The organism is Ramlibacter sp. P4_H7, assembly GCF_056400765.1.
This window is the reverse complement of the sequence record NZ_JBFUKP010000014.1, coordinates 1-109,710: the sequence shown is the minus strand read 5'-3', so window position 1 is coordinate 109,710 and position 109,710 is coordinate 1. Positions and strand designations below refer to the sequence as shown.

Annotated in this window: 112 protein-coding genes and 1 pseudogene (1 of these 113 only partly in view); 59 read left to right on the top strand and 54 right to left on the bottom strand. The window is 68.3% G+C overall.

All coding sequences use genetic code 11. From position 1 onward, the window contains the following. The 8 genes from AC1DSA_RS18655 to AC1DSA_RS18620 all read left to right on the top strand — a co-directional run. Positions 1-455 carry the end of a TRAP transporter substrate-binding protein gene (locus AC1DSA_RS18655; protein WP_477891909.1) on the top strand. 568 nt of this gene lie to the left of the window's left edge, so only the last 455 of its 1,023 coding nucleotides appear in the window; the start codon falls outside the window, past its left edge; its stop codon occupies positions 453-455. Positions 456-460: 5 nt separating this feature from the next. After that, positions 461-2,311 carry a TRAP transporter large permease gene (locus AC1DSA_RS18650; RefSeq protein WP_477891907.1) on the top strand — a complete coding sequence of 617 codons (1,851 nt, stop codon included), beginning with the start codon at positions 461-463 and terminating at the stop codon, positions 2,309-2,311. 34 nt (positions 2,312-2,345) lie between these two features. Continuing rightward, entirely contained in the window at positions 2,346-3,203 is an 858-nt protein-coding gene (locus tag AC1DSA_RS18645) for a transketolase (RefSeq protein ID WP_477891905.1), read from the top strand. 58 nt (positions 3,204-3,261) lie between these two features. Then, on the top strand, positions 3,262-4,272 hold the full coding sequence (locus AC1DSA_RS18640) for a transketolase family protein (RefSeq protein ID WP_477891903.1): 1,011 nt from the start codon (positions 3,262-3,264) through the stop codon (positions 4,270-4,272). Between the two features lie 23 nt (positions 4,273-4,295). After that, positions 4,296-6,287, top strand: a complete 1,992-nt coding sequence (gene tkt / locus AC1DSA_RS18635; RefSeq protein WP_477891901.1) for a transketolase — start codon at positions 4,296-4,298, stop codon at positions 6,285-6,287. Positions 6,288-6,419: 132 nt separating this feature from the next. Beyond that, positions 6,420-6,824, top strand: a complete 405-nt coding sequence (locus AC1DSA_RS18630) for a hypothetical protein (RefSeq protein WP_477891899.1) — start codon at positions 6,420-6,422, stop codon at positions 6,822-6,824. A 305-nt stretch (positions 6,825-7,129) separates the two neighbouring features. Beyond that, positions 7,130-7,561 (top strand): VOC family protein, encoded by a 432-nt coding sequence (locus AC1DSA_RS18625; protein ID WP_477891897.1) that lies wholly within the window; start codon positions 7,130-7,132, stop codon positions 7,559-7,561. Next, positions 7,558-8,040 (top strand): hypothetical protein, encoded by a 483-nt coding sequence (locus AC1DSA_RS18620; RefSeq protein WP_477891895.1) that lies wholly within the window; start codon positions 7,558-7,560, stop codon positions 8,038-8,040. Before AC1DSA_RS18625 ends, AC1DSA_RS18620 begins: the two co-directional genes overlap by 4 nt. Positions 8,041-8,100: 60 nt before the next feature. On the opposite strand, the gene AC1DSA_RS18615 is transcribed toward AC1DSA_RS18620, so the two are convergent. The 4 genes from AC1DSA_RS18615 to AC1DSA_RS18600 form a co-directional block, all read right to left on the bottom strand. Next, positions 8,101-8,397 carry a hypothetical protein gene (locus tag AC1DSA_RS18615; RefSeq protein ID WP_477891893.1) on the bottom strand — a complete coding sequence of 99 codons (297 nt, stop codon included), beginning with the start codon at positions 8,395-8,397 and terminating at the stop codon, positions 8,101-8,103. A gap of 56 nt (positions 8,398-8,453) precedes the next feature. Beyond that, on the bottom strand, positions 8,454-9,356 hold the full coding sequence (locus tag AC1DSA_RS18610; protein ID WP_477891891.1) for an NHL repeat-containing protein: 903 nt from the start codon (positions 9,354-9,356) through the stop codon (positions 8,454-8,456). Positions 9,357-9,419: 63 nt separating this feature from the next. Beyond that, positions 9,420-10,142: a dienelactone hydrolase family protein gene (locus AC1DSA_RS18605; RefSeq protein ID WP_477891890.1), complete on the bottom strand. Its 723-nt coding sequence runs from the start codon at positions 10,140-10,142 to the stop codon at positions 9,420-9,422. A 7-nt stretch (positions 10,143-10,149) separates the two neighbouring features. Continuing rightward, entirely contained in the window at positions 10,150-11,121 is a 972-nt protein-coding gene (locus tag AC1DSA_RS18600) for a tripartite tricarboxylate transporter substrate binding protein (protein WP_477891888.1), read from the bottom strand. A gap of 114 nt (positions 11,122-11,235) precedes the next feature. Here AC1DSA_RS18600 and AC1DSA_RS18595 point away from each other — a divergent pair, with 114 nt between their 5' ends. Together AC1DSA_RS18595 and AC1DSA_RS18590 are read left to right on the top strand one after the other, a co-directional pair. After that, the gene (locus AC1DSA_RS18595; RefSeq protein WP_477891886.1) at positions 11,236-12,255 is read left to right on the top strand and encodes a LysR family transcriptional regulator; all 1,020 of its coding nucleotides are present in this window, start codon (positions 11,236-11,238) and stop codon (positions 12,253-12,255) included. A 231-nt stretch (positions 12,256-12,486) separates the two neighbouring features. Further along, entirely contained in the window at positions 12,487-13,038 is a 552-nt protein-coding gene (locus AC1DSA_RS18590) for a hypothetical protein (protein WP_477891884.1), read from the top strand. Between the two features lie 18 nt (positions 13,039-13,056). On the opposite strand, the gene AC1DSA_RS18585 is transcribed toward AC1DSA_RS18590, so the two are convergent. After that, the gene (locus AC1DSA_RS18585; RefSeq protein WP_477891882.1) at positions 13,057-13,749 is read right to left on the bottom strand and encodes a hypothetical protein; all 693 of its coding nucleotides are present in this window, start codon (positions 13,747-13,749) and stop codon (positions 13,057-13,059) included. Positions 13,750-13,767: 18 nt separating this feature from the next. Then, the gene (locus AC1DSA_RS18580) at positions 13,768-14,583 is read right to left on the bottom strand and encodes an IclR family transcriptional regulator (protein WP_477891880.1); all 816 of its coding nucleotides are present in this window, start codon (positions 14,581-14,583) and stop codon (positions 13,768-13,770) included. An 86-nt stretch (positions 14,584-14,669) separates the two neighbouring features. Between AC1DSA_RS18580 and AC1DSA_RS18575 the strand changes: the two genes are divergently transcribed. The 3 genes from AC1DSA_RS18575 to AC1DSA_RS18565 all read left to right on the top strand — a co-directional run bounded on the left by AC1DSA_RS18575 (position 14,670) and on the right by AC1DSA_RS18565 (position 17,249). After that, the gene (locus AC1DSA_RS18575; RefSeq protein ID WP_477891878.1) at positions 14,670-15,680 is read left to right on the top strand and encodes a TRAP transporter substrate-binding protein; all 1,011 of its coding nucleotides are present in this window, start codon (positions 14,670-14,672) and stop codon (positions 15,678-15,680) included. A 17-nt stretch (positions 15,681-15,697) separates the two neighbouring features. Then, on the top strand, positions 15,698-16,138 hold the full coding sequence (locus tag AC1DSA_RS18570; protein WP_477891876.1) for a type II 3-dehydroquinate dehydratase: 441 nt from the start codon (positions 15,698-15,700) through the stop codon (positions 16,136-16,138). An 82-nt stretch (positions 16,139-16,220) separates the two neighbouring features. Beyond that, on the top strand, positions 16,221-17,249 hold the full coding sequence (locus tag AC1DSA_RS18565) for an alpha/beta hydrolase (protein WP_477891874.1): 1,029 nt from the start codon (positions 16,221-16,223) through the stop codon (positions 17,247-17,249). Positions 17,250-17,366: 117 nt separating this feature from the next. Here the strand turns inward: AC1DSA_RS18565 and AC1DSA_RS18560 are convergent, their stop codons facing one another. Beyond that, positions 17,367-18,320, bottom strand: coding sequence for a Bug family tripartite tricarboxylate transporter substrate binding protein (locus tag AC1DSA_RS18560; RefSeq protein ID WP_477891872.1), 954 nt, complete (start codon positions 18,318-18,320; stop codon positions 17,367-17,369). Between the two features lie 77 nt (positions 18,321-18,397). Between AC1DSA_RS18560 and AC1DSA_RS18555 the strand changes: the two genes are divergently transcribed. Both AC1DSA_RS18555 and AC1DSA_RS18550 read left to right on the top strand, forming a co-directional pair. Next, positions 18,398-19,342 (top strand): LysR family transcriptional regulator, encoded by a 945-nt coding sequence (locus AC1DSA_RS18555; RefSeq protein WP_477891870.1) that lies wholly within the window; start codon positions 18,398-18,400, stop codon positions 19,340-19,342. Between the two features lie 86 nt (positions 19,343-19,428). Then, positions 19,429-20,238 carry a helix-turn-helix domain-containing protein gene (locus AC1DSA_RS18550; RefSeq protein ID WP_477891868.1) on the top strand — a complete coding sequence of 270 codons (810 nt, stop codon included), beginning with the start codon at positions 19,429-19,431 and terminating at the stop codon, positions 20,236-20,238. Positions 20,239-20,313: 75 nt separating this feature from the next. Here the strand turns inward: AC1DSA_RS18550 and AC1DSA_RS18545 are convergent, their stop codons facing one another. From AC1DSA_RS18545 to AC1DSA_RS18535, 3 genes are all read right to left on the bottom strand, one after another. Further along, positions 20,314-20,802 carry a DUF2938 domain-containing protein gene (locus AC1DSA_RS18545; protein ID WP_477891866.1) on the bottom strand — a complete coding sequence of 163 codons (489 nt, stop codon included), beginning with the start codon at positions 20,800-20,802 and terminating at the stop codon, positions 20,314-20,316. Between the two features lie 370 nt (positions 20,803-21,172). Beyond that, positions 21,173-22,051 (bottom strand): lysophospholipase, encoded by an 879-nt coding sequence (locus AC1DSA_RS18540; RefSeq protein WP_477891864.1) that lies wholly within the window; start codon positions 22,049-22,051, stop codon positions 21,173-21,175. A gap of 29 nt (positions 22,052-22,080) precedes the next feature. Continuing rightward, complete coding sequence (locus tag AC1DSA_RS18535; RefSeq protein WP_477891862.1) at positions 22,081-23,010, bottom strand: alpha/beta fold hydrolase; 930 nt, start codon at positions 23,008-23,010, stop codon at positions 22,081-22,083. Positions 23,011-23,132: 122 nt separating this feature from the next. Between AC1DSA_RS18535 and AC1DSA_RS18530 the strand changes: the two genes are divergently transcribed. The 4 genes from AC1DSA_RS18530 to AC1DSA_RS18515 all read left to right on the top strand — a co-directional run bounded on the left by AC1DSA_RS18530 (position 23,133) and on the right by AC1DSA_RS18515 (position 27,031). Further along, complete coding sequence (locus AC1DSA_RS18530; RefSeq protein WP_477891941.1) at positions 23,133-24,056, top strand: LysR family transcriptional regulator; 924 nt, start codon at positions 23,133-23,135, stop codon at positions 24,054-24,056. Between the two features lie 313 nt (positions 24,057-24,369). Then, positions 24,370-25,569 (top strand): medium chain dehydrogenase/reductase family protein, encoded by a 1,200-nt coding sequence (locus AC1DSA_RS18525; RefSeq protein ID WP_477891860.1) that lies wholly within the window; start codon positions 24,370-24,372, stop codon positions 25,567-25,569. 154 nt (positions 25,570-25,723) lie between these two features. Beyond that, complete coding sequence (locus AC1DSA_RS18520; RefSeq protein ID WP_477891858.1) at positions 25,724-26,506, top strand: DUF2092 domain-containing protein; 783 nt, start codon at positions 25,724-25,726, stop codon at positions 26,504-26,506. 12 nt (positions 26,507-26,518) lie between these two features. Further along, complete coding sequence (locus tag AC1DSA_RS18515) at positions 26,519-27,031, top strand: hypothetical protein (protein ID WP_477891856.1); 513 nt, start codon at positions 26,519-26,521, stop codon at positions 27,029-27,031. A 124-nt stretch (positions 27,032-27,155) separates the two neighbouring features. On the opposite strand, the gene AC1DSA_RS18510 is transcribed toward AC1DSA_RS18515, so the two are convergent. The 3 genes from AC1DSA_RS18510 to AC1DSA_RS18500 form a co-directional block, all read right to left on the bottom strand. Next, complete coding sequence (locus tag AC1DSA_RS18510; RefSeq protein WP_477891855.1) at positions 27,156-27,371, bottom strand: CsbD family protein; 216 nt, start codon at positions 27,369-27,371, stop codon at positions 27,156-27,158. 327 nt (positions 27,372-27,698) lie between these two features. After that, entirely contained in the window at positions 27,699-29,117 is a 1,419-nt protein-coding gene (locus AC1DSA_RS18505; protein ID WP_477891853.1) for an FAD-binding oxidoreductase, read from the bottom strand. A 306-nt stretch (positions 29,118-29,423) separates the two neighbouring features. Continuing rightward, entirely contained in the window at positions 29,424-29,684 is a 261-nt protein-coding gene (locus AC1DSA_RS18500) for a hypothetical protein (RefSeq protein WP_477891851.1), read from the bottom strand. Between the two features lie 292 nt (positions 29,685-29,976). Here AC1DSA_RS18500 and AC1DSA_RS18495 point away from each other — a divergent pair, with 292 nt between their 5' ends. Together AC1DSA_RS18495 and AC1DSA_RS18490 are read left to right on the top strand one after the other, a co-directional pair. Next, the gene (locus AC1DSA_RS18495) at positions 29,977-30,672 is read left to right on the top strand and encodes a response regulator transcription factor (RefSeq protein ID WP_477891849.1); all 696 of its coding nucleotides are present in this window, start codon (positions 29,977-29,979) and stop codon (positions 30,670-30,672) included. Between the two features lie 143 nt (positions 30,673-30,815). Then, entirely contained in the window at positions 30,816-31,127 is a 312-nt protein-coding gene (locus AC1DSA_RS18490; RefSeq protein ID WP_477891847.1) for a hypothetical protein, read from the top strand. A gap of 99 nt (positions 31,128-31,226) precedes the next feature. Here AC1DSA_RS18490 and AC1DSA_RS18485 read toward each other — a convergent pair whose 3' ends face one another. After that, on the bottom strand, positions 31,227-31,769 hold the full coding sequence (locus AC1DSA_RS18485) for a hypothetical protein (protein ID WP_477891845.1): 543 nt from the start codon (positions 31,767-31,769) through the stop codon (positions 31,227-31,229). Here AC1DSA_RS18485 and AC1DSA_RS18480 point away from each other — a divergent pair. Together AC1DSA_RS18480 and AC1DSA_RS18475 are read left to right on the top strand one after the other, a co-directional pair. Then, a complete protein-coding gene (locus AC1DSA_RS18480) occupies positions 31,762-32,379 on the top strand; it encodes an ATP-dependent DNA ligase (protein ID WP_477891843.1) in 618 nt (205 codons plus the stop codon). The genes AC1DSA_RS18485 and AC1DSA_RS18480 overlap by 8 nt on opposite strands. Positions 32,380-32,665: 286 nt before the next feature. Further along, positions 32,666-33,589: an SDR family NAD(P)-dependent oxidoreductase gene (locus AC1DSA_RS18475; RefSeq protein WP_477891841.1), complete on the top strand. Its 924-nt coding sequence runs from the start codon at positions 32,666-32,668 to the stop codon at positions 33,587-33,589. Positions 33,590-33,639: 50 nt separating this feature from the next. Here AC1DSA_RS18475 and AC1DSA_RS18470 read toward each other — a convergent pair whose 3' ends face one another. Continuing rightward, positions 33,640-34,581, bottom strand: a complete 942-nt coding sequence (locus AC1DSA_RS18470) for a LysR family transcriptional regulator (RefSeq protein ID WP_477891839.1) — start codon at positions 34,579-34,581, stop codon at positions 33,640-33,642. A gap of 128 nt (positions 34,582-34,709) precedes the next feature. Between AC1DSA_RS18470 and AC1DSA_RS18465 the strand changes: the two genes are divergently transcribed. Together AC1DSA_RS18465 and AC1DSA_RS18460 are read left to right on the top strand one after the other, a co-directional pair. Continuing rightward, positions 34,710-35,687: a tripartite tricarboxylate transporter substrate binding protein gene (locus AC1DSA_RS18465; protein ID WP_477891838.1), complete on the top strand. Its 978-nt coding sequence runs from the start codon at positions 34,710-34,712 to the stop codon at positions 35,685-35,687. A 14-nt stretch (positions 35,688-35,701) separates the two neighbouring features. Next, positions 35,702-36,164: pseudogene (locus tag AC1DSA_RS18460) on the top strand (aldehyde dehydrogenase family protein); the annotation flags it as partial. 140 nt (positions 36,165-36,304) lie between these two features. Here the strand turns inward: AC1DSA_RS18460 and AC1DSA_RS18455 are convergent. Next, the gene (locus AC1DSA_RS18455) at positions 36,305-37,861 is read right to left on the bottom strand and encodes a long-chain-fatty-acid--CoA ligase (RefSeq protein ID WP_477891836.1); all 1,557 of its coding nucleotides are present in this window, start codon (positions 37,859-37,861) and stop codon (positions 36,305-36,307) included. Positions 37,862-37,870: 9 nt separating this feature from the next. After that, on the bottom strand, positions 37,871-39,163 hold the full coding sequence (locus AC1DSA_RS18450; RefSeq protein WP_477891834.1) for an FAD-dependent oxidoreductase: 1,293 nt from the start codon (positions 39,161-39,163) through the stop codon (positions 37,871-37,873). 231 nt (positions 39,164-39,394) lie between these two features. On the opposite strand from AC1DSA_RS18450, the gene AC1DSA_RS18445 reads away from it, so the two are divergent. Continuing rightward, on the top strand, positions 39,395-40,282 hold the full coding sequence (locus tag AC1DSA_RS18445) for a fructose bisphosphate aldolase (RefSeq protein ID WP_477891832.1): 888 nt from the start codon (positions 39,395-39,397) through the stop codon (positions 40,280-40,282). A 26-nt stretch (positions 40,283-40,308) separates the two neighbouring features. Here AC1DSA_RS18445 and AC1DSA_RS18440 read toward each other — a convergent pair whose 3' ends face one another. The 7 genes from AC1DSA_RS18440 to AC1DSA_RS18410 form a co-directional block, all read right to left on the bottom strand. Further along, a complete protein-coding gene (locus tag AC1DSA_RS18440; RefSeq protein WP_477891831.1) occupies positions 40,309-40,812 on the bottom strand; it encodes a response regulator transcription factor in 504 nt (167 codons plus the stop codon). After that, on the bottom strand, positions 40,812-41,201 hold the full coding sequence (locus AC1DSA_RS18435) for a response regulator (RefSeq protein ID WP_477891829.1): 390 nt from the start codon (positions 41,199-41,201) through the stop codon (positions 40,812-40,814). Before AC1DSA_RS18435 ends, AC1DSA_RS18440 begins: the two co-directional genes overlap by 1 nt. A gap of 75 nt (positions 41,202-41,276) precedes the next feature. Next, on the bottom strand, positions 41,277-41,912 hold the full coding sequence (locus AC1DSA_RS18430; protein ID WP_477891827.1) for a response regulator: 636 nt from the start codon (positions 41,910-41,912) through the stop codon (positions 41,277-41,279). Beyond that, entirely contained in the window at positions 41,909-43,531 is a 1,623-nt protein-coding gene (locus AC1DSA_RS18425) for a sensor histidine kinase (protein ID WP_477891825.1), read from the bottom strand. Before AC1DSA_RS18425 ends, AC1DSA_RS18430 begins: the two co-directional genes overlap by 4 nt. Positions 43,532-43,646: 115 nt before the next feature. Continuing rightward, a complete protein-coding gene (locus AC1DSA_RS18420) occupies positions 43,647-44,207 on the bottom strand; it encodes a ProQ/FINO family protein (protein ID WP_477891823.1) in 561 nt (186 codons plus the stop codon). Between the two features lie 226 nt (positions 44,208-44,433). Further along, positions 44,434-45,042 carry a hypothetical protein gene (locus AC1DSA_RS18415; protein ID WP_477891821.1) on the bottom strand — a complete coding sequence of 203 codons (609 nt, stop codon included), beginning with the start codon at positions 45,040-45,042 and terminating at the stop codon, positions 44,434-44,436. Positions 45,043-45,249: 207 nt separating this feature from the next. After that, on the bottom strand, positions 45,250-45,615 hold the full coding sequence (locus AC1DSA_RS18410) for a nuclear transport factor 2 family protein (RefSeq protein WP_477891819.1): 366 nt from the start codon (positions 45,613-45,615) through the stop codon (positions 45,250-45,252). Between the two features lie 200 nt (positions 45,616-45,815). Between AC1DSA_RS18410 and AC1DSA_RS18405 the strand changes: the two genes are divergently transcribed. Together AC1DSA_RS18405 and AC1DSA_RS18400 are read left to right on the top strand one after the other, a co-directional pair. Next, the gene (locus AC1DSA_RS18405; protein WP_477891817.1) at positions 45,816-46,103 is read left to right on the top strand and encodes a type II toxin-antitoxin system HicA family toxin; all 288 of its coding nucleotides are present in this window, start codon (positions 45,816-45,818) and stop codon (positions 46,101-46,103) included. Positions 46,104-46,207: 104 nt separating this feature from the next. Next, complete coding sequence (locus AC1DSA_RS18400; protein ID WP_477891815.1) at positions 46,208-46,627, top strand: GFA family protein; 420 nt, start codon at positions 46,208-46,210, stop codon at positions 46,625-46,627. Positions 46,628-46,665: 38 nt separating this feature from the next. On the opposite strand, the gene AC1DSA_RS18395 is transcribed toward AC1DSA_RS18400, so the two are convergent. Then, positions 46,666-46,836 (bottom strand): hypothetical protein, encoded by a 171-nt coding sequence (locus tag AC1DSA_RS18395; RefSeq protein ID WP_477891813.1) that lies wholly within the window; start codon positions 46,834-46,836, stop codon positions 46,666-46,668. A gap of 241 nt (positions 46,837-47,077) precedes the next feature. Between AC1DSA_RS18395 and AC1DSA_RS18390 the strand changes: the two genes are divergently transcribed. Next, positions 47,078-47,788, top strand: coding sequence for a type 1 glutamine amidotransferase domain-containing protein (locus AC1DSA_RS18390; RefSeq protein ID WP_477891811.1), 711 nt, complete (start codon positions 47,078-47,080; stop codon positions 47,786-47,788). A gap of 201 nt (positions 47,789-47,989) precedes the next feature. Then, positions 47,990-48,529: a hemerythrin domain-containing protein gene (locus AC1DSA_RS18385; RefSeq protein ID WP_477891809.1), complete on the top strand. Its 540-nt coding sequence runs from the start codon at positions 47,990-47,992 to the stop codon at positions 48,527-48,529. Between the two features lie 84 nt (positions 48,530-48,613). Here AC1DSA_RS18385 and AC1DSA_RS18380 read toward each other — a convergent pair whose 3' ends face one another. The 5 genes from AC1DSA_RS18380 to AC1DSA_RS18360 form a co-directional block, all read right to left on the bottom strand. Beyond that, a complete protein-coding gene (locus AC1DSA_RS18380; protein ID WP_477891807.1) occupies positions 48,614-49,504 on the bottom strand; it encodes a class I SAM-dependent methyltransferase in 891 nt (296 codons plus the stop codon). 24 nt (positions 49,505-49,528) lie between these two features. Further along, positions 49,529-50,980, bottom strand: a complete 1,452-nt coding sequence (locus AC1DSA_RS18375; RefSeq protein ID WP_477891805.1) for an efflux transporter outer membrane subunit — start codon at positions 50,978-50,980, stop codon at positions 49,529-49,531. Between the two features lie 2 nt (positions 50,981-50,982). After that, positions 50,983-54,219 carry an efflux RND transporter permease subunit gene (locus tag AC1DSA_RS18370; RefSeq protein ID WP_477891803.1) on the bottom strand — a complete coding sequence of 1,079 codons (3,237 nt, stop codon included), beginning with the start codon at positions 54,217-54,219 and terminating at the stop codon, positions 50,983-50,985. Then, positions 54,216-55,403 carry an efflux RND transporter periplasmic adaptor subunit gene (locus AC1DSA_RS18365; protein WP_477891801.1) on the bottom strand — a complete coding sequence of 396 codons (1,188 nt, stop codon included), beginning with the start codon at positions 55,401-55,403 and terminating at the stop codon, positions 54,216-54,218. The genes AC1DSA_RS18370 and AC1DSA_RS18365 overlap by 4 nt, the downstream gene beginning before the upstream one ends. An 84-nt stretch (positions 55,404-55,487) precedes the next feature. Continuing rightward, on the bottom strand, positions 55,488-56,306 hold the full coding sequence (locus AC1DSA_RS18360; protein WP_477891799.1) for an alpha/beta hydrolase: 819 nt from the start codon (positions 56,304-56,306) through the stop codon (positions 55,488-55,490). Between the two features lie 103 nt (positions 56,307-56,409). Between AC1DSA_RS18360 and AC1DSA_RS18355 the strand changes: the two genes are divergently transcribed. After that, positions 56,410-57,357, top strand: a complete 948-nt coding sequence (locus tag AC1DSA_RS18355; RefSeq protein ID WP_477891797.1) for a LysR family transcriptional regulator — start codon at positions 56,410-56,412, stop codon at positions 57,355-57,357. 85 nt (positions 57,358-57,442) lie between these two features. Here the strand turns inward: AC1DSA_RS18355 and AC1DSA_RS18350 are convergent, their stop codons facing one another. From AC1DSA_RS18350 to AC1DSA_RS18320, 7 genes are all read right to left on the bottom strand, one after another. Further along, the gene (locus AC1DSA_RS18350; RefSeq protein ID WP_477891795.1) at positions 57,443-57,622 is read right to left on the bottom strand and encodes a hypothetical protein; all 180 of its coding nucleotides are present in this window, start codon (positions 57,620-57,622) and stop codon (positions 57,443-57,445) included. Between the two features lie 100 nt (positions 57,623-57,722). Continuing rightward, positions 57,723-59,072, bottom strand: a complete 1,350-nt coding sequence (locus AC1DSA_RS18345) for a vanadium-dependent haloperoxidase (protein ID WP_477891793.1) — start codon at positions 59,070-59,072, stop codon at positions 57,723-57,725. A 120-nt stretch (positions 59,073-59,192) separates the two neighbouring features. Beyond that, a complete protein-coding gene (locus AC1DSA_RS18340) occupies positions 59,193-59,945 on the bottom strand; it encodes a LytR/AlgR family response regulator transcription factor (RefSeq protein WP_477891791.1) in 753 nt (250 codons plus the stop codon). 10 nt (positions 59,946-59,955) lie between these two features. Next, complete coding sequence (locus AC1DSA_RS18335) at positions 59,956-60,357, bottom strand: hypothetical protein (protein WP_477891789.1); 402 nt, start codon at positions 60,355-60,357, stop codon at positions 59,956-59,958. Further along, positions 60,333-61,460, bottom strand: coding sequence for a histidine kinase (locus AC1DSA_RS18330; RefSeq protein ID WP_477891787.1), 1,128 nt, complete (start codon positions 61,458-61,460; stop codon positions 60,333-60,335). The genes AC1DSA_RS18335 and AC1DSA_RS18330 overlap by 25 nt, the downstream gene beginning before the upstream one ends. Further along, entirely contained in the window at positions 61,457-62,518 is a 1,062-nt protein-coding gene (locus tag AC1DSA_RS18325) for a sensor histidine kinase (RefSeq protein ID WP_477891785.1), read from the bottom strand. The genes AC1DSA_RS18330 and AC1DSA_RS18325 overlap by 4 nt, the downstream gene beginning before the upstream one ends. Before the next feature lie 237 nt (positions 62,519-62,755). After that, a complete protein-coding gene (locus AC1DSA_RS18320; protein WP_477891783.1) occupies positions 62,756-64,318 on the bottom strand; it encodes a winged helix-turn-helix domain-containing protein in 1,563 nt (520 codons plus the stop codon). Between the two features lie 62 nt (positions 64,319-64,380). On the opposite strand from AC1DSA_RS18320, the gene AC1DSA_RS18315 reads away from it, so the two are divergent. Continuing rightward, positions 64,381-65,049, top strand: a complete 669-nt coding sequence (locus AC1DSA_RS18315; RefSeq protein ID WP_477891781.1) for a nitroreductase — start codon at positions 64,381-64,383, stop codon at positions 65,047-65,049. A 14-nt stretch (positions 65,050-65,063) separates the two neighbouring features. Here AC1DSA_RS18315 and AC1DSA_RS18310 read toward each other — a convergent pair whose 3' ends face one another. Then, a complete protein-coding gene (locus AC1DSA_RS18310; RefSeq protein ID WP_477891779.1) occupies positions 65,064-66,803 on the bottom strand; it encodes an alkaline phosphatase D family protein in 1,740 nt (579 codons plus the stop codon). A gap of 151 nt (positions 66,804-66,954) precedes the next feature. Here AC1DSA_RS18310 and AC1DSA_RS18305 point away from each other — a divergent pair, with 151 nt between their 5' ends. After that, positions 66,955-67,878: a hypothetical protein gene (locus tag AC1DSA_RS18305; RefSeq protein WP_477891777.1), complete on the top strand. Its 924-nt coding sequence runs from the start codon at positions 66,955-66,957 to the stop codon at positions 67,876-67,878. On the opposite strand, the gene AC1DSA_RS18300 is transcribed toward AC1DSA_RS18305, so the two are convergent. Further along, a complete protein-coding gene (locus AC1DSA_RS18300; protein WP_477891775.1) occupies positions 67,856-68,350 on the bottom strand; it encodes a hypothetical protein in 495 nt (164 codons plus the stop codon). The two genes, AC1DSA_RS18305 and AC1DSA_RS18300, sit on opposite strands and share 23 nt — an antisense overlap. A 455-nt stretch (positions 68,351-68,805) precedes the next feature. Here AC1DSA_RS18300 and AC1DSA_RS18295 point away from each other — a divergent pair, with 455 nt between their 5' ends. The 6 genes from AC1DSA_RS18295 to AC1DSA_RS18270 all read left to right on the top strand — a co-directional run bounded on the left by AC1DSA_RS18295 (position 68,806) and on the right by AC1DSA_RS18270 (position 74,185). After that, positions 68,806-69,798 carry an alpha/beta fold hydrolase gene (locus AC1DSA_RS18295; protein ID WP_477891773.1) on the top strand — a complete coding sequence of 331 codons (993 nt, stop codon included), beginning with the start codon at positions 68,806-68,808 and terminating at the stop codon, positions 69,796-69,798. A gap of 133 nt (positions 69,799-69,931) precedes the next feature. Then, positions 69,932-70,531, top strand: a complete 600-nt coding sequence (locus tag AC1DSA_RS18290) for a DUF4136 domain-containing protein (protein ID WP_477891771.1) — start codon at positions 69,932-69,934, stop codon at positions 70,529-70,531. Positions 70,532-70,908: 377 nt separating this feature from the next. Continuing rightward, a complete protein-coding gene (locus tag AC1DSA_RS18285; protein ID WP_477891769.1) occupies positions 70,909-71,310 on the top strand; it encodes a GreA/GreB family elongation factor in 402 nt (133 codons plus the stop codon). Positions 71,311-71,378: 68 nt separating this feature from the next. Continuing rightward, positions 71,379-72,293, top strand: coding sequence for a universal stress protein (locus AC1DSA_RS18280; protein ID WP_477891768.1), 915 nt, complete (start codon positions 71,379-71,381; stop codon positions 72,291-72,293). Then, positions 72,280-72,858, top strand: coding sequence for a hypothetical protein (locus AC1DSA_RS18275; protein WP_477891766.1), 579 nt, complete (start codon positions 72,280-72,282; stop codon positions 72,856-72,858). The genes AC1DSA_RS18280 and AC1DSA_RS18275 overlap by 14 nt, the downstream gene beginning before the upstream one ends. A 100-nt stretch (positions 72,859-72,958) precedes the next feature. After that, entirely contained in the window at positions 72,959-74,185 is a 1,227-nt protein-coding gene (locus AC1DSA_RS18270) for an MFS transporter (protein WP_477891764.1), read from the top strand. A 45-nt stretch (positions 74,186-74,230) separates the two neighbouring features. Here the strand turns inward: AC1DSA_RS18270 and AC1DSA_RS18265 are convergent, their stop codons facing one another. The 3 genes from AC1DSA_RS18265 to AC1DSA_RS18255 form a co-directional block, all read right to left on the bottom strand. After that, positions 74,231-74,599: a hypothetical protein gene (locus AC1DSA_RS18265; protein WP_477891762.1), complete on the bottom strand. Its 369-nt coding sequence runs from the start codon at positions 74,597-74,599 to the stop codon at positions 74,231-74,233. A gap of 2 nt (positions 74,600-74,601) precedes the next feature. Next, positions 74,602-75,027: a hypothetical protein gene (locus tag AC1DSA_RS18260; protein ID WP_477891760.1), complete on the bottom strand. Its 426-nt coding sequence runs from the start codon at positions 75,025-75,027 to the stop codon at positions 74,602-74,604. Between the two features lie 314 nt (positions 75,028-75,341). Continuing rightward, positions 75,342-76,334 carry a tripartite tricarboxylate transporter substrate-binding protein gene (locus AC1DSA_RS18255; protein WP_477891758.1) on the bottom strand — a complete coding sequence of 331 codons (993 nt, stop codon included), beginning with the start codon at positions 76,332-76,334 and terminating at the stop codon, positions 75,342-75,344. A 97-nt stretch (positions 76,335-76,431) separates the two neighbouring features. Here AC1DSA_RS18255 and AC1DSA_RS18250 point away from each other — a divergent pair, with 97 nt between their 5' ends. Both AC1DSA_RS18250 and AC1DSA_RS18245 read left to right on the top strand, forming a co-directional pair. Continuing rightward, the gene (locus AC1DSA_RS18250) at positions 76,432-77,370 is read left to right on the top strand and encodes a LysR family transcriptional regulator (protein WP_477891756.1); all 939 of its coding nucleotides are present in this window, start codon (positions 76,432-76,434) and stop codon (positions 77,368-77,370) included. Positions 77,371-77,390: 20 nt separating this feature from the next. Then, positions 77,391-78,377 carry a DUF2272 domain-containing protein gene (locus tag AC1DSA_RS18245; RefSeq protein ID WP_477891754.1) on the top strand — a complete coding sequence of 329 codons (987 nt, stop codon included), beginning with the start codon at positions 77,391-77,393 and terminating at the stop codon, positions 78,375-78,377. A gap of 18 nt (positions 78,378-78,395) precedes the next feature. Here the strand turns inward: AC1DSA_RS18245 and AC1DSA_RS18240 are convergent, their stop codons facing one another. Then, the gene (locus AC1DSA_RS18240) at positions 78,396-78,818 is read right to left on the bottom strand and encodes a VOC family protein (RefSeq protein ID WP_477891752.1); all 423 of its coding nucleotides are present in this window, start codon (positions 78,816-78,818) and stop codon (positions 78,396-78,398) included. 166 nt (positions 78,819-78,984) lie between these two features. Here AC1DSA_RS18240 and AC1DSA_RS18235 point away from each other — a divergent pair, with 166 nt between their 5' ends. From AC1DSA_RS18235 to AC1DSA_RS18220, 4 genes are all read left to right on the top strand, one after another. Continuing rightward, entirely contained in the window at positions 78,985-80,013 is a 1,029-nt protein-coding gene (locus tag AC1DSA_RS18235; RefSeq protein ID WP_477891750.1) for a LysR family transcriptional regulator, read from the top strand. 106 nt (positions 80,014-80,119) lie between these two features. After that, positions 80,120-82,990: a GAF domain-containing protein gene (locus AC1DSA_RS18230; protein ID WP_477891748.1), complete on the top strand. Its 2,871-nt coding sequence runs from the start codon at positions 80,120-80,122 to the stop codon at positions 82,988-82,990. Between the two features lie 87 nt (positions 82,991-83,077). After that, the gene (locus AC1DSA_RS18225) at positions 83,078-84,472 is read left to right on the top strand and encodes a sigma-54-dependent transcriptional regulator (RefSeq protein ID WP_477891746.1); all 1,395 of its coding nucleotides are present in this window, start codon (positions 83,078-83,080) and stop codon (positions 84,470-84,472) included. A gap of 238 nt (positions 84,473-84,710) precedes the next feature. After that, positions 84,711-85,049, top strand: coding sequence for a hypothetical protein (locus tag AC1DSA_RS18220; protein WP_477891744.1), 339 nt, complete (start codon positions 84,711-84,713; stop codon positions 85,047-85,049). A gap of 69 nt (positions 85,050-85,118) precedes the next feature. On the opposite strand, the gene AC1DSA_RS18215 is transcribed toward AC1DSA_RS18220, so the two are convergent. The 7 genes from AC1DSA_RS18215 to AC1DSA_RS18185 form a co-directional block, all read right to left on the bottom strand. Then, positions 85,119-86,234: a TAXI family TRAP transporter solute-binding subunit gene (locus tag AC1DSA_RS18215; protein WP_477891742.1), complete on the bottom strand. Its 1,116-nt coding sequence runs from the start codon at positions 86,232-86,234 to the stop codon at positions 85,119-85,121. Between the two features lie 28 nt (positions 86,235-86,262). After that, complete coding sequence (locus AC1DSA_RS18210) at positions 86,263-87,090, bottom strand: hypothetical protein (RefSeq protein WP_477891740.1); 828 nt, start codon at positions 87,088-87,090, stop codon at positions 86,263-86,265. Positions 87,091-87,093: 3 nt separating this feature from the next. Further along, entirely contained in the window at positions 87,094-88,575 is a 1,482-nt protein-coding gene (locus AC1DSA_RS18205) for a hypothetical protein (RefSeq protein WP_477891738.1), read from the bottom strand. 265 nt (positions 88,576-88,840) lie between these two features. After that, positions 88,841-90,073 (bottom strand): D-alanyl-D-alanine carboxypeptidase family protein, encoded by a 1,233-nt coding sequence (locus tag AC1DSA_RS18200; RefSeq protein ID WP_477891736.1) that lies wholly within the window; start codon positions 90,071-90,073, stop codon positions 88,841-88,843. A gap of 112 nt (positions 90,074-90,185) precedes the next feature. Further along, positions 90,186-91,106, bottom strand: coding sequence for a patatin-like phospholipase family protein (locus tag AC1DSA_RS18195; protein ID WP_477891734.1), 921 nt, complete (start codon positions 91,104-91,106; stop codon positions 90,186-90,188). 12 nt (positions 91,107-91,118) lie between these two features. Then, the gene (locus AC1DSA_RS18190) at positions 91,119-91,841 is read right to left on the bottom strand and encodes a ferredoxin--NADP reductase (protein WP_477891732.1); all 723 of its coding nucleotides are present in this window, start codon (positions 91,839-91,841) and stop codon (positions 91,119-91,121) included. A 153-nt stretch (positions 91,842-91,994) separates the two neighbouring features. Beyond that, positions 91,995-93,563: a cation:proton antiporter gene (locus AC1DSA_RS18185; protein WP_477891730.1), complete on the bottom strand. Its 1,569-nt coding sequence runs from the start codon at positions 93,561-93,563 to the stop codon at positions 91,995-91,997. A 172-nt stretch (positions 93,564-93,735) separates the two neighbouring features. On the opposite strand from AC1DSA_RS18185, the gene AC1DSA_RS18180 reads away from it, so the two are divergent. After that, positions 93,736-94,122: a hypothetical protein gene (locus tag AC1DSA_RS18180; protein ID WP_477891728.1), complete on the top strand. Its 387-nt coding sequence runs from the start codon at positions 93,736-93,738 to the stop codon at positions 94,120-94,122. Then, positions 94,119-95,078 carry a threo-3-hydroxy-L-aspartate ammonia-lyase gene (locus tag AC1DSA_RS18175; RefSeq protein ID WP_477891726.1) on the top strand — a complete coding sequence of 320 codons (960 nt, stop codon included), beginning with the start codon at positions 94,119-94,121 and terminating at the stop codon, positions 95,076-95,078. The genes AC1DSA_RS18180 and AC1DSA_RS18175 overlap by 4 nt, the downstream gene beginning before the upstream one ends. A 25-nt stretch (positions 95,079-95,103) precedes the next feature. Here the strand turns inward: AC1DSA_RS18175 and AC1DSA_RS18170 are convergent, their stop codons facing one another. The 3 genes from AC1DSA_RS18170 to AC1DSA_RS18160 form a co-directional block, all read right to left on the bottom strand. Further along, positions 95,104-95,904, bottom strand: a complete 801-nt coding sequence (locus AC1DSA_RS18170) for a hypothetical protein (RefSeq protein ID WP_477891724.1) — start codon at positions 95,902-95,904, stop codon at positions 95,104-95,106. Between the two features lie 4 nt (positions 95,905-95,908). Then, entirely contained in the window at positions 95,909-96,130 is a 222-nt protein-coding gene (locus AC1DSA_RS18165) for a hypothetical protein (protein WP_477891722.1), read from the bottom strand. Between the two features lie 191 nt (positions 96,131-96,321). Further along, positions 96,322-96,903, bottom strand: coding sequence for a hypothetical protein (locus AC1DSA_RS18160; RefSeq protein WP_477891720.1), 582 nt, complete (start codon positions 96,901-96,903; stop codon positions 96,322-96,324). A 235-nt stretch (positions 96,904-97,138) separates the two neighbouring features. Here AC1DSA_RS18160 and AC1DSA_RS18155 point away from each other — a divergent pair, with 235 nt between their 5' ends. Then, positions 97,139-97,468, top strand: coding sequence for a c-type cytochrome (locus tag AC1DSA_RS18155; RefSeq protein ID WP_477891718.1), 330 nt, complete (start codon positions 97,139-97,141; stop codon positions 97,466-97,468). Between the two features lie 63 nt (positions 97,469-97,531). Here the strand turns inward: AC1DSA_RS18155 and AC1DSA_RS18150 are convergent, their stop codons facing one another. After that, positions 97,532-98,233 carry a TetR/AcrR family transcriptional regulator gene (locus tag AC1DSA_RS18150; protein WP_477891716.1) on the bottom strand — a complete coding sequence of 234 codons (702 nt, stop codon included), beginning with the start codon at positions 98,231-98,233 and terminating at the stop codon, positions 97,532-97,534. 135 nt (positions 98,234-98,368) lie between these two features. On the opposite strand from AC1DSA_RS18150, the gene AC1DSA_RS18145 reads away from it, so the two are divergent. From AC1DSA_RS18145 to AC1DSA_RS18095, 11 genes are all read left to right on the top strand, one after another. Then, positions 98,369-98,680 carry an NIPSNAP family protein gene (locus tag AC1DSA_RS18145; protein WP_477891714.1) on the top strand — a complete coding sequence of 104 codons (312 nt, stop codon included), beginning with the start codon at positions 98,369-98,371 and terminating at the stop codon, positions 98,678-98,680. 8 nt (positions 98,681-98,688) lie between these two features. Next, positions 98,689-100,056, top strand: coding sequence for an L-serine ammonia-lyase (locus AC1DSA_RS18140; RefSeq protein WP_477891712.1), 1,368 nt, complete (start codon positions 98,689-98,691; stop codon positions 100,054-100,056). Positions 100,057-100,226: 170 nt separating this feature from the next. Further along, positions 100,227-101,555, top strand: a complete 1,329-nt coding sequence (locus tag AC1DSA_RS18135) for an extracellular solute-binding protein (RefSeq protein WP_477891710.1) — start codon at positions 100,227-100,229, stop codon at positions 101,553-101,555. Then, entirely contained in the window at positions 101,552-102,529 is a 978-nt protein-coding gene (locus tag AC1DSA_RS18130) for a carbohydrate ABC transporter permease (RefSeq protein ID WP_477891708.1), read from the top strand. Before AC1DSA_RS18135 ends, AC1DSA_RS18130 begins: the two co-directional genes overlap by 4 nt. Positions 102,530-102,546: 17 nt before the next feature. Next, positions 102,547-103,455 (top strand): carbohydrate ABC transporter permease, encoded by a 909-nt coding sequence (locus tag AC1DSA_RS18125; protein WP_477891706.1) that lies wholly within the window; start codon positions 102,547-102,549, stop codon positions 103,453-103,455. A gap of 10 nt (positions 103,456-103,465) precedes the next feature. Beyond that, complete coding sequence (locus tag AC1DSA_RS18120) at positions 103,466-104,566, top strand: ABC transporter ATP-binding protein (protein ID WP_477891704.1); 1,101 nt, start codon at positions 103,466-103,468, stop codon at positions 104,564-104,566. 7 nt (positions 104,567-104,573) lie between these two features. Beyond that, positions 104,574-105,446: an FAD binding domain-containing protein gene (locus AC1DSA_RS18115; protein WP_477891702.1), complete on the top strand. Its 873-nt coding sequence runs from the start codon at positions 104,574-104,576 to the stop codon at positions 105,444-105,446. Then, positions 105,443-105,925 (top strand): (2Fe-2S)-binding protein, encoded by a 483-nt coding sequence (locus tag AC1DSA_RS18110; RefSeq protein ID WP_477891700.1) that lies wholly within the window; start codon positions 105,443-105,445, stop codon positions 105,923-105,925. Before AC1DSA_RS18115 ends, AC1DSA_RS18110 begins: the two co-directional genes overlap by 4 nt. 4 nt (positions 105,926-105,929) lie before the next feature. Next, positions 105,930-108,302, top strand: coding sequence for a xanthine dehydrogenase family protein molybdopterin-binding subunit (locus AC1DSA_RS18105; protein ID WP_477891698.1), 2,373 nt, complete (start codon positions 105,930-105,932; stop codon positions 108,300-108,302). Further along, positions 108,299-109,183, top strand: a complete 885-nt coding sequence (locus AC1DSA_RS18100) for an NAD(P)-dependent oxidoreductase (protein ID WP_477891696.1) — start codon at positions 108,299-108,301, stop codon at positions 109,181-109,183. The genes AC1DSA_RS18105 and AC1DSA_RS18100 overlap by 4 nt, the downstream gene beginning before the upstream one ends. Beyond that, positions 109,180-109,710 (top strand): SRPBCC family protein (locus tag AC1DSA_RS18095; protein WP_477891694.1); only part of this gene is annotated, 531 nt, incomplete at its 3' end. The genes AC1DSA_RS18100 and AC1DSA_RS18095, both read left to right, overlap by 4 nt.

Genomic DNA, 109,710 nt, shown 5'->3' with positions numbered 1-109,710 from the left:
TCACCGCGCTGGGCGCGAGCCCCACGCCGATCAACTTCAACGAGGTCTACTCCGCATTGCAGACCAAGCTGGTCGAGGGCCAGGAGAACCCGCTGGCCATCATCAGCAGCGCGCGGCTCTACGAGGTGCAGAAGTACTGCAGCCTGACGAACCACGTCTGGGACGCCTACTGGATCCTCGGCAACCGCAAGGCCATGGAACGCCTGCCCAAGGACATCCAGGAGATCGTGCGCCGAGAACTCGACAAGGCCGCGACCGACGAGCGCGCCGACATCGCCACCCTGAACGTCTCGCTGCGCACCGACCTCGCGACCAAGGGCGTGCAGATGATCGAACCCGACAAGAAGGCGTTCAAGGATGCGCTGGCCAAGGGCACGTTCTACAAGGACCTGCGCAGCAAGTTCGGTGAAGACGCCTGGAAGCTGCTGCAGGACAGCGTCGGGGCGCTGGGGTGAGCACCATGCTGCTGGCAGCTCATCCCCTGGCGCCGGAGGGGTCGCTTCCCGCGCGTGCCGAGGCGTGGCTGGGCCACGCCATCGAGGCCCCCGCCGCTGCGCTGGTGGTCGGCGAAGTCCTCGTGCTGCTGGCCGGCGTGATTTCGCGCTTCGTCTTCAACAGCCCGATCCCCTGGGCCGACGAACTGGCCTCGATCCTGTTCCTCTGGCTGGCCAACCTGGGCGCGGCCGTGGCGCTGCGGCGCGGCACGCACATGCGCACCACGGCGCTGGTCGCGCGATGGAGCCCGCGGGCCCAGGCCTGGGCGGAGGCCCTGGCGATCGCGGCTCCCTGCCTGATGCTGGTGATCCTGATCGGGCCGATGACCGAGTACGCCCGCGACGAGTGGGTGGTGCTGACGCCCGCCCTGTCATGGCCGAACACGTTCCGCGCCGCGGCGGTTCCGGTGGGCAGCGCGTTCATGATCGCCATCGGCCTGCTGCGCCTGGCGCGCCTGGGCCTGGCCGACCTGGTGGCCGTGGCACTCTCCATTGCGGCCCTGGCCGGTGCGCTCTACCTCGGCGCGGGCTGGCTGCAGGGCATCGGCAACTGGAACCTGGTCATCTTCTTCGCGCTGCTGCTCGGCACCGGCGTGCTGCTGGGCGTGCCGATCGCGTTCTGCTTCGGGCTGGCGACCGTTGCCTTCCTGCTGTGCGTGACCACCACGCCGCTGGCCGTGGTGAGCGGCCGCATCGACGAGGGCATGAGTTCGCTGATCCTGCTGGCGGTGCCCCTGTTCATCCTGCTCGGGCACCTGGTCGAAATGACCGGCATGGCCAAGGCGATGGTGGACTTCCTGGCTTCGCTGCTGGGCCACGTGCGCGGCGGCCTCAACTACGTGCTGCTGGGCGCGATGCTGCTGGTGTCGGGCATCTCGGGTGCGAAGACCGCCGACATGGCGGCGGTCGCGCCGGTCCTGCTGCCGGAGATGAAGAAGCGCGGCAACCATGAAGGCGAACTGATCTCCCTGCTCGCCGCTTCGGGCGCCATGGCCGAGACGGTTCCGCCCTCGCTGGTGCTCATCACCATCGGCTCGGTGGCCGGCATCTCCATCAGTGCGCTGTTCACCGGCGGCCTGCTGCCGGGCGTGGTGCTGGCCGTGATGCTGGCGCTGCTGGCCCGTTTCCGCAGTGCGGAAATCGCCGTCGGCCTCAAGCGTGCCTCGATGGGCGTCGTCGCCCGCACGCTGTTCGTCGCCGTGCCGGCGCTGGTCCTGCCGGTGCTGATCCGCACCGCGGTGGTCGAAGGCGTGGCCACCGCGACGGAGGTCTCGACCATCGGCATCGCCTACGCGGTGCTGGCCGGGCTCTTCATCTACCGGCGCTTCGACTGGAAGCGGCTGTACCCGATGCTGGTGGACACGGCGGCGCTGTCCGGCGCCATCCTGTTCATCATCGGCACCGCCACCGGCATGTCGTGGGCGCTCACGCAGTCGGGCTTCTCGCACACCCTGGCCGCGGCGATGACCAGCGTGCCGGGCGGCAAGTACGGCTTCCTGCTGGTGTCGATCGCCGCCTTCATCGTGCTGGGCAGCGTGCTCGAGGGGATTCCCGCGATGGTGCTGTTCGCACCGCTGCTGTTCCCCGTGGCCAAGGCGATCGGCGTGCATGAGGTGCACTACGCGATGGTGATCATCCTCGCCATGGGCATCGGCCTGTTCGCGCCGCCGTTCGGCCTGGGCTATTACGCCGCCTGCACGATCGGCCGGGTCCACCCCGACCTCGCCGTGCGCCGCATCTGGCCCTACCTGGGCGCCTTGCTCCTGGGCCTGCTGATCGTTGCCTTCGTGCCGTGGTTCTCCATCGGCTTGCTCTAGGCCTCGCCTTCCTTTCGAACTTCACAGGACTTCCATGTCTGAATTGCTCCCCCGCCTGCGCGAGAGCGCGTACCGCATCCGCCGCTTCGCCCTGCGCATGGGCGAAGTCCAGGGCCAGGGCTACATCGGCCAGGCCCTCGGCTGGGCCGACGTGCTGGCCGTGGCGTACTGCCACGCCATGAACCTGCGCCCCGACGAACCTGAGTGGGAAGGACGCGACCGCTTCCTGCTCTCGCACGGGCACTACGCCATCGCCCACTACGCCGCGCTGATCGAGGCCGGCGTCATTCCCGAGAGCGAACTGGAGACCTATGGCAGCGACGACAGCCGCCTGCCGATGTCGGGCATGGCGACGTACACGCCGGGCATGGAGATCTCAGGCGGCTCGCTGGGCCAGGGCCTCGTCATCGGCGTGGGCATGGCCCTCGGCCTGAAGCAGAAGAAGAACCCGGCCTTCGTCTACAACTCGATGTCCGACGGCGAACTGGACGAAGGCTCGACCTGGGAGGCCGCGATGTCCGCCGGCCACCACGGCCTGGACAACCTGATCTGCCTGGTCGACATCAACAACCAGCAGGCCGACGGCCCGTCGGGCAAGGTGCTGGGCTTCGAGCCGCTGGCCGACAAGTGGGCCGCCTTCGGCTGGCACGTGCAGCGCGTGCAGGGCAACGACCTCGCCGCCGTGCTCGCCGCCTTTGACGTCGCCCGCACGTTGAAGGAGCCCAGGCCGCGCGTCATCCTGTTCGACACGCTGATGGGCAAGGGCGTGCCCTTCCTGGAGCAGCGCGAGAAGAACCACTTCATCCGGGTCGATCCGCCCGAGTGGCAGCAGTCGCTCGAGATCCTCGACCAGTCCCAGCCATCCGTGCAGTCCGAAGGAGCCCCGGCATGAGCCGCCGGTCCGCTCCCAAGGCGAATAGCACCCTAGCGCATCGCGCGAAGGATTCCGAATGACCGCCGTCACCGCAGAAAAGAAGCCCCGCCTCACCACCTCGGCCATGATCGCCTCGATCGCAACGGAGGGGCAGCGGGTCAAGGCCGCGCCGTTCGGCAAGGCGCTCGTCGAGTACGCGGCGACCCATCCCGAAGTCGTCGGCCTCACGGCGGATCTCGCCAAGTACACCGACCTGCACCTGTTCGCGCAGGCGTACCCCGAGCGCTTCTACCAGATGGGGATGGCCGAGCAGTTGCTGATGGGCGCGGCCGGCGGCATGGCCAAGGAGGGCCTGGTGCCCTTCGCGACGACCTACGCCGTGTTCGGCACCCGCCGTGCGTACGACTTCATCCACCAGGTGATCGCCGAGGAAAACCTCAACGTCAAGATCTGCTGCGCGCTGCCCGGCCTGACGACCGGCTACGGTCCCAGCCACCAGGCCACCGAGGACCTGGCGATGATGCGCGGCATTCCGGGCCTGACCATCGTCGATCCGTGCGACGCGCTCGACCTCGAGCAGGCCGTGCCGCAGATCGCCGCGCACAAGGGTCCGGTCTACATGCGGCTGCTGCGCGGCCAGGTGCCGCTGGTGCTCGATGGCATCGAGGGTTACCGCTTCGAACTGGGCAAGGCCAAGATGCTGCGCGAAGGCGCCGACGTGCTGGTCATCTCCAGCGGCATCATGACGATGCGCGCACTGGAAGTGGCGCAGGACCTGGCGAACGACAAGGTCGGTGTCGCCGTGCTGCACTGCCCGACGATCAAGCCGCTGGACGAGGCCGCCATCGTCGAGGCCGTGCGCTACAAGCACCGGCTGGTGGTGGTGGCCGAGAACCATTCGGTGATCGGTGGGCTGGGCGAGGCGGTGGCGAGCGCGCTGCTGCGCAACCGCGTGCAGCCGGCCGGTTTCCAGCTCGCGGGCCTGCCCGACGCCTTCCTGGACGCCGGCGCGTTGCCGACGCTGCATGACCGCTACGGCATCAGCCGCGAGGCGCTGGGCCAGCGCATCAAGGGCTGGCTGGGCTGATCGTCAATCGCATTCCACACGCGATGTCCGCTCCCTCCAGTTCTTCGCTCGCCAACGCGATCCGCTTCCTCGCCATCGACGCCATCGTGCGGGCGGGCGAAGGCCACCAGGGCGTGCCGCTCGGCATGGCCGAGATCGCGACCGCGCTCTACACGCGGCACCTCAAGTTCGATGCGTCGGACCCGACCTGGCCGGACCGCGACCGCGTGGTGCTGTCCAACGGCCACGGCTCCATGCTGCTGTATGCGCTGCTGCACCTCACGGGCTACGCGCGCATGGGCATCGAGCAGGTCAGCACCTTCCGCGACTTCGGTTCGCGCTGCGAAGGCCATCCGGAGTACGACCCGGCCTCGGGCATCGAGGTGACCACCGGCCCGCTGGGGCAAGGGATTGCCAACGCCTTCGGCATGGCGGTCGCGGAGGCCTACCTGGGCGCGCGCTTCGGCGCGCAGGTCGTCGACCACTACACCTATGCCTTCGTCGGCGACGGCTGCCTGCAGGAAGGGGTCGGCCAGGAGATGATCTCGCTGGCCGGGCACCTGCGCCTGGGCAAGCTGGTGCTGCTGTGGGACGACAACCGCATCACCGACGACGGTGCGACGAACCTGTCGATCAGTGAGGACGTCGCCTCGCGCTTTCGCGTGGCGGGCTGGCATGTGGTCGAAGTCGACGGCCACGATGTCGAAGCCGTCTCGGCTGCCATCGCCGCCGCCAAGGCCGACCCGAGGCCGTCGCTGATCGCCTGCCGCACAGTCATCGCGCGCGGCATCGCGCGGCTGCAGGGCCAGCGCGGCGGCCACAGCGCGAAGCTGTTTCCGGAAGACGCTGCGACGGCGCGCGAGCAACTCGGGTGGCCGGCGCCGCCCTTCGAGGTGCCACCGGACGTGCTGACCACCTGGCGCGAAGCGGGCCGCCGCAACCGCACCGAACGCGAGGACTGGCGCGCGCGCGTCGCTGGCTTGCCGCAGGGCGAACGCGCCGAGCTCGAACGCGTCCTCGCCGGCGAAATGCCCGAGCGCTGGCGCGAGGTGCTGCTCGATTACAAGCGGCTCGCCATCACGCGCGAACCGCTGGCCAGCGGCATCTTCATCTCCGCGGAGATCAACGACCTGCTGGTCGACTGCATGCCCGAGCGCATGGTCGCCTGTGCGGACCTCGAGGCGCCCATCAACCACAAGCGGCGCCTGGCGGCGTTCACGGCGCAGGACCGCAGCGGCGCCTACGTGCACTGCGGCGTGCGCGAGCACGTGATGGGCGCCATGGCCAACGGCATGGCGGCGCACGGCGGCGTCGTGCCGCTGGCACTGACCTACCTCGCGTTTTCCGAGTACGAGCGTCCCGCCATGCGCATGGCCGCATTGATGGGGCTGCCGGTGAAGTTCGTGTTCAGCCACGACTCCATCGGCATCGGACGCAACGGCCCGACGCACCAGCCGGTGGAGATCCTGGCGTCGCTGCGCGCGCTGCCCAACATGCTGGTGCTGCGTCCGGCCGACGCGGTCGAGGCGGCGGAGTGCTGGGAGGTCGCCTTCGAGCGACGCAACGGTCCGTCGACGCTCGTGTTCGCGCGGCAGTCGCTGCCGCATGTGCGTCGCCTGCACACCAGTGCCAACCTGTCGAAACGCGGCGCCTATGTGCTGGCGGAGGCCGACGGCGGCGTGCGCGCAGTGACGCTGCTGGCCACCGGCTCGGAAGTGGCACTCGCACTGGCAGCGCGCGAGACCCTGCAGGCCGCGGGCACGCCGACGGCGGTGGTGTCGATGCCCTGCTGGGAACTGTTCGAACGCCAGGACGAGGCGTACCGGGCGAGCGTGCTCGGCGTGGGGACGGTTCGCGTGGGCTGCGAAGCGGCGCTGCGCTTCGGCTGGGATCGCTGGCTGGGGGATGCCGGTGGCTTCGTCGGCATGACGGGCTTCGGCGCTTCCGGGGCGGCTGCGGAGCTCTACCAGCACTTCGGCATTACGGCCGATGCGATCGTCGCGGAGGCTCGTCGCCTGCTCCGAGAGAGCGATTAAGAACTACAAGTGAACTGCAGGTGCGGTTCCGCGTCACGGTCTGTGCTCTACGGCAGAGCACGCACCCTTGGCTCTCTCGCGCCTGTCCTACGGACGGCGCCCGATCCGTCGAACCTGGGGACAGAATGCCGCATGGAACGAGCCGCCCCGGAGAAGTCTCCTGCGTCGAACGAACCGTCCTTCCAGCCGGGAGAACGGTCCGGCAACGGAACCACTGAGCTGTTCAAGCTGATCGACGAGGACGAGCAGCGCCGTGGCGCAGCCGAAGACGCCCCCGTGCAGCCTGCGGCCACGGCACCGGTCGGTGATGCATCGGCGCTGGCGTCGACCGGCGCCAACCAGGCTCTGGAAGACTGGCTGCGGACGCATCGCGAATTGCTGGCGCTGGAAACGGCGTTCACGGACCTGGCGATCCAGGCGGCGATGGGGGAGGTCCCCCCGGACAAACTGGCGCAGGAGCGAACCGTCCTGGAAGCGACGCGGGAGCTGTGCAGCCTGGCTTACCGGCGCGCCTTCCCGCAGAACCAGGGCAACTGAACACGTCGGTCACTGCGCGGCGTGCATGCAGTGGGTGTTTGGCAGAATCGGCGCGATGACGCTCGCTGCCCGCATCCGCCGGTCTGCTTCCGGTCTTGCCCTGGGCGTCGCGTCCTTGTGCGCCGGCGCGCTCGCACCCGCTGCGGGCCATGCCCAGACCTCCACGGCTTCGGCCGCACCCGTGCGGGGCGGGGCCCTCTTCGACGAGTGCTGGGAGTGCACGTCGATTCCAGCGGTCCTCGATCGTCGTAGCGGAGGGGCTCCGTGACCGGAGCCCATTCCCGTGACCCAACCATGAGGGCCCCATGACCAAGACGATCTTCATCAGCCTGCCCGTCAGCGACCTCGCGGCGTCCACGGCGTTCTACCAAGCCCTGGGCTTCGAGCGCAACGCGCGATTCGGCGACGACAGCGGCACCACGGCCTGCATGGCCTGGAGCGAATCGATCCAGGTGATGCTGCTCACGCACGCGAAGTGGCGGACGTTCACCCAGCGGCCGTTCCCGCCGTCGGGGTCGAGCGGGCTGATGCTCTCGCTGGCGATGGACAGCCGCGAGGCCGTCGATGCAATGAACCGCGCCGCCGCGGCCCACGGCGGGCAGGCCGACGCGAACCCGCCCGAGGACTTCGGCTTCATGTACTCGCGGGACCTCGCGGATCCGGACGGCCATCTGTGGGCCGCGTTCTGGATGGATCCGGCGGCGACACCATCCGCTGGCCACATCGACGGACCATGACGCGCAACAGCGAGCTCTTGAAGACCATCGCCCTGATCGCCTTCCTGGCGGGCGGCCTGTTCCTCGTGCGCGCGGGGGTGCTGCCCCTGTGGGCCTGGGTCCTGCTTACCCTGGCCGTCATCTTCATGCGCGTGATCGGCCGCATGGACCAGTACGCGGAGGAGCTTTCCGTGACCGAACAGGGTGTCGTGCGCACGCATGGCTCGCGCATGCGCAGGCAGATGAAGGAGTCCGTGCTCTGGGACGAGCTCACCCGGGTGGAGGCGATCTCGCAGGAGGCGGGGCCCGAAAAGAAGGACGTGCTGCTCCTGCTGCACGGGGCGGGCCACAACGGCGTTGCCGTGCGGGCCGCACTCGCCCGGCAGCACGACCTGGCGGGCCAGCTGCGCCGGCGCCTGCCTGGCTTCCAGGACGACCAGCTCGCGCAGGCGCTTGCGGCCAGCGAGCGGCAGACGTTCGTTCTATGGAAACGAGGTTGAACCGTACCGGCTGCTTGCCGACGCGCCTTGCGAACCGTGAGCCGAAGGACCCTGAGCGCGTCAGCGACGCACCAGCACGCCAGCCACCACCGCTCCATTGAGCAGGATCCAGCCGATGCAGGCGACGTAGATCGCCTTGTCGCGCCGAGCCAGCCCGTGGATGAGCCACAGGCAGGCGCCGAGCAGGTACGTTCCCCAGGACAGCAGGGACACGCCGGAGACCTGTCCCTCGACCCAGACCGTCCAGATTTGCGGCAGCGTCATCACCATGGACGCAACCGACACGAAGGGCAGGATCTTCGCGACCGGACTGTCGGATTCGCCTGCTGCCTGCGGGGCGCCAGGTCCGTGAGCCATATGCCGCTCCTCGTTGCCAGAGATGTCGACATCATGCCCTCGGGCCCGTGGCGCGATCACTTCAACGCGCCCACGTCGATCTGGAAGATGAACGGAAACTTCGTTTCCCACGCGAGGTACTTCATCGTGCCGGACTCCGACAAGCCCCAGAGCTGCCCCGCGTCGTCGACGGTCAGGTCTTCGAGGCCGGCCACCATCGGGTATTCGGCCTGGACGTTGCCCTTGCGGTCCAGGAGGTACAGCTTGCCCCACTGGCCGTTGCTTGCGGACACCCAGAGCTTGCCGGACTTGTCGAACGCCGCGCCCTGGGCCTCCAGCGGCACCGGGATGGACTCCACCGCGCGGTCCTCCCTGACCGTCTGCCCGTCGAACCGGTCGAACAACGAAGGATCGAGCCGCCACATCACGGCCTTCGTCGCATCTTTCGTCCAGGTGCCGATCCAGGCGTGGGTGCCGTCGAACGTGGCGTAGGAGCCGCGCAGCCCGCCTGCGATCTTCACGGTCTGCTGCGCGCCGGCCGACGTCCCCGAAGCCAGCGCCTTGTCGATGTCCACCAGGAACAGCTGGTAGGTGTCCGCCAGCAGCAATTTCCCCGTGCCAACGTACGCCAGGCCCCCCGAGTGGGTGCACGTGCCTGCGGGGATGTCGAAGTGGCCAGCCGCGTTGCCCGTGGCCTTTTCGATCCGGAACACGCGGCAGGGCCCGGTGTTCGACTTGAGGTCCGGAGTCGGCTTGTAGCTGCTGACGAACAGGTAGTTGCCCGCGTTGGTCAAGCCCTGCGGCACGAAGGTTTCGTCGAGCGCAGGAGTCCAGATGCGCCGGTGCAATGCCGCGCCATTGGGCACGTCCCTGGAGACGGCCTGGAGGTACGACGGTTTCGTTCCCATCACCGCGTCGCCCGGAACGCTTGCGCAACCGACCAGGACGACCGCGAGGAGCGGCGTGCAGAGATTTTTCATGGGCGTTGACTGTAGCGAAATGGCGCCGCCTTTTTGAATGGGCCGACCCCGCTGTGTGTGGGTTCAGCTTGAACCCATGTCCCCACCCTTGCTGGCCAGAGTAGCCAACATGCCAAAGGTCTTTTGCATTGACCATCTGAATGCCTGTTGATCAAAGACATCCTCTCTGGACTTCATCATGTACCCGTGCCGAACACCCGGAAAGACCTGCACTTCCAGTTTGTTCGCGGGCGTCTGCCGGGCGAGGAAGGCGGAACGCACATCAACCGGGGCGAGATGATCTTCGTCGCCCCAGGCGACGCATACGCCCCGGCCCGATTCTTCGAGCTCCCCGATGTAGTCCAGCATCTGCGAGCCATGGCATGCCATTCCTGCATCGAAGCCCAGGCGCTTGGGACCAAGAATCGCGTACGGCCCGCCGTAGCAGAAGCCGAGGACCATCGCCCGGCCATTGAAAGTTGGGATGCGATGGAGATGCGCGAGCACGTCGCACAGGTCCCGCTCCCCGGTGCGGATCATTTGATGCCGGGGCTGCGCCCGGTACGTCGCTCTTGCGTCGCCGTGCGGAAGTGGACCCGGAACCGTGCGCCAGAACAGGTCTGGTGCTGCCGCGATGAATCCCTGGGTCGCGAATTCTTCTGCAATCTCACGGAGATCCTGGTCGACACCGTGGATTGCAGAGGCGAGCACGACGGCGGGAGCGGCTGTGTCGTGCGTCGGCGTGCCCACGTAGCAGTCAAACGCGCCGCCTTCCGAGGAAGGAATTCGCGCCTGCTCCCCGCGCATGGTTTCCCTACTGGTCAGGTTGAATGCCCAGGTCCTTGATGACCTTGGCCCATTTCGGGATTTCGGAGCTGATGACGGCAGCAAACTCTTCGGGAGAATTGCCCGCTGACTCGACCCCGAGTGCACTCAATCTTTCGCGTACCTCGGTCGACTGAAGTGCGGCGACTGTCTCGGCATGGAGGCGATGCACAACGGCCGTCGGGGTCCCGGCGGGGGCGAGGAGTCCATACCAATTCGTCGCCTCGAACCCGGAATAGCCAGACTCGGCAACCGTTGGCATTTGCGGGACCACCGACGAACGACGAAGCGACGTGACCGCAAGTGCGCGCAGCTTTCCTTCCTTGACCAGGGGCAGGACGACGGGCAGCGGACTGAACATCATCGTCACGCGTCCTGCCACCAGGTCCGGAATCGCCGCGACGACGCCCTTGTATGGGATGTGCCGCACTTCCAACCCGGCGGCTGCCATGAACAATCCGGCGGCCATGTGGGTGCCGCTGCCATTGCCGCTGGATGCATAGGTCAGGGTCCCGGGCTGCAACTTCGCCAGCTTCACCAGATCGGCAACGCTCTGTGCCGGGAAAGCACTGTTCACCACGAGCAGGTTGGGCGAGACGGTCACCAGCGAAATTGGCGTGAAGTTCTTCACCGGGTCATAAGGCAGCCTGTAGAGAGCCGGATTCACGGCGATCTGGGTCTGGCTCAGCAGGCCCACCGTGTACCCATCGGGCGCCGCTTTGGCCACGCGGTCCGCCGCGATGTTTCCGGCGGCGCCGGTGATGTTCTCGACAAGCACGGGCTTTTGCAGTTTGCCTGCCAAGGCTTGCGCAAGCATCCGCGCGACGATGTCCGGCTGGCTGCCGGGGGGGAAGCCGACGATGAGGGTGACCTGCCGCTCCGGATACGCGGCGTGCGCCGCGGGCAAGGGCAATGCCAGCAATGCGAAGAGCGCCGCCGTGGCTGCAGTGATCCTGTTCATTTTGCGTTCCTGCGCATGCGCATGTGGGCCTGCTGACGATCCGGTAGCGGCAAGGTACTGGAGCTTGGGTATAAAGGGAAGAACGATTTCTCGATGACGCCAAAGGCAAAACCTATGGGCACGCGCAGCCAGCAGTGGGACGACAGGATCGGCAGGCGACTGAAACTGCGGGACCTCCACATCCTGGCTGCAGTCGTGCGGTGGGGCAGCATGGTCAAGGCTGCCTCGCACCTGGCGATGTCCCAGCCAGCGGTGTCCGAATCGATCGGCAACCTGGAGAGCGCCTTGCGCGTGCGCCTGCTGGATCGCAGCAGTCGGGGAGTCGAGCCAACCCTGTACGCCAGCGCCTTGCTGCGGCACGCGGAAGTCGTGTTCGACGAGCTCGGTCAGGCTGTCCGCGAGCTGGACTACCTGGCGGACAAGACCGTGGGCGAAGTGCGCGTCGCGTGCGGGGACACGATGGCCGCCGGTTTGCTGCCCGAGGCGATCGACCGCTTTACGCACGGCCACCCAGGCGTTGTCGTTCGCGTGGTCCAAGCCAACGCGGAAACGCTGGACTTCCGTGAATTGCGCGAACGCCAGGTCGACTTGGCTCTGGCCAGAACTTTTGTGCCGATGACCGAGGAGGACCTGGACATCGAACTCTTGCTGGCCGATCGGCACCGCGTTGTCGTCGGCGCGCGCAGCCCATGGGCTCGCCGCCGCAAGATCGCATTGGTTGAACTTGTGGACGAGCCGTGGCTTTTCGCAGCCAACCACTTCATTCGCGATCTGATTGCAGAAGCCTTCCGCTCGCAGGGGCTTGCTACACCGCAAGAACGGGTAAGCGCCAATTCGATCCTGCTGCGCAACCAATTGCTGGCCACCGGCAGGTTCTTGACGGTGCTGCCGGAATCGGTGCTTCGCGCGAACGCGGGGCAATGGGGCCTCAAGGCCCTGCCGATTGATCTGGGAGTGCAGTCGCGACCCGCCGCCATTGTCACCCTGAAGAATCGAACGCTGAGCCCCGTAGTGCGCGTGTTCATCGAGCACGTGCGCGCCGTGGCGACTCGATGGACCCGCTCGCAAACCCGTCGCCAGGACAGCGCCAATGCTGGGTGTGACAAAGCGGATTCAAGTTCGACGTCCGCTTAGGGTCGTTTGCTGCCGTTGCATTCGCCGACGCCCCTCTGAAGCGTCTGCTTCCGGCCATCAGTGGCCGCCGGCGAGATCTCCGTTACATCCCGGACATTCTCCGCGACGGCCGGGGCTCGGACGACGACGGGCGTGCCCACCGTTTGCGCACGGCGGCGGCAAGCTCTGGGCAGCGCCGAGCATGCTGTGCCTCATCGGCGCGAGTCCGCATCGCGGGCGAAGGAGGGGCCGATGGGAGAGCCGAAGTTCTTGCTGCTGCGGAGGATCGCCTTCGTTGCCGCGTTGGCGGGTGCCTCGTATTGCGTCCGCGCGCAGGATGCCAAGGAGCAGGCGGTCCAGGCGGCGATTGCGGACGGCGTGTCGACCGCCGCAGTCCTGGCGACGGGCGTCGTCAGCGTGAATCCGCTGAGTCCTGTCCTGTTCATCGGCATGAAGGCGGCGACGCTCCAGTATGTGGAGAGCCTCCCTGAAAAGGAGCGACCTGGCGGGTACGCGTCCGCGACCGCCATGTGGGCCGGTGCCACGGTGAACAACGTCTGCATCACGGCCGCTTTCCTCACCACGGGTGGCGGGCTCTTGCCAGTGTGCATCGCGCTCGGGGTTGCCTGGGGCATGAAAACCTGGAACGACGGTGAGCTGGAGCGGTTCCGGCAGGCTTGTGCGTCGCTGCGCGACTTCGCCCAGCTGCCGAACTTCGAATGCGTCGACCCGGTGGTTCCCCGGGAGCAGACGACCGAAGGGCCGCGTCCGCGGTTCAGCGCAGGAGAACTGACGGCGCCATGAGGCGCAGCGGTCAGCGCGTCATCGACCCGGCCCGTTCTCGCTCCGGGCCATGGACAGGGAGAGGCTGTACCAGCCCGCGACGGTTTCCGGCGCAGCGCCGACTGCGCCAAGCGCGGCGGGCGCGAGCGGCCCATCGGCCAGCATCTTCAGCGCGTCGATCTCGTAGCCGCACACCACGAACACCCAATCCGCGCTGCGGTCCGCATTGCCGCGAATCCGCTGCTCCGTGGTGGGCGCGATGGCCGGCGTGTCGGTGCGCAGCAGGTGCGCGCCGGCCAGCCCGGCACGCAGGGGGAGCTCTTCGATCAGCGAGCGCAGTGCGACTTGCAGGCGCTGCTCCTCGCCATCACGTGGCGACAGCCGCAGCGTCATCGCATGGCGCGCCACGCCCACGCCATGCGAATGCAGCACGCGCGTCTGGCTGCGCACCATGTTTCGGTGATGCGGCATGAGGCGTGTCGACCAGGGCGTCGGCGCATTCAGGCGCGCCACGTACCCGGGCGAGCTGAGCGCCGCGTGGTCCTGCAGCTCGTAGAGGATGAAGAAACCTTCCCCGCCGTCCGCCGCCCGCCAGCGCGAGGCCCGCAGGAAACCGGGCAGCGCCAGCCGCTCCGGAAAATGTTCGTGCGAATGCCAGTGCTCGAACTCGGAGCGCAGGTCCGGCGCCATGTCCCACCACATCGCCAGTGCGGAGTCGCCCAGGAGTGCCATCTTCGTGTTCTTTCCTGATCAGGCCGCGCGCGTCGCGCTGCGGCGAAGCAGCGGCGAACTGTTCGCCGCCGTTGCGAGCTCTCCCGCGGCTTGCACGAGCGGCCGGCCGAGTTCCTGCATGCGCGCGGCCGTCAGGCGCTGCAGCGGCCCCGCGATGGTGATCACGCCGGCCGCCTCCGCGCCGCGCCGCAGCACCGGGGCGGCCATGGCGCTCATGCCGGGTGCGTACATCTCCGTCATCAGGCTGAAGCCGCGCTTGCGGTCTTCCTCCAGCTTCTTCATCAGCGCCTTGAAGGTGGTGGGCGCCTTGGGGCCGTATTCGCGCGGCGCACCGAACCCCTGGCGGGCCACCAGTTCCGTCGCACGCTCCTCGCTCAGCGTCATCAGCCACGCGTGGCCGCCGGCGCTGCACGACAGGCGCACGTCGATGCCCATGTCGGGGTCGTAGCGCAGGCCGGCGCGCGCGCCTTGCGCCTTCGCGACGAAGGTGAGGCGGTCGCCGTCCACCAGCGCCAGGCGCACCAGTTCACCGGACACTTCCGCCAGCCGGTCGATGATAGGTTGCGCGATGTCCACGATGCCCGCCGCGCCGAGGAAGCTCAGGCCGAGCGCGGCCAGGCGCGTGGTGAGCGCGTAGTCGCCCATCTCGCGCAGCTGGCGCACATAGCCGCAGCGCACCAGGTCCGCCAGCAGCCGGTGGCAGGCGCTGCGCGGCACGTTGAGTTCGTCGGCGAGTGCTGCCAGCGGCAGGCCCTCCGGCTGCGCGGCCAGCGTTTCCAGGATGCGCAGCGTGCGATCGACCGTGCCGGTTGGGCCGGCTACCGAGTTCGTCATGTGAAAAGAGATTCCGGACTGGAATGGTGTTCTGGGTGCTTCCCTATCATGCCGCAACTTTCCCATCGACATCACTGGAGACACGCATGAAACCGATCACCCGCCGCGGCCTCGCCGCCGTCGCCATGCTCATTGCCGCCGCCGGCGCCGGCGCGCAGGACATCCAGGAACGCACGATCAAGTTCGGCCACCTGAACAACCCGGACCACCCGACCAGCCTGGGCGTGAGGAAATTCGCCGAGATCGTGGCGGCCAAGACCGGCGGCAAGATCAAGGTGCAGGAGTTCCCCTCGTCGCAGCTGGGCAACGAGCTGCAGCAGCAGGCGGCGCTGCAAGGCGGCGTGCAGGAGATGCTGGTCGCCTCCACCACCTCGCTGAACGGCATCGTGAAGGAGTTCGGCCTGCTGGACTTCCCCTTCCTGTTCGCCAATGCGAAGCAGGCCGACGCGATGGTCGACGGGCCCCTCGGCAAGGCGCTCACCGCCAGGCTGCCGGAGAAGGGCGTGATCGTGCTGGGCTTCTTCGACCTGGGCTTTCGCAACGTCACGAACAGCAAGCGCCCGATCATGAAGGGGTCGGACCTCGAAGGCCTGAAGCTGCGCGTGATTCCCAATCCGGTGTTCCTGGAAACCTTCAAGGTGTTCAACGCGAACCCGCTGCCGATGCCCTTCGCCGAGCTGTACGGCGCGCTCGAAAACAAGGCCGTGGACGGACAGGAGAATCCGTTCGCGGTCATCGCGTCGAGCAAGTTCTACGAGGTGCAGAAGTACGTGAGCGGAACCAACCACGTCTACGCGACCAACCCGATGCAGATCAGCAAGCGCTTCTGGGACCGGTTGTCGCCGGTCGAACAGAAGATCCTGCAGGAGGCTGCCGTCGAAGCCCAGAACTGGCAGCGCGTGGTCAGCCGTGAAGTCTCCGGCAAGGCGCTGAGCGAACTGACCGCCAAGGGCATGCTCTACAACGACGTGCCGCCCGCCGAGCTGGCCCGCATGCGCGCCGCGGTGAAGCCGGTCTACGACAAGTTCTCGGCGGCCTACGACCCCGCCATCGTGACCCTGTTCAAGTCCGAGCTGGAACGCGTGTCCAAGCTGTGATGCGAAGCGGAGACCCCGTGAAAATCCTGGTCCTGCACGGCCCGAACCTCAACCTGTTCGGCCGGCGCGAACCGCACATCTACGGCCACACCACGCTGGCGCAGATCGATGAGCAGCTGGCCTCGCTCGCCGCCGAGCTCAACGTGCAGCTCGAGACGATCCAGTCCAACCACGAGGGCGTGCTGGTGGACTTCCTGCACCGCCACATCGACGAGGCGCAGGGCGCCCTGGTCAACCCGGCCGGGCTCACCCAGCACGGCGTGCCGCTCCACGACGCCATCAAGGCCATGCCCTTCCCCGTGATCGAGGTTCACATGTCCAACATCGCCGCGCGCGAGAGCTGGCGTGTGCATTCGATCATCTCGCCGGCGGTCAAGGGCACCATCCAGGGATTGGGGCCCCTTTCCTACCTCATGGGGCTGCGGGCGCTGGCCGCGTTGGCGCAGGAGGCGCGGTAACCGCGGCTCCCCCTCCCTGCTGGACTCCTGTCAGATGGCGCACCTCGCTAGACTGCGCGGGGAAACACAGCAAGGAGACGACATGAAGGAAATCCTGGCCACTGTCGGCTTGGCCATGGCTTTGATGGGCTGCGCCAGTCCCGGCGGTATCGTCGTCAGGGAAGTTGGCAGTTTCCACGTCGGTGGGCGCACAGTCACGCTCGGCGGATTGCCGGAAAAAGACGTGACTTTCAGCCCGGGGGCGCCCCCCGTCCGGATGAATCCAAATGGTGAATTCGAAGTCGAGCAGATGTACGCGCGGTACACGCTGCTGGCGCAGCCCCGGGCGAAGTATCCCTTGCTGATGTGGCATGGCGGCGGCCTGAGCGGCGTGACGTTCGAAGCGAAACCAGACGGCCAACCGGGGTGGGAGAACTGGTTCCTGCATGCCGGTCACGACGTCTACGTGAGCGACGCGGTGGAGCGCGGCCGCGCATCGTGGGCGCGTTACCCCGAGATCTTCACGAGCGAGCCGGTTTTCCGCGCCAAGAAAGAGGGTTGGGAGCTGTTCCGCATCGGTCCGACTGGCTCCTATGCCGCAGTTGCGGCGCAACGGCAGTCCTGGCCGGACACGCTGTTCCCGGTGGGCGCCTACGACCAGTTCACGAAGCAGTCGGTGCCGCGGTGGTTGACGAACGACGCAGCCACGCAGCGGGCCTACGACGCCTATGTCGACAGGGCCTGTCCCTGCGTGATCCTGGTCCACAGCCAAGGTGGCGCGTTCGCCTTCAATGCCGCTTTGCGCGCGCCGGACAAGATCAAGGCGATCGTGGCGGTGGAGACCTCTGGCACGCCGGATCTCGAGAAGGCCGACTACACACGCCTGCGCAACACGCCGATGCTGTGGGTTTGGGGTGACCACCTGAACGACTATCCATTCTGGGGAACGCTGCGCCAGCGCCAGGAGCAGTTCCGCGGCAGGATCGTCGCAGCCGGCGGCATCGCCGACGTGATCGACCTGCCGCAGGCCGGCATCCGTGGCAATACGCACTTGATGATGATGGATCGCAACTCCGACCAGGTTGCCGCACTGATCCAGCGCTGGCTGGAGCAGAAGGGACTCATGAAGTAGCGGACCGGGACACCGCGCCGGCGAGCACGGAATACCGGCGCGGCGGCACGGCTCCAGCGGTCCCCGAAGCGCTCGTACGCCGCGCCATCGTCGAATCGCATGGGCGCGTCGGCCACGTCACTCCGCCTTCAGGCCGGCTCTGCGAGCCAAGGCCGCGTTGAGCGACACTTCGCGGCTTACGTACGCGGCGAACTCGTCCGGCGACATGGGCACCGGGTCCACGCCGAGCGCGGCCAGCCTCTCGCGGACCTTCGGCGTCTGCAGTGCCTTCTGCGTCTCGCGGCTGATCCGCTCGACGACGTCGCGCGGCGTACCGGCCGGCGCAAAGAGGCCGAACCAGATCGGATACTCGGCGTCGGGGAACCCGGCCTCGGCCGTAGTGGGCACATGGGGCAGTGTTTCCGAGCGCTTGTGCGTGTTCACGGCGAGCGCGACCAGCTTGCCATCCCGCACTTGCGGAAGCACGAGCGCGACCGGACCGAAGAAGAAGTCCACGCGGCCGGCGAGAACCTCGGTCATGGCCTCGGCGCCTCCCTTGAACGGGACGTGGACGGCCTGCACCCCGGCACTCGCCAGGAACCGCTCGGCGCTCAGGTGCGTCGCGGTGCCGATGCCGACAGAGGAGAAGTTCAGCGCGTTCGGATGCGCCCTGGCGGCGGCGACAAGATCCGCCGCGCGCTTCATGCCTTTCGCCGGCGACACCACCAGCACGCTCGGCGAGCTGCCGACCGGCGCGATGGCGGCGAAATCGCGCACCGGGTCATAGGACAGGTTCTTGTAGAGCGCAGGGACGATGGTGTGGGCAGACCCGTTGGCGAGCAGCGTGTAGCCGTCCGGCAGTGCCTTGGCCACGACGGCAGTGCCGATGGTGCCGCCGGCACCCACGCGGTTCTCCACGATGATGGGCTGCCCGAGCTGTTCCGAAATCTGCTCGAGGACGATCCGGTGCACGATGTCGGTCGAACTGCCCGCGCCCACGGGGACGATGGCGCGCAGGGGCTTCGTCGGCCAGCCCTGGGCCGAGACGTTGAATGCGGCCAGCGCGAGAAGCAGCGGGATCACGCGGATCATGGGGACCTCCATCGAGTTGCGGCTGATTCTGGGACGGCAGGTCTGATAGATCCAATAGAGAGTTATTCTGCGTCTTCATGCCGGTTCGGCATGAGGGGCAAGTCATGGACCTGCGTCATGTCCGCACATTCGTCACCGTGGCCGAGGTGGGCACCGTCTCCAGGGCGGCCGAGCGCCTCCACGTCGCCCAGCCGGCGCTGTCCCGGCAGATCGCCCTTCTCGAGGATGAACTCGGCCTGAAGCTGTTCGACCGGGTCGGCCGGCGCCTGCTGCTCACGAGCGCAGGAGAGCAACTCCTCAACGACTGCCGCGGGTTGCTCAATTACGCCCGTGCATTGGGCGAGCAGGCGCAGGTCCTCCAGCGCGGCGATGTCGGCGTGCTGCGCGTGTCCGCCTCGCCCCATCTCATCGAGGGCATCTTTCCCGAGTTCCTGCGCCACTACGCGGCGCGCTACCCCAACGTGCAGGTCAGGCTGGTGGATGGCGCGGCCGGCGTGGAGGCGTTCGCGATGCTGGATCGCGGCGAGGTCCAGCTGGTGCAGACCATTGCCAGTGCAATCACGCCGAACGAAGAGCGATTCGCGAGCCACGACCTCGCACCCATGGAAATGCTGGCGGCCTGCCACCCGAAGCTGAGGCTCGGCAGCGATGGCAAGGTGGAGATCGGCAGCCTCGGGAGTTTCCCGCTGCTCCAGGCGACGCAGGACTTCGCCATGCGCAGGAACTTCGACGCCGCTTGCCGGCTTGCCGGCTTTGCTCCCAACAACGTGCTGGAATGTCGGGCTCCGCACGCGCTGCTCGCGATGGCCGAAGCCGGCCACGGCGTGGCCATCATCCCTTCGGCCTTGCGCATCCACCGATACAAGGTCCGCGTCCTGCGCGTCACCTATCGAGGCAAGGCGCTGGACGAGCCGCTGACAATGCTCTCCGACAAGCGCCGACCTTTGCCGGTCTACGCGAAGGTGTTCTGCGACATGCTCGCGGATCACGTCCGCAAGGGGTTTCCGTTGCCGCGCCGGTAGCCGTCATCTCGATCGATATGGTGATCTCATGCGTCCTTTTCCTCCAGCTCGTCCGCCGATACACTCGCACGCGGAAACACGGGCGCATGGACAAGTCGACGGCCAGCAGCTACCAGGGTGACTTCGTCGCCTGGTCGGGCGTGTGCGGCTTTCTCGGCGCCGGCCGCGGTCCGTCGCCCGCGCCGCACTCGCACTACGCGATCCAGCTGGTGATCGGGGTGCCCGGCGGATTGCGCGTGCAGTTTGGCCGGCACGGCGAATGGCAGTCCTGCGCCGCGGCACTCCTCCCCTCGAAAGCGACGCACAGCATCGACGTCAACGGGTGCGAGATGAGTGCCGTGCTCTTCGTCGAGCCCGAGACACCGCAGGGCAGGGCGCTGGCGGCACGACTGCAGGGCCGGATGGAGCTGCTCGATCCCGACACCGTGGCGCAGGCCGCTCGCCGCCTGGACCAGGCTTGGCGCGTGCAGCGGAGCTATGACGCCGTGCAGGCTGTCTGCATGCAGCTCATCCAGGACCTCTCCGGGACGGTGCATCGCGAACCCACCGATGCCCGCGTGCTCGCCGCGATCGAGTACATCCGGCAACGTGTGGACCAGCCCGTCTCCCTGCCGGAGGTGGCGAGCGCGGCCCGTCTTTCGCCCGAGCGCTTTCGCCATCTGTTCGTCGAGGAAACGGGGATGCCGCTGCGCACCTACCTGTTGTGGCGCCGGCTGCTGCACGTCTGGACGCTCCTCATGGCAGGTGAGACGCTCTCCGCTGCCGCCCACGCAGCGGGCTTCGCCGACTCCGCGCACCTGTCGAGGACGGCGCGGACCATGTTCGGCCTGCCGCCTTCGCTCCTGCGGATGAAGGGCCCGCTGAGCGAACGTGCGCGAGACCCTCACCTGGCTTGAACGACGGGGCCGGTGAGCGTCCGCAGGGACGCAGGCAGGTCGTGGGAAGGCATGGTGTGTTCCGGAAGATCGGGTTCAGAGGGTTGCGACGAGGGCAGCACCGATGTACAGGCCCAGCCCGAACACACCGTGGTTCGCAAGGGCGCGAAAACGGTTCCCCCAGGGCGTCGCCGTTTTCGAAGCAGCGAAGCCGGAGCCCATCGCGGGCTGCATCAGGAACAGCGGCATCGCCACGGTGACGAGCCCGAGGACCAGCGCCGGCAAGATCGCCGGCTGCGTGATCCAGGCCGCGCCCGTGAACGCGACGAGCGCGAAGGCATAGGCGATTCCCACCGCGTAGTGGACCAGCCAGCCGAGCGCGTGTTCGCTGCGAACGGCGGGCGCCTGCGCAATCGATGCATGCGCGAAACGCCCCTGCCGCATGTGCGCCACCCAGCGGCCGACCAGCCGCCAGTCGGTGGTGGGGACGCCGAGCCGTGCCAGGGCGAAGAGCCAGGCGTCCATCACCGCCGTGGCCGCAACGCCGATCAGGATGACCACGCCGATGACCTGGATCGAGTTCATGGCAGCTCCCTGGATGCGGCAGCGTCAGGCGCAGTTGCAAGCCGCGCAGTGGCAGAGCGCGACCGGCGTCGAGCCGGCCTGCATCGCCGCTTCGCCGCCGACGCGTTGCTGCCGGCAACCCAGGCACGCGCAGGGGGCGGAAGCGCCGGTTCCGCAGTGCGGCTGCCGGGGCGCGCCGTCGTTGGCGGACGGGACGAGGGGGGTCGGGAAGGCTGTCATTTCGAGGTTCCAAAGAGGGGTGGAGGAGACTCGAATTCTTCGCGGTTGACGCGTTCCGGGCTTGAATGGAGCGGCTGGACTCGCAGCCGTTTCATTCAAGGCTGGTTGCCGTACCCCGCTGTCTTCGTCCGGATCCGCGCGCCAAAGCAGTTCAGGCACCCGCCCCCTGAAGTGCGCGGCCTGAAGGCAAGCGCAGTCGGGCAATGAGCCAGGCAGCGATGTCTTCCATGACGCGATCCCTGTCCACGTCGCGCAGCAGGTCGTGCACATTGCTGTCGTAGAGCTTGAGCGTCTTGTCTTCGGAGCCCGCCAGCTCGTGGAACAGCCGACTGCCATCGGGACGGGTCGCGCGGTCGGCGGTGCCGTGAAGGATCAGGAGCGGCAGGCGGATCTGCGGAAATGCCTCCTTCAGGCGCTCGTCGGCGCGCACCATCGCGGCGACGGTGTTGGTCGGCTGCGATTCGTTGGCGATCAAGGGGTCCGCGTTCATCTCGGCGACGACTGCTGGATCGCGGGAGAAATCCTCGTTCTTCAGCCGCAGAACGTGCGCATGCGGAGCGATGTGGCTGAGGCCCTTCAACGCTGCCAGCGCGAAGTCCGGTGCCGGCACCTGGAACGCAAAGCTCTCGCACACCAGGCCGGCAAGTTCCGCCTGATGCCCGATGGCATGAAGGCATGCCACGACACCGCCTGCGCTGTGACCCAGCAGAAAAAGCGGCAATGCAGGTTGCCTCGACCTGGCAAGGCGGACGAGCGAATCCACGTCGTCCACGTAGTCCTCGAACTGCTGGACGTAGAACCGCTCGCCGTCCGACTTGCCCCGGCCGCGCAGGTCGAGGGCGTGGGCCGAAAACCCCCGGCTCGCGAACTGCTCGCCGGCCCATGCGTACTGCCCGCTGTGCGAGTTGAAGCCCGGCACGATGACAACGACGCCGCGCGCTGCATCCGTTGGCGTCCAGGAACGAAAGAACAACTTGCCCGCGTCGCCCGCCAGACTCTCTTCGGTCGCGCTCATGGATGTCGTGTTCATCGGCTGTCCTCGGAATGGTGGGCAGCGAATCACTGCGAAGTCGCCTGCGCCAGGAAGCTGCGCACCAGGCGGATCGTGGCCTGCGGGTTCTCTTCCATGATCCAGTGGCCCGAATCCGGAACGATGCCTTCGGTCACGTCGTCGCCGGCGGCACGCATCACCGTGGCCATCATCGGACCGAACGATTTCTGGCCACCGACCGCGAGGATCGGCATCTTCAGGCGCCCGCCTGCGAGGAAAGCGCGGTTGTCGATGGCGTCCTGGTCGAACGCGGCGAACTGCGCGAATCCGGAATGCATCGCACCCGGCAGCGCATACAGCGCGGCATAGTGACGGCGCGCGGCTTCGCTGAAGCGGTCGGGCCTGGCGGAGAATTCGTTCCAGAACCGATCCAGGTAGATGCGCTCGCGGCCGGCGACCAGGCGCTCCATGTCCGGACCGCCGAACCGGAAGTGCCAAAGCAGCGGGTTCTTCAGGATCTCGTCCCACTGCCCGACACCCGGCACTGGCGCATCGATCAGCACCAACCGCCGCACGCGCTGCGGGTACTGGGCCGCAAACTGGAAAGCCACCATGTTGCCGATGTCGTGCGCCACGACGTCGACCTGCCGCACGCCCAATCCGGTGAGCACCGCCTCCACGTCGACGGCCTGGGTCTTCTTGTCGAACCCGCCTGCCGGCTTGGACGAGAGCCCGAGCCCGCGCAGGTCCGGCACGATGACCGTGTGGTCCCGCGCCAGGTCGACCGCCATGGGCGCCCACATGTCCCCCGTCTCCCCATAGCCGTGCAAGAGGACGACGGCCGGACCCGAACCCCCGGACCGCGTGTGGATCGTGACGCCGTTCACCGTGACATCACGCACCGTGAATCCCGGAAAGGCGAAGTCCTGGGCCGAGGATGCTGAAGGCATGGCGAACCAGATGAAGAGGGTGGAGAGGAGATGGATGAAGGCGCGCATGGGGACCCTTTCGGCGATGTCGAGAATTGGAGATCAGGCGCAACCCAGTATCGGTGGACGCATGTGCCGTGACCACTCCCATTCGACGCCAATCAGCTTCAACCGGCGGTTTAAGATCCGCCATGGCACAACTGCAGCACCTGATCTCCTTCGTCCATACGGCGGAGCACGGCAGCTTCTCGGCTGCCGCACGGGTCCTTGGCTTGACGCCGGCGGGCGTCAGCAAGAACGTCGCGCGCCTCGAGGCCGACCTGAAGGTGCGACTGTTCCACCGCAGCACGCGGCGGCTGTCGCTTACGGAAAAGGGGGAGCGCTTTCTCCGGCAGGTCAACGGTCCACTGGCATCGCTGCAGACAGCCCTCGCCGACGGAAGCGGCATCGATGAAGTGCCGGCCGGCACCTTGAAGGTCAGCATGGGCCATGCGTTCGGCCGCAACTTCCTGGTCCCGCTCCTGGGCGAATTCCTGGCCCGCTATCCCCGCGTCGTGCCCGACTGGCACTTCGACAATCGACAGGTCGACATCGTCGGTGAAGGTTTCGACGCTGCCATCGGCGGCGGCTTCCCGATGGCCGCGGGCGTCATCGCGCGCGAACTGGGACCGGTGCATATCGTGGCGGTCGCGTCGCCGGCCTACATGCACGGGCGCGCGGTTCCGCGCACGCCGGCGGACCTCGCGACTTTGGACGGCATCATGCGACGTTCCACGCCGACCGGCCGCGTGCGGCCCTGGACGCTCATGTCCCGCCGTGGCGTGGAGCAGACTGTTCCGTGCCAGCCCCGGATCATCCTCAGTGACCCCGAAACGGTCGCGCAGGCCGCGCGCCAGGGCCTCGGCGTGGCGCTGGTGCCCATGCCCTTCGCCTTCGCGTCGATCCAGTCCGGCGAGCTCGTTCGCCTGCTTCCAGGTTGGTACGGCAACGCGGGGCCGCTCTCCCTCTACTATCCCAGCAAGAGGATGCTGGCCTCCAAGACCCGCGTCTTCGTGGACTTCGTCCTGGAGCGGTTCAGATCGGTCGGCTTCGATCGGCTCATCGACGGACGGTGAAGCGCGGCGGACCGCCCGAGCTCAGTCCGAGGAGCGCAGCTCGAGCTTCATCACGGGTTCGCCGGGAATATCCACTGCACCGAAGCTCCCCTTGGGGATGTCCGCTCACGGCCAACAGCGGCCCCGCATTCGCGGCATGGACCAGCTGCCGGTGCTGCACGCTATGACTGGCTTTTGATCTGCGTCACTGCCACCGCGCAGCTGATTTCTATATTGAATCAATCCGTCCGGTGCGCCGTCCGACGCAGGGCGGAATGCCGACGGGCCCGTCCCCTCAGCCGCAGGCGCAGCCCCGCCGGCAAGGAGGTCCGCCATGAAGAACATGCGCATCGTCGTCACCCGCTATGGCGGGCCGGACACCATGTCGGTGATCGAAGAGGAGTGTCCTGAACCGAAGCCGGACGAAGTGCGCGTCCGCGTCCTGGCGGCGGGTGTTTCCTTGCCCGACGTGATGATGCGCGAGGGCATTCATCCCGAGAAGCCCGTGCCCCCCTTCACACCCGGGTGGGACCTGGTGGGAACCGTCGACCGCGCGGGCGCACGAGTCCAGGACCTCCGCGAAGGCCAGGTGGTCGCCGCAGTGCCCATCACCGGAGCGTATGCGCAGTACGTTTGCCTGCGCAGGGACGAACTGTTTCCCGTGGCCCCCGGCGTGGACCCGGCCGAGGCGGTGAGCGTGGGCCTCAACTACGTCACGGCTTACCAGATGCTGTACCGTGCCGCGCGCGTGAAGCGCGGCGACCGTGTGCTCGTCCACGGCGCCGCCGGCGGGGTTGGTACCGCACTCCTGCAACTGGGCCGGCTCGCCGGACTCGAGATGTACGGGACGTGTTCGGCTCAGGCCGCCGGCGTCGTCGCGGCGGAAGGAGCCACGCCGGTCGACTATCAGAAGCAGGACTTCGTTCGTGAAATCCACCGCCTCGTCGCGACGGGGGTGGACGTCGTCTTCGACGGCATCGGTGGATCGCACATCTGGCGTTCGCGCCAGGCACTGCGTGCTGGTGGACGGGTGGTTGCCTACGGCCTGACCGGATCGCTCAGTGGGGGTCGCATCACCGGAGAGCGGCCGCATCGGCTTCGCGGACTCGCGATGTACGCCATGTACATTGCAGCCAGTTGGGTCCTGCCCGGACGAAGACGCGTGGTGCCCTACAGCATCCAGTGGTTGAAGCGGCGCAGGCCCGACCTGTTCCGGCAGGACCTCACTGCGCTGCTCGAACTGCTCCGGATGGGAAAGATCAGGCCGATCATCTTCAGGCGGTTTCCGCTCGCGCAGGCAAGACAGGCGCAGGAGCTTCTCGGGCAGGGCGGCGTGACCGGCAAGATTGTCCTGGTCGCCGATGAGATAACGGCGCCCGTCACGCAAACCGAGGTGCCGGCCAAGCTCGAGATGGCTGCGCCGGTCACCCAGACGCCAGCCGCTGCAACGAGATCTGGCTCACCGTGGCTCCTTGGGCGAAGCCGCTCGCTCGAGCGAGCGCGACATCAACGTCTTCCTGTGCCTGCGAGGTGACGGTTCCTCGACGCGCGGGCGCCTGTGTCGTGGTCCAGCCGGCGTTGGACCTAGGTCCAATTGAGCGCATCGCCGCGACGGCCGACCATCGAGCCCGCCATGGGACGGAGTGCTTCCCATCGAGGCGAGGCCTGTTTCTACCGGAGAGCTGACCATGGTCCCAAGATACTTGCTGCCCGTCCTGCTGGCGAGCGCGCTGGCGGCCCCAGCCACGCACGCCCAGCCCGCGGCGGGCGCCGCTGCCACCGCCACTGCACCGAAAGCGAACGCCGTCGACCCCGCCGCCGTGCAGGCCCTGAAGGACATGGGCACGTTCCTGCAGTCGCTCAAGCGCTTCCATGTGGAAACCGAGGTGACCGGTGAGCGAGTTCTCACCGACGGCCAGAAGCTGCAGCACACGGCATCGGCGGCGCTGGATGTGGCACGACCCGACAAGCTGCGCGCCGCCATGCGATCGGCCAGCACGCAGCGCGTCATGATCCATGACGGCAAGACCGTCACGCTGTTCACGCCGGCCCAGAAGTACTACTCCTCGGTGGATCTCACTGCCACCGTCGGCGAGCTGGTCAACGGGCTGGAGGAGCGGTATGCCGTGCAGGTGCCGCTGTCGGACCTGTTCCTGTTCGGCACGCCGGCGGCACCGCTGGACAAGCTCGATTCGGCGATGAATGCCGGGCAGGACATCATCGACGGCGATCTCTGCGACCACTACGCGTTCCGCCAGGGCCAGGTGGACTGGCAGATCTGGATCTCCACGGCAGCCGGCAAGCCCTTGCCGCGCAAGATCGTGATCACCAACCGCGCGGACGAAGCGCGTCCCCAGTCGGTGTCGCTGATCGACTGGAACCTGAAGCCAGCCTTCACGGACGCGGTGTTCAAGTTCACTCCACCCAAGGGCTCGACGAAGGTCGACCTGGTTGCGCGCAAGACCAAGTAAGGGAGCGCCATCATGAAGATCTCCTCTTTTGCCCAGTTCGTTGCGGCCGTGGCCGCGGTTGCGATCCTTGCCACGGCCATTCCCGCACAAGCCGCGGGTGAACGGCGTGGTGGTGGCGGTGGTGCAGCGGCTGGCGCGTCGGCGCAGCCGCGCAGTGGCGGGGGTGCAGCGAATGCGGGCGCCAACCGGCAGAGCGCGCAGGTGAACAACACCAAGGCGGATGCCCGCAGCAACGACGTGCGCAGCACCAGCGTCAACAACGTGAACAACGTCAACAGGAACGTCAACGTCAACGTCAGTGGCAACAACAACGGCTGCTGCAACAACAACGGATGGGACAACGATCACCCCGTGGCCGCGGCTGCCGTCATCGGCGGAACCATCGCCGCGATCGGATCCAGCGTGCGCTCCGTGCCCCCAGGCTGCGTTCCGGTGAACTACGGAGGCATCGTCTACCAGCAGTGCGGCACCACCTGGTATGCGCCGCAGGGCTCGCAGTTCATGGTGGTGGCGCCACCTTATTGACCCTTCGGCCCTTCGGCTCTGCTGGAGGGCGGCCCGGCGAATGCATGACCAGGCGCGAGCGTTCGCTGTACGCAAATGCGGCCGCGCAAGGCGGCCGCAGAAACGCTCACTCCAGGAACCGGCCCTATCTCCAGCGGGTATCCGGGTTGCGCGATTCAAAGTCGCGGATCTGGCGCTCCGCCTCGTCGCGAGCCACGCCATGGCGCTCCTGGATCTTCCCGGCGAGTTGGTCGCGCTTTCCGCTGATGACGTCGAGGTCGTCATCGGTCAGCTTGCCCCACTGCTCCTTGATCTTGCCCTTGAACTGCTTCCAGCTGCCTTCGGTCCGATCGTCGTTCATCTTTGAGCTCCTTGGTCGAGCGCGCCGCACGACGCGGCGCGTTACCTCAAATTTGGACCGGCAGCGCGGCTTCGCAGCCGGATCTAACGCCGGCAGATTGTGGGAAATGTCGGACACGACTGGGGCGCGAGGGATGCCGTGTCCACCCACGGAGGGTATTCGCGGCTACGGTCGGTTTCGAACGCGTTCCGGGCCATGCGTGCTGAGGCCAGCAACCGAACACGGATCCGCGTGATCCGTGTGCGCGTGAGGTGAACTCGATTTAGCCCATGGCACGGTGTTGGTTCGCCCCGCCAGTGCAAATGGCAGAGCGGGCGTGTGCTGCAGCTACTTGTTGGCCTCAAATTCCCATGCGCCTGTCCTGAAGAGGTTGTACGGATCGACCTTCTTCTTGACAGCCCGTAGCCGGTTCATGGTGTCCTGCGGGAATACCCCCAGCATCTCTGCTTCGCTTTCCGGCATGGCGTTGTTCAGGTACGTGGTCACATGGAACCGGCCCAGCTTTGCGACGAACTCGTCGCACCACATCTTGCTCGCCGCCCGTTGGGACTTATCGTCTTCTGGCCAACTGGTGATGCAGGTGCACCAGAGGCGCCCGTTGCGGCCAGCAAAGGAAGTGGACGCGCGGTCCGCTCGGCCTACCGCGCCATTCACCTCCATGAACAGAATGAACGTTGAAAGCTTCGACGCAAACGCCGGCCGTTCGCTCCAGTGCTTCACTGCGACGTCGACGATGCTGTTCACCGCGCCGGCGTCGCTGGGATCCCAGTTGATGAACACGCCCTTGTCCCAGTAGTTGTTGTTGAAGGGAAAGCAGCCGTCCAGCGCTGCCTGCAACGCCGTGTACGGCAGCTGTGTGTCCTGCCGCACCAGGGCCCCGCCTCCAAACGCCGCCAGCTCGTCGCACCTGGTCTTTGCCGCCTCTTCGGTTTCGCCGACGATCAAGGGAACCACACCGCAAACCGGGTCGCCATCAGGAGAGTGCAAGAACACGAACTGAAGCGTTTCCGTGTCCTTGCGGTCGTCCCGCGCGATGTGCTGCATCCAGGAGGGCATCACTTCCTTCGCCTTGGCCACCGGCCACAGGATCGGGGCACTGCGAATGATTCCGCCGTTGGGCATGTCGCGCAGTTGGACGACGAACTCGGTGACGATTCCGAAGCTGCCTCCGTTGCCTCGCATGGCCCAGAACAATTCCGGATCCAGGGTCTGGTCCACGCGGATCACCTTCCCGTCTGCAGTGACCAGCTCGTACCCGACGATGCTGTCGACGACTGCGCCCAACCAACGGCTTAGATGGCCCAGTCCGCCTCCCAGCGCAACACCCGCAAACCCGGTGTGGGAGACCGAACCGGTGACACAAACAAGGTCATGGAGCGCTGTCTCGTGATCTATATCGCCGCCATCGGCACCGGCCTGGATGTATGCCAGCTTCTTCCCGGGATCGACCCTGACAGCAGTCATTCGGCTCAGGTCGATCACCAGTGCGTCGGTGGCCATTCCGTACGGCGAATGGGCGCCCTTGCCGCGCACGGCGACCGGAATCTTGTTCGATCGGCAGAAGTCGACTGCCGTCACGACGTCCCGTACTCCGCTGACCAAGGCGAACGCCAGCGGATTCGCGCGCAAGTTGAGGTCTCGGTTCCAACCTCGCAATCGCGCGGCCGAAAAACCCTCCTCGTCGTCACGTGTGATCAGCGCTCCGCGGAGCGCAGCTTTCAGACTTGCCAGTGGCGCTTCTGTCATGGTGATCTCCTGACTTGATCGACATGGAACCGAATCGAGCCAACGACCGACAGCCTTGCGCACTTCGCAGGTACGACATGCTGATTCACCCTTAGGCGAATCCTTCCGGGAAGGGTCTATCTGACAGGAGTTCAGGCTGCAAGTCAAACACCTGGACCACTATTCGTGACTGCTGCGACTAAATCTGAAGTCGTTCTTCCAGTAAGTGCGCTATGCGTCAGTGCGCGCGGCTGTCAAGTCGCGCCCGCTTGCGATTTCAGTCGGCCTGATCAGGTTCATTATTCGAGCGCACTGATGCGTCGGTCTTCACCGGCGCGCGGCAAGAAGCCCTGCCCACAGTTGCGCCGCTTCCGGCACTTCCGCCTCGCCACGAACGGAGCCAAGCAGGGCGTCGTACGCATCACGCCCTTGGTCTTGATGAAAGACGTACTCGGCGAGATACAGGCCAGTGATTGCCAAAGTCACTTGCATCTGGACAGCTGACGCCTTCTCTTCCGGCAATTCACTGGCGCGATCGCCCAACCAGGCCAAGACATCAAGCGCATCACGTACGCGGTGTGTTTCCAATTTGGTCTCTCAGGGGACGATGCCTGTTAGTGGTTTCGTTCGAGAAGATGCGCGTCGTAGGTGGCATGCTTACTCCGCCAGAACGAAAGATTGCCAGCGGCGGCGACTGTATTCCATGGTCGAAACCAACTGAGACGCTCCTGCTGGCGGCGAAATATCCCAACGGGGCTGCGAGCCCAAGGGGGGACCTGGCCCCCGTAGAGCTTCCTTTTCCTCTCCTGACGGCAACCGTCGGGTCACCCAAATGAATGATGGCGGTAACATCTAGTTTCACCCTACGATCTGTGTCGACTTGTTACCGGAGTTCGACATGGTTGAAGGACAGTCCCCGATTCGTGTGTTCCTTGTGGCTCCGGCGCTGGTGCGCTGGGGGCTGGAGAGACTGCTGTCCACGGCGGCACCGCAAATTGAGCTTTCCGGGGTTTCGCGGTCGCTACGAGACGCGGCCGAAGAGATCGAAAGTCAGTTTCCCGACGTGGTGGTGGTGGACGGCAACGATTGCTCCGCCGAGGACATTCGCGTCGTTTACGACCGCGCCCGGGTCAAGATCCTGGCCTTGTCATCCGGCTGCGGGGTTCAACCGGAAAGCGTGGCCCAGACCTGGGTGGATACGCACCAGTCTCCTGGCAGCTTTGTCCGCGCCATCTTCAATGCCGCAGGCGCCGACCGCTCGCCGCATTCACAACTGCCGCCCAAAGCCGGTTCGGAACAGGCAAACCCAGCCCCGAACGACGCCGCACGCCGGGCGGAGCCACTCACGCGCAAGCAACTCAAGGTCGTCGAGGCAATGGCAGCCAACCCCAGCGCTCCAGGAAAGATCGTGGCGGAAAGGCTGCACATGAGCGAGCACACCTTGAGAAATCACCTCACCGAGATTTACGCCAAGCTGGGGGTGACTGGTAGAACCCATCTGCAGGCCGTGATCACCAGCCAGGCGAGCCGTGTCTCCGCAGGCCAGTCGATGGAGCAGGCGGCGTGGCAAGCGTAGCCGTACACCGTGCTGCGGCGGGCAGCGAGCTTGCACAAGAGATGCGCCGCTTTTGGCTTTCACTCAAACCGACCTCCGGCAGGGCACTTGCTCCAACGTGGCTCAGGCGACCGCAGCGCGATGGGGTCAATGGGCAGGAGCCGGTGCGCCTCCACCTGGTCGCGCTGGCTTGTGAGATCCTGGTGTTGGTGAGGCTCATAGAGCAAGAGCTCCCGGTCACCTGCCGCGAGCCGGAGGCACGAGAAATCAGGATGGGCTGTAGGCATTACCGCAGCGCCGCTGAACAACTGATCTCAGACTGCGTCAGCACTCAAGAGAACTCGCTCGTTGACCTGTGCGGTGCCATCGATGCGGCTTATACCCAGCTTTTTAACGTGCGGCGGGTGCGTGACCGCGTCAAAGGATGCGCCCACGCAAGACGGCGCGCCGGTGTTGACCAAGATTCCTGTGATTGAGGATCAATCGCCCATTCGCACGTTGGGCAACCACCGGATTGAGGGCTACTCCATGCCTGGCGTCAGCGGTCGCACGCATTTGCAGGCGCTGATCTCGACTCAACCCTCCCTGCCTACTGCCGGTCCCTCCAGCAGGCGGCCCGCACGGCAAGCGTAGTGGCTCGCCTCGCAGACGCATTCCACGAAGTTGGACAAGCCGTGCGCGGCACCTTCGGCCTGCCCGGACATTCGAGCCCCCGCAACGCAAGTGATCTCGGAGCGACCTCGCATAGGAATCGCAACGCGAATGACGAAGACGAGGACGCGAGGTTGCACCTGGTGGCACTTGCATGTGAAGTCGTGGTGCTGGCGGCTTTGATCGAGCAAGATCTCGTCTTTGCAGATGGTCGCGCTGACGCGGATGAAATCAGGCACGCATGCGCGCAGCATCGCAGTGCCGCAGACCTTCAACTGCTCTTGCAGCCAGGCCCTCGCGAAGATCACGCACTTGCAGCCCAGTCTGCCAAGATCAATGTGTTCAATACACGGCTGGAGGACTTGCGCCAGCTTCGTGATTGCACCGCTGGATTGAGGCCCAGGAAAGCACTCCCAAGGGGGCGAACGGGTTGGCCACTGAAGAGACTGTGAGATCACCGTGATCACGATCTCGGCACCCATGCTGGCCCGCGAGGGGGCAAGACCTTTTACCGATCCCGCGTGGATCTACGAGGTCAAATACGACGGCTACAGGTGCATGGCGCGCCTCGGCGGCGGCGCCCCGACTGAATTGCGCACGAAAAGCGGCGTCGACTGCACCACGTGGTTTCCTGAGATCACCGAAGTGCTTGGCGCGCTGTCGGGCGGACCGCACATCATCGACGGCGAAGCATGCGTGCTGGATGAATTCGGCCGCTCCGATTTCAAGCGTATGCAAGGCCGCGCGCGCCGTCGTCGTTGGGCGCAAGGCTCGGACCACGTCACTTTCTGCGCGTTCGATTTGCTGTACATGAACGGCCGCAACGTCATGTCATTGCCGCTGGTGCGGCGCAAGGCCATGCTGAGGGATCTGCTCATGCCTCTGGAGGACGTGCTTGTGATCGTGGGCGAGTTCCCAGCGGAAGCGCAGTTGTTTGATCAGGTCGTGCTCGGCGCCAAGTTGGAAGGGTTTGTCGCAAAGCGCATGGAGAGTCCCTATGCACCCGGTGTCATCAGCCCAAATTGGAGAAAGGTCAAGCGCACAGGATGGCAAGAAGGAAGGATCTCGCGCCGGTGATGCGCGGCCGGGGCGCCGTCGGATTTCTAACTTACTTGCAGAAGTCTGCTCTCAGCCAGGAGCAGACATTCGCCACTGGCCGATGCTGGACCGCCAACCTCTCCGGCAGCCAAGTACCACTTGAGGACACACATGATTTGTGAGCACTGCGCCGGCCCCGTGCCGCTCAAGCGCTTGATTTCCACGCGGGACGTGGTCGCCACTTGCGAGTACTGCGGCAAGGTTGGCCCCTACCTGGGCAAGGCAGCGCTCTTCACCTACATCTTCGAGCGACACCGTAAATGCAATGGGCGCGAAACGTCTTCACCAGGTCGTCGAACGACAGCGGCTCTTCGACACCGCCGCGGAATATCGAGAGCAGGCCAGCGGGCTGCTGAAGCTATTGCAATCCGTGCTGCAATCGCCGCTGGTCGACTGCAGCCGCTGCGCTGCGCTTGAGACTTCGCGCTACATGACAAAACAGAAATCAACTTCACGCGTGGCCCTGGTCACCGGCGGCGGCCGCAACATCGGGCGCGCGATCGCACTCGCCCTGGCTTCGGACGGTCTTGCCGTCGCCGTCAACGTGCGCTCCAGCGAAAAGGAAGCGCAATCCGTCGTCGATGAAATCAAGGCGGCAGGCGGACAGGCGATCGTCTGCATGGCCGACATCACCGACCGCAAGGCCGTCGACGCGATGGTGCAGAAGGTGCGCGACAGCTATGGCCGCCTGGACGTGCTTGTCAACAACGCCGCCATCCGGCACGAGGCGAAGTTCGAGGAGACCACCTACGCGGCCTGGCGAAACGCGCTCGACGTCTGCCTCGACGGCGCTTTCCACTGCACGCAGTCGGCCTTGGCGCTGCTGAAGGAAAGCGATGCCGCGAGCGTCATCAACATCGGCGGCCTGACGGGCCACACCGGAGCGGGCCAGCGCGTGCAAGTGGTCACCGCCAAGGCCGGCTTGGTGGGGTTCACGCGCGCCCTCGCGCATGACTTGGCGGAGTACGGCATCACCGTCAACTGCATCTCGCCGGGATCGATAGCCACCCACCGCGGCGGCAGCAGTGTGCAGACGCCGCATCACCACGCGCAACGCAAGATCTTGCTGGGCCGCCGCGGCCAGCCCGAGGAAATCGGTGAAGCCGTGCATTGGCTCAGCGGGCCGGGCGCCCGCTACATCACCGGCCAGGTGATGCATGTCAACGGCGGGGCGTATCTGGGCGGCTAGGCGCCTGCACGGCAGAAAAAGCAGCTGCGCATGAACCGGCGCAGCCCTGTTCAAGCAAGCGGCGCCACTTCTTTCGCGACCGTGCGGGCGCTGTCGATGAAAAGTTCGGCGAGCGGACTGAGCGCGCGGTTCTTCAAGGTGATGACTTCGACCGCCCCACGCGCAAATTGCTGTTTGACGGGCAGCGCCTTGAGCTCCGTGCGCGTGGAACCGCACCTCAATAACGCAGACGGGAAGATGGAAAGATAGTGCCCCGTCGCCATGAGACTGATCCGCACTTCGATGGGATTGGTCACCACCGTTGTTCGGGGGTAATCGAGTCCGTTGGCGCGAAAGGTCTTCATCGCGACCGATCCGAGAACACTTTCCTGCGGCGGCAGCACCCAAGGTTCGTCCATCAGGTCAGCCAGCTCGATCTGGCGCCGTCGTCCCCACCGGCTTTGCGGTCCGGCGGCAACGAAGAACGTGTCCTCGAACAGAAATTCGTAGCGCATGCGCTGGTCTGCAATCGGGTCTAGCCTTCGCGCGATGCACAGATCGACGTTGAGCTCACTCAGTTCACGGTGCAGCGTCGCGGAGGTTGCGGGTACCAAGTGAAACACGATCCGCGGGTAGCGCTGCGAAAGCCGATCGATGACCGCCGGAACGAAGGTGGTCGCCAGAAATGTGCTGCATCCGACACGCAGCTCTCCCACGGTCGGATCGGCGAGGAACTCGATGCGCTTCAATGTCTGCCGCAGGTCGTCGAACATCGCAGCGCCTCCATCGAGCAGGGCACGGCCGTAATTGGTAGGCTCCACGCCCTGCGTACCGCGATCGAGCAGTCGCACGCCAACGGTCCGCTCCAGTTCCCCGATCGACCTTGAGACGGCGGGCTGCGTCATGTCGAGCAGCGTCGCCGCCTTGTTCATGCTGCCGGCCTGCACGACTGCAATAAAGATATTCAGGTCGTTCAGCTTGATTCGACGTCTGATGCGATCACTCGGCTCCATGGTGGACACCTATTGCGAATTTGCTATAGCGTTATCAAACCCTAACACTATGCGCCCGTAGTGGTGCACGCTCAAAATCGGCTATCCGAATGGGCCGCAATTCGCGGCGCCAGACACAGGAGGACGCCATGAAACTTGTCCGCCGGGAATTTCTGCGACTCGCCGGCGCCGCTGCAAGTGCTTGTGCCATCCCACGACTTGCATCGGCGGGCGATTACCCGACGCGGCCGGTCCGGCTGCTGGTCGGCTTTTCGCCGGGTGGTTCGGCGGATTTCATTGCGCGCCAGCTGGGCCAATCGCTGGCGGTGCGGCTCGGTAAGCCCTTCATCATCGAGAACCGGCCCGGCGCGGGCAGCAATATCGCAGCGGAAACGGTGGTGCGCGCGCCCGCAGACGGGCACGAGCTGCTCCTCGTTTTTTCAGCGAACGCGATCAATGCGGCGCTGTATCAGAACCTGAACTTCAATTTCCTCGCTGACATCGCACCCGTTGCGTCCATCGGCCGCGCTCCGAATATTTTGATAGTGCACCCCAATGTGCCAGCCAAGACTGTTCCTGAATTCATCGACTATGTGAAGGCCCATCCCGGCCAAGTCAACTTTGCGACAGGCGGCTCCGGCACACCGGCGCATGTCGCTGGCGAGCTCTTTAACACGCTGGCTGGCATCAACATGGTTCACGTACCCTACCGCGGCGCGGGGCCCGCGATGATCGATTTGCTCGGGGGCCGGGTGCAGGCCATGTTCGCCACGATGCCCCCATCGATGGCGTCCATCCGGGCCGGCAAGCTGCGCGCGCTGGCGGTGACGACCGCGAGCCGCTCGGACGCGTTGCCCAACATCCCGGCCCTGGCCGAATTCGTGCCGCGCTATGAGGCAAGCTCTTGGTACGGTGTGGGTGCGCCCCGGAATACGCCCGCCGAGATCGTGGAGAAGCTCAACAGGGAGATCAACGCCGCACTCGCCGACCCCAAGATGAAGGCGCAGTTTGCCGAGCTCGGCGGCAGCACGTTTGCAACGTCACCTGCCGGCTTCGGCAAATTCATCAGCGAAGAAACGGACAAATGGGCCAAGGTGGTCGAAACGGCGCGCATCAAGCCCAGCTAATCCTCGCGCTCGGACTTGCGCAGGACCTGGAGTACATCGCGATCGCCCAGGCCGAGGGCGCGAAGCTGGTCGCCGGCGGCGAGCCGATCGCGAGGAATGCCGACGGCGCGCCCGGCTTCTACCTGCGCCCCGCCCTGTTCAGCGAGACCACGAAGGACATGCGCATCAAACGCGAGGAGGTCTTCGGTCCGGTTGGTGAGCGTGATCCGCGCGAAGGACTATGACGAGGCACTGGCGCTCCCCAACGAAACCGAGTTCGGCCTCTCCGCTGGCATCGCGACGACCTCACTGAAGTACGCCACGCACTTCAAGCGGCACTCGCAAGCGGGCACGGTGATGGTGAACCTGCCCACCGCAGGCGTGGACTACCACGTGCCCTTCGGCGGCCGCAACGGCCCAAGCTACGGCCCGCGCGAGCAGGGCAAGCACGCGGCGGAGTTCTACACGACGGTGAAGACCGCGTACACGCAGGCCTAACCGAAACTCACCCCCGACAGGTGGCGCGCCCTGACGCTGCGACGGCTGCAATGGGTCGAATGCTGCCGTCGTCTTACCGAAGTTCACTGTGCGCGGCGCGATGCCCAAGGCAGAGTTCGGCCACAAGCGGACTTCCCGCCCTACACCACCTGCCGCTCGCGCCCTTCCCAATACGGCTTGCGCAGATCCTTCTTCAGGATCTTGCCTGTCGGGTTGCGGGGAAGTGCGGTGACCACGTCGATGGTCTTGGGGCACTTGAAGGCGGCAATGCGTTCGCGGCACCACGCCGCCACCTCCTGCGGGTCGAGGGTTGCGCCCGGTCGGGGCACCACCACGGCCTTGGGCACCTCGCCCCAGCGCTCGTCCGGCACGCCGATGACGGCCACGTCCTGGATGGCGGGGTGCTCGGCCAGCACGCGCTCGATTTCGGCGGGGTAGATGTTCTCGCCCCCGCTGATGATCAGGTCCTTGATGCGGTCGGTGATGTAGATGGTGCCGTCGGCGTCCATGTGGCCGCCGTCGCCGGAGCGCAGCCAGCCGTCGGCGGTGATGGCGGCCGCTGTCGCTTCCGGCTTGCCCCAGTACCCGCCCATCTGTTGGTCGCTGCGCACCCAGAGCTCACCCGGCGTGCCGGTCGGCAGGCGCTCACCGGTGCCGGGCTCTCGGATCTCGATCTCGACGCCGGGGATCGGCCTGCCCGCCGAGATCAGCCGGTGCGTGACGGCGGGATTCACGTGATCCTCGGGCGGCAGCAGGCTCACCGCGCCGGACTGCTCCGTCATTCCGTACACCTGGTACATCACGCCGGGAAACATCTTCAACGATGCGCGCAGAACCGGCAGCGGCATGGGCGATGCGCCATAGCAAAGCGCCCGCAGGCTCGAATAGTCGCGCGTGGCGGCGCCGGGCACCTCGTTCATGACCGCCATCAGCGCCGGCACGTAGAACGTGTGCGTGATCTTCTCGGCCTCCAGCATCGCAAGCGCGGCGGCGGGGTCCGGCGTGCGCATCAGGAAGATTCGTGCCCCCACGGTCAGCGCCGCCATCGCCGTGCTCGTGCCGCCGACGTGGAACAGGGGCATCGCCACCTGCACCCGCGCATGCCGGTCGTAGCCCTGGGTCGGGGCAAGATGATGCGAATGCGCGAGCATGCCGCGGTGCGTGAGCATCGCCCCCTTCGGAAAGCCCGTGGTGCCCGACGTGTACAGCTGCAGGAAGCAATGGCCCGGTTCCGCCGGGTGGATCGTGGCATCGGGCTCGTGCGCGGCCAGCCAGGCTTCGTACGCGTCGTCGGGGCCGCCGACCCGGATCACCCGCTCCACTGTCGGCAATGCGGGACGCAGCGCTTCGACGGCGGCCGCGAATTCCGGCCCGACGAACAGGATCCGCGCCTTCGCATCGTTGATCACATAGGCGATCTCGGGGGGCGCCAGCCGGAAGTTGACCACGGCGTTGGCGGTGCCGGCCTGTGCGCAGGCCAGCGTCAGTTCCAGGCAGGAGGGGTGGTTCAGGTCCAGCACCGCGACGCGGTCGTCCGGCCGCAGGCCGGCCGCCCGCTGGGCCGCGGCGTTGCGGCGCACCCGCTGCGCCAGTTGCGCCCAGGTCCGGTCCGTCCCGGCAAAACTCATGGCAATGGCGTCGGGTTGCCGCGCTTCCCAATGGGCGAGGATCTCTGCGACGTGGGTGAACTCGGACATGCGGGCTCCTCAGGCGGGGATGGGGTAAGGCTGGTCGTCAGGGGTTTCCAGCTGCAAGTCGCGGTATTCCTTCTGCCAGCCCGTCGGGAAGCTGGCCGGGTCCCGCGCCGCGAGATAGGGGACGAGGTCGAAGTGGTTGATGTGGTGCGTGACCGGCTCCAGCCCCAGGTCCGCAGTGCCGCGGATGTGCGACATGATGGATCGGCACGACAGCGAGAACGCGAAGGCGGCCGCTCCGATTCCGTCCAGGCCGACGGCCAGGAAGTAGAGCTGCGGCGCGTCGAGGCTGCGGAACGCGCCGCCGCAGCCTTGCCGCAAGTCCCGTGTGCTGCGCACGGCGGCGAGGGCGGGCACATCGAGCCAGGAGAGGTCGGTGGTGTAGCCGGTGCCCCAGAGCACGAGGTCCGGCTGCACCGTCGTCCCGTCGGAGAGCGTCACCGTGCCGCCCTCGATCCGTTCGGGTGGTGCCGCGCTGCGGCGCATCGAGGCGAAGTGCTCGATCATGCGGTTCCGCCCGGGGATCAGCTGCTGCTGCAGGATGTCGAACGGGAACGCCGGCATGACCGCCTGCAGCCCGAACTTTCCATAGCGGCCGCGCAGGTCCGCTTCGATGGTGGCACTTTGCTGCGCATGCGTCATGCCCGCGGCTTGCAGCCGAGAGAAGTCGCGCACGCTGCCGGCGACCGCCTTGGGCTTGCGCGTCGGCGTGAACCAGCGCAGCCCGCGGTGGGCCCACGCAATCTCTCGCGCGCCGTGCTGGAGCGCGAGGTCCAGCAGGTCGAGCGAGGAAGCGCCCGCACCGACGACCAGCACCGACTTTCCGGCGAGGATGCGGGGATCTTCGAGCGCGGACGAATGGAGTTCCGTCAATGTGCTCGCGGCGCGCCGCACCGGCGGAACGAAGGGACGGTTGTGCGCACCCGTGGCGACGACGAGGTGCGTGGCGGCCACGTCGCCATCGCGCGTGGCGAGCGTCCAGCCGCCCGGCCGGGGTGTGGCGCGCACTGGCGTCGACAGCGAGATGTCCGGGGCCAGGTCGAAGCGGTCGACCCACGCCTGGATGTTGGCGAGGATCTGCGGCTGGAAGGTCCCGGCCAGCGGCAGGTCACCCAGCGTCCAGTCCGCCGCGGCGATCTGGATGTCCTGCCAGGACGGCAGCTGCCGCCAAAGGCCACCGACGCCGGGTTGCGCGTCGAACACGTGGGCGCGCAGCCCGGCCCGCCGGGCGTAATGGAGCGCAATCACCCCACCGATGCCGGCGCCGACGATCGCGACATCGAGTTCCCCCCGTGCCTCCGACATGACGCCTCCTCGCAAATGCGGTGCGGCAGTATAGGTGGGGCGCTGCTTCTTCGGCCGAGTTGGGCCGCTTGCGGCCGGGAGCAGCCGAGCGGCAGCATTGCGCCGTTGCTGCCCCGAGGCCGGGCGACACGAAGGTGCAGCGGGATCTCTCGGAGGACACAAAAATTTGCGACCCGGCATCCTGTCGTGCGCAAAATGCACCCGTGACGCTCACTCACTCCGGGAACTGCCATGAATCCGCAGCAGCATGAGAAAGTCAGGTCCGCCAGGGGCTTCATTGCCGCGCTCGACCAGAGCGGGGGCAGCACGCCGAAGGCGCTGAGCCTGTACGGCATCCCACCCGAGACCTATTCGGGCGAGCAGCGGATGTTCGAACTGATGCACGCGATGCGCACCCGGATCATGACGAGCCCTGCATTCAGCGGCGATCGCATCCTGGGAGTGATCCTGTTCGAACAGACGATGGACCGTGAGGTCGAGGGACGAGGAAGCGCCGACTACCTCTGGTCCGTCAAGCAGGTCGTTCCCTTCCTGAAGGTCGACAAGGGCCTGGCCGACGAGGCGAACGGCGTGCAGGTGATGAAGGCGATGCCCAACCTCGACTCCCTGCTGGCACGCGCCAAGGGCAAAGGCGTGTTCGGGACGAAGATGCGCTCGGTGGTGAAGCACGCGGACGCCACCGGCATCGAGGACGTCGTCCGCCAGCAGTTCACGATCGGCAAGCAGATCCTGGCGGCGGGCCTCATGCCCATCCTCGAGCCGGAAGTCGACATCCATGCCCCGGACAAGCCAGGCGCCGAGCAGCTGCTCAAGGCGGCCCTCCTCGAGCAGCTCGACATGCTGGTACCGGAGCAACAGGTCATGCTGAAGCTCACCATTCCCTCGGTCGACGACTCTTATGCGGATCTCGTGGCGCATCCGAACGTGCTGCGCGTGGTCGCCCTCTCGGGGGGCTACTCGCGCGAGGAGGCGAACCGGTTGCTGGCGCGCAACCATGGCGTGATCGCGAGCTTTTCACGGGCATTGACCGAAGGCCTCACCGCGCAGCAGGGCGAGCAGGAGTTCAACCGGACCCTGGACGCATCGATTGCCAGCATCTACCAGGCGTCGGTCACATAGGCATCGCCGCCGTGGCCTGATCGTCTTCAATCGCCCGGGCGGGACTCGAGTTGGGCCTTGCGCCCCCGTGCAGCGCGTTGGTCGGCGTCGCGCCGAAGCGCCGCGTCGATCGCGCGGGTCAGTTCCTCCGCGTCGGCGGTCTTCATGAGGAAGTGCGATGCGCCTGCGTCCATGGTGGCGGCAAAGGCGGACACGTCGGCCGCGGCGGTGAGGAAGATGATCGGGATGTCGTCGCCCTCCTGCCGCAGCTTCTGCTCCAGGCCGAGGCCGCCGAGCCCCGGCATGACCACGTCGAGCAGAAGGCAGCCGCGCGTTGGCCGAATGCGGGCGTGCAGGAAGCTTTCCGCACTCTCGAAGGCCGCCACCTCATAGCCGTGGCTGCGCAACAGACGCACCAGGGCCACCCGAACGGACGCGTCGTCCTCCACGATGTGCACGACGCCCGCTTGCGGCTCGGCGGGAGCCGCATGGCGGGGAGTCGCCTGGCCCCGGCCGCCGTCCCCGGAGCGCGCGTCACCGACGAACCCCATCACGCGCCACCCCCGGCCTGCAATGCGACCGTGATGGAGGGAACCAGTGCGGTGAACACGTCGATCTTGGAGACGTAGCCGGCGGCCCCCGCGCTGCGTGCGGCGTCCCGGTAGGCGCGCTCGTCATGGCTGGACAGGACCACCACCGCGATCTCTGGAAAGAGCAGCCGGATCATCATGGTGGCTTCGATGCCGTCGTGATCGGGCAGGCCGACGTCCATCACCACGACATGCGGCGACGCCTTGCTGCACTGCGCGATCGCTTCGAACGCATCGGCCGCCTGCAGGACCGAACTCCCCTGGTAGGCAGCCTGCAGCATTTCCAGCAGCAGCCGGCGCATGTGCCTGTTGTCGTCGACGACGAGGATGGTGGGTGGAATGCTCCGCATGGGTGCCCGCAGTGACACGTGCACCTTACGCCCCGCGGGCGCGACGATCTGTCGGGAGGTCTGTACAGACGTCGGTCAGCTGCCGGGGGTCAGGCCGTGCCGGACCGCGAACCGGATGAGTGCGGCCATGTCGGCCACGCCGAGCTTCTTCATGAGCCGGCTGCGGTACGTGTCGATGCTCTTCGGCGACAGGTGCACCAGCGCAGCGATCTGGGCGCTGGAGTGGCCCTCGGCGACGAGTTGCAGCACCTGCCGCTCGCGGGCGCTCAGGCTGTCCAGCGGGCTGCGGGCGCCGACCGGGCCGCTGGTCGAGGTCGCAGCCGCAAGGCCGCGACTGAGGTACTGCCTGCCCGCGTGCACGGTGCGCACCGCCGTGACGATCTCATCGGTTGCGCCGCCCTTGAGAACGTAGGCAGAGGCGCCTGCTGCCATCGCACGGTGCACGTGCTCGCTGTCCGAATGCATGGACAGGATCACCACGCGCGTGCGCGGACAGCGCAGCTTGAGAATCCCCGTCGCCTCGATGCCGTTCATGCCCGGCATCGCGAGGTCGAAGATGGCGACGTCGGGCTCGTGTTCCTGCGCGAGGCGCACGGCCTCGCGGCCGTCGGCCGCCTCGGCGACGACCTTCATGTCCGCCATCTCGAGCAGCGCGCGCAGGCCGAAGCGCATCACGCTGTGGTCGTCGGCCAGCAGGATCGTGGGATTCATGCCGCCTCGCGCGGTGCATCGACCAGGATGCGCGTGCCCGCCCGCGGGGCCGTGTGGATCTCGAGCCGTGCGCCGATGGCGCGCGCGCGTTCGCGCATGTTCTGCAGGCCCCAGTGCCCCGGCCGGTCCTGCTGTTGCCCGGCGTCGAACCCGGCGCCGTCGTCCGCGACGCTCAGCAGGACGCGGCCGGCACGCTCGCCGACGGTCACCGTGATGCGTTGCGGGCTCGCGTGCCGGGCCGCGTTGATCACGGCTTCGAGTGCGATGCGAAAGAGTGCGCTTTCCACCAGCGGGCCTGGCCTGGGCGTGGGGTCTTCGCCGGCCACCTCGATCGCCAGCCCCAGCCGGGACGACTGGGCCTCGGCATGGCAGCGCAGTGCCGAGACCAGGCCGAAGTCGTCGAGCGCCGGCGGGCGCAGGTCGGCCATCAGGTCGCGGGCCATGGCAATGGTCTCGGCGGCCACTTCCCGTGCACTGCGCAAGTGGCGCAAGGCCGCCTCCTGTTCGCCGCGGGCGAGCCGGCCCGCCACCACGTCGAGCTCGAGCCAGAGCGCGGACAGGTTGGCGCCCACCGTGTCATGCAGTTCCCGGTGCAGCGCGCGCCGCTCGGCGTCCTCCGCTTTCGCCAGGCGGACGTAGAGGCTGCGCATCTCCGTTTCTGCCTGGCGCAAGGCGGTGAGGTCGTAGAAGGAGAAGATGTGCCGTCGTCCGGTGTCCAGGTCCAGCCGGTCGGCGTTGACGCCCAGGGTGCGAACTTCACCCGCGCGCTCGATGGTCATCTCGCGACCGGAGACCCGGCCTCCTTCCTCCAGCTCCTCGCGAAGCGGGGCCGTGCCTGCCAGCGCGGTCTCGAACCTCACCGGGCCGTCCTTGGCCGTCGCGGGCCCCAGGCCAAACAGGTCGTAGGCGAGCGTGTTGGCGTGTTCGATCTCGCCATGGGGAGGCCGCGTGATCACGATCGGGATGGGCGCGGTCTCGAAGATCTTCTGCAAGGTGCGCTCGCTTTCGGCGAGCTCGCGGCCACGACGCTGGAACGCGATCACCACCAGGCTGAGCGCCATCGGGATGTTGAAGAGGGGCCCGATGATGCTCTTGGGCAGGTCCTTGCCGAGCGCTGCCAGGCCCAGGGCAAACCAGGTGCTCCAGCAAAAGAAGGTGACGGCGGCGATCGCGTGCCCGGACAGGCGGGTGCCGCGGTAGGCAATCCACAGGCAGATGCCGTCCAGCAGGAAAATCGCGATGACCAGGGCATACGCCATCTGCAAGGGAGCCCGGCCGGCCGCGGCGACCGCGCCATAGGCAAACAGCACGAGCGACGTGATGGCGACGACATACCGGCTGCGCCAGGGCTTTGCGGGCAGCAGGTCGTAGCACCCGAAAACGTTGAAGATGAAGAGCAACGGGAAGAGCACGGCGACTTCCGCAGTGCGCAGCCAGGGGGAGACGTCGGCCGGGAGGTGGATCAGGAACCGGGTCGTGCCGACCACCCAGGACATGGCCCAGAACAGCAGGTAGCGGTCGCTCCGCTGCTGATTCCACAGGTACAACGCAATGGCGGCGGCGGAGGCGTTGGCAAGCGCGCCGACGATGACGACTTGCGACAACGGGTCGTTGAGCATGCGGCTATCTTAGGAGATCGACCTGGAGTGGAGGACGTCCGCTTCGGGGCGGAGCAGCCGTCGCCGCGATGAACTGTCGGATCGCCTTCGCGCAACGTGACTGGCGCGCGGCTCCTTACGCCAGCAGCTTCTTCGCTTCGATCGGATCCAGCCCATACATCTCGGCGAACTCGGCAATCGACTTGCCGCTGGCCGCGAGCGCGTTTTGCAGGGCTTCGCGGCGAGCTCGTTTTTGCGCCACGATCGACAGGGCGTCTTCCATCAGCGCATGCAGGTTGTCGTCGTGCGAGGTGAAGCGCTCGCGGTAGTCTTCGCGGCTCAGGCCGGACGCCTCGATCGCAGCCGCCATTTGCGCAACGGCATGCTGGCGCGCCTGCTCCGGCGCCTTGCCGCTGCGGCGTTTGTACAGTTCCAGGATCGCATGATGCACATGCTCTGGTGCCACGGGCTCCACCGGCCTGGCTTGCAGGTCGTGGCGGGCCAGGCCGGAGGCCACCGCCTCGATGTAGCGGGTCGAACGCGTGTGCAGCCCGAGCGCCACCTTGAGCTCGGCCGCCGGCAGCGCCGTCGGCTGCGCCGCCACGAGGTCTTCGAAGACACCGACCTTGAGTGGAAGGAACCGGGCACCGAACAGCCGCGGGTACAGCTCGAACAGCTTGTGCAGGAGGGGGTGCACTGGCCGTGGCGCCTTGCGTGGGGCGGAATGCCTGCGCAAGGCTGGGGAAGTGACGGTCGGGTCTTGGGTCATGGTCATGGACCGGCGAGCTTGTCTCGAATCGGGAAGGAATTACTCACCTGCAACCCCAGTTTAGTTGCAAAGAGCGAGTGCTCGATGAGCACTGCGGGGACTCGGCCGACGTGCACCGGACCCGGCGGCCGACTGAGCGCCTGCAGGACGCGCGTCAATAGCGCCCGTTGTTCGCATCGATGCACGAGGAGAACAGCTCGCGCGCCAGACCGAGTTCTTCGTCGCGGTTGGGCGCCGCGAACATCTCGTCGATGAAGCCGCTTGCTTGAGCGGGCGAGAGCGCCAGCTTGGCGCGCGACATGCGGGCCTTGACCTGCGCGGCCGACTGCTTGATGTCCTTTGCCTGCATGACGTCGATGGCAAAGAGGGAATTGCCAAAGCAGTGGCGATTGAGGCGACTCAGGGGCTCGCTGGTTGGCAGTTCCGCTTGCTTCAGGCAGGCATCGAACTTGACCTGCGCCACCGCGTTGGGTTGGCGCGTCTGCGTCCATGCCTCGATCTCGCGCTTGAGCTGGGCCTGCATGGCCTCGTCCTGCACGCCGGGAAGCTGCGCCTCCTCGATCTCGGCGTCGGTCTTCCTGCCTACCTGGAACACGCGATAGATGTAGAGCTTGTTCAAGCCGGAGTCGGCACAGTCTCTCAGCGGGTTCCTGGCTGTGCTTTGCAGCTGGCTTTGGAACCCGTTGAGATCCTGCGGGGCGAGTTGGGCGACGGACGCTTGCGACGCAAGCAGGGCAAAGGCGATGAAGGCAAGTTTCTTCATGGTGATGCAGGATCTGAACGATCCCACGCGTGACGTTGTTGGTGTTATTTAAGAGCGCAGGGCGATTCTGCACGCAGGGTTGATCTGGTGTTGACCCGCGTTGCCTCGATGGCGAAAGCACGAGGATGAACGGCCTGTCTTTCACGCCTGGACGTCACGCCATGCTGACGGCCCTTCAGCTCTGAAGCGCGGGGATCCGCGCGCCTGCTACTCGGGAGACGCGTAGTGCACGTACGACTCGCGGACCATGCCGTCCGTGTCGAAGAACAGCACCTCGACGACATGCGTGCCTGTGATGCCCTTGTAGTGGATCGCAATGCTGTCGACGCCGCGCAGCACGTCGAGGACGGTGAACTCGATGTGATCGAACACCTCGAAGCCCTTCTTCACGTAGGCGCGCAGCGCCGCCTTGCCACGCACGGTGCCGCTTGGATCATGACTTAGCCGCGCAACCAGCGGGGAATGGAAGATGACGTCGTCGGTGTAGAACGCCAGCACACGATCCAGGTCCTTCGACTCGAACGCGGCGACCCAGCGCTTTACGTAGTCAGCCGTCTTCTCCATCGTCAGCATCGGCGTCTCCTCTGAGGGGGGGCGGGCGGCCCGATCCAGGCCGAGCGTCCATCAAGTGTGCCACGGGCTCACGCCGCAAGGCGCGCGGTCGATGCGCATGTAAGGTTGAATCCCGCCCCCTGCGGCTCTTGCGCGGCCCGCCCACGAGGGTCATATTGCGGGGAACGAGAGCGCTTTCACGATGTCCTGACGAGGGCCCGATGAGCCACCGCACCACCAACCTCCTGCGCACCATCTTCCATGACCCGCCCAGCGGCAACGTGCATTGGCGGGAAGTCGAATCGCTGCTGAAGCATGTCGGCGCGTCCCTGGAGCCGATCTCGGGCGCCCGGATCCGCGTCAAGCTCAATCACACGGAGGGAGTGCTGCACCGCCCCCACCACAGCAATGTGCTGGATGTGAGCGCGCTGATGCATGTGCGCGAGATCCTCGCACGCGGCGGCGTGACGCCTTCGCTGTACGAAGGCAGGGAGCGCAACGGCGAGTGAACCGGATCGTGGCGGAGTGGCTTGGAGCCGCACGAGGTGAGCTGAAGTGTGCTTCCGGCCAGGAGCAGACATCGCGCCTGAGTCCCCGTCCGATAATCCGCGACATGAATCCACCCTTCTCCGGCAGGTGCGCCTGCGGCTCGGTCAGCTACACGTGCGCGAGCGAGCCCGTTGCGATGTTGAACTGCCATTGCAGCGATTGCCAGCGTGCGAGCGGCGCTCCTTTTGCGTCCGGCATCGTCGTAAAAACGATGGATCTCGAGATCTCCGGCAGTCCGAAGGCCTACGCTGCGCGTGCCGGCAGCGGGAAGATGACGACGCGCGGATTTTGCGGGGACTGCGGCACGCCCCTGTTCACGCAAAGCGAAGTCAACGCGCAGTTCACGTCGATCCGGTTCCCTACCCTGGATGATGCTTCCGCGTTCGCGCCGATGCTGGACATCTGGACGTCGAGTGCTCAGCCATGGGTGTGTCTCGACGAGAAGCTTCCGCACTTCGCGGACTCGCCGGGGGAGCCGGGGTGATTCCCGTGACCTGTTGAGGCGTCCGGCCAGGTTGTCGTTCAGCCGCCGTGGAATCCCTCGAGTATGTCCTTCTCCGGCTTCTCCGGTTGGATCGTCGAATCGTTCGTGCGCGCAGGCGAATCGAGCTGGCGGTTTTCCTCCGCCGCTTTGTCCAGCTTGGCTTTCACCTCGTCGGGCGGCGTCGGATTGGCGTTGTTCAGGTCGGGCATGGGCATCTCCCGTGGTTCGTCCTATCGTAATTGCGGCCCCGTCGCAGCGTTGTAGGTGATCACCTCCGCCTCGCAGGCTTTGGGTCGAAAGCCGACGTCAAAGCCCCGAAGTGCGAGGCAGTTCTTTTCCAGAGGCAGCGGTTTCCATCGCGCCAGTCGGCGCGGCGTTGGCGCCTACAAGCCCAGCCGTTCGTCGCAACCTACCATCGGCGCCCCTGACTCCCTAGCAAAGTGCGCCTCCATGAAAATCCTCCTGGTCCTCACCTCGCACGGCCAACTTGGCGACACCGGTAAGCCCACAGGCTTCTGGCTCGAGGAATTGGCTGCGCCGTACTACGTCTTCAAGGACGCCGGCGCCGAGCTGCTGCTCGCGTCACCGAAGGGCGGGCAGCCGCCGCTCGATCCCAAGAGTGACGAGCCCGATGCGCAGACCGAAGCCACCCGCCGCTTTCGCGCCGACCGGGAAGCGATGCAGGCCCTGGCCAGTACCACGCCCTTGGCTTCTGTGAACGCCGACGACTTCGACGCGGTGTTCTATCCGGGTGGCCACGGTCCGCTATGGGACCTCGCCGAGAGCCAGGACTCCCGCGTCCTGATCGAGTCCACTCTCGCCGCCGGCAAGCCCGTCGCCGCCGTTTGCCACGCGCCCGGCGTCCTGCGCCACGTGCAGGCGCCGGACGGCACGCCGCTGGTGAAGGGCAAGCGAGTGACCGGCTTCACCAACAGCGAGGAAGCGGCCGTGGGGCTGACCAAAGTCGTGCCATTCCTGGTCGAGGACATGCTCAAGGCCAACGGCGGCCAGTACAGCAAAGGCGCCGACTGGCAGTCGCACGTGGTCACCGACGGCCTGCTGATTACCGGGCAGAACCCCGCCTCGTCGGGCGACGGCGCCAAGGCCCTCCTGCAGGTGATGCAAGGGAACACGGCAACGCAGGGCACCGCCGCGCACTGAGTTGCCGCCGCCCTGGCTTTCCCGCGCCCAAGCCTCCTGGCAGGAGGCCGTCTTGGGACATCAGGATGCCCAGAGGACGCCGGGCGAGCAGGTGTCCCCCGGTGCCAACGGTTGTGCGCCGTCTGATCCACGTCAATTGCATTTCGGTACCTGCGGCTACATTTGGTTGCATCAGTCCAGAACGTTGAAGGGAAGGGCGCCATGCCTCACACCACTATGTGCGAGCCGGTCCACATCGACACGGCGCTCGCGGGTTTTTCCGAGTGCCACCACGACTTCGTGGCGCAGTTGCATTCCGCGCTTTACCTGCCGGACCTCGTCACGGCCGCGGCCAAGGCGCGGACGCTGGCCAACGACCTGCTGAAGATGTTCCGCGAAGGCGTGTCCGTGCACCATGACGAGGAGGAACGCGAGCTGTTCCCCGCGGTTCTGCGCGCGGCGGAGCCCGGCGCCGAAATGGACGCGGTGCGCGGAATGGTCGCGCAGCTCGTGCGCGAACACCGCGACATGGACGCGCGCTGGAGCGAACTGCGGCCGCAGGTGGAAGCCGTGGCGCGCGGTGAGGTCCCGGCACTCCCCGCCGGCCTGATCGAAGACATGGTGCAGCACTTCTTCGCTCATGCACACTTCGAGGAAGAACACTTCCTGCCGCTGGCCCAGAAGATCCTCGGACGGCACGGCGATGCGATGGCCGCGCTGGGCCGGACGCTGCACAAGCGGCATCACGCTGTCGCGGGGTGAAGCAGGGCGCGATGGAGCTGGCCAGTAGCAAGAAGTCGCGAGCGGGCCATCCAGGAACCACTGGACCACCGGCTCTCCGCGACCTCAGGTCTTCTTCGCGACGATCTGGACCGTTTCGATCCGTCTCTCGACCAGGTTGCGCTTCTGATTCTGTGCCATCGCGGCGAATTCCGGGCCCACCAGCACGTGCAGGCCCAGCGCCGGCGGCCCCTGCTCCGCAATGCGCCTGGCCACTGCTGCAAACCACTGTTCGGACTGTTCCGTCGTGTCCCGTAGTTCGGCGATTTCGAAGCCTGCGGCGCGCAGCAACTCGCGCAGCTGCGCCTGCGTCGAGAGATGGCTGGTGCTGGCGTCGACAGCCCAGGGAACCGGGAAGTGGATCGGCCCGCCGGGGCCCTGGAGCACGTCGTAGATGGCGAGGGTGCCGCCGTCCTTCAGCACACGGTTCATCTCGGCGTACAGCTGCCGCTTGTCCGCGATGTTCATGGCGACATGCTGCGTCCACACGGCGTCGAATGAGCCGTCCTCGAAGGGCAGCGACAGTGCATCCGCGACGCGATAGCTGACGCGATCCTGCAAGCCGGTCAGCGAGGCCAGGGCCGTTGCGGTTTCGCAATACTCGGGCGTCAGGTCGATCCCGGTCACGCGGCAGCCACACAGTTGCACGAGCGACCGGGACGGGCCGCCGACGCCCGACCCCACGTCGAGCACATGGTCGGTGCGTTGGAGCCCCGCCGCTCGCGCCAGTTCGACGGTGGCTTCGCGGCCGCGGATGTGGAACTCGTCGATCGGCGCGAGGTCCTCTGGCCTGAGGTGCTCCGGGTCCTTGCCGTCCTGCTTCAGCGCCGCGAGGATCGTGGCCAGCAAGCTCTTGCGGCGGTAGTGGCTGGCAACGGGATTGGCTCCGGCTTCGGCAGACGTCATGTTCACCTCCGTGTGGCGCGGTTTTTTACTCCGCGAGACGGGCGAGGTCAACAGGGTGAGTGCCCGTTCACCAGATCACGCAGGCCGGCCCGTGGCTTTCGCCAGCTCCGTCGGCGGCATCCCTTCCCCCGTGCGGGGAACAGGCTCCCAGCCTCCACCCAGGGCCCGCACCAGGACCACCGACGCCTGGAACTGCGCCGAGCGCACCTGCAGCGCCTGGCGGCGGTTCCGCAGTTCGCTGCGGCGCGCGTCGAGCAGTTCCAGCTGGCTCACGAGGCCGTTGCGGTAGCGCGTGTCGGACAGCGTGGTCGCGCGCCGCGCCGCGTCGACGGCCCGCCCCTGCGCCAGCGACTGGTCGTGCAGCAGGCGCAATGCGGACAGCTGGTCCTCCACTTCGCGGAAGGCGACCAGCACCTGGCCGCGGTAGCTGGCCAGGGCCGCATCGAGCTGCGCCCTGGCGTCGTCCACACCCGCTTGCCGGCGGCCGCCGTCGAAGATCGGCAGCGACAGCAACGCCTCCACGCTCCAGGCGCGTGCGGACCAGCGCAACAGGTTTCCCAGGTCCGACGAAGCGAAGCCGCCTTCGCCGGTCAGCATCAGGCTGGGGAACCAGGCCGCCTGCGCCACGCCCACGCGCGCCTGCGCTGCAAGCAGGGAGGACTGCGCCGCCGACACGTCCGGGCGCCGCGCGAGGACGGTGGCCGGCACGCCGGCGGGAATCGTGGGCAGCGCCGTGTTCCAGTCGGCGACGGGAATGGTGAACTCGGAGGCCGCTTCGCCCACCAGCACCGCCAGCGCGTGCTCCAGGGCCGCGCGCTGCCGGTCGAGGGCGAGCGCCTCGGCCTCCGTGGCCGCCACTTCCGCTTCCACGCGCACCACGTCGAGCTCGGCGACGTCGCCGGCCTGGTGGCGTCGCTGCGTGACGCGCAGGGTGCCCGCGTACGCGTCCACGGTCTCGCGCACCAGGGCCCGCTCGGCGTCCAGTGCGCGCAGGGCCAGGTAGGCTTGCGCCGTTTCCGCCTGAACGGCCAGGCGCGTGCTTTGCAGCAACGCCTCCCGTGCCACGGCGTCGAGCGAGGCGGCGTCGCGCCGGCCAGTCGCGCGCCCGAACAGGTCGGGTTCGTAGGCGAGTTGCACGCCGGCCTGGTAGATGGTGAAAGGCGCCGGCCCGGCCACGCTGTTCGCGCCGGCCGCGCGGTCCACGGAAGCACCCAGGCCGACCTGCGGGAGGCGGTCGGCATTGGCGGAGCGCACCAGCGCTTTCGCCTGCGCCAGCCGCGCGGCGGCTTCCTGCACGCTGGTGTTGGCCTCGGCGGCGCGCTGCACCAGCGCATCCAGCTGCGGGTCGGCGAAGGCTTTCCACCATTCGCCGCGGGCCTGCGCTTCGGCCGGCGCGGCGGTGGTCCAGCGCGCGTCCTCCTTGAATTGCGCCGGAGGTGCCGGTTGCGCCGGCAGTTCAGGCAGCGCGGTGGCGCAACCCGCCAGCAGCAGCGCGGCGACCAGGGGAAGCAGAGGGGTGATCTTCATGTTCAGGACTCCTGGGAATGCACGGGCGCGGCCGGAACGGGGCGCACCGCGCCGCCGCCGCTGCCGGCGAAGCCGTCGAAATGGGGCGCCTGCCCGTGCTGGCGCAGCGGCCGGTTGCCGGCCAGTCGCCGCAGCACGACATAGAACACGGGCGTGAGGAACAGGCCGAAGGCCGTCACGCCGATCATCCCGCTGAACACCGCGACGCCCATCGCGCGGCGCATCTCCGAGCCGGCGCCGGAGGACAGCACCAGGGGCAGCACGCCCATGACGAACGCGAGCGACGTCATCAGGATCGGCCGCAGCCGCAGCCGCGCGGCCTCGATGGCCGCCTGCATGGGCGTGCGTCCGGCGAACTCCAGCTCGCGGGCGAACTCCACGATCAGGATCGCGTTCTTGGCGGACAGGCCCACCAGCACCATCAGGCCGATCTGCGTGAACACGTTGTTCTCGCCGCCGCCGAGCCACACGCCCGCCATCGCGGCGAACACGCCCATGGGCACGATCAGGATGATGGCCAGCGGCAGCGTCAGGCTCTCGTACTGCGCGGCCAGCACCAGGAAGACCAGCAGGATCGCCAGCGGAAACACCCAGGCGGCGGAGTTGCCGGCCAGGATCTCCTGGTAGGTCAGCTCGGTCCACTCGTAGGAGATGCCCGCCGGCAGCGTCTCGGCGGCGATGCGCTTCACCGCCTCCTGCGCCTGGCCCGAGGAGAAGCCGGGCGCGGGGCCGCCGTTGATGTCGGCGGTGAGGTAGCCGTTGTAACGCATGGCCCGCTCCGGACCGAAGCTGGAGCGCACGTTCATCAGGGCCGACAGCGGGATCATCTCGCCCGAGCTCGATCGCACCTTGAGCGCGCCGATGTCCTCCGGCCGTGCGCGGTAAGGCGCATCCGCCTGCACGCGCACGCTGTACGTGCGCCCGAACTTGTTGAAGTCGTTGACGTACACGCTGCCCAGGTACGTGGACATGGTGTCGAACACGTCGGTGACGGCAACGCCGAGCTGGCGCGCGCGGGTGCGGTCGATGTCGGCATAGAGCTGCGGCACGTTGACCTGCCAGCTGGTGAACATCCCCGCCAGCTCCGGCGTCTGGTACGCCTTGGCCATGAAGGCCTTCACCGCGTTGTCCATGGCCTCGTAGCCGAGCGAGCCGCGGTCCTCCAGCTGCAGCTTGAAGCCGCCGGTGGTGCCCAGGCCCTGCACCGGCGGGGGCGGGAACATGACGATGAAGGCGTCCTGAATGCCGGCGAAGGCCTGGTTCAGCTGGCCGGCCACCGCGACGCCGCTCTGGTCGGCGGCCTTGCGCTCGTCGAACGGCTTGAGCATCGCGAACACGATCCCCGAGTTGGAGCTGTTGGTGAAGCCATTGATCGACAGGCCCGGGAAGGCCAGCGTGCCCTCGACGTTCGGGTTCTTCTGCGCGATCTCTCCCATGCGGCGGATCACCGCTTCCGTGCGGTCCAGGGTGGCGCCGTCCGGCAGTTGCGCAAAGCCGATCAGGTACTGCTTGTCCTGCGCCGGAACGAAGCCCGAGGGCACGGCGTGAAACAGGCCGGCCGTGGCCAGCACCAGCACCGCGTACACGCCCAGCATCGCGCCCTTGCGCGCCAGCACCGCGCGCACGCCGCCGCCGTAGCCGGTGGCGCCGCGCACGAACACCTTGTTGAAGCGGCGGAACAGCCAGCCGAACCAGCGGTCCATGAAGCGCGTGAGCGCGTCCTTGGGCTGGTCGTGCCCGCGCAGCAGCAGCGCGGCCAGCGCCGGCGACAGGGTCAGCGAGTTGAAGGCGGAGATCACCGTGGAGATCGCGATGGTCACCGCGAACTGGCGATAGAACTGGCCGGTGAGGCCGCTGATGAAGGCGAGCGGCACGAACACGGCGACCAGCACCAGCGCGATCGCGATGATGGGACCGGACACCTCGCGCATGGCGCGGTAGGTCGCCTCGCGCGGCGTCAGGCCCGCCTCGATGTTGCGCTCCACGTTCTCCACCACCACGATGGCGTCGTCCACCACGATGCCGATCGCCAGCACCAGGCCGAACAGGCTCAGCGCATTGATCGAGAAGCCCAGCCCGTGCAGCACGGCGAAGGTGCCGATCACCGACACCGGAACGGCCAGCAGCGGGATGATGGAGGCGCGCCAGGTCTGCAGGAACAGGATCACCACCAGCACCACCAGCGCGATGGCTTCCAGCAGCGTGTGCACGACCGACTCGATGGAGGCGCGCACGAACTGCGTGGGGTCGTAGGCGATGCGGTACTCCACGCCTTCGGGCATGGACTTGCGGATCTCTTCCATGGTCTCGCGCACCTGGGCGGAGATCTGCAGGGCGTTGGAGCCCGGCGCCTGGAACACGCCGATGCCGACCGCGGAGTCGTTGTTCAGGAGCGAGCGCAGCGAGTAGTCGGCCGCGCCCAGCTCCAGCCGCGCGATGTCGCGCAGCCGGGTGACGGCGCCGTCGGCGCCGGTCTTGACGATGATGTCGCCGAACTCGCCCTCGCTCTGCAGGCGCCCCTGCGCGTTGATGGACAGCTGCAGGTCCACGCCGGGCAGGCCGGGCGAAGCGCCGACCACGCCGGCGGCCGCCTGCACGTTCTGCTCGCGGATCGCGCGCACCACGTCGGTGGCGGACAGGCCGCGCTGCGCCACCTTCTGCGGGTCGAGCCACACGCGCATGGCGTATTCGCCGCCGCCCCAGATGCCCACCTGGCCGACGCCGCCGATGCGGGCGAGCCGGTCGCGCACGTTGAGTACGGCGTAGTTGCGCAGGTAGTCCATGCCGTAGCGGCCATTGGGCGACACCAGGTGGACCACCATGGTGATGTCGGGCGAGCTCTTGACGGTGGACAGGCCCAGGCGCCGCACCTCCTCGGGCAGGCGCGGCTCGGCCTGCGCGACGCGGTTCTGCACCAGCTGCTGCGCCTTGTCGGGATCGGTGCCCAGGCGGAAGGTGACGCTGAGCGTCATCAGGCCGTCCGTGGTGGCCTGGCTGCCCATGTAGAGCATGCCTTCGACCCCGTTGATGGCTTCCTCCAGCGGCGTGGCCACGGTCTCGGCGATCACCTTGGGGTTGGCGCCGGGATAGTTGGCCCGCACCACCACGGTGGGCGGCACGACCTCCGGGTACTCGGAGATCGGCAGCGCGCGCAGCGCCAGCAGGCCGCCGAGCAGCACGAGCAGCGACAGCACGCCCGCGAAGATCGGCCGGTCGATGAAGAATCGCGAGAAGTTCATGCCTTCGCCTCCATGGTCACGACCTGCGGCTGCACCACGGTGCCGGGACGCACGCGCTGCAGGCCGTTGACGACGATGCGCTCGCCCGGCTTGAGGCCGCTGAGCACGACGCGCAGGCCGTTGGTGGAGGGGCCCAGCGTCACTTCGCGGTATTCCGCCTTGTTGCCTTCGCCCAGCACCAGCACGAACTTCTTTTCCTGGTCGGTCCCGACGGCTCGCTCCGTCACGAGCACCGCGCGGGTGGTGCGCGCCTGCCCCATGCGCACGCGGGCGAACTGCCCGGGGATCAGCGCGCCGTCCTTGTTCTCGAAGGCGGCGCGCAGGCGGATCGTTCCGCTCTTCGCATCCACCTGGTTGTCGATCAGCTGCAGCCGCCCGTGGTACGGCGTGTCGCTGCTGGCGCCCGTGCCCATCTCCACCGGGATGCGCTCGATCAACTGGCGCGCGCTGGCGCCGCCGGCGAGGCCGTCGAGCGCACGCACGATCACCTGCTCGTCCGCGTCGAAGCTCGCGTAGATGGGACTGACGGACACCAGCGTGGTGAGCACCGGCGCGCCAGGGCCCGCAGCGACGAGGTTGCCCGCGGTGACTTCCACCTTGCCGATGCGGCCCGACACGGGAGCGCGCACCTGGGTGTAGCCCAGGCTGAGGCGCGCGCCCTGCAGCTGCGCCTGCGCGGCGCGCAGGTTGGCGCCGGCTTCGCGGGCCGCATTGACCCGTTCTTCCAGTTCGCGCTGGGCGATGGCACTTTCTTCCCACAGGCGCTGGGCGCGCACGTGCTCGCTCTGCGCTTGCGCCAGCCGGGCTTGCGCGGCGCCCACTTGTGCCTCGGCCCGCTCGACCTCCGCCTGGTAAGGCGCCGGATCGATGGTGATCAGCAGATCGCCCTGCTTCACGAGCGCGCCTTCGCGGAAGTGCACGGCCTGCACCGCGCCGGCGACGCGCGAACGGACCTCGACGCGTTCGACGGCTTCGAGGCGGCCGGAGAATTCATCCCAGGCCGTCACATCCGTCTCGCTCACGGCGGCCACCGAGACCTGCGGAGCGGGCGGAGCGCTGCTGGCCGTGGCCTGGGCGCGGCCGCCTTGCAGGCTGATGATGGCGGTGGCGAGGACGGACAGGCCGGCCGCCGCGCCGGCGGCGGTCCAGAGGCGCCAGCGGTTCTTGTTGTTCGTGGTTTGCATGATCTGCCTTTCTTCGGGATGCGTTGGCCCGCCCCGGCCGCCCAGGCCGGGTTGCGAGTGGAAGCGATGGGGTGGGGCGGAGCGCTAGGAGGGCTGCGGCACGGGGGCAGCGAGGAAGCGCATGAACTGCTCCTGCACCGCGACGGCGCAGGGACAGGGTTCGGGCGGCTTCTCCAGCGACTCGGGCCAGCCGGTGGCGGGGATCAGGCCCGTGCGCACGGACACGCCCGCCTGCTCCAGCCGGCGCGCGAAGGCCATGGCCTCGTCGCGCATGGGGTCGTCCTCGCCCGCGAGGACCAGCGTGGGCGGCAGGCCCGCGAGCCGCTGCGCGAAGGCGGGCACCGCGTACGGATGCTCCGCGTCACGCGGGCTGCGCAGGTACTGCGACCAACCCTGTGCGAAGCGGCACTGCACCTGCGCACCCTGCGCCGCGCGCTGCGATGCCGTGGCCGTGCACGGGTCGAGCATGGGCGCGACCAGCATCAGCCCGGCCAGCGGCGGCGCGGCGCGGTCGCGAGCCATGAGCGCGATGGCCGCGGCCAGGTTGCCGCCCGCTTCCTCGCCCGCCAGGAAGAGTTGCGCCTTCGGGCCGGCGATGCGCGTGCGTTGCGCGTACAGCCATTCGAGCGCTGCGTACCCGGCCTCCACCGCATCGGGAAAGCGGTGCGTGGGCGCGAGCGGATAGCCGATCGAGGCCACCATGGCGCCGGAGTCGGCCAGCAGCTGGGCGAGGCACTCGCCGCTTTGCAGGCCGCCGCCGGTGAAGGCACCGCCGTGCAGGTGCAGGACCAGGCGCCCCGCGGCCGCGTCGCGATAGCCCTGCACGCGCAAGGGCATGGCGGGATGGCCGGGCAGGGCCAGGGTGTCGGGCCAGGCGGCGGAGAGACGGATGCTGGTTTGCATGACGGTGAATATAGGCACTTGGTTCGTGCGGATAAACCGGACACCAGCCAGTTCTCTGTTTCCGGTCCGTGAACAATGCGCATTCCCACAAGGAGAAGAAGACATGGACCAGATCCAGTCGATGAGGGTGTTCGCGCGGGTGGTGGAAACCGGCAGCTTCACGAAGGCGGCCGAATCCCTGGAGATGCCCAAGGGCTCCGCCACCAAGCTGGTGCAGCAGCTGGAAACCCGGCTGAAGGTGAAGCTGCTCAACCGCACCACGCGCCGGGTGACGGTCACGCCCGACGGGGCGGCCTATTACGAGCGGGCATCCCGGCTGCTGAACGACCTGGATGACATGGAGTCGGCAATGACGCTGGCGCAGGGCAAACCGGGCGGGCGGTTGCGCGTGGACGTGGGGTCGTCGGTGGCGTCACAGATCATCATCCCGGCGCTGCCGGATTTCTACCGCCGCTATCCGGACATCCAGCTCGACCTGGGCGTGGGGGACCGGCCGGTGGACCTGATCAGCGACAACGTCGATTGCGTGATCCGCGGCGGCGAGCTCACGGAGCAGTCGCTGGTGGCGCGCAGGATTGCCAACATGCCGCTGGTGGCCGTGGCCACGCCGGCGTACCTGGCCGAATTCGGAACTCCCAGGCATCCGCTGGAACTGGAAACGCGGCACACGGTGATCAACTTCTTCTCGCCGCGCACGGGCCGCCTGTTCCCGAACGTGTTCGAGCGGGATGGCGAGCGCATCGAGGTCGCCGGGTTGTACAAGCTGTCCGTGAACGAGGGCAATGCGTACCTTGCGGCGGCGCTGGCAGGACTGGGGATCGCGCAGGTCGCACGGTTCCAGGCGGCGCCGTTCCTGGCCAACGGCAAGCTCGTGGAGATCCTGCCGGAATGGCAGCACCCCTTCATTCCCATGCACGTGGTGTATCCGCCGAATCGCCACCTGAGCGCGCGGGTGAGGGCTTTCGTGGAATGGGCGGCGGAGTTGTTCGGGAGGGTGGCGGATGACGCGCCGGCACGGCAGCTGGAAAGCGGGCGTGCCCTGGCGGCGTGACCGCATGACCTGCCGATGTGGTTGTCACGATCGAGAGAGCTTCGTTTCGGCACGGGACTCGCCTGTGGACAGTCCTCATGGCGTCTCACTGCGGAAAGCGCTGGCTTGCAGCGCTGACTGATGTCGGCTCGAATCCGCAGAACTTTGCCAGCTGGCTCCCGTCGGGATCGTCAATCTTCACTTCTGCCGCGACAACAAGAGCCGCCGCAGCCAAGCTCAGAACGGACACCCCTGCCCATATCCACAGCATCGCCGACATGTTCATGGCCGCTCCTTGTGCGGACAGGTGAGCCAAGGCCACCCAACTGCCTGCCTTGTGCCTGGCCGAGTGCGACATGGCCGTCTGGCTCAGGACGGCCACGGGATCAAGGCTGTTCGGGACTCGAAGCCGGAACGGCAGGGCCGAAGTGGTTCTTCGCAACCCACTTTGCGACGTCCTTGCCCAGTTCCGCGCCGGCATCGATCGACGTGCGGAAGTGCATGCCGCCCCACACGCGCGCATCCTTGACCTCCTTGAGCAGGTCGTCTGTGCGGTCGTAGTGGTGCGTCGTGGCGGTCACCGCGCTGTTGAAGTCGAAGCTCACGCTCTTCGTCCCGTAGAAGGCGCGCACGGTCTCCATCACCGCGCCACTCGCGCAGCCGTGCGCGGCGGGGTATTCGGGGTGGTTCGGGGAGGGTACGACGGGCGTCCAGTGCGGATCGGCGTCTGTGGCCGGGTTGCCGTCCGTATCGGCCAGCGGGATCGCACTGAGGGGGCGCCAGAAGTTGTAGTGGTACTTGCTTTCGAAGCAGCCGCTGCCTGCATCGCGAAACGCGACGGAAAGCATGGCGAGCAAGCGCGCGTTGTCGGCCAGGCTCGGGCTGGCCATGGCGAACTGCCGCAGGTTGCGCGCCCAGAAGCCCTCGGGAGGCTCGGTGTGAAAGCGCGCGATCTCGGTTTGCGCGGTGGTGCGCTGCGTGCTCACTGTGCCGCCCATCGCCTTCGTTTCGTTCAGGTCGGTCGCGTACTGGCCACTGCCCAGCGCATAGGGCGCGGGCGCGCGGAACTGCGAGTGGCTTTGCGTCGCGAACGGACGGATGTACGGGGCGATGCGGTTGACAGGGGTGGCGTTCCTGAACTGCCCCGGCTCCGTGCCCGGCACGTACGGCGGCAGCACCGTGAGGCGGCCGTCGTTCGCGCGCAGGGCCAGCATGCCGGCCGCCACCTCGGCACCAATGGCCCTGCCGCGCGTCTTGGGCTCGCCATCCGGAATGGCGGAGATGCCGCCGCTGTAGGCGGCCTCGTACTTGTCGCCCCGGCTCGGGAACAGGCCCTTGAGCGTGCGGTAGGCGGCCTCGATCGCCGCGGCATCCATTGCTTGCGCACCGGCGCCAACGCCCGAGGTCGCCGGCCTGATGGCGTAGGGTTCGTGGGTGCCGGCGATGGCCATGATGGCGTCGTACATCGCGAGGTGCACGGTCGTGAGATCGGGCCCGGCGACGCGCTCTTCGGGGGTGGCGCCGGTCGGCGACGCTGGGACGCTGACCGTGGCGAAGGCGACGTCGTGCCACGTCGACACCACGTTCGGTCCGAACGAGCCGACAACCACATGCTTGTTCGCTTCGAGCTCACCGCCCGTGGTTTCTGCGGTGCCACCACCTCCACACGCCGCAAACAGCGTCGCGACGGAGATGAGGGTCGATGTGCGGGCCATGGTGTCGAGCAGAGGGTTCATCGCATTCATCCTTGGATGGGATGGCGATGAATTCTTATGAATGCCTCACTCCCATGGTTGAACTTGCGACGAGCGCCGAACCCTCGCGACGAATCCGCCGATGGGGCGACGAAGGCGGCGTCACATCTGCCGGAACACGTGCTCGTGTGCCTCGCTGACGGCCAGTTCCTCGCGGCGCGCTTTGAGCCGCACGCGCACGCGGCCGCGAAAGTCGCGCGACACTCCGGCAATCGCGTTGGCATTGACGATGGTCGAGCGATGGATCTGCCAGAAGCAGGACGGGTCGAGCTCCTCGGCCAGCTCCTTCAGGGAACGCCGGATCAACGACTCCCCGTCGGCCGTGACGACCCGCGTGTACTTCATGTCGGCCTGGAAGTAGCACACCTCGTCGACCGTGATCAGCCGCACCTCCTGCCCGACCGAAGCGTTGATCCAGCGCAGGTGCTGGCGGGCAGCCGGCGCGGCGCGCGCCAGCTCGCGCAGCAGATCCCCCAGTGGCGCAGGCGCGCTGTCGATGCGCTGCTGCACCCGCCGCACCGCCACCGCGAGCCGGGCTTCGTCGTACGGTTTGAGCACGTAGTCGATGACGCCCTGCTCGAACGCCGCCACGGCATAGGCGTCGTACGCCGTGATGAACACCACGTGCCATCGGCCCTGGGTCTGGCGCGCCACGTCCACCCCGGTCAGGCCGGGCATCTCGATGTCGAGGAAGGCAATGCGCGGCGCATGGCGGTCCAGCGCCTGCAAGGCTTCGAAGCCGTTGGCTGCCTCGGCCACGATGCGCAGATCGGGCCACAAGGCGGACAGGTGCTGGCGCAGCTCGGCACGCAGCACCGCCTCGTCTTCGGCAATCAAGGCAGTGGGCTCGTGCATGACCCAGCGCTCACGCCTTGGAGCCCTTGAGCTCGATGAGCAGCGCGCGTGAGTTGCGACCCGAAATGTTTTCCACCTCGTGGGTCTCGGCCTCGCTCCAGAACACGTCGCCGATCTTGGAGGTGCCTTCCGCCACCTTCCCATCCGGTGTCTTGTGCCGGAACTTGCCGTCGTAGAGAACGACGGTGAGGTGCGCCGGGTGCGAGTGCATCCCTTGGCCACACACGCCCATGCCGGGCCGGGCCCGGTACTCGAGGGCACGCATCTTGTCGTTCTCGAACACGACCTTGTAGCTGCTCGGCTGTGCCATCGCCGCATCCTGGGCCTGCGCGCTCTCCGCCAGCGCGAGGCCGGGCAGGACTGCAATCAGCATGCGGCGCAGGTCGTTCACGTCGTCGCGGGGATCGTCCATCGTGGGCCTCCTTTCGGGTCCGGGGTGGAATGCGCCGGACAGGGCGCGTTGACCAAGGGAGCCGGCGGCAGGGCGATCGTCAGAGCGACCGCGCCTGCCCCCGGGCTTTCGTGTACCTGCAAGGTGGCCTGCGCGCCGTAGATCGAGCGCAAGCCCACACGCAACCGATACTCGAGCGCGGAATCGAGCCATGGCCCCGCGCTTGCGGCGTGCAGCGCCAGCACGACGCCGCGCTCGCTGCATTCCGCCACCAACCGCACGTCCGACTCCCGCGATGCCGACGCGGCCAAGCGGTCCATCAGCAGCAGCAGCAGTGGTGGGAACGGCAGGTCGTCCGGCGGCATGCCAACAACCTCCACCACACGACGCGCCCCGCCGGCGTCGAGATGATTGTGCAGCTCGGCCACCTGCGCTGCCAAGCGCAGTTCGTCGGTCAGCGTCGATCGGCCCGTGCGTACGGCCGGCATGGCGGCGCGCAGGAAAGCGACGAGTTGATCGAGCAACTGATCGGCGTCCGCCGGACGTGTTGCATAGGTCCGGTTCACCTGCGCCAGCATGCGCTGCAGGAAGTTTGGGTCGATGTCGGCCTGCAGGGCCTGCATTTCCATCTCGCCCAGTTGCGTGGCGGCAAGGCCGCGCGCGATCTCCGCCTGCGCAAGCAAAGTCCGTGTACGGGCCGATCGTTCCGCCCATACGCATGCCGCCAGCAGAAGGCCTCCGAGGACGACGACCAGCCAGACTGCGACCAGCACGTGCGTGAGCAGAGAGCGTTCGACCCGAAAGAGGTGCAGGTCCATGTCGAAAAGCGGAAACATGAGCTCGCGCAGCACGAAGACGTCAATTGCGATGACAAACGGCGCAGCCAGCAGCGCGCCGAGCACCATCCCGCCGCGGCTCAAGTGGCGCGCAGCGAATTGGCCGTACGCTGCAATGCAAGTGCCCGTGATCACCAGGTGCGGTGTGCTCGCCGCTATGAATGCGGCGACCCGCTCCAGTTCCATCTGGCTGAGCGGCATGTCGGCGGCGTAGAAGGCAGGCACCGCGACCGCCCAGAGGGCCCCGTAAAGCAGCACGCGCGTGCGATCGCGGCCGGCGGCTTTCATGGCGCGACCCCCATGGTGCGCAAGGGCAGGCGCAGGCACGCGCGCACCCCATGGGGCGCGTTGGCGGCCAAGACCAGCCGGCCCGCGGGGCCGTACAAGGCGGTCAGTCGCGCTCGAATGTTGGCCAGGCCGATGCCCGAGCCCCCGCTTGCAGAGAAGCCGACGCCGGTGTCGCACACCGTCACCTCCAGGTCGCCGGCGTCACGGCGCGCTGAAATGACGAGCGTGCCGCCTTCGGTCGCGGGCGCGATGCCGTGCTTGACCGCGTTCTCCACCAACGTGGCCATCACCAGCGGCGGAAATTCGCTGGCGCGCAGGACGTCCGGCACGTCCCAGGCCACTTGCAGGCGCCCGGACATGCGCACCGCCACCACGCTCAGGTAGGCATGAACCAGGTCGGCCTCCTGGCCGAGGCTGGTGGCGCGCTCCTGCAGCGCCGGCAACGCCAGGCGCAGGTAGTCGATGAAGTGGGCCAGCAACGCCGCGCCCTCGCCGGGGTCGGTGTGGTGCAGCCGGCGCACGGTGGCCAAGGTGTTGAACAGAAAGTGCGGTTCGATCTGGCTGCGCAGCGTCTGCACCCGGGCCTGGAGGAGCTGCCGCTCGGCGTCGACGCGGCGCAGGTCCGCGTCGTCCAGCGCGGCCCGCTCATCCATCGAGCGCCACCACAGCGCGTAGATCCCGGTCACGCTTCCGGCGACCAGGCTCCAGGCAAGAGCCCGGCCGAGGAAGGTTGCCAACCCGTCCGCGGCGCCGGAGCGGCCCAGCGCGAGCAGCGCGAGCTGCCCTGCGGCCGCACCGACGAGGATCGTCACGGCGACCTGCAGCGCCCGCGCTGCACCTCGCAGGGGGACTCTCATGCCAGCCAGCAGTGCCAGCGCAATCGACACTGCCACGATCGTGTGATCGAGCGCCACATCCAGCCAGCCGAGCAGTACCTCATCGAGGGGCCAGTGCTCCCATACGAAGGGCTGGAGCAGGAACTGTGTCGACTTCAGGAGCCCGATGACGACTGCCCACAGCAAGACATGCCGTGCGGACAGAGGCCAAGGCGTCGCCATGGAGTCACGCTAGTCCTGCCGGCGTGGTCTTGCCAACCTTTGCGACGAACGCGGAGAAGGGAGTGGTGAACATGGCTGCAGCGGCCTTGATCCCGGTTGAGCAGGAATCTTCGGCAAAGCGAGTTGAAGCGTCAAGCGCAGGTGGCCGCAGATAGCCAACGGATGAGTTGCCTCCGGCCCACCGCCGCAGCGCTCACGGGATTGCATTCACCACGGCAGTCCCGCCGGCCGGCCGGTTCACGCCGGCACCCCGGCACCCAGCCACGCATCGGCGAACAGGTCGAACACGGCAGGGTTGACGCCGACCACCGTTCGGAACCCCGAAACCGTGAAGCCGGGTTGCGCGAGGAGCAGACGTTCGGCCGCGTCGCGTGCAGCCGCGGCTTGCCCGGCCCGGGCCTGGGCGGCGCAGAGGTACGCGAGCGGGATGCTGAAGCCGGCGTTGGCTTCCACCGCGCGTGCCGCCGCTTCGACCGCACCCGCGGTGTCATCGTGCTGCAAGCGCGAACTGGCCAGTCCGAGCCAGGCGAGATAACGCAGGGGGTGGAACGGATTGAGCCGAAGCGCATGCTGCGCCCGGTCCGCTGCGAGCGCCGGCTGCCCAGACCAGGCCAGGGCCACGGAGCTTGCCGCGAGCGCCAGGAAGTTGCTCGGGCTGATCGCGAGCGCGCGGTCGAACAAGCCGAATGCCCTCGGCAGCTCGTGGGCATCGAACCAGAGCACCAGGCCGCTGGTGGCGAGCACCAGTGCATCGTCCCCGCCCGTGGACAGCGCGGCGCGGGCGGCAGCCACGGAGGCGTCGCGGTGTGCGCCATCGAGACCGGCGCGGCTGTAGAGGACGTGATGGCACCAGGCCTTGAGCGCCAGCGCCCACGCATAGCCCGGGTCGAGCCGGAGCGCCTCCTCCACCAGCGCCAGCGCCTGGCTCGCCCCATTCGGCATGAGCGGCTGCAGCAGCGCCGCGGCCTTCAGGGTGCGCTCCCAGGCATTGACATCGGCCGGCGGCTTCCGCGCGATACGCGCGAGTTCGGCTTGCTGGACGCCTGGCTCGATTGCACTGACCACCGTACCGGCGATCTCGTCCTGCAACGCGAAGATGTCTTCCAGGTCACGCTCGTAGCGCTCTCCCCAGAGCTGCGTGAGGCCGCCGGCCTCGCAAAGGCGGGCCGTCACGCGCAACCTGCGTCCGTCGCGCTGCAGGCTGCCCTGGGCGACGTAGTCCACGCCGAAACTTCGAGCGAGCGCGCGCACGTCGGGCTGGCGGGCATGCTCGGCGGCGACTGAACTGCTTCCGATCACGGACAGCCAGCGCACGCGGGACATCGCGAGGCTGATCTCCTCCGCCATGCCCTGCGCCAGGACGGCCACTTCCGAAACGCCGAACGTCTCGAAAGGAAGCACGGCGAGCACGGGCCCGCGCGTGCGCGCCGGCGGCCCCGCAGACGGTGCGCCTCGTGCGACCAGCAGCTTGTAGCCCTTGCCGGGGACAGTCACCAGATCCACCGTGCCCGCGGCGTGCCGATCCAGCACCTTGCGCAGCGCGCTGACGTGCACCTGCAGGTTGTTTTCCTCGACCGCGTCTTCCGGCCACACCCGCGACAGCAGTTGGTCCTTGGTGACCAGCGCCCCTTCGGCATCGGCGAGCACGCAGAGGATGTCGAAAGCCTTGCGCTTCAGGTCGACCGGCGCGCCCCCGCAGACGAGCTTGCCTGCCTGCCTGTCGAGGCAAAGCAGGTCACCGACCGGAACTCCTTTTGGGCCCATGCATGGATCTGACTTTGGATTCAGCAGCTTAACCAAAGACCTGAAGGGTGATCAAGGCCACGATCCGTGCCCTGCGTCGCACAGGAGTTGCCATGAGGATGCCAGCCGCTTTCACCCTTCGCCAGCTTGCCGCGACTCGGCGGTCGACCCGCGCCTTCCGGGAAGGCGCCGTGCCGCACGCGCTGATTCGCGAACTGCTCGAGACGGCTGCGCTCGCGCCCAGCACCTTCAATACGCAGCCGTGGCGCGTGCACGTGCTCACCGGAGAGGCGCTGCACCGCGTGTCGCAGGCCATCCTGGCGGAGAACCTGTCGGGAAGGCACCCGGTCTTCTCACCCTTTCCGCCCGGGGGTGCGGCGGGTTGCCGCGAGTTGCAACAGGACTTCGGCCGCCGCTACTACGAGGCGCTCGGCATCGCGCAGGACGACGTGGCGGCGCGCGGTCGGCAAACCGCGCGCAACTACGCGTTCTTCGGCGCCCCGGCTGGCCTGATGCTCACCATCGCCCGCGAACTCACCGAACACAGCTGGCTGGACCTCGGCCTGTTCCTGCAGACACTCATGTTGGCCGCGTGCGAACGCGGACTGGCCACCTGCCCGCAGGTGGCCTTCGTGCGCTACGAGGATGTGATCGCGCGGGAACTGCAGTTCACCCCGGAGGAAAGGCTGGCCTGCGGGCTGTCGCTCGGGTGGGCGGACCCGCTGGCGCCGGTGAATCAGTTCGCGATGCCGCGGCTCGGCCCGGACTCGTTCGCCAGATGGCATTGAGCCGCCGCTGACGGCTACACCCGCTTCAGCTCGCGCCCCGTTGGCCCCGCCTGTGCCTGCAGGGCCGGCCCCACCGCCGCCGAGTAGTCGTTCTCGAACACCGAACTCACGAACACGAACTCGCCCGTCACCGAAGTCGGCGTGAAGCTCACGGCCACGTAACCACGCCGTGCGGTGTCCGCGTATTTCAGATCGGAAACCATCCGCAGGAAGGAATCCGCGAGGAACTGGCGCCCGATCGTCGGGTGCGCGATCTCGAGCCCGGTCGATGTGACGGACGGCGTGGCGAACTCCACGCCGATGCGGTGCCCGGCCGTGTCGCGCAGGTCATGCGCCCAGGCGTTATGGCTGTCCCCGGAGAGGACCACCAGGTTCCTGTCGGTGGCGTTCGCCATCGCCAGCACGCGTTCGCGCGCGGCGGGGAAGCCGTCCCAGTTCGTGAGCTCGTAGCCGATGCGGGGCTGCGCAACCAGGGCGCGCTGCGCATCGGTGCGGGAAGCCTGCGGTGTGTCCAGCGCGGCGAGGAAGGCGTTGATGGCGTCCTCGCTGAAATCGTCGTACACCGACAGCGGAATGCGCATGCCGCCGAACACGACCTGCTGGCCCAGCACCTGCCAGGTGGCGCTGGATGCCTGAAGGCGTGCGGCCAGCCAGGCTTCCTGCTCGGTGCCGAGCAGTTGCCGGGCCGCGGCGTCCGCTGCGCCTGCGAGATAGGCATCACGGTTGGTCGGCGCATCGCGGCCGATGACGCGGGTGTCCAGCATGTGCAGGGACAGCAGGTTGCCGAAGTCGAAGGAGCGGTAGATCTTGAGCGGGTCTGCGCCGGTGCGGGTGGGCATCCACTCGTGGTACGCCTGCGCGGCGGCTGCCCGCCGCGCCGCGAAGCTGCCCTCGGTGGCCGGGTCGTGCCCTCCCGCGCCATCGCGCCAGATGTCGTTGACGAACTCATGGTCGTCCCACACGCCGATCAGTGGCATGTTGCGCCGCAGGCCGCGCAGGTCCGCATCCGTGTGATAGCGCTGATAGCGCAAGCGGTACTCGTTGAGCGTGTGGAGTTCGCCCTTCGGATCCGCTTCACGGCCGAAGCCGCGCGCAACGAGCTGCTCCGCGTCGGTCAGGCCGGTCTCGTAGATGTAGTCGCCCAGCATGAGCGCGGCATCGAGGTCGGTCCGGTTGCTGGCGTGGTTGTAGACATGGAACTGCCCGATCGAATACGCCGCGCATGAAAACACGCCGAGCTTGACCTGCTGGACGCTCCCGGTGGGCAGCGTGCGCGTGCGACCCGTTTCGGAAATGACGGAGCCATTCTTGAAACGATAGAAATAGCTGGTGGCGGGCTGCAGGCCGGTGACATCCACCTTCACCGTGCTGTCGTGTGCCGGGTCGGCCGTCACCGTGCCCGACTTCACCATCGTCGAGAAGGAGGCGTCGAGCGCTACCTCCCATTGGAGCTGCACCGCTTCGGACAGCCGATTCGCACGCGTCCAGATGATGACGCGATCAGCCAGCGGGTCGCCGCTCGCAACGCCATAGCCGAAAGGCTCCTTGTCGACATCGCCGCCGCCGCCGCATGCGGCCAGGCCGAACGTGCTTGCAAGCGCGAACGCCGAGCCCGCGCCGATGACGAAGCGGCGCCGCGAGAGTTCGGCTTCGGCGGCCCCGGCGTCTGCGCCCGCCGGTGGCACGTCGGCAGTGTTCGCTGCCGTGGATGCGTTGGTGTTTGCGATGGAGCGGTGCGTCTTCTTTTCGTTCATTGATCTCTCCGTGCGCGCGTGCCAGGGCAATCGACGCATGCGGTCAGCCTAACGCGCGAGTGTGAAGTGGATGTGTCCAGGTCACGGCGTGTCAGGGGAAAGTACGCCTCTGGACCTTCGACGCTCGAAAGCCACTCGGCATGATTCGCCAATGCGCGCCTTCCCTCGACTCCAGGAGGCTGCTTCCGGCCCCAGGCGGACCACGGAGGACAATCGCGCCATGCCCGGTGTCCACCGCATCATTTCCGCAAGCGACCAGCGCGTGCCTCCGCCGTTTCGTGCCTTCGCGGTCCGAAGCGAAGAGCCGCGGCACGCTTTCGACGCACGCGCGCCCTACGAGCGCGTCCACGTCGTGCGATGCGATTTCCTGGACGCCAGGGCTGGCGCCAGCCTGGCGGCGGAAGGGTATGGGCGGGTCAGCATCGAGAAGTTCGCCGACGTCGACTACGCGAGCACCACGCTGGAGGACCTGTCCGCGGCGGCGCTGGGCATCGCGGACCTGGTGGGGAGCATTGCCCGCGCACTGCAGTTGACGGGCGTCCTGGGAGAAGATCCCGCTGCCTACCGCTGCTGCGTCGCCACGCGCCTCGACTATCTCGCTTCACGCGGCGCGGAGTTCCACAACGACGTGCGGGGTCACTGGTCCCGGTGCCTGTTCTGGATTCTCGCAATCGATGTGGCCAACGTGGAGTTCGTCATGCCGCACGCTGGCGTTCAGTGGTCGCTGGCCCCTGGCGATCTCGTTGTCTTCGACCAGACGATGGCGCATGGACTGTGTCGTCCGGCCGATGGGGCGCAGGCGCTGGAGGCGTCGTTCCGGCGCGGCGAGGACTGCCGCCAGCTGTTCCTGACCGGCGAGATCCCGCTGACCGATGCGCAGTGGGCGGCGCTCGGCGCGCCGTGGCTTCCCGTCGAGGAGCACGCGCGGCGCGGTGCACTGGATCTCACCGTGGCGGAGTTCGACGAGCGCAGCGGCGCCATCCGGCGCCCAGGCGAGCTGCGGGACTGCATGGGGCGCAGCACCTGCTACGTGGGTGCCGCCGCGGACGCGTTCAGCGGACCGCCCGAGGGCTGAACCGTGCGTCCGCCCAGGCGCCCGCACTGGCGCGCGTCAGCCTGAAGCCCGGCGAGACGCTCGCTTCACCCAGCAGTTCGCCGGCCGCGTCGGTGGCGCGCAGCACGGCGGACGGTGATTCTTCATCCGGCGTGATGTCCAGCGTGACGCTCACGCGCCCGCCGTCGTGCGAGATCTCGATCTCCTGGTGCAGGGTGGCCTGCAGCTGCTGCTCGTGCCGGCGCACGAACTCGGTGGCGGTCTTCACCAGCGTGTTGAACGCCCCGCTGTCCAGCGGCTTGGGGTTCTTCTTGTCGCGCCCCATCGTCCAGGGACCGACGAGCGCAGGTTCCACCTGGCCGTCGGGCGTCATCGCCACCGCCCAGCCATCGTCGTCCTCGTTCTTGATCACCCGGGCTGTCCAGCCGTTGTCCTTCCACAGGCGTGCTTCGTGGAGGGTTTCCTGTTCGTTGCCACTGTCAAATGCGTTCATGCGAGATTGTTGCACCGTCGGTTCACGCACGCAGGTGAGGACGCCGCATTCAGGACCGTGGCTGCCGTAGGAGGTCGACCACCGGGCAACGGGTGCATTCCCTGCGCGCGCCAGCGCCCCACCGCTTCATGGTGGGGTGGGCCTTTTGCCCGGATCGGATCGGATCGAAATGGCGAATCCCTGGGGCAAGAAGAACCCGTTGATGAGCATGTGGCTCACTGCCGCGAACAAGGCCGCGAGCGGCGCGCGAGGCCAGGCGACGAGCGCTGCGAGAAGACAGGTCGCTGCCACCCAGGCAGAGGCCACGCGGCAGATTCTCGAGTTCTGGATGGGTGCGCCGAGGAAGTCGGCGGCCCGCAAGAGGCCGCGCAGGTAGGGCCTGGCTGGCGGAAGCGCGTCGTGGACTTCACGGTCGTGCTTATGATGCGCGGTACCCCCCACTCCCGCGGAATCCCATGCGTTCGATCCTGAAGGCCGCGGTCGCTGCTCTCGCGTTGCTCGTTGCGGCAGCCGTGGCCTACCTCGCAGCGAACCGGGTCCCCGACCGGCCCGTGGAGGTGTTGACACCCAGATGGGCGACGCCGCCGTCGCAATTCGTTGACGTCGCGGGAATGTCCGTGCACGTGCGCGACGAAGGACCTCGTGACGATCCGATGCCGCTTGTGCTGCTGCACGGCACGGGTTCCTCCCTGCACACGTGGGACGGTTGGGCCGCGGAACTGGCCGCGTCACGTCGGGTGGTCCGTTTCGACATGCCCGGCTTCGGACTGACCGGCCCTGCTGCCGATGGCAATTACTCGATCGAGAACTACGCACGCATGGCGGTTGCGGTGATGGACAAGCTCGGCATCCGTCATGCGGTGCTCGCTGGAAACAGCCTGGGTGGGTACGTCGCCTGGGCGACCGCGGTCCTGTATCCGGGGCGCGTCGACGCGCTGGTGCTGGTGGATTCCGCGGGTTATCCGTTCGAGTCGCAGTCGGTCCCGATCGGGTTCAGGATCGCGACGATGCCGGTACTGAACCGCCTCCTGCAGGACGTGCTGCCGAGGGGCCTGGTCGAGAGCAGTGTCCGCAACGTCTACGGCGACCCGTCGAAGGTCACTCCGGAACTGGTCGACCGCTACTTCGACCTGGTCACGCGTGCCGGGAACCGGCAGAGCCTGGTCCAGCGCTTCGAGCAGACGAAGCCCGGTGCGCTCGCCGCCCGCATCCCGGAGCTGCGCGTGCCCACGCTGATCCTGTGGGGCGGACGTGACCGGCTCATTCCGCCAGCCTCCGCGGATCGCTTTCATCGGGAGATCCGGGGAAGCGAACTGGTCGTCTTCGATGGTCTCGGCCATGTTCCCCAGGAAGAAGATCCCGTGGCGACCGGGGCTGCGCTCGCGCGCTTCCTCTCCCGCATTCCGGGTGCGCGCTCGAAGCCGTCTGCGGACATGCAGCGCAACTGAGGTGGGTCCGGCGCGCGCGCGTGCAACGCCATTGCCGAGCAACGCGAGTTCGCAAACGAAGGCATTGCATGCGACTGTCCACAAGGATGCCTTGTCCTACACCGAGCCCGCGGGCGCCGCAGGAGGATGGGCCATGATCCGCTTGCGGCGCCGCCTGTTGCCTGGCCTCTCGCTGGTTGCGCTGCTCGCTGCCTGTGCGGCTCCGCCACCCCAAGCCTTGGTGCACGTCTTCACCCCGGGAATCCAGTTGCCGCCCGCAAGCACCTATCGCCATGAGCGCCTGCCCTCGCAAGCAGCCCGCCCCGACCTGGCCTTGCTGGAAAGCATCGCGGATGCGCGTCTGGCACGCGCGGGGCTGCAGCGTGTCGACGCCAACGCGCGCCTGGCCATCCAGGTGACGGTCAGCCAGGATGCCGTGGCGTACGCGCCGGCGGTGGGCCCAGGTTCGGTGGGCATCGGTGTCGGGGGTGGCAGCTGGGGCGGCGRCGGCGTAGGCGTTGGGTTCAGCTTCCCGGTCGGCGGCGCTGCCGTGTACCCGTCGCAGCGGGTGGAGGTGCTCCTGCGCGACCTGGCCAGCGGGCAGGTGGTGTTCCAGTCGCAGGCCAGCAGCAATTCGGGTGCGAACCCGGCAATGCTGCTGGAGGCGAGCCTGCGCGACTTCCCGAACGCGCCGCCCGGAACGCGGGTGGTGCCGCTGCCGGGGCCCGTTGCGCCGGGGCCGGTTGCGTACTGAACTCCGGTCGGCTGTCTCGCGGACAGGGAAGAGCTAAGCGAGCCGAGCGATCGGGCGCAGCGCGGCGCAATGTCCCTGCGTTCAATGCCAGAATCGATGCGCGGCCCGCGCGCGCCGCGGCCTATACTCGGTCCATGGCACACCCAGCCGCCTGGCATCCCACCGCTTGCACGACCCCGGCCTCCACGGCACGGGGCGTGGTGGCGCGCACGTTCGCGCCTTCGCGGGCGGGCCTGCAGCGAACGCCCGCACATTCCTGAGCCCGGCGGTCGCCTCCTTCCTTCTTCAAGCGCCATCCATCGACCGCCGGGCAGCAGCCCGGCGCGCCTGCGAGCCCGATCCCATGCGGCCGGCTCGCGCTCGAATGGAGTGCCTTCATGCGACCCTCGAACTTCGGGGAGCGAAAGCTCACCGAGCTTGACCACATCCGCCTGACCCGACTCACCGCTGCCGGCGCCATGCCGCAGCTCGCCGACATCCTCGACGAAGCGCAGGTCGTGCCCGCGCAGGCCATCCCGGCCGACGTCGTCACGATGTACGCGAAGTTCGTCATCCGCGACCTCGGCAAGCGGCGCCGGCAGGTCGTGGTGATCTGCTATCCCGCCGACGCCGAACCGGCCAGGGGCTACGTTTCCGTGCTTTCGCCCGCAGGCATGGCCCTGATCGGACTGCCGGTCGGCGCGCTCGCGCGGTGGACGGGGCCCAGCGGCGAAGAGAGCGTCGCCCAGATCGAAGGGGTGCTGTTCCAGCCGGAGGCGACCGGCGACTACGTCACGTAGTCGCCGCCGTTGGCCCCCGTGCAACCTGCCTGCGCCCTGCGCGCGCAGGCGCCAATGAAGGAACAGCCATGACCATCCGATCGATCCTGGTGGCCACGGATCTCTCCGTGCAGGACCACCTCGCGCTGGAGCGCGCGTGGCAGCTCGCGCAGGCACATCGCGCGACTGTGAAGCTGATGTACGTTCCGCCCCAGGGCGCGCAGGTGCCGCACAACGCGGCTGCGCGCCTGGCCGATGCGGCGAGGCTGCTGGAGCAAACCTTCGGCCTGCGCGTGACCACGGTGGGGCGTGGGGCCCACATGCTGGAGGACGTCGTCGCGGCAGCGCGCGGCACGGACCTGGTGGTCCTGCCGCACCGGCGCGAACGCTCCACGGCAGCCTTCTTCCGCGGCCAGCCCGTGCTGCGCATCCTGCGGGGCTGCAACCGTCCCGTGCTCGTCGCGCGCCTGGCCGGTGGCGGGCACTATCGACGCATCCTGGTCGCCACGGGCCTCTCGCGCAGGTCGGAGGCGCTCGTGAAGCTGGCCGCCGACCTGGATGCGCACGCGGAGCTGGAGATCTTCCACGCCATCGACACGCGAGGCGAGGCGAGGCTGCGCGCGGCGGAAGCGACGGAACAGGCAGTGCGCGCATACCGTGCCCACTGCCTGCGCAAGGCGCAGGAGGGGATGGGCACGCTGATGGATTCCCTCGCGGCGCATCGCCACCGCCTGCTCACCGCGATCGGTCGCGGGGACCCCGGCCGGCAGACGGTGGTGCAGCAGCAGCGCTCGGGCGCGGACCTGGTGGTGCTCGGAAAGCCGCGCAGCCCGGCCTGGGAGGACTTCCTCTGCGGAAGCGTCGCCCACCGGGTCCTGAGCTGGGGCAGCAGCGATGTCCTCGTCGTGCCACACGGGTATGCAGGCGCGAGCGCGCCCGTCGCGGCGGGCCGGATCAAGGAAACCCTCGGGCCCGGACGGGAGGCGTGCGATGCACGTCCGTGACCCGCTCGACCTGCTGCCCTTGCGGCAGATGGTGGCCGCGAGCGGTGACGCCGCACCCGTGCTCGCGCGCCAGGACCTGCTGGATCGGCTTTCCAGGCCGGACCGCTACCGGATCGTCGGGCGCGGCCACCACGGCCAGATCCTGGCGGCGAGCGAGTGCGCGCTGGCGGAAGCCCGGGTGCTGCTGCGGCAGGCCTACGGCGACCTGCTCACGTTCGGTGCGACCAGCGTGCACGGCTACGTGGACCCGCAGACGAAGACGCCGATGGTCCCGGTGATGTTCGTTCGCATCGACGCACCCCGTGCGCACCGGCGGGACCTGCTGGCCATCCTGAAGGGCCGTAGGGCGGACCTCAAGGACGTGGAAATGCAGCGCGACCGCGTGGTGCTCCGGGCGGAGCTGGAATTCTCCCGCGCGCTCGGATTGCAGCGCGAGGTCCTCGAGCTGGCGGACGGGTCCGCGCATTTCCTTTCGTGGCTGCTCGGGTACCGGCAAGCGGGGTCCGGTAACGACCTGGCTTCGGACCGGTCCCCTGTCGGGAACGACAAGAGGGTGAACGCATGACGCCGGAAGATGTTTCGCTGCTGCTTGCCGTCCTTGGCGCACCGGTTCGCATGTCCGGAAGCGGCGAGCCTCCATCCCGCAGGACCGGCATCATGCGGACATGACGAACAGGTTTCCCCACGCGTTCCGGCTCCTGGCGGGCGCCAACCTGGGTGCGCAGTCCGCCGAGCAACTGAGCCTGGCGGCCGTTCCCCTGGTGGCCGTGCTCGCGCTCGGCTCGGGCGCCGGCGAGATCGGGCTGCTGGGCGCCGTGCAGACCTTGCCCTTCCTGCTCTTGTCCATTCCGATGGGCCTGCTCACCGATCGCATGCCGCGCCGCCAGGTCATGCTGGCTTCGGAAGCCTTGCGCGCGCTCTCCCTGCTGCTGCTGCTGGTCGTCGTGGCCTCCGGACGGACCAGCGTCGGCGCACTGGCCGTGCTCGGATTCATCGGCGCGCTGGGAACGGTCGGCTTCACGATCGCGGCCCCGGCCCTGGTGCCGGCGCTCGTTCCGCGCGAGTTGCATGCGCGTGCCAATGGCCGGCTGGAGCTCGCGCGCAGCGCGGCCTACGCCGGCGGCCCTGCGCTCGCCGGCGCCCTGGTGGCGTGGACCGGCGCAGCGTCGGCCTTCGTGCTTGCGACCATGCTGTCGTTCGCCGCCGTGGCGCTGCTCTGGCGTGTCTCGGAACCGCCGCGCGCGCCGGCTCCCGCGCGGCATGCGCTGGTCGAGATCCGCGAGGGCGCGCAGTTCGTCTGGCGCGATGTCTTGCTGCGACCGATCCTCCTGACGGGCATCGCCTGGAACGTCGCGTGGTTCGTGCTGCAGGCGGCGTACGTGCCGTATGCCGTGCGCATGCTCGGCCTGTCGGCGCAGGCCGTGGGCGCCACGATGGGCTGCTACGGGGCGGGCATGGTGGTGGGCGCGCTGCTTGCGCCGCGCGTGGTCGGCGCCCTGCGGTTCGGCCGCGCGATCCAGCTGGGGCCGGCGGTGTCGGTCCTCGCCATCGGCGCCATGGTGACGACCCTCGTCGTTCCCAGCGGCATCCTCGCGGGCCTGTCCTTCTTCCTGTTCGGCGCCGGTCCCATCGTCTGGACCATCACCACCACGACGCTGCGCCAGGCGATCACGCCCAGCGCGATGCTCGGACGCGTGGGCTCGGTGTTCCTCACGGTCAACGCCGGCGCGCGTCCGGTGGGTGCCGGCATCGGCGCCCTCGTCGGCGGCCTCTGGGGCGAGCCGGCGTGCCTGTGGCTGGCGCTGGCGGGCTTCGTGCTGCAGGCGATGATCATCAGCCTGGCGTCGAGCATGAACGGCTTGCAGCGCTTGCCGGCGTTGCGGTCGGGGTAACAAGGGCTGCAAGACAACGTCGGGACCCGTCTCCGCGATTCGTGCTCAAGTCAGCCGCGGGCTGGGCTCGCCCCGGCCTGTTTGCCTGCGCGGATGACCTGCCACGGCAGCTTCGGCTGTGCGGCGCCGGAAGCTGCGGCGCCTCAGGCAAGTGATCAACACCACCGTGGTGCAACTCGCCAGGTTGCCGAGCGAAACCGCGAGCAGCTTCCAGTCGTCGATGACGATGCCTGCGTACAGCGATGCGGTCAGGTGCGAAAAGGCCCAATATGTCCAGGTGAGCAATGAGATCGAGCGCGCGCCGTCGGAACACCGCCAGACGGTCGCGATCTGGGGAAGGTAGCTCAGTACCCGGCCGGTGTTGGCCAGGACGTAGGCCCAGCCGATGAGCCACAGCGCGTAGTCCGAGTCCATGCTCACTCCCCTGCCACACAGAGCCAGTGCCATCGCAGGACCGGGCCGTCGCAGTGCTGGACGGCGCGCTGGATGATGTCGCTGCGCAGGAATTCGCGCTGGTCCCAGTCGCGTGCGATCCACTGGAATGCTTCGTACAGGTTCTCCGGCTTCCCGGTCGTATCGAAGCGATCCATCAGCTCCTGCGCCAGTTCGGCGCTGGCGTCGAGGTTCCCCCGCAGCGCATCCATGCGGATCGCATCGAGCGGATCACGGGACGCTGGTTCCAGCTGCATCGAAGCAGCGATGGTGGCTTCGCGGTGGACGGGATGGGGCGCGCCGCTCGCGCCAGGCGAGGCCGTCATGGCCACCGCCAGCGCGAGCAGCAGGGCGGCGAGGGAGCCGGGCAGCAGGAGGGAGCGCAGCCGGAAGGAAATGCGGTCGGACATGTTCAATCTCCTTGGCGGCGCTGTTGCGTCTCGCCGCAGCACGCGTCAGCAGGGAGCCACGTCAGGGAGGTTGACGCACCGAACAGGGGCAGGGCGGGGCGCGCGTGGCAAGCGAAGGCCGGGCAGCTCGCGAGCTGGTGCATTGGAACCTCCAGTGCGCGCGCGGCGTGCGCGCGACGATGAACCGACGGTTGGGACGCAAGGCGCATGCCACCGAGGCGATGCGCGAAGCGATGTGGATTCTGGGTGGCAGCCTTGCCATCCGCCATCGCCCCTTCCGGTTAGCGCATCGACGCGATGTGTCGCCGTCCGCTTCAGCTCTCCGGTCGGAAACCCGATGCGCGAATCAAGGGACCCCAGAAGTCGTATTCGCGGCGCAGGGCTTGCGCGAGTTCGGCCGGGCCGAGCCGGTCCGCGTGCAAGGCGTTCTTCTGCAGCAGTTCTTGTGCGTCGGTTTCGGCGAACGCCGCCCGAAGCACCGACGCAGTCCCCTCCACGACGGGACGGGGCACGCGTGCCGGCATCAACAGGCCGAACCATTCGCGCTGCGTGAGCGCCGGGAGGCCCGATTCCGCAAAGGTCGGCGCCTGGGGAAAGAAGGCGCTCCGGTCGCCTCCGCTGCTGGCCAGCACGCGCAGGCGGCCGGTCTCCACCATCGCGCGAGCCGCCGACTCGGTGGCGAGCGCGGCGCCCAGTTCGCCCGCGGCCACGGCCTGCATGGCAGCGGAGCCGCCGCGGAAGGGAACATGGTCCATCGGCAGGGCCGCTTCACGGGAAAGGAGCAGGGCCATGAAGTGCGGCATCGATCCCGCCCCGGCGTTTCCGCATTGCGCGCGCGCCCGGTCGGCGCGGCACCAGTCGAGGAAGCCGCGCAGGTCCGACACGGAGGCCGGCACCTTGGGACCCACGGCCAGCACGAATCCCGTCGCGGCGAGCGTGCACACCGGCGTGAAGTCCGCGAAGGGGTCATAGCCCGCCGGCGCGTACACATGCGGGTACATGGTCAGCACGGATGCGGGCGTGACCAGCGCGGTGCGTCCGTCGGGCGCCGCCTTCAGCAGTTCCGTCACCGCCAGGCGCCCGGCCGCTCCCGGCTTGTTGTCGACCACGAAAGCCCCCGAAGCGCCGCGCGCCAGTTTCTCCCCGGCCTTGCGGCTGACCAGGTCGACCGAGCCTCCGGCCGGATAGCCGCACAGGATGCGACCCGTGTCGCCGCGCGTCTGAGCGAGCAGCCACCGTGGAGAAGCCAGCGCGCTCGCGGCGAGCAGGCAGCATCGACGGCGCGACATCGGTGAACCCCTGGCCATGGCGGACTCCTTGCTGGTTGGATGGGTGCAGCGTAGTGCTCCGGTGCCGGTCGGAAAAGCTTTCATTGATAATCATGTGATCCGAATTGGTGATCACGTGGACAGCCGCCGACTTCAACGACGCATCCGCCTGCGCGACCTCGAAACGTTCGCGGCGGTGGTGCAGGCGGGTGGCATGCGCAAGGCCGCCGGCGGCCTGAACCTGTCGCAGCCCGCCGTTTCCCGCGCCGTGCGCGAGCTCGAGGATGCGTTCGGCGCGCCGCTGCTTCAGCGCAGCCGGCGCGGCGTCGAGCCCACGGCATTCGGCCAGGCGCTCATGCGCCGCGCGGGCGCCGTCCTCGACGAACTCACCTCCGCCGTCGCCGAACTCGCCCATCTCGCCGACCCCGGGCAAGGCACGGTGCGGCTGGGCGGGGGCGAGTCGCTGCAGGCGGGACTGATCAGTGCGATGGTGCAGCGCCTGCTGGCCACCCACCCGCGCATGCAGGTGGAGATCGAGACGGCCCAGGCCGGCGCGCTGGTGGATCACTACCTGCGGGGCCGGCTGATCGACTTTGCGGTCGCGCGCCCGCTGAGGCTACCCCTGCCGCCGGACATCGAAGGCGAAAACCTGTTCCACGAGCACATGCGCGTGGGCGTCGGCCAGTCGCATCCGCTGGCGCGGCGCCGCCGGGTGGACCTCGGCGAGCTCATCGACGAGCACTGGATCCTGTCGCACAACGAACTGATGGAAGGCTCGCCCCTGCTGCGGGCATTGCAGGATGCAGGCCTGCCCAGGCCTGCCCGCGTGGTCATCTCCGGCTCGGTGCAGACACGGGCCGTGCTGCTGGCCACGGGACGCTTCGTCACCTTGTTCCCCCACACGCTGTTCCACTTTGGCGATTGGCGCCAGCGGGTCCGGGTCCTGCCCGTGACGCTTCCTGCGTGGCAGGTGCCCACCATGATCCTGACCTTGCGTGGCCGCGACACCGGACCGGCCACGCAACTGGCGCTCGATCGCATCCGCGAGATGAGCCGGTCGCTGGTGCGTGCCTAGGGCGCGCGCGAGGAGATTCGATGACACCCACCCTGCCCAGGCGCATCGGCGCCGCGCTGCTCTGCGCCGGCGCGGCCCTTGGAGCCCTCGACGCGGTTGCCGCCGACAGTCCACGCTGCGCAGCCGCGGCGATGCGCGCCGCGGGCGACGAGCGCATCCGGTCCGCGATCGACGAAGCACGCCGGCAGCACCAGCTGTTCGGCGGCCAGGTCATCGAGCGCAACGGCGGCCTGTTCCGCCTGGGGCATCACGAGGCGGAGTGGGCGCGCAACCGCGGCGACTCCACTCCGACGTGGGAACGCGTTGCGACGTTCTGGCGGTCGCTTTCGGATTCGGAGCCGCCGCGGGTCATGACGAGCCTCGGTTGGGTGGCGCGATCCGAGGTTCCGGCTGGCACCGCTGCAGGTGTCAACGACTCACAGCGGGCGGAGGTCGCGACACGGGAGGCACTGCTGCGCGCTGCCATCGTCGACACGCCGTGGTCGGCCGCGTTCATCAGCTACCTGATGAAGACCGCGGGCTTTTCCCGCGCCGAATTCGAATTTTCGGACACGCACGCCGACTATGTACGCGCCGCCCTCGACGCCTCGGCTGCGGAAGCCGAGGGCCGCGAGGCGACCCATGCCTTCCGGGCCTGCGACATCGCCACGACGCGGCCGCGCGCGGGCGACCTGATCTGCGCCACGCGTGACACCGCCGTCGGCGTGGCCCGGTTCGACGCGCTGGCAACGGCGATTGCGGTGCGGGCGACCGGCGCAGATTTCCCGATGCACTGCGACCTGGTCGTCCGCTCCGACGAAGGCGGGGACGCCAAGCTCGAGGCCATCGGCGGCAACGTCGTGCAGTCGGTGACCCTCACGCGCATGACGCTGAACGCGAACAAGGTGCTCAGCGCCTTCCACGTCACCGGCGCAGTGCCTCATCCAGGTTGTGCGGGCCAGGCCCAGCCTTGCCCTGCGCACCTGGGGCGCCGTCCGTGGGTGGTGCTGCTGCAATTCAGGCAGTGACGGGGAGCATGCAGATGGTCATGTCCGACCTTCATGTCCCTGAGGGCGAATCCACTGCCGCAATTCGATCGGGTTGCCATCCGGATCGCGGATCTCCGCGCGGGCATAGTCCGGCCGCCGCACCGGCCTCCAGGCTGTCTCCACGCCCTTCTCCTTGAGCAGGGCGAGCACGCTGTCCATGTCTTCCACCTCGAGGGCGAGGCACTGCCAGCCCAGCCTCGGCTCGGCGCTGCGAGGCGGGATGCCTTTCAGCTGGGGATAGCACATCACCTCCACGGTCGTCCCACCCAGATCCAGGTAGATCAGATCCAGCGGCCCCGACGGCGTTTCCGGAATGCACCTGCGCTCGCGCTCCTGGAAGCCGAGCACCCCCGTGTAGAACGCGACGATGCGCTCGGGAGCGGCCGTCAGCAGTTCGATGTGGTCGATGCGCTTGAACATGCCGGTTCAGTATAGGGCGGCCACCTTGCGCCCAGGGTTGATCGCGCATCCGATCCGATGGCGCCCTGGCGTACTGCTGAGCCGGCTTGATCTTTACCCGCGAAACGTCGCCGCATCGCCGCAGGTGGACTAGATTGGCGCTTCCTCCCGTCTTCGCCGTCCGATCATGTTGGCTGCGCCCTCCGATGTCGTTCTCGAGCGCGTTCTCGCCCACTGCTCGCTGCGGCACGTGCAGGGGCTGATCCTGCTCGCGGAAACCGGCAGCGTGCACCTGACCGCGCAAGCGATCGGCATTGCGCACTCGTCCCTGGAGCAGGTGCTCACGCAGCTCCATGAAATGTTCGAGACCGAGCTGTTCAGGCGGGAGGGCGACGCGCTCCAACCCACGCCGGCCTGCGTTGCGCTGCTGCCGCATGCACGCGAGGTGCTCCGTGCGGTGGCGGGAGGCGCTTGCGCCGTGGTGGCGCGGTCCCGCGGCGACAAGTTGCTGGTTCGGGTGCTCGCCTCCAGCACGGCCGCCTGCCAGTTGCTCGCGCGCGCGGTGCCTGGCTTCCAGGCCTGCTATGGACGCATCGAGGTGCAGTGGGGCGAGAGCGCCGATGCCGGCTGCGCCATCGAGCGCGGGGAGGTCGACCTGGTGATGGGCTCGCGGCCTCCGGTGCTCCCGGACGGGTGGGATCTGCGTGAACTTCTCACGGAACGTTTTGCCGTCGTGTGTGCGCCGGCCCATCCGCTCGCCTCGCTGTCGAAGGCGGGCTGGGGCGAGCTGTCGCGGCAGCCCTGGTTGCTGCCGGAGACGGGATCGCCCGCGCGCCGGCGCTTCGACGCCTTGCTGGCGCAACGAGGCATCCGGCGGGTCGATTTCTGCGTCGTGAACAGCGCGGACGACCTGGCGGACTGGCTCCTGCGGGATCCCGAAGTCGTGGCCTTCGCGCCCACGGATCTCCTGCTGCACCTGCTGGTCGCGGGCGAGCTGGTGCGACTGCGGGCAGAAGGCGTGGGCTGCAGCGCCATCAGCCTGCTGCACGCGCGCTGCGCCGGCGCGGCGACCCGACGCTTCGCCGATTTCCTCCAGCACTTCGCGGCCTTGCCGCAAGGCCAGCCTGAGTGGACCGGCTTGATGGAATCCCCCGGGAAGGCACGCAGGGTCAGCGCGGTCCTCCCGTTGCCGGAACCGCGCCCCGCGCCGCTGTAGCCCCTGCAATTCTCGGCGGAGGGGGACCGTCCGTGCCATCAGGCTGGACGCCTGCACCCTGCCGGCGCCAGAATTCGCGTTCCATGCCACTCCGGGGGCTGCGCCCGTGCAAGAGCTGGATTCCTGCCGCGCCGAACTGGCCCGCCTGCGCGAGGCGCAGGCCGCCTCGCGCGAGATCCTGGCGCGGATCGCGCGCGTACAGGACGACGCGCAACCGGTGTTCGAACGCATCGCCCTGGCCGCGCTGCGCGTGTGCAATGCCACGCAGGCCAACCTCATCACGTTCGACGGGCGCCTGGTGCACCTGGTGGCCCAGGCGCACGCCCGTCCGGCCGACCCTGCCGAGCCCGATGTCCGCGAGACGGTCCGATCCATGTTCCCGCGCCCGCCCGGGCCCGAACTGGCCATGACCCGCGCCGTGCAGACGGGCCGCCGGGTGGTCGTTCCCGACGTGCACTCCGACCCCGACTTCTCTCCGGAGGTCGCCCGGGTGAGTGCGGCATTCAGCGTGATCGGCATCCCCATGCTGCGGGGTGGCGTGCCGATCGGAGCGCTGGGGGTCGGGCGTTCCACGGCGGGGCCGTTCCCGGACGAGCAGGTCGCCCTGCTGGAGACCTTCGTGGAGCAGGCGACCATCGCCATCGAGAACGCGCGCCTGTTCAGGGAGACCCGCGAAGCACTCGAGCACCTGACGGCGACCAGCGATGTCCTGCGGGTCATCAGCGGCTCCATGGCCGATGCGACGCCGGTGTTCGAGAACATCCTCGACACCTGCGGCCGGCTGTTCGGCGCTGCCGACCTGGCCATCTTCCTCGTCGGTGAGGAGGGCATGCTGAAACTCGCCGCCTGCCGCGGCGGCTTCGCGCAGTGGGCGCCGCGGACCTATCCGCGGCCCCTGGCCGGTTCGATGAGCGAGATGGCGATCGCCCATGGCGCGCCCTTGCACTGGGCCGACCTGCAGCACGGCTCCGGCATTCCCGGGTACATCCGGGAGGCCGTGGGCGGCGGGGACAACCTGTCGGTGGCCGTGGCCCCGCTGCTGTGGGAAGGCCGGGGCATCGGCACCATCGACGTCATGCGGCGGCCGGCGCGGGCGTACTCCGGCAAGGAACTCGCCCTGCTGGCGACCTTCGCGGAACAGGCCGTGATCGCCATCCAGAACGCCCGCGTGTTGAACGAAACGCGCGAGGCGCTCGAGCAGCAGCGCATCTCGAGCGAAGTGCTGGCCACGATCAGCGGCTCGGTGTCCGACGCCGGCCCGGCCTTCGACAAGATCCTGGAAAGCTGCAGGCACCTGTTCGGCAGCGACGAGACGGCCATCCTGCTGGTGGACGACCAGGAGCAGGTGACGCTGGGCGCCTACGTCGGCAAGCTGCGCGAGGAGGTGGCTGCCACGTTCCCGGCTCCGCTGGAGAAGACGCCGATCGCCCCGGCGATCCGGGGACGGCGCGTGGTCCATTACCGCGACATCGTCAACGACGCCGGCGTCACGCGAACCGTCCGCAACGTGGCAAGGCTGGCCGGCTACCGCTCGATGGCTTACGCACCGATGATCTGGGACGAGCGCGGCATCGGCGCGGTCGGCGTCTCGCGCACGCGTGAAGGCGGCTTCACGGGCAAGGAACTGTCGATCCTGCAGACCTTCGCCGACCAGGCCGTCATCGCCATCCAGAACGCGCGCCTGTTCACGGAGCTCGCGCAGCGCAACCGCGAAGTGTCGGCGGCCCTGGAGCAGCAGACCGCGACCAGCGAGATCCTGCGGGTGATCTCGCGCTCGCCGACCGACGTGCAGCCGGTCTTCGAAGCGATCGCGCGCGCGGCGCTGGCGCTGTGCCGGGCGGTGTCGGCCAACGTGCTGACCTTCGACGGCCAGCTGCTCCACCTCGGCGCGCGCGCGTCGGCCGTGCCCGATACGGGCCGGGTGTTCCAGGTCTTTCCCCGCCCCGCCAGCACCGACACCGTCGCGGGCCGGGCCGTGCGCACGCGGCGCGTGTCCGTGATCCCGGATGTCGCCGACGATCCCGACTACACCGCACCTGCGCTCCAGCTGGCCGAACTCACCGGCGCGCGCAGCTTCCTGGGTGTGCCCCTGCTGCGCGAGGGCAGCCCGATCGGCGCGATCGCCGTCGGCAGGCCGGAGGCGGGGCCCATTCCCGAGCAGCAGCTCGCCGTGCTGCAGACCTTCGCCGACCAGGCCGTGATCGCGATCGAGAACGTGCGCCTGTTTAACGCACTGCGCGACAAGGGCGCGCAGCTGGAACTGGCGAGCCGCCACAAGTCCCAGTTCCTCGCCAACATGTCGCACGAGCTGCGCACGCCGCTGAACGCGATCATCGGCTTCACCCGCATCGTGATGCGGCGGGCCGGGGGCGAGCTCGATCCCAGGCAGTACGAGAACCTGGAAAAGATCCTTGCGAGCGGCCAGCACCTGCTGGCCCTCATCAACGCGCTGCTCGACCTGTCGAAGATCGAGGCCGGCCACGTCGAAGTGCGGGCCCGGGAGATCGCGCTGGGACCCGTGCTCGAACAGTGCCTGCTGACCGTCGAACCGCTGGTGCGCAGCGACGCGGTGGCGCTGGCCGCCGACATCGACCCGGCGCTGCCGCACGTCCTGGCCGACGAGGAGAAGCTGCGCCAGATCGTTCTCAACCTCCTCGGCAATGCCGTCAAGTTCACCGAGCGCGGCAGCGTGCGGCTGCGCGCCAGTGCCGCGAATGGGGCGCTGACGGTTGCCGTCGCGGATACCGGCATCGGCATCCCGCCCGACAAGCTCGACCTGGTGTTCGAGGAGTTCGAGCAGGCCGATGCGGGCAGCACCCGCCAGTACGGCGGCACCGGCCTGGGTCTGGCCATCGCGCGCCGGCTGGCCCGCCTGATGGGAGGGGACATCGCCGCGCAGAGTTCGCTGGGCAATGGGTCGACGTTCACGCTGGTCCTGCCGCTGCGCTACCGCCCCGCGGCCGGGGCGGCGCCATGAAGGAACGGGCCCGTGCCTGCGGCTGCGACGGCTTCCTCACCAAGCCGATCGACGAGGCCCTGCTGTTCCAGAGGCTGGCGAGGCACCTTGGAACGTGAGACCGCCACCGTGCTGGCGGTCGACGACGAGCCGCTGAACACCGACCTGCTCGAACAGGAGCTGGGCGATGCCGGCTACCGCGTGCTGTGCGCCCGTGGCGGCGACGAGGCACTGCGCATGGCGGTCGCGGAGCAACCCGACCTCGTGCTGCTCGACGTCCTCATGCCCGGCGTGGACGGTTACGAGACCTGCCGAAGGCTCAAGGCCCACGACCTGACGCGCGCGATCCCGGTGATCTTCCTGACCGCCCTGTCCGGCACCTTCGACAAGGTGCGCGCGTTCGGCGTCGGAGCGGTCGATTACGTGAGCAAACCCTTCGAATCGGCGGAGCTGCTGGCCCGCGTGGGCGTGCATGTCGCGCTGCGGCGCGAGATCGAGTCGCACCGCCGTTCGAAGGCGACCATCCGGGCCCTCGTCGAGGAGGACCGGTCCGCCGTCGACGCGATCGTCGGCACGTCGCCCGCGGTGCAGCGGCTGCGCGAGCAGATCGCGCTGGTGGCCGCCACCGACAGCACCGTGCTGATCCAGGGCGAGACCGGAACCGGCAAGGAGCTGGTGGCGCGCGCCATCCACGCGCAGGGCGCGCGCCGCAGCCGTCCACTGATCCGGCTGAACTGCGCGGCGCTGCCGCGCGAGCTGGTGGAAAGCGAACTGTTCGGGCACGAGAAAGGCGCGTTCACCGGCGCCTTGCAGCAGCGCCGCGGACGCTTCGAGCTGGCCGACGGAGGCACCCTGCTGCTCGACGAGGTGGGCGAGATGCCGCTGGAGAGCCAGGCCAAGCTGCTGCGCGTGCTGCAGGAGCGCGAATTCGAACGCGTCGGTGGCAGCCGCGCCGTGCGGGTGGACGTGCGCGTGATGGCAGCCACCAACCGCGACCTGGCCGCCGAGGTGGCGGCCGGGCGCTTCCGCGCCGACCTGTTCTACCGGCTCAACGTGTTCCCGCTCCTGGTACCGCCGCTGCGGGAGCGGCCGGGTGACGTCGGGCCGCTGATCGCCCATTTCTGCGAGCGGCTGGCGCGGCGGCTCGGCCGGTCGCCGCAGGGCGTGGCGCCGGCTTTCATCGAGCGCGCGCGCACCCGCGGCTGGCCGGGCAACATCCGCGAGCTGGAGAACCTGGTCGAGCGGGCCCTGATCGTCTGGCGCGCAGGGCCGCTCGACGGCAGCGAACTGCTTCCTGCCGCCGTAGGGCTGTCCGGCCACGAGCCCGTCGTCCCGCAGGCCGAGTTGCGGCTGGAATCCGTGGAGCGCGCCCACATCCTGCGCGTGCTGGAAACGGTGGGCTGGCGCATCGAAGGCGAGCAAGGCGCGGCAGCGCGGCTCGGGCTGCACGCGAGCACCCTGCGCGGACGCATGCGCACGCTCGGCATCCGCAGGGGCTCCTGAACGCCGGTCGCCGGCGTCCGGCCGTCGCATGCGGCGGCCGCCACGGCCCAAGACGGCCGCTGATGGCGGCGCAAGCTCGCAACTGCTTGTTTTGGAAGGAATCCTTCGCTGCGGGATGGCTGGCATGGTCCATGCGCTGATGCCCTTGCCGGGCGCTCTTTCGGCATGCCCGGTGCCAAAGGAGAACATCGTGCCCCTCCATTGCCTGCTTGCAGTCCTCCCGCATTCAATCGGGCTCGTGCGCACCCTGTGCGTGGCCGGCATCGCATCGGCCGCCGTGCTGCTGGTCGCATTCGCACGCGAAGAACCGGACGTCGCTCCACCCACCTTCGCCGCCACCTGGAACGGAGTGGAACGCGCCACGCCTGCCGAGCTGGAGTCGGCCTACCTCGACTGCGACCGGATGGCGATGACCACGCTGCTCGACTTCGGGACGGCGGCCCAGTGCTCGGTGGTCTACGAGAAGTTCAAGGAGCGGGTGTTCGGCGGCGACTTCAACCGCTTGCTGGCGTGGCACCAGCAGCTGCGCAAGGCGGGTGCGCCCGGCGATGCAACGGAACCTGGGCAAATGGACTGAAGGGCGGCGGCTGCGCCCAGGCCGCGGGCGCCGACCCGGGTTCGAGCGCCGGCCGCGGGTCGGAGTGGATCAGCGGCACAGCCCCGCGAATCGGTCCTGCGGCTTGCATGCGCTCGGCGGGGGTGCAGCGGCTTCCTGCGACTGGCAACGGCTGAGGCGTTCCTTCGCCCGCGTCGAGTACTGCCAGCCCGTGCTGAGCGCAGGCAGGGGCCCGCCCGGCTTCCACGTCAGGGCTTTCCATTTCGGGTGCCCCTTGGCCTGGAGCTCGTCGAACTTCTCGCAGAAGCGGTCCGCCAGCACGGTCACGAACTTCTTGCGGTCCGCGTCGATGAAGTTGGCGGTGATCAGGTACGAGTCCACGGACAGCGAGGGCTGGCTCGCCTCCGCGATGTTCAGCAAGGGGTAGCTCGCCTTCTGGATGTCGGCCTTGCGGTATTCCTGCACCAGCTTTGCGGACGTGGGGTGGTTGGGATCGAACTTCAGGAGCTTCAGGTTGTCCGGGATGTTGGCGGCCAGCAGCTTGAGCGGCTGGCCGCCCACCAGGACGATCACGTCCATCTTGGGGAAATCCTTGTAGAAGTCGGGATCGCCCAGCACCATCAAGGCCGAGCGCCGTGTCTTCGTTCCTTCGTCGTCCCCGGTCACGGTGGGATTGAGGAAGGGCGCCACGATCTTCGGCCGCTCGTTGAACATCTTGCTGTAGATGTTCAGGGCGGTGAGATAGGTGCCGCTTTTCTCGGCATCCATCCAGATGCGTGCGCCCCGGATCTGGTGGATGTATTCGAGCGGGCTGTCCTTCTTCACGAGGAAGTGGATCTCCTCCCGGTACAGCGGCATGAACACGCGCAGGTTCGCGAGCAGCTGCGCATACTGCCGCCGCGTTTCGCGCGGCACCTGCGGGTTGTCGCGCAGGTAGACGAAGGCCGCATAGACGTCGGACTGCACGATGGCCAGGCTCACGCCCTTGGTCTGGCTGAGTGCTTCCACGTTGGCCCAGGACCCCTTCGACTCCCGCACCTCCAGCGTTGGCACGACGATGTCCTTGAGGTTGTTGCCGATCTGGTAGTAGGTGCCGGTCTTGCCGCCCGTGACGATGATTTCGGCCGAGGCCGCAGCGGCGAGCAGGCCGGCCAGCACCAGCACTTTCGCCATCCAGCCCAGCCAGGCCCCGACCGCACGTTTCATTTCATGCATGGCATCTCCCGTGTCCGTGTCATTGCGCATTGCACAGGCCCGCCGCCTCGTTGGCAGTGGAGCAGAGCGATCGGTTGCGGGCGGGCGGCGCCGGTGCCGCCTGCTGCATTGGTGCTGCCTGCTGCGTCGGTCCCGCTTGCTGCGTTGGTGCCGCCTGCTGCGTCGGTCCCGCTTGCTGCATCGGTGTTGCCGGCCGTACCGGCTGCACCGGCTGCACCGGCGGCTCGATGGCGGCGCGCGGCACGGCCGGCGTGGACGCGGCCCCGCCGGCGCCCGCCTCGGACGTGCCGCCGCGTACAGCGTCGCCGCCCGGCGCACCCATCGCAGCGGGCGGCGGGGGTCTGTCGCTGTCCGGTCCGGCGAGCCTGGCGACCGCCAGCACGAAGGTCGCGAGGACTGCCGCCAGGGCGAGCGGTTTCGCCCAGGTCTTCCGGCCGGTGCCAGGCCGTTCGGCGTCCGCACCTGCCGGCGCACCGAACAGGCGCGTCGTGGCTTCACGCAGGCTGCCGGCCAGGGAACGCTCCCTGCCGGCATACGAGGGCGTCTGGGCAGCGCTGGAACCTGCGTCACCCGCCAGCCCGCGCGAGGGAGCGTGAAACGACTCGGAGTCGGCCTCCGGCCGCGCATACGGGACGGTCGCGACGGGGGCGGTTGCCGATGGATGCCCGCAATACGGGCAGTAGGCCACTTCGCCGAACCATGCCTGGCCGCAAAAGCCGCAGTGGGCCGTGGCGCGGCGGAATCCAGCGGCGTCCGCTTGCGCGGGGAGGGGCGTGCCGGCACGGGTGCGTGCCTGCGGGCCGGGAGGCACGGGGAACGGCTCGCGTCGCGGTGTTGGAACGCTCATCACCTACAGCCCCAGTTTCCAGCCCAGCGCCTGCGCCAGGTCGGGATGATGCACCCAGAGATGCCCGTCGTGGACGAACAGCAGCGCAGCCCACGGCCGCTTCACCGCGATCGCCCCGAACGACACCGCAGGGCGGCCCTGCACCTCGACCTGCAGGATGGCGCGGGTTGGCTCGTTGCCGCCCTGCATCAGCGCAAGCACCCCGTGGGGCGCATTCATCCGGAGACCGACCACGGCGCCATCGTGCGCCGATTCGAGCAGGGGCACCACGATCTCCGCGGACGCGTCATCCGCCGCCTGCGCCCCTCGCCACGGGTCTTCCTGGATGCGCGACATGCCGCGGTAGCACACACGTCCCGTGCACAGGCCCAGCGTGTCCAGCGGCGCGGTCTCGGGTGACGGCCCCGCCATCCGCACGTAGAGGAAGCGCTCATCGTCCACCCTGCGGCACAACTGCCAGAAGGTGCCGTCGTGCTGCATGTAGGGGCAGCCCATCGTCAAGATGGGCTTGACCTGCTCGGGCCACGCGATCCAGTCGGCCTGCGTCTCGCCCTGGGCGTCCAGTCGCAGCACCAGCTGTCCCTGGTCGCAGGGCCAGGTCACGTGCAGGTCATTGAACACGGGGGCTTCGAAACCGTGAAGCGGCACGGGTGCCTGCGTCGGCAACACGATGTGCATGTGCCCGGCCGCCTGGTGCGGCTTGCCCACCAGGTGCACCGTGTCTCCCTTGCCCAGCATGGGCATCCAGATCTCGCCGGCCCACGCCACGGGACCGCCGAGCGCGGGACCTTCCCCGGCGTACTCGATCGCGTACCGCAGCCCGAACACGCTCGGCGTCAGTACCGCCAGCCCCGTCGCGGACGGGCAATAGGCCGTGGCATGGCCATGGGCATGGACCAGTTCCATGCGCCAGCCCCGCGGGTTGCGCAGCCGCTGCGCCCAGCTGGTGCCCGTCGTGCACTCCAGCGGCATCCACTGCTGCGATTCCGGCAGCAGCACCAGGAGCTTGCCCTGCTCGGGCTCGACAGCGATCAAGGTCGGGCACGCGACGTCGAACCGGTCCACGACGAACCGGTACGGCCCCCGAGGCAACGGCGGCAGGGTGCGGTCCGGATGGCCGCTGGCCGAATGTTCGTGCGCACGCGCCAGCGACAAGGACACGGGGGTTCGCCTCAAGCCCCGGGCCAGCCGCTCCGTACCGAGCACGGCGGATTCGCCGAAGGGCGGCACCCAGGACGACTCGAGCGTGGGGATCGTGGCGCGCAGCGGGGCGCCGGTGTGCAGCGAATACTTGAAGTCCGGGGGAAACCAGGCGCCGCTGCTGGGATCGTGGCGCGCTTCGATCAAGCGCGCGACGTCGGCTGCGGGGACGCTGGCTGCGACCACGGAACCAGCCCGGGTCGCGACGAGGCGCCATTCCTCGGACACCCGGTCGCGCAACCATGTCCCGGAACCCAGCTGCCACCGCTCGGTCTGCTCTTCCACTGCTCGCCTCCTAGCGGTCGTCCGGCTCACCAACCGCCGGTCGCGAAAGCCATTGGACGCGCCAGACGCTGGAAATGAACCGGACAAACCCTATCCCGGAGGCGATCACGCGGGATCGCCGCAAAGGCAGCTCAGCAGCTCGGCTGCTCAGCTGATCGTTGCCGAGTTGCCGATGCCGAGTTGCCGAGTTGCCGAGTTGCCGAGTTGCCGAGTTGCTCGGTTGCTCAGTCGCCGAGTCGTGACCGAGCCCGGCCCGGATCCCCGCTCACTTGCCGAACCACTTGGCCACGTGCTGCCACGCGCGCAGCATCAGGCCCGAGCGTTCCACTTCGGCTTGCGCAACGAGCGGTGCTTCTCCCACCGGCTTGCCGTTGGAGGTCGCGACCACCTTGCCGATCACGGCACCCTTGGCCACCGGCGCTTCCAGGTCCGGCTTGACCTGCGCCGATGTCTCCACTTTCTGGCCGCGCGGAACGACCAGCGTCCAGGGCGATCCCAGGCCGGCGGCAACGGAGTCGGCCTTGCCGAAGCTGACCTTGGCCGTCGTGACCACCGTGTTCGGCTGCAGCGGCGTGGCCTGCTCGAAGTTGCCGAAGCCCCAACCGAGCAGCGTGCGCGTCTCGTCGGCGCGCGCCTGGGCGCTGCTGGTGTTGAGGATGACCGTGATGAGGCGCATCCCGTTGCGCTTGGAGGAAGTGACGAGGCAGTAGCCTGCATCCTGGGTGTGGCCCGTCTTCAGTCCGTCCACCGTGGGATCGGTGTAGAGCAGCGCGTTGCGGTTGCCCTGCTTGATGTTGTTGTACTTGAATTCGCGCTCCGCGTAGATCGGGTAGTAGTCGGCGCTGTCGTGGATGATCGCGCGCGCCAGGATGGCGAGGTCGCGCGCGGACGCCTTGTGCGCCGGGTCGGGCAGGCCGGTGGCGTTCACGAAATTCGTGTGCGTCATCCCGAGGCGCTTGGCTTCGGCGTTCATGAGCGCGGCGAACCCCGCTTCGGAGCCGGCCATGTGCTCGGCGATCGCCTTGGACGCGTCGTTGCCCGACTGGATGATGATGCCGCGCAGGAGGTCGATCACCGTGGCCTGGCCATTCAGCGGCAGGTACATGCAGGACTCCGTGCTCGATCCCCGGCACCAGGCGTTCTGGCTGACGGTGACCAGGTCGTCCTTTTTCAGCTTGCCCGAGCGAAGGGCCTGCTCGACCAGGAAGCTCGTCATCATCTTGGTCAGTGACGCGGGCGGCAGCGGTTCGTCGGGGTTGGACGAGGCGAGCACCTGTCCGGAGTCGAAGTCCATGAGCAGCCAGGCCTTGGCGGGCAGCGTCGGCGGGCCGCCGGGAGTCTGACTCGCCGCCGGCGCCGCGGCAGGCGCCGGGGCGGCCTTCTTGTGGGCGGCGGGCTTGGCCCGGTGGGTGGCCGCGAGCGACACCGAGCTGGGAAACAGGGCGCCCGCGGCGATGGCGGACGAGAGGGAAAGGATGAGGAGGCTCTTGGATTTCATGGCGGTCGTGGGGAAGACCGACCATTGTCGCGGATGCGAGAGTCGCGCTATCGGTCGCGTCGGCCTGGGCGTCGAGGCAGTGCCCACGGCGCGCTTGTCGCCGGTCAACGCGTCAGTGATGCGGAACGGCAGCGTGCACCGAAGCGTCGCACCCCTCGGCGGCCGGCGATTCGTCGACGTGCGGGCGCAGCGCGCCGGGAATGCGCTGCTGCCGGAGTCCGCCGTTCTCGAGCCAGTGCCGCGTGCTCTGCGCGGCGCGTTCGATCAGCTCGGGCGCCCGGGTGAAGTCGTAGGCCGAGACCGCCAGTGGGCACAAGGGCGGCACCGTCGCGACCTCGACGCGATCGGCCAGCTGCTCCAGGTCGCGCACCAGCTGGCGCGCCACCAGCAGGTTCAGTGCATGGAACGCACTGGCGAGCGCTCCCGTGGGCGCGGTTCTCAGTGCGCACGCGAAGCCGGTGGGCAGGACGACCAGGCGCGTGCATCCGAGCGCCAGCGCCGCCATCACCGGCGTGTTGGTGGCGACGGCGCCGTCGATGAGGTACTGGTCGCCGATGCGCACGGGCGGAAAGGCGCCCGGAATGGCGCAACTGGCCAGGATGGCTTCGGCGGCGGGTCCCGATGACAGCAGCACCGACGCGCCGGTGAGCAGATCCGTCGCCGCGACGTGCACGGGAATCCGCGTGTCCTGCAGCTGCGGGTGGGCAAGGTGGCGGGCAATGAGGCCGCGCAGGCCGCTCGGGTCGACCAGCGACGCCGATCCCATGAAGACGCCGAACAGGTGGCGCGGCGACAGCGGAAATATGTCGCTGCGCCGCAGCCCGCACCAGACCGCCTCCAGCCGCGCCACGCCGGCGGGCGTGGGATCGCTGCAGAAGTAGATGCCGTTCAGCGCGCCGACCGAGGCGCCCACCACCAGGTCCGGTACCACGCCGTGCGCCACGAGTTCGCGCAGCATGCCCACCTGGATGGCGCCGAAGCTGCCGCCGCCGGCCAGCACGAAAGCGGTCTTCTCCTGGACGCCGGCTGCCATGGTGCTGCCTCCTCAATAGCCGTGGAATTCCTCGCTGCGGATGTCGTCGCTGTCGACCCCGGCGCGCTCCAGCGTGTCGCGCACGGCGCCGACCATCGCCGGCGGGCCGGCCACGTAGTAGATGGGTTCCGGCAGCTCCGCGCCGATCCGCTTCAGGAGTGCTTCGTCGATCGTGCCGGTTTCACCCCGCCACGGCAAGCGGGACTCCTGCATCCGCGTCATGGTGGCGACCAGGCGGAAGTTGCGGTTCTCCCCTTCCAGCCGCTGCAGTTCGGACAGGAAGGCGGCGTCCTCGGGCCGCCGGTTCGCGTACAGCAGGACCAGGCGCTGCTGCAGCGCGTCGTGCGCGGCGTGCCGCAGCATGCTCATGAAAGGCGTGATGCCGATGCCGCCGGCAATGAAGACGGCAGCGCGTCCCAGCTTGTTGTGCAGGGTCAGCGAACCGAACGGGCCGTCGACGCCGGCGGCCGCGCCGACGGGCAGGCTTGCCAGTGCGTTCTTGAACGCGCTGTCCCGCATGCGCGTGGCCACCACCAGTTCGCCCTCGTGCGGCGCGCTGACGATGGAGAACGCGTGGCGCGGCGCCTCCGTGTCGGCGACGGCCGGATCCGGCAGGATCAGGTCGATCGCCTGCCCCGGCCGGAAGCTGAAGCCGGCCGGCTTGTCGAAATGGAAGGCCATCGTGCCGTGGGCGACTTCCTCGCGGCGTTGCAGGTGGACGGTCATGGCGGTCATGAAGCGGCTCCTCGGCCGCCCGGGCGCGTGCGGAATGCGTCGTGGTCGCGGGTGAGGCCTTCCCTGTCATGGATGCCACGGACGAGGAAAGCGTTCCAAGCCCCTGCACCCGACAGGGTGGGCATCCCCGCTGCCCGATCCGGCTGCGGTTGCCTACTCCGTCGCGTCCGCGTTCGCCGCGCGCAGCGGCTCCGACACTTCCATCCAGTCCAGGTCGTTCTCCAGGGTGTGGAAGGCGTCGTCGCCGATGTCGCCGCTGTCGCGCAGTGCCAGCAGCTCCTGCCGCGCGGCGCCCAGCGCGGCGCGGGTCGCGGTCTCGTACTCGGCGCCGAAGGACGCGTGCGGGCCTTCGCTGCGCTGCGGCTGCCCCAGGCGGATCTTCAGGTCCTTGCGCACCAGGTCCACGGCCGGCGAGCCGCCTGCGGGCAGCTGCGCATACGCCGCGGCCAGCATGCGCTGCCGCGCCGCATGCTCCTCGCGCGCGACCGGGTCGTCGTCGCGCAGGTTCAGGACGCGCAGCAGTGCCTTCAGGGTCAGGCCCTGGATCAGCAGGGTGCCCAGCACCACCGAGAACGCCGTCAGCACGATCAGGTCGCGGGCGGGAAAGCCTTCGGGCAGCGCCAAGGCCGCGGCCAGCGTGACGATGCCGCGCATGCCGGCCCACGAGATCACCAGCCCGCTGCCGACGGTGGGCCGCAGCATGGGCCGCGGCGGACGGAAGCCGTAATGCCGGTCGCGCCAGCGGATCGCCGCGTTGAAGGTCATGTGCCAGGCGATGCGCACCAGGATCACCGTGGCCAGCACGGCGGCCGCCACCAGCAGGTACTGCTCGCGCGCCGGCGGCGCCAGCTCCACCAGGATGGGGCGGATCTGCAGGCCGATGAAGATGAAGGCGAAGATGTTCAGCGCGAAGATGGCCGTGGCCCACACCGCGTTGGTGGGAATGCGGATGCGGGCCGGCGTGCGCGCGGGCGCCGTTCGCCCCAGGGTCATGGCGAAGCACACCGTGGTCAGCACGCCGGACAGTCCCACGTGCTCGGCCACCAGCCACACGGTGAACGTGCCCACGAACTGCAGGATGATGGCCGTGGGGATGTGCTGCACGTGGTCCAGCAGTCGCTGCATCAGCCAGCCCAGCGCCGGCCCCGCCACCACGCTGCCCAGCACCGCGAGCAGGAAGGTGGGCGCCACGGCCTGCACCGAGAATCCGCCGGCAGCCACGGCTCCGACGGCCAGGCGGTAGATCAGCAGCGCGCTGGCGTCGTTCAGCAGGCTCTCGCCTTCCAGGATGCCCAGGATGCGCTGCGGCGGATGCAGCGGACGCAGCACCGCGGTGGCCGCCACCGCATCGGGCGGGGCGACGATGGCGCCCAGCGCGATCGCCGCCGCCCAGGGCAGGCCCGGCACGAGCGCGTGGGCGACGGCGGCGACCGCCAGCGTCGTGAGGCCTACCGCGACGACCACCAGGCCGACCAGGGGCGCCCAGTTGTCGCGCAGGTCGCGCAGGGAAGCGTCGTAGCCGGCGTCGACCAGCACCGGCGCCACGAACAGGGCCAGCACCAGTTCCGGCGGCAGGAAGGGACTGGGCGCGCCCGGGAGCAGGGCCAGCAGCGCGCCGCCGATGGCCAGGAACACGGGGTAGGGCGCGCCCACCCGGCGTGCGGCGGCGGCAAGCACCACGGCGGCGGCAAACAGGACAAGGATGTGTTCGAGTCCACGCACGAGGCGGAGTATGGCGGTCCTTTCCCATCCCCTGGGCGACGCCGGTTGGCTCGCCGGATCCAGCCCCGCTGTGCTCATGCGTGAGCCTGCTGCACCGCAATGGCAGCAACCGGCTGGCGTCGGGCGCCGCGCCGGCCTACAGTGGCGTTCCCGCACCAGGAGGAAAGCACCCATGCCGATTCGCATTGCATCATTGACCAAGAGGATCGAGGCCAACGGCCAGGCGCTGCATCGCGCGAAGCAGGCCCGGATGGAGACGGCGGCGGCGGACCAGGCGCCGTCCGCGGCCGAGACCGCCCTGATCGAGGAGCGCCGCCAGCTCAAGGAGGAGCAGGTCAAGCGCAAGGAGCAGGCGCTGCAGCCCAAGCCGACCGCCCTCGACCGGCTGGTGCGCACGCACCATCCCCAGGCCAAGGACAAGCCCAAGGCCAAGGAGGGCGCGCACGACGCCAAGGACACCAAGAAGCCCAAGGCGCGCAAGTCGCGCGCCGAGAAGCATGCGGAGAAGGCCGCGGCGCTGGAGGCCGCTCGCAGGTCGCCGAAGAAGCCGGCGAAGTGAGCCTGCCCAGCTACGAAGAGGTGCAGGCCGCCGCCCGGCGCATCGAAGGCCAGGCCCACAAGACCCCCGTGATCACCTCGCGCACCGTCGACGAGGAGTTGGGTGCGCGGGTGTTCTTCAAGTGCGAGAACCTGCAGCGCATGGGGGCCTTCAAGTTCCGCGGCGCGTTCAACGCGCTTTCGCGCTTCGACGAGCGCCAGCGCAAGGCCGGGGTGGTCGCGTTCTCGTCGGGCAATCATGCGCAGGCGATCGCGCTGTCGGCCCGGATCCTCGGGATCCCGTCCACCATCGTGATGCCGCACGACGCGCCGGCGGCCAAGGTCGCCGCCACCCGGGGCTATGGCGGCCAGGTGGTGAGCTACGACCGCTACACCGAAGACCGTGAGCAGATCGGACGCGACCTGGCCGAGAGGCACGGGCTGACGCTGGTTCCGCCCTACGACCACCCGGACGTGATCGCCGGGCAGGGCACCGCGGCCAAGGAACTGTTCGAGGAAGTCGGGGAGCTCGATGCCTTCTTCGTCTGCCTGGGCGGAGGCGGCCTGCTCGCGGGGTCCGCGCTGGCCACCCGGGCGCTGTCGCCGCGCTGCAAGCTGTATGGCGTCGAGCCGGAGGCGGGCAACGACGGCCAGCAGTCCTTCCGGTCCGGTGCGATCGTCCACATCGACACGCCCCGGACCATCGCGGACGGCGCGCAGACCCAGCACCTGGGACACCTGACCTTTCCCATCATCCGGCGCGACGTCGACGACATCCTGACCGTGTCGGATGCGCAGCTGGTGGAGCGCATGGCGTTCGCGTTCACGCGCATGAAGCTGGTCATCGAGCCGACCGGCTGCCTGGGCTTCGCCGCCGCACTGGCGATGAAGGAACAGCTGAAGGGCCGGCGCGTGGGCATCCTGGTCAGCGGCGGCAACGTCGACCTGGAGCGCTTCTGCAGCCTGGTGGCGACGTGACGGCTACGTGACGCGCCAGGGGGCGCTAGTGCTTGCCCTGGCCGCGCTCGTCGCCCTGGTCGTGGTCCTTCCCGCGGCCGTTGCCGTTGCCGTGCCCTTTCCCTTGGCCCTGGCCTTGCCCTTGTTCGTGCGGTGCGGGCCTGCCGCCGTGCGCGGCCTCGTTCGGGCCGGGGCGGGGGCCTGGCTGCTGCGCATGCGGGGCGGGTCCGCCCTGCTGCACGCGCGGCCCGGGGCCTGGCATCGCCTGCGCCTGCTGGTGTTGCTGCACCACCGCCTCGCGCGGCTGGTAGCTGTAGTGGCGCGTCTGCAGTTCGGGCTGGCGTTGCGGCGGGGGATAGCGTGTTCCCGAGTACTGGCGCTGGTAGGCGGGCAGCGGCGCGGGCGCCGGCGTGAACCTGCGGTCCCACTGGTTCCAGCCGCTGTGGCGGCGATCCCAGTCGTGCCCCCAGTGCTCGCCCCAGCGCGGCGCGTAGGCCGGCTGCCAGCCGTGGAAATAGCGCGGCGGATTGCGGTAGTAGCGCACCGGCACGCGCAGCACGTACACCGGGACGGCATCGGGCGCGACCACCCACCACGGGCCGTTGTACCAGGAGCTCGCGTACCAGTTGTCGCCCTGGAACACCCAGTACATGCCGTCGTAGAAGAAGTAGTTCGAGCCGAGGGACGGCGCGTAGTACACCGGGTAGCCGGGCACGCGCACGAGCTGTGGGTACACCGGCACGTTGATGCCGATGGACAGGCCCGGCGAGGACAGCCCGAAGCTGACCTGCGCGCCGGCCGAGGCCATCGACAGCGCCATCGACAGCAGGACGATCAGTTTGCGCATGGCTTCATTTCCCCTTGGTTCCCAGCAGCAGGAGCGCGCCGCCGATCACCAGTCCCGCGACGCCGGCCCACACCGGAATGTTCACGGTCTTGTTCTCCTTGACCGTCAGTTCGATCGGACCGATCTTCGCCTTCTGCGTGTCCTGCGTGTAGCTGAAGCCGCCGTAGAGCAGGGCGAGCACGCTCGCGACGATGAGCACGATGGCCGTGAGCCGGATGCCGTTCATATGGAATTCCTTGGTGGATCGTGCGCGCGGCAAGAACACCGGCCACGATGGAACAAGGCACAGCCTAGCCCTTCCGGGGGCCGCCATCCGTGCGGTCCCGTACACAACCCGCACCGACGGTGGCGTTACCGCGCCAGAAGGATGCGCGGTGCGCGATCCACTGTCCCTCGCCAGGTCCAGCACGCTGTTCGTTACGACTTCGTGGCCAGGCCGAACGGCGCGCCCGCATGGAGGGGCTGGACGTCGGTCGCGGGCCGGGAGGCGGGGTGCAGTCGCGGCGTGGCGCTGGACTCGGCGCGGTGCACGGACATCTGGATGACGTCGACCGTGTCCGCCAAAGGGTGGCGATACAGCAGCTGGCCGTTGAGGGCGCCGCCGCCCTCGACCTTCAGCAGCGCGGTCGCCACGGACGCCGTCGCCTTGCCCGAGGGCGACAGGTTCAGGGCGGCATACCCGCCGGTGACTTTGCCCGTGACCTGCAGGTTCAGGTCGAACGACTGTCCTGCGGACTGGTTGCGGATCATCATGAGTCCGCGCAGGTCGGCACTGTGCTGCTTCAGGTTGAGCGCGACTTCGCTCCACTCGCCGGAGGCCGGCACGCTGCCTGTTCCCAAACCTTTCCACTCGCCGGAAATGTTTACCCCTCGATACCTCCAGCGCCGGACCAGCGGCGGCACGGTCTGCAGCCACAGCCGGCCGAGGACGAACACGAAGAATGCGGCGAACAAGCCGCAAGCCGCGCCGACGAGGGTGAGGAAGTAGTTTTCTGCCATGGGGTCCTGCAAGGGTTGAACGGGTCTGCCTGGCCGCTTGCGGCGGGCGCGAGGTCGGCCGGGCGGCAGCGCGCAATCTGCCACGCGATGCGCAAGTCGATGTTTGCGGATGCAACCGCCCCCGGCAGCCGGCTGCGCGCACTGCGAGACGCGGAAGCGCCCGTTTGTTTGCGCCGCGTCAATGGGGCCGGCCGGCGCGGGAGTACCTTGAAGTCCCCATCGCCGGAGGCATCGAATGAAGGTCATGCTGGTCACCGCCCTGTTCCTTGCGGCCGGTGCCTGCGGGCCGGCCTTCGCCAACGCGAAGCTGGCCGAGAAAAAGCAGTGCATGCAGTGCCACGCCGTGGACCGGTACGTGATCGGCCCGTCGTTCGAGGCCATCAAGGCGGTCTACAAGCCCATGAAGTCGCCCGAGAAGAAACTCATCGACGTGATGCGCCTGGGCAGCGACGCCAACCTGGGACCCCACTGGGGCGCGGCGAGGATGCCCAATGACAGCGAGCGGCCGCTGATCAGCGACGAGGAAGCCAGGCAGCTGGCGCGCTGGATCCTGTCACTGCCCTGAGCCGTAGCGCCGGCCTGGAACTTTCGCGCGGGGCATCCAGTGCACGTGGCCGGCCGCACCCCTCTACTTCCTGCCGCCCCGCTTGGGCGCCAGCACGGCAGGAATCGTGTTCAGGAAGGCCGAGACGTGCAACGCGATCACGTCGCGCACGCCGATGGAGGTGCCGTCGCCGTAGACGTGGCGGCGGATCGCCAGGTGCGAGATGTTGCCGTGCAGGACCCAGCCGATCTCCTGCGCCAGGCCGGCATCGGCCGGTGTCTCCAGCCCGCAGTCGAACGCGGCCTCCTCGACGATGGTCTGCAGCAGCGTGCGGATGATCGCCGCGATGTAGGTGGGCGCAATCTCCACTTCGGCCAGCGAGGCGTAGAGGAACAGCCGCAGCCAGCGCCGCGTGAGGATGGTGTCGTAGTACTCGCCGTAGAAGTTGTTCAGGCGCTCGGCCAGCGGCACCTTGCGGTCGCGCAGCTGCACGAACCAGATCGCCTTGAAGGGGCCGGCGATCTCGGCCTCGTACACGGCGTTGATCAGCGCTGCCTTGTTGGGAAAGGCGCTGTACAGCAGGCGCTGCGACACGCCGCAGGCCTCGGCCAGTGCGCGGGTCTGGGCCGTCAGCCCGTACTCCGAAAAGAACTCGAAGGCCTTGGCCTGGATCTGCGCCTTGCGTTCGGCCGCGGGCAGGCGCGCGGTGGCGCGGCGCTTGCCGTTGGCGGGCTTGTCGGCCGGGGGCGGCCGCTTCGACGACAGGACTGCGGACTTGGCTTTCATCGGTCGGCGCGCACGGCAGGGCGCGCGAAATCGGTGGACACGGCCAGCACTCTAGCGGCAAAATCATATCGTCAAGTGACGATTTAAGCGAGCCATGCATGACGACATGGGCATGGACACAACGAAGGAGCGGGCGTGATCTACGAAATGCGGACCTACCAGGTCCAGCCGGGCAAGGCCGGCGAATTCCTCAAGATGTACCAGGAGCGGGGGCTGCCCCTGATCTCGCGCTACGCCAAGCTGGTGGGCTGCTGGACCAAGGAGAGCGGGGTGCTCAACTCCGTCGTCTTCCTGTGGGCCTACGACGACCTGGGCCACCGCACGGGGCAGCGCGCCAAGATGGCCAAGGACGCGGAGTGGACCGCCTTCGTGCCGTCCATGCTGCCCTACCTGGTCCACCAGGAAAGCGTGTTCCTGGCCCCGGCCGCGTTCTCGCCACTGGCGTAGGGGCACGCATGCCGGTCAGCGTCTTCGACCTGTTCAAGGTCGGCATCGGCCCGTCCAGCTCGCACACGGTGGGGCCGATGCGCATCGCCCTGCGCTTCGTGCGCGCGCTGGCAGAGGCCGGCCGGCTGGAGTCCGTCGCGCGCATCGAGGCGCACCTCTACGGCTCGCTCGCGCTGACCGGGCGCGGCCATGCGACCGACCGCGCGGTGCTGCTCGGCCTGATGGGGCAGGACCCGGAGACGGTGGACATCGCCCAGGCGAACGCCTGGCTGGAGGCCGTCGCCCGCTCCGGCGAGATCCGCCTGCTCGGGCGGCACGCGGTGCCGTTCCGCCAGCGCGAGGACCTGCTGTTCCACGAGCGCGAGAGCCTGGAGCTGCATCCCAACGGCATGCGGCTGCTGGCCCGCGACGCCGCGGGCCAGGTGGTCGCGAGCCAGGTCAGTTACTCGGTCGGCGGCGGCTTCGTCGCGACGGAGGAGGAACTGCGCCACCCCGCGACCGCTGCTGCGTGCGTCGACTGGCCGCATCCCTATCGCTCGGCCGACGAATTGCTGCGGCGCTGTGCCGCCCGCGGCATCGGCATCGCGCAACTGGCGCGGGAGAACGAGCTCGCGCTGCGGCCGGCCGCGCAGCTCGATGCGGGCCTGGACCGGATCCGCCAGGTGATGTTCGACTGCATGGACCGCGGCCTGGCCGCGCACGGCGAGTTGCCGGGTCGGCTGGGCGTGCAGCGGCGCGCCGCCGTGCTGCACGAGGCGCTGCAACGCCACGGTGCGCAGCCCCTGCGCGAGCTGGACTGGGTCAATGCCTACGCGGTGGCCGTCAACGAGGAGAACGCCGCCGGCGGCCGGGTCGTCACCGCGCCCACCAACGGCGCCGCGGGCGTGCTGCCGGCCGTGCTGCGCTTCCACGAGCGCTTCCATGCGGGAGGCGACACCGCGCGCAGCCACGACTTCCTGCTGACCGCCGCGGCGATCGGCTCGCTCTACAAGGAGAACGCCTCGATCTCCGGCGCCGAGGTGGGCTGCCAGGGCGAGGTGGGCGTGGCCGCCTCGATGGCGGCGGCGGGGTTGGCCGCCGCGCTGGGCGGCTCGCCGGAGCAGGTGGAGAACGCCGCCGAGATCGCCATGGAACACCATCTGGGGATGACCTGCGACCCGGTCGGTGGCCTGGTGCAGGTGCCCTGCATCGAGCGCAACGCCATGGGTGCGGTGAAGGCGATCAATGCCGCCCGCCTGGCCCTGGCCGGCGACGGGCGCCACCTGATCACCCTGGACCGCGTGATCGCCACCATGAAGGCGACCGGCGCCGACATGCACCACAAATACAAGGAGACGTCGCTGGGCGGGCTGGCGGTCAGCGTCGTCGCCTGCTGATAGGGAATTCCCGAGGATTTCGTTGTCGTCACTTGACGATATAGATGAATTCCGAAAACAATCGATGTATGGGTCGGGCAAGCGGCAACGGGCCGCCTGCCTGCGGTCCGGCCGGCTCGGCACGTCGCGATGCGAACGCCCGCTGCAGCCATTCCTGAGGAGTGAGAGGCATGAGCAACACCTGGAACGGCGCCCCTTCACGGCGCGACTTCCTGAAGGCGGCGGGAGCGGCGGGCGCGGCGGCGGGCGGCATGCTGTCGCTCGACGCGCTGGCGCAGTCGGGCGCGCTGAACATGTACACGTGGTCGGCCGCGGTGGACCTGGTCAAGAGCCACCTGACCGCCTTCGAGGCCAAGACGGGGATCAAGGTGAACTACAACACCTCGCCCTGGGCCCAGTACCGCGACACCATGATCACCAAGTTCGTGGCCAAGGCCCCGGTCGACGTGCTGTGGGTGTCCGACAGCTGGCTGCCCGAGTGGGCCGAGGCCGGCTGGATCGCGCCCGTCAACCAGTTCCCCGACCTCCTCAAGTACAACGCCGACGCCGACAAGTTCTGCACGGACTCGATGACGTACAAGGGCAGGCAGTACGGCCTGACCTACTACTCCGACTACATGGCCTTCTTCTACGACGCCGAGATGCTCAAGAAGGCCGGCATCAAGGAGCCGCCGAAGACCTGGGACGAGGTGCTGCAGCAGTCGCTCAAGATCAAGTCGGCCGGACTGTCCGAGTATCCGATGATGCTGTCGATGGCCCGCGAGAGCTGGCTGATCGAGTTCCTGTCCGCCATGGTGTTCTCGCACGGCGGCCGCTTCGTGGACGACAAGGGCGTCGCGGCCCTGGCGCAGCCCAATGGCGGCGCGCAGCGCGCGATGCAGTGGGTCGCCGACGCGGTGCAGAAGCACAAGATCATCTCCCCGGCCTGCGTGGAGACCGGCGAGCTGAACGGCCTGAAGGCTTTCGGCGCGGGCAACCATGCGTTCGCCCTGCTCAGCCGCTATCGCATCCGCACGCTCAACGATCCCAAGCAGTCGCCCATCGCCGGGCGCGTGCAGCAGGCGCTGATGCCCGCCGGCCCCGGCGGCTCCAACGCCACCGTCGGCTGGATGCGCTTCCACGGCATGACGCCGCAGGCCGCTGCCGACAAGACCCGCGCCGCCAACGCCGCGAAGCTGATCGAGTGGTTCGGCGGCAAGGCCGGCAGCCAGTACCAGTTCCAGAAGATGCTGTTCAACGACCTGGGCTCGGGCTTCGGCATTCCCTCGATGTTCAAGGACCCCGAGGTGCAGGCCAGCTACGCCAAGTACGCGGACATCCGGATCTTCGAGGCGCAGCAGAAGCTCGCGCGCAAGAAGGACGTCATCGCCCGCTGGTTCGGTGAATGGGACGAGGTCAACGGCACGGCCTGGCAGTCGGCCGTGATCGGCAAGTCCACCGTGGCCGCGGCGCTGAAGAAGTCCGCCGACTCCTGGAACGAACTGCGCAAGGACACGTGAAGACGACCGCCGGGCCCGCGTTCGCCGTGGACGCGGTCCCCTTCCCCCCTGCCGCCGACCGCCCCGCAGCCCAGCCGCGCAAGGGCTGGCTGCGCTACCCGTCCAGCGCCTACGACCAGCGCAGCGCGATGCTGTTCCTCACGCCGATGGTCGTGGTGCTGATGACGGTGGCGGTGTTCCCCGTGCTGTATTCCTTCTGGATCAGCCTGTTCGACCTGAAGCTCACGCGCCCCAACCGCGTGCCCTTCGTCTGGTTCGACAACTACGCCAAGGTCTTCCAGGACCCGCTGTTCTGGGAGTCGGTGCTGCGCACCGTCAACTTCACCGTGCTGTCGGTGCTGGCCATCATGGTCATCGCCACGCTGATGGCGCTGCTGCTCAACCAGGAATTCCGCGGCCGCCGCGTGCTGTCGGCGATCCTGCTGATCCCCTGGGCCATTCCCTACGTGGCCAACGGCCTGATGTGGAAGTGGATCTACGACTCGGGCTACGGCGCGCTCAACGGCCTGCTGCTGCAGCTGGGCTTCATCGACAAGTACCTGGTGATGCTGGGCGACACGAACAAGACGCTGCCGCTGATCACCAATGCCTTCGTCTGGAAGGAAGTGCCGCTGGCCACCATCCTGCTGCTGGTGACGCTCAAGTCGATCCGGCCGGACCTGTACAGCGCCGCCAAGGTGGACGGCGCCAACGTCTGGCAGCGCTTCATCCACATCACGCTGCCCTCGCTGGTGCCCGGCTTCGCGCTGGTGGTGATCTACGAAACGATGATGGCCATCCGCCACTTCGACCTGTTCTTCGTTCTGACCGAAGGCGGTCCCGCCGAGGCGTCCCACGTGGTGGCCTGGCAGGTGTACGTGGAGACCTTCCGCAAGCTGGCCTTCGGCACCGGTGCCGCGCTCGCCTACATCATGGCCCTCGCGACCTTCGTGCTGGCCTGGTCCATCATCCGCGCCACGAGCCGCAAGCTCTGAGCGCCCCGGGTCCCTCCATGAACAAGATCCTTCCCGGCCGCAACACGCTGCTGTTCATCGGCTCGCTGCTGTTCTCGCTGTACGTGCTGGCGCCGATCGGCTGGCTGGTCTCGTCCTCGATGCAGACCGAGGCGGAGATCACTTCGGTGCCGCCGCACTGGGTGCCGCACGCGCCCACGCTGCAGAACTTCGAGGCCATCTTCAAGGCCACCGACGAAAAGGTGACCTACGAGACGCGCAAGCAGGGCGACACGGCCACCGGCGGCTTCATCCCCTCGACGGCCGCCAACCTGCTGCCGGCCATGAAGAACAGCTTCATCGTCGCCATCGCGGTGGTGATCCTGAACCTGCTGGTGAGCGTGCCGGCGGCCTATGCGCTGGCCAAGATCCGCTTCATCGGCCGCACCACGTCCATCTACTTCATGCTGTCGACGCGGGTCATCCCCGACATCGCGCTGGTGGTTCCGTTCTTCCTGTTCGTGCAGAAGCTGGGGCTGATGGACAACCTGCTGTCGCTGGTCATCACCTACCTGGCGATCACGGTGCCCTTCAGCATCTTCATCCTGACCGGCTACTTCGAGTCGCTGCCCGACGAGCTGGACAAGGCGGCGCGCGTGGACGGCTGCTCGCGGCTGCAGACGCTGCTGCTGGTGTTCCTGCCGCTGGCGCTTCCCTCGCTGGTGGCGGTGGTGCTGTTCACCTTCCTCACCAGCTGGAACGAGTTCCTGCTGGCGCTGATGTTCACGCAGACGCCGGCCTCGCAGACCATGCCCATCGTGGTCGCGTCGTTCACCTCCGACTTCAACATCAGCTTCTCGTTCATCAATGCCGCCGGCGTGCTGGCGATCGTGCCTCCGGTGCTGATCGCCATCGTGTTCGAGCGCTACATCGTGTCCGGCCTGACCGCCGGCGCCGTCAAGGGTTAAGGACCAGTCCATGGCACGCATCCAGTTCGAATCCGTCCGCAAGCAGTACCCCAACGGGTACACCGCGCTCGAGAACCTCAACCTCGACATCGCCGACAAGGAGTTCCTGGTCCTGCTGGGGCCGTCCGGCTGCGGCAAGTCCACCACGCTCAACATGATCGCGGGGCTGGAGGACGTCACCGACGGCAACCTGCGCTTCGACGCCGAGGTGATGAACACCACGCCGCCGCACAAGCGCGACGTGGCGATGGTGTTCCAGAGCTACGCGCTCTATCCGCACAAGACGGTGTACGACAACATCGCCTTCGGCCTGAAGATGCGCAAGTTCGCCAAGCCGGAGATCGACCGGCGCGTGCGCGACGCCGCCCGCCGCCTGGAGATCGAGCCGCTGCTGGACCGCCGGCCCGACCAGCTCTCCGGCGGACAGCGCCAGCGCGTGGCCCTGGGGCGCGCCATGGTGCGCCAGCCGCAGGTCTTCCTGATGGACGAGCCGCTGTCCAACCTCGACGCCGCGCTGCGCATCTCCATGCGCGCCGAGATCAAGCAGCTGCACCAGGCGATGCAGACCACCTTCGTCTACGTCACGCACGACCAGGCGGAGGCGCTGACGCTGGCCGACCGCATCGTCGTGATGCGCAGCGGCGTGGTGCAGCAGATCGGCGCGCCCGACGCGATCTACGAGCGCCCGGCCAACATGTTCGTCGCCTCCTTCCTGGGTAACCCGCCGATCAACTTCCTCAAGGGGCGGCTCACGCGCACGACCCAGGGCCTCATGTTCCGCAACGCCGGCACCATGCTCACCCTGCCGGACGAAGCGGCGCAGAAGCTGTCCGGCTACGACGGTCGGGAGGTGGTGCTGGGCATCCGCGCGGAGGACGTGACGGAGGAGATCGGTGCGCCCGACAACGGATTCCTCACCGGCCGCATCCTGTCGGTCCTGCCGGTGGGCTCGGACCAGTTCCTGGAGATGGAAGTCGCGGACGCCAAGCTGTTCTTCCGGGTCGGCAAGGAGTGCCAGTACAAGGCCGGCGACCAGGCGAGGCTCGCGATCAGCATGCACCGCCTGCACGTGTTCGACCCGGACACCACGCAGAACCTGCTGTGGTCCTGAAGAGCCTGTGAAGCCCGCTGCCTTCAGCTACCACCGGCCCGCTTCGGTCGACGAGGCGCTGGCGCTGCTCGCGCGATTCGGCGCCGACGCCAAGCTCATCGCCGGCGGCCAGAGCCTGGTGCCGATGATGAACATGCGCCTGGCCAGCCCGGCGCAGCTGGTGGACATCAACGACCTGAGCGAGCTGGCGCAACTGCGCGTGCGCGGCGACCACCTGGAGGTGGGCGCGCTGGCGCGCCACCGCGCGATCGCCGAATCCGCGCTGGCGGCCGAGCACTGTCCGCTGCTGGTGCAGGCGACGCGCACCATCGGCCATGACGCGATCCGCGAGCGCGGCACCGTGGGCGGCAGCCTGGCGCATGCGGACCCGGCGGCACAGCACGCGCTGGTGGCGGTCACGCTCGGCGCGCGGCTGACGCTGGCGCGCCAGGGGAGCCAGCGTGTGGTGGAGGCGAGCGAATTCCTGCAGTCGGCGATGACCACGGCGCTCGCGCCGGATGAGATGGTGGTGTCGGTGCGTTATCCGTGCGCAGTTGCCGGCGAGGTCTCGGCCTACCGCATGTTCAACCAGCGCCACGGCGACTACGCGATCGTGGCGGTGGCGGCGACGCTGACGCTCGCCGAAGGGCGCGTGACCGGAATGCGGCTGGGCGTGGGCGGCGTCGCCCCGGTGCCGCAGCGGCTGGACGCCGTGACGGCCGCCTTCCTTGGGCGCACGCCTTCGGTGGACTGGATCGCGGACGTGGCCCGGGCCGCGCGCGATGCGGTCACGCCGGAGGAGAACCCGCGCGTGCCGGCTCTGTACCGCAAGGAACTGACCGAAACCCTGGTGGCGCGCGCGCTCGCGCGCTGCGTCGAAAGAAGCGCGGTGCCCGCATGACGACCCAGCACATCACCCTCACCGTCAACGGGGACAACATCGAGTTCGAGGCGCCGGCACGCAAGCTGCTGTCCGATGCGCTGCGCGAGGACTGCGGCCTCACCGGCACCCACGTCGGCTGCGAGCACGGCGTGTGCGGCGCCTGCACCGTGCTGGTGGACGGCCGGCCCCAGCGCTCCTGCCTCAGCTTTGCCGTGCAGATGGAAGGCCACGACATCCAGACGGTGGAGTCGGTCGGCACGCCGCAGCAGCTGTCGGTGCTGCAGCAGGCGCTGCATGAGTGCCACGGCCTGCAGTGCGGCTTCTGCACGCCGGGCATCGTGATGACCTTCGAGCCCTTCCTGCAGGACAACCCGGACCCGACCGAGGCCCAGGTGCGCGAAGCGCTGTCGGGCAACCTGTGCCGCTGCACCGGCTACCAGAACATCGTCGACGCGATCCTGCTGGCCGCGCGCCGCCTGCGCGAGGGGGGGAGGTGATCCGATGAACGACACTGCGTTCCGTTCCATCGGCCGGCACGAACCGCGCCGCGAGGACGCGCGCCTGCTGACCGGCCGCGGCCGCTACATCGACGACATCGTGGTGCCCGGTGCGCTGCACGCCTGCTTCGTGCGCTCGCCGCATGCGCACGCGCGCATCGCCGCCATCGACACGGCCGCGGCGCTGGCGATGCCCGGCGTGGTCGCCATCTTCACCGGACGCGACATCGCACCGCACACGACGCGGCACCGCATGGCGCCGCCGATCGAGGGCCTGCAGCCGATGGAGTCGGACACGCTGCCGATCACCAAGGTGCGTTTCCAGGGCGACCCGGTCGCCTGCGTGATCGCGACCGACCGCTACCTGGCCGAGGACGCCGCCGAGCAGGTGGCCGTGGAGTACGAAGTGCTGCCGGCTGTCACGACGATGTGGCAGTCGCTCGCCGCCGACGCGCCGCTGGTGGACGAGGCGATGGCGTCGAACCTGCTGTCGCACCAGCAGGCGACTTACGGCGACGTGGACGCCGCGATGCGCGGCGCGCACCGGGTGATCGAGAGCACGTTCTCGATGCACCGTCAGACCCATCTGCCGATCGAGACGCGCGGCTGCATCGCCAGCTGGGACGCGGGCCGCGAGCACCTGCTGTTCCAGGTCGGCACGCAGGTGCCGCATCCCTACCGCACGACCCTGGCCGGGCGCCTGCGCCTGTCGGAGTCGCAGGTGACTGTGGCCTCGCCCGACGTGGGCGGCGGCTTCGGCCAGAAGATCGCGGTGTACCGCGAGGAGCTCACGGTGGCCGTGGCGGCCATGCAGCTGGGCCGCCCGGTGCGCTGGCGCGAGGACCGCATGGAGAACCTGCTGGCGTCTTCGCAGGCGCGCGAGGACCACTGCCGCACGCGGGTGGCCGTGGATTCGCAGGGCCGCGTGCTGGCGCTGGACCTGGAGATCGTCGAGGACTTCGGCGCCTACAGCTTCTACCCCGGCAACTACCTGGCGCGCGTGGTGGCGATGATCATCACCGGCCCCTACCGCATCGCCAACTACCGCTACGACGTGAAGGTGGTGCTGTCCAACAAGGTGGGCAACGGGCCGATGCGCGCGCCCATGGCCATCACCAGTTGGCTGATGGACGGAACGCTGGACAACGTCGCCCGCGAGCTGGGGCTGGACCCGGTCGCGGTGCGCCGCCTGAACATGCTGCAGCCGCGCGACTATCCCTACACCATGGCCACCGGCGAGGTGCTGGCCGACATCACGCCGCGCGAGACCATGGAAGGCGTGCTGGCGGCGATCGACTACGAGGCCTTCCGCGCGCGGCAGGCCCAGGCGCGCAGCCGCGGCGAGCTGCTGGGCCTGGGCATTTGCACCGTGGTGGAGTCGACCACCTATGGCTCCAAGTTCTACAAGGCTGCCGGCATCCCCGGCTCCGGCCACGAGGCGGCCTGGGTGCGCATCGAACCTTCGGGCGTGGTGAGCGCCTCGGTGGGGCTGGGCGCGACCGGGCAGGGCTACGAGACGGCGCTGTCGCAGGCGGTCGCCGAGGGCCTGGGCGTGCCGTCCTCGTGCGTGAAGATCCACCTGGGCCACACCGACATCGCGCCCTACGGCATGGGCAGTCGCGGCGCGCGCGGCGGCACGGCCGGCGGCGGCACGCTGTACCTGTGCGCGCAGGATGCGCGGCGCGCGGTGCTGGCGATCGCGGCGCACACCCTGCAGGTTCCGCTCGACGCGGTGCGCATGCAGGACGGCCGCGTACAGCGGCATGCGGACGGTGCCTGGCAGGACGCCGGCCTGGCGCTCGCGGACATCGCGCGCGTGGCCTACCTGGACCCGCTGGCGCTGCCGCCCGGCATGAGCCCGGGCCTGGAGTTCCACAAGACCTACGAGCCGCCGCCCATGACGTACTCGAATTCGAGCCACGCCTGCATCGTGCGTCTCGATGCGGCGACGGGCGCCGTGCGGATCGAGCGCTACGTCGCGGCGGAAGACTGCGGCACGGTGCTCAGCCCGGTGGTGGTGGAGGGCCAGCAGCACGGCGCCATCGCCATGGGCCTGTCGGGCACGCTGATGGAGCACGTCCACTACGACGAGGCCACCGGACAAAACCTGTCCGGCTCGCTGGCCGACTACCTGGTTGCGACCGCGCACGAAATCCCGCGCTTCGAACTGATCCCCATGCACACGCCCAACCGCGCCACGCCGGCGGGCATCAAGGGCATGGCCGAGGGCGGCGTGATGGGATCGATCGGCGCGCTGATGAACGCGGTGAACGACGCGCTCGCGCCCCTGGGCGTGCGGGCCGACCGGCAGCCGCTGAGCCCCACCTACCTGCGCAGCCTGCTGCGCGGCAAGCAAGCGACGGAGAAGAAGGAATGACTGCAACGACCCCCAAGGCCCGCATCGGTTTCGTCGGGCTCGGCATCATGGGCCAGAGCATGGCCGGCCACCTGCTGGCTGCGGGCCATGCGGTGCGCGTGTACAACCGCTCGGCCGACAAGGCGAAGGCGCTGCTGGAGCGGGGCGCCACCTGGTGCGACACGCCCGGCGGCGTGGCCGCGGGCTCCGACGTGGTGATCACCATGGTCGGCTACCCGCGCGACGTGGAACAGGTCTGGCTGGGCGAGGACGGCATCCTCGCCACGGCCAAGGATGCGCTGCTGATCGACATGACCACCTCCAGCCCGGAACTGGCGCAGCGGCTGGCACGCGAGGCCGCGGCCCGCGGCTGCCGGGCGCTCGACGCGCCCGTCTCGGGCGGCGACATCGGCGCGCGCGAGGCGCGGCTGGCTATCATGGTGGGCGGCGACGCCGGCGCATTCGCCGAGGCGCTGCCCATCCTGCAGCTGATGGGCAAGACCATCGTGCACACCGGCGGACCCGGCACCGGCCAGCACACCAAGATGTGCAACCAGGTGGTGATCGCCTCCACCATCATGGGCGTGTGCGAGGGGCTTGCCTATGCGCGCAGCGCGGGGCTGGATCCGGACGTGGTCCTGCAGTGCATCTCCGGCGGCGCTGCCGGCAGCTTCCAGCTGAACGTGATGGGGCCGAAGATCGTGAAGGGCGACTTCGCGCCCGGCTTCATGATCGAGCACTTCCTGAAGGACCTGTCGATCGCGCTGGCGGAGGCGGACCGCATGTACCTGCAGTTGCCGGGCGCGGCGCAGGCGCGCCAGCTGTACGCCACGCTGGTCGAGCGCGGCCACGGCCGCGACGGCACGCAGGCGCTGTCGCTGCTGTATGGAGCGACGGCATGAGCATGGACATCACGGGCGAATACCTGGTCCCCGCCCCGCAGCAGCGGGTGTGGGAAGCCCTGAACGATCCGCAGGTGCTCAAGGCCAGCATCGCCGGCTGCCAGGCGCTGGAGAAGGTGTCGGACACCGAGTTCAACGCGATCGTCACCACCAAGGTCGGGCCGGTGTCGGCCACCTTCCGCGGCAACGTCAACCTGTCCGACCTGGACGCGCCCAACGGCTACACGCTCACCGGCCGCGGGCAGGGCGGCGCCGCCGGCTTCGCGAAGATGAGCTCGCGCGTCGCGCTGCTGCCGCAAGGCGAGCAGACCTTGCTGCGCTACACGGCGCAGGCGGAGATCGGCGGCAAGCTCGCCAGCGTGGGCAGCCGGCTGGTGCAGGCGGTGGCGAAGAAGAACGCCGACGATTTCTTCGCGGCGTTCACGCGCCAGCTGGGGGGCGCCCCCGCTGCGGCGCCGGAAGCCGCTCTGCAGCCGGCCGCGCCGGGCCTCGCCCCGCAGGCCGGGCCCGCGCCCGGGTGCCCGGGT

Excerpts from the sequence above, each read along its gene's own strand:
- AC1DSA_RS18650 (WP_477891907.1), top strand. The coding sequence starts at position 461 with ATGCTGCTGGCAGCTCATCCCCTGGCGCCGGAGGGGTCGCTTCCCGCG.
- AC1DSA_RS18645 (WP_477891905.1), top strand. The coding sequence starts at position 2,346 with ATGTCTGAATTGCTCCCCCGCCTGCGCGAGAGCGCGTACCGCATCCGC.
- AC1DSA_RS18640 (WP_477891903.1), top strand. The coding sequence starts at position 3,262 with ATGACCGCCGTCACCGCAGAAAAGAAGCCCCGCCTCACCACCTCGGCC.
- tkt (WP_477891901.1), top strand. The coding sequence starts at position 4,296 with ATGTCCGCTCCCTCCAGTTCTTCGCTCGCCAACGCGATCCGCTTCCTC.
- AC1DSA_RS18630 (WP_477891899.1), top strand. The coding sequence starts at position 6,420 with ATGGAACGAGCCGCCCCGGAGAAGTCTCCTGCGTCGAACGAACCGTCC.
- AC1DSA_RS18625 (WP_477891897.1), top strand. The coding sequence starts at position 7,130 with ATGACCAAGACGATCTTCATCAGCCTGCCCGTCAGCGACCTCGCGGCG.
- AC1DSA_RS18620 (WP_477891895.1), top strand. The coding sequence starts at position 7,558 with ATGACGCGCAACAGCGAGCTCTTGAAGACCATCGCCCTGATCGCCTTC.
- AC1DSA_RS18615 (WP_477891893.1), bottom strand. The coding sequence starts at position 8,397 with ATGGCTCACGGACCTGGCGCCCCGCAGGCAGCAGGCGAATCCGACAGT.
- AC1DSA_RS18610 (WP_477891891.1), bottom strand. The coding sequence starts at position 9,356 with ATGAAAAATCTCTGCACGCCGCTCCTCGCGGTCGTCCTGGTCGGTTGC.
- AC1DSA_RS18605 (WP_477891890.1), bottom strand. The coding sequence starts at position 10,142 with ATGCGCGGGGAGCAGGCGCGAATTCCTTCCTCGGAAGGCGGCGCGTTT.
- AC1DSA_RS18600 (WP_477891888.1), bottom strand. The coding sequence starts at position 11,121 with ATGAACAGGATCACTGCAGCCACGGCGGCGCTCTTCGCATTGCTGGCA.
- AC1DSA_RS18595 (WP_477891886.1), top strand. The coding sequence starts at position 11,236 with ATGGGCACGCGCAGCCAGCAGTGGGACGACAGGATCGGCAGGCGACTG.
- AC1DSA_RS18590 (WP_477891884.1), top strand. The coding sequence starts at position 12,487 with ATGGGAGAGCCGAAGTTCTTGCTGCTGCGGAGGATCGCCTTCGTTGCC.
- AC1DSA_RS18585 (WP_477891882.1), bottom strand. The coding sequence starts at position 13,749 with ATGGCACTCCTGGGCGACTCCGCACTGGCGATGTGGTGGGACATGGCG.
- AC1DSA_RS18580 (WP_477891880.1), bottom strand. The coding sequence starts at position 14,583 with ATGACGAACTCGGTAGCCGGCCCAACCGGCACGGTCGATCGCACGCTG.
- AC1DSA_RS18575 (WP_477891878.1), top strand. The coding sequence starts at position 14,670 with ATGAAACCGATCACCCGCCGCGGCCTCGCCGCCGTCGCCATGCTCATT.
- AC1DSA_RS18565 (WP_477891874.1), top strand. The coding sequence starts at position 16,221 with ATGAAGGAAATCCTGGCCACTGTCGGCTTGGCCATGGCTTTGATGGGC.
- AC1DSA_RS18560 (WP_477891872.1), bottom strand. The coding sequence starts at position 18,320 with ATGATCCGCGTGATCCCGCTGCTTCTCGCGCTGGCCGCATTCAACGTC.
- AC1DSA_RS18555 (WP_477891870.1), top strand. The coding sequence starts at position 18,398 with ATGCCGGTTCGGCATGAGGGGCAAGTCATGGACCTGCGTCATGTCCGC.
- AC1DSA_RS18550 (WP_477891868.1), top strand. The coding sequence starts at position 19,429 with ATGGACAAGTCGACGGCCAGCAGCTACCAGGGTGACTTCGTCGCCTGG.
- AC1DSA_RS18545 (WP_477891866.1), bottom strand. The coding sequence starts at position 20,802 with ATGAACTCGATCCAGGTCATCGGCGTGGTCATCCTGATCGGCGTTGCG.
- AC1DSA_RS18540 (WP_477891864.1), bottom strand. The coding sequence starts at position 22,051 with ATGAACACGACATCCATGAGCGCGACCGAAGAGAGTCTGGCGGGCGAC.
- AC1DSA_RS18535 (WP_477891862.1), bottom strand. The coding sequence starts at position 23,010 with ATGCGCGCCTTCATCCATCTCCTCTCCACCCTCTTCATCTGGTTCGCC.
- AC1DSA_RS18530 (WP_477891941.1), top strand. The coding sequence starts at position 23,133 with ATGGCACAACTGCAGCACCTGATCTCCTTCGTCCATACGGCGGAGCAC.
- AC1DSA_RS18525 (WP_477891860.1), top strand. The coding sequence starts at position 24,370 with ATGAAGAACATGCGCATCGTCGTCACCCGCTATGGCGGGCCGGACACC.
- AC1DSA_RS18520 (WP_477891858.1), top strand. The coding sequence starts at position 25,724 with ATGGTCCCAAGATACTTGCTGCCCGTCCTGCTGGCGAGCGCGCTGGCG.
- AC1DSA_RS18515 (WP_477891856.1), top strand. The coding sequence starts at position 26,519 with ATGAAGATCTCCTCTTTTGCCCAGTTCGTTGCGGCCGTGGCCGCGGTT.
- AC1DSA_RS18510 (WP_477891855.1), bottom strand. The coding sequence starts at position 27,371 with ATGAACGACGATCGGACCGAAGGCAGCTGGAAGCAGTTCAAGGGCAAG.
- AC1DSA_RS18505 (WP_477891853.1), bottom strand. The coding sequence starts at position 29,117 with ATGACAGAAGCGCCACTGGCAAGTCTGAAAGCTGCGCTCCGCGGAGCG.
- AC1DSA_RS18475 (WP_477891841.1), top strand. The coding sequence starts at position 32,666 with ATGGGCGCGAAACGTCTTCACCAGGTCGTCGAACGACAGCGGCTCTTC.
- AC1DSA_RS18470 (WP_477891839.1), bottom strand. The coding sequence starts at position 34,581 with ATGGAGCCGAGTGATCGCATCAGACGTCGAATCAAGCTGAACGACCTG.
- AC1DSA_RS18465 (WP_477891838.1), top strand. The coding sequence starts at position 34,710 with ATGAAACTTGTCCGCCGGGAATTTCTGCGACTCGCCGGCGCCGCTGCA.
- AC1DSA_RS18455 (WP_477891836.1), bottom strand. The coding sequence starts at position 37,861 with ATGTCCGAGTTCACCCACGTCGCAGAGATCCTCGCCCATTGGGAAGCG.
- AC1DSA_RS18450 (WP_477891834.1), bottom strand. The coding sequence starts at position 39,163 with ATGTCGGAGGCACGGGGGGAACTCGATGTCGCGATCGTCGGCGCCGGC.
- AC1DSA_RS18445 (WP_477891832.1), top strand. The coding sequence starts at position 39,395 with ATGAATCCGCAGCAGCATGAGAAAGTCAGGTCCGCCAGGGGCTTCATT.
- AC1DSA_RS18440 (WP_477891831.1), bottom strand. The coding sequence starts at position 40,812 with ATGGGGTTCGTCGGTGACGCGCGCTCCGGGGACGGCGGCCGGGGCCAG.
- AC1DSA_RS18435 (WP_477891829.1), bottom strand. The coding sequence starts at position 41,201 with ATGCGGAGCATTCCACCCACCATCCTCGTCGTCGACGACAACAGGCAC.
- AC1DSA_RS18430 (WP_477891827.1), bottom strand. The coding sequence starts at position 41,912 with ATGAATCCCACGATCCTGCTGGCCGACGACCACAGCGTGATGCGCTTC.
- AC1DSA_RS18425 (WP_477891825.1), bottom strand. The coding sequence starts at position 43,531 with ATGCTCAACGACCCGTTGTCGCAAGTCGTCATCGTCGGCGCGCTTGCC.
- AC1DSA_RS18415 (WP_477891821.1), bottom strand. The coding sequence starts at position 45,042 with ATGAAGAAACTTGCCTTCATCGCCTTTGCCCTGCTTGCGTCGCAAGCG.
- AC1DSA_RS18410 (WP_477891819.1), bottom strand. The coding sequence starts at position 45,615 with ATGCTGACGATGGAGAAGACGGCTGACTACGTAAAGCGCTGGGTCGCC.
- AC1DSA_RS18405 (WP_477891817.1), top strand. The coding sequence starts at position 45,816 with ATGAGCCACCGCACCACCAACCTCCTGCGCACCATCTTCCATGACCCG.
- AC1DSA_RS18400 (WP_477891815.1), top strand. The coding sequence starts at position 46,208 with ATGAATCCACCCTTCTCCGGCAGGTGCGCCTGCGGCTCGGTCAGCTAC.
- AC1DSA_RS18395 (WP_477891813.1), bottom strand. The coding sequence starts at position 46,836 with ATGCCCGACCTGAACAACGCCAATCCGACGCCGCCCGACGAGGTGAAA.
- AC1DSA_RS18390 (WP_477891811.1), top strand. The coding sequence starts at position 47,078 with ATGAAAATCCTCCTGGTCCTCACCTCGCACGGCCAACTTGGCGACACC.
- AC1DSA_RS18385 (WP_477891809.1), top strand. The coding sequence starts at position 47,990 with ATGCCTCACACCACTATGTGCGAGCCGGTCCACATCGACACGGCGCTC.
- AC1DSA_RS18375 (WP_477891805.1), bottom strand. The coding sequence starts at position 50,980 with ATGAAGATCACCCCTCTGCTTCCCCTGGTCGCCGCGCTGCTGCTGGCG.
- AC1DSA_RS18370 (WP_477891803.1), bottom strand. The coding sequence starts at position 54,219 with ATGAACTTCTCGCGATTCTTCATCGACCGGCCGATCTTCGCGGGCGTG.
- AC1DSA_RS18365 (WP_477891801.1), bottom strand. The coding sequence starts at position 55,403 with ATGCAAACCACGAACAACAAGAACCGCTGGCGCCTCTGGACCGCCGCC.
- AC1DSA_RS18360 (WP_477891799.1), bottom strand. The coding sequence starts at position 56,306 with ATGCAAACCAGCATCCGTCTCTCCGCCGCCTGGCCCGACACCCTGGCC.
- AC1DSA_RS18355 (WP_477891797.1), top strand. The coding sequence starts at position 56,410 with ATGGACCAGATCCAGTCGATGAGGGTGTTCGCGCGGGTGGTGGAAACC.
- AC1DSA_RS18350 (WP_477891795.1), bottom strand. The coding sequence starts at position 57,622 with ATGAACATGTCGGCGATGCTGTGGATATGGGCAGGGGTGTCCGTTCTG.
- AC1DSA_RS18345 (WP_477891793.1), bottom strand. The coding sequence starts at position 59,072 with ATGAACCCTCTGCTCGACACCATGGCCCGCACATCGACCCTCATCTCC.
- AC1DSA_RS18340 (WP_477891791.1), bottom strand. The coding sequence starts at position 59,945 with ATGCACGAGCCCACTGCCTTGATTGCCGAAGACGAGGCGGTGCTGCGT.
- AC1DSA_RS18335 (WP_477891789.1), bottom strand. The coding sequence starts at position 60,357 with ATGGACGATCCCCGCGACGACGTGAACGACCTGCGCCGCATGCTGATT.
- AC1DSA_RS18330 (WP_477891787.1), bottom strand. The coding sequence starts at position 61,460 with ATGAAAGCCGCCGGCCGCGATCGCACGCGCGTGCTGCTTTACGGGGCC.
- AC1DSA_RS18325 (WP_477891785.1), bottom strand. The coding sequence starts at position 62,518 with ATGGCGACGCCTTGGCCTCTGTCCGCACGGCATGTCTTGCTGTGGGCA.
- AC1DSA_RS18315 (WP_477891781.1), top strand. The coding sequence starts at position 64,381 with ATGCCAGCCGCTTTCACCCTTCGCCAGCTTGCCGCGACTCGGCGGTCG.
- AC1DSA_RS18310 (WP_477891779.1), bottom strand. The coding sequence starts at position 66,803 with ATGAACGAAAAGAAGACGCACCGCTCCATCGCAAACACCAACGCATCC.
- AC1DSA_RS18305 (WP_477891777.1), top strand. The coding sequence starts at position 66,955 with ATGCGCGCCTTCCCTCGACTCCAGGAGGCTGCTTCCGGCCCCAGGCGG.
- AC1DSA_RS18300 (WP_477891775.1), bottom strand. The coding sequence starts at position 68,350 with ATGAACGCATTTGACAGTGGCAACGAACAGGAAACCCTCCACGAAGCA.
- AC1DSA_RS18295 (WP_477891773.1), top strand. The coding sequence starts at position 68,806 with ATGCGTTCGATCCTGAAGGCCGCGGTCGCTGCTCTCGCGTTGCTCGTT.
- AC1DSA_RS18285 (WP_477891769.1), top strand. The coding sequence starts at position 70,909 with ATGCGACCCTCGAACTTCGGGGAGCGAAAGCTCACCGAGCTTGACCAC.
- AC1DSA_RS18280 (WP_477891768.1), top strand. The coding sequence starts at position 71,379 with ATGACCATCCGATCGATCCTGGTGGCCACGGATCTCTCCGTGCAGGAC.
- AC1DSA_RS18275 (WP_477891766.1), top strand. The coding sequence starts at position 72,280 with ATGCACGTCCGTGACCCGCTCGACCTGCTGCCCTTGCGGCAGATGGTG.
- AC1DSA_RS18270 (WP_477891764.1), top strand. The coding sequence starts at position 72,959 with ATGACGAACAGGTTTCCCCACGCGTTCCGGCTCCTGGCGGGCGCCAAC.
- AC1DSA_RS18265 (WP_477891762.1), bottom strand. The coding sequence starts at position 74,599 with ATGGACTCGGACTACGCGCTGTGGCTCATCGGCTGGGCCTACGTCCTG.
- AC1DSA_RS18260 (WP_477891760.1), bottom strand. The coding sequence starts at position 75,027 with ATGTCCGACCGCATTTCCTTCCGGCTGCGCTCCCTCCTGCTGCCCGGC.
- AC1DSA_RS18255 (WP_477891758.1), bottom strand. The coding sequence starts at position 76,334 with ATGGCCAGGGGTTCACCGATGTCGCGCCGTCGATGCTGCCTGCTCGCC.
- AC1DSA_RS18245 (WP_477891754.1), top strand. The coding sequence starts at position 77,391 with ATGACACCCACCCTGCCCAGGCGCATCGGCGCCGCGCTGCTCTGCGCC.
- AC1DSA_RS18240 (WP_477891752.1), bottom strand. The coding sequence starts at position 78,818 with ATGTTCAAGCGCATCGACCACATCGAACTGCTGACGGCCGCTCCCGAG.
- AC1DSA_RS18235 (WP_477891750.1), top strand. The coding sequence starts at position 78,985 with ATGTTGGCTGCGCCCTCCGATGTCGTTCTCGAGCGCGTTCTCGCCCAC.
- AC1DSA_RS18215 (WP_477891742.1), bottom strand. The coding sequence starts at position 86,234 with ATGAAACGTGCGGTCGGGGCCTGGCTGGGCTGGATGGCGAAAGTGCTG.
- AC1DSA_RS18210 (WP_477891740.1), bottom strand. The coding sequence starts at position 87,090 with ATGAGCGTTCCAACACCGCGACGCGAGCCGTTCCCCGTGCCTCCCGGC.
- AC1DSA_RS18200 (WP_477891736.1), bottom strand. The coding sequence starts at position 90,073 with ATGAAATCCAAGAGCCTCCTCATCCTTTCCCTCTCGTCCGCCATCGCC.
- AC1DSA_RS18195 (WP_477891734.1), bottom strand. The coding sequence starts at position 91,106 with ATGGCAGCCGGCGTCCAGGAGAAGACCGCTTTCGTGCTGGCCGGCGGC.
- AC1DSA_RS18190 (WP_477891732.1), bottom strand. The coding sequence starts at position 91,841 with ATGACCGCCATGACCGTCCACCTGCAACGCCGCGAGGAAGTCGCCCAC.
- AC1DSA_RS18180 (WP_477891728.1), top strand. The coding sequence starts at position 93,736 with ATGCCGATTCGCATTGCATCATTGACCAAGAGGATCGAGGCCAACGGC.
- AC1DSA_RS18170 (WP_477891724.1), bottom strand. The coding sequence starts at position 95,904 with ATGCGCAAACTGATCGTCCTGCTGTCGATGGCGCTGTCGATGGCCTCG.
- AC1DSA_RS18165 (WP_477891722.1), bottom strand. The coding sequence starts at position 96,130 with ATGAACGGCATCCGGCTCACGGCCATCGTGCTCATCGTCGCGAGCGTG.
- AC1DSA_RS18160 (WP_477891720.1), bottom strand. The coding sequence starts at position 96,903 with ATGGCAGAAAACTACTTCCTCACCCTCGTCGGCGCGGCTTGCGGCTTG.
- AC1DSA_RS18155 (WP_477891718.1), top strand. The coding sequence starts at position 97,139 with ATGAAGGTCATGCTGGTCACCGCCCTGTTCCTTGCGGCCGGTGCCTGC.
- AC1DSA_RS18150 (WP_477891716.1), bottom strand. The coding sequence starts at position 98,233 with ATGAAAGCCAAGTCCGCAGTCCTGTCGTCGAAGCGGCCGCCCCCGGCC.
- AC1DSA_RS18140 (WP_477891712.1), top strand. The coding sequence starts at position 98,689 with ATGCCGGTCAGCGTCTTCGACCTGTTCAAGGTCGGCATCGGCCCGTCC.
- AC1DSA_RS18135 (WP_477891710.1), top strand. The coding sequence starts at position 100,227 with ATGAGCAACACCTGGAACGGCGCCCCTTCACGGCGCGACTTCCTGAAG.
- AC1DSA_RS18125 (WP_477891706.1), top strand. The coding sequence starts at position 102,547 with ATGAACAAGATCCTTCCCGGCCGCAACACGCTGCTGTTCATCGGCTCG.
- AC1DSA_RS18120 (WP_477891704.1), top strand. The coding sequence starts at position 103,466 with ATGGCACGCATCCAGTTCGAATCCGTCCGCAAGCAGTACCCCAACGGG.
- AC1DSA_RS18110 (WP_477891700.1), top strand. The coding sequence starts at position 105,443 with ATGACGACCCAGCACATCACCCTCACCGTCAACGGGGACAACATCGAG.
- AC1DSA_RS18105 (WP_477891698.1), top strand. The coding sequence starts at position 105,930 with ATGAACGACACTGCGTTCCGTTCCATCGGCCGGCACGAACCGCGCCGC.
- AC1DSA_RS18100 (WP_477891696.1), top strand. The coding sequence starts at position 108,299 with ATGACTGCAACGACCCCCAAGGCCCGCATCGGTTTCGTCGGGCTCGGC.